Genomic DNA, 111,737 nt, shown 5'->3' with positions numbered 1-111,737 from the left:
GCCTCGGCCAGCTTGCCCGGATAGGCCGAGCCGCCCTGAAACGGAATCTGAGAGAGATCCAGCTTTGGCATCAGACGCGCTCGATGATCGTTGCTGCACCCATGCCGGATGCGATGCAAAGCGTGGCCAGCCCGGTTTCCTTGTCCTGACGTTCAAGCTCATCCAGCAGGGTGCCGATGATCATCGCTCCGGTCGCGCCCAGCGGGTGGCCCATTGCGATCGAGCCGCCATTGACGTTGACCAAAGCCGGATCGACATCGAATGCCTGCTGGAAGCGCAGAACAACCGAGGCAAAGGCTTCGTTCACTTCGAACAGGTCGAGATCGCTGATTTTCATGCCGTTGTCGGCGAGGATTTTCTCGGTCACCGGAACCGGACCGGTCAGCATAATGGTGGGGTCGGTGCCGATCTTGGCCGTGGCCTTGATGCGTGCGCGCGGCTTCAGGCCGTACTTCTCGCCGAATTCCTTGTTGCCGATCAGAACTGCCGCCGCACCATCCACGATGCCCGAGCTGTTACCCGCGTGGTGGATATGATTGATCTTTTCCAGATGCGGGTATTTCAGCTTTGCGACGTTGTCGAAGCCGGGCATTTGCTCGCCCATCATCTGGAATGCGGGGTTCAAGCCACCCAGGCTTTGCATGTCCGTGCCGGGGCGCATGTATTCATCATGGTCCAGAATGGTCAGGCCGTTCTGATCCTTAACGGTTATGACCGATTTCGAGAACCGGTTGTCGTCCCACGCAGCTTTTGCACGGCGCTGCGATTCCATCGCTAGCGCATCAGCCTGATCGCGTGTGAACCCGTATTCGGTCGCAATGATATCAGCCGAGATACCCTGCGGAACGAAATAGGTGTTCATCGCCAGTGAAGGGTCAGCCGCAATCGCAGCGCCATCGCTGCCCATCGGAACACGGCCCATCATCTCGACCCCGCCTGCAATATAGGCGTCGCCTGCGCCGCCTTTGACCTGGTTGGCAGCCAGGTTCACAGCTTCCATGCCCGAGGCGCAGAACCGGTTGATCGCCAGCCCGGGGATCGATTCATCCAGATCAGAACCCAGCACTGCGGTTCGTGCCAGACAGCCGCCCTGTTCCATAACCTGGGTTACGTTGCCCCAGATGACGTCCTCTACTGCGTGGCCCTCTAGATTGTTCCGCTCTTTTACGGCGTTCAATGTCAGCGAGGACAGGCGCGCCGAAGTCAGCTCGTGCAGGCTGCCATCCTTGCGGCCTTTGCCGCGCGGAGTACGCAGGGCGTCATAGATATATGCGTCGGTCATAGTTTTCTCCTTAAGCTCGATCCGGCACAGAGCCGGGCATCAGGTCGTAGGGGTGTTTCCAGCCAGGCTGCTGGGACAAGCGTGTCAGCCAGGCGTCGATATTTGGCCATTCGGTGCGGTCAAAGCCGAAGGGTTCAGGATAGTAGAGATAGCCACAGCAGCTGAGATCAGCATTGGTTACGCCGTCCCCAACGATCCAGTCGCGACCGTTCAGATGTGCATCCAGGACTTGATACGCAGCCTTCAGACGACCCTGGTTGAATGCGATCACGTCTGGGTTGCGATGTTCTTCCGGCAGAAAGTTGATCAAAAAACGGGTCAGGCCTGCCATCGAGCTGAGTTTGTGATTGTCCCACAGCACCCAGCGCAGTACCTCGTATTTCTCTTCCTGCGTCTTTCCTCCGAACATACCTGTCTTTTCAGTTATATAAGTCTGAATGGCCCCGGACTGACTGGTGCGAAAGTCGCCATCAATCATGACGGGCGCTTCACCCATTTCGTTGACAGTGGCACGAAATTCGGGAGTGCGTGTCACTCCTTTGAAGAAGTCGACTTCGACGGCTTCCCATTCTAACCCTGATAACTCCAGAGCCAGCGCCGCCTTGTACGAGTTTCCGCTGACGCCGAAACAATGCAGTTTGATGGTCATCATTTGCCTCCCTTGGCACATGAGTCAGTGCGATGTGCTGTATCATGTAGCCCGCCCTTTTTTGGGCGGGTCTGTTTTCTTATCGTTTGCGCTCTTCAAGTTCGGAATTGAAGATACGCAAACGGTGCGTCAGGCTCTCTTCGTCGATGACACTGTTGAAGTTCTCGAACAGGAATGACAGTGCCTCACCTTCGTCCAGACCAGCCTCGCGCGCGAACCCTCTGAGTTTGCGATAGCCGTCTTCGGTCATGGCGACCGGGAAACGGCGTGTTAGGCGAAATCGTTTTGGCATATCGAGCCTTTCGAATGGCCGGCCCCAAGATGGTCTGGGGCCGGTCAGAGATCAGAAGCTTGCCGCGTCCAGGCCCATGACAGTATCCGCACCGCTCTGGATGCGTGTCAGATGAAGACCGGTGGCTGGCAAGCGACGCGCCATGTAGAACTGGCCGGTGGTAATCTTTGTCTCGTAGAACTCGGTGTCCGAAGTCCCGGCTTCAAGTGCGGCATAAGAGGCTTTTGCCATCTGTGCCCACATCAGGCCCAGGCAGACATGACCGAACATGTGCATGAAGTCATTCGACCCAGCCAGCGCATGGTTGGGGTTCTTGGTGCCGCTTTGCATAAAGTACATGGCAGCGGCCTGCAGATCCTTGGAGGCCGCTTTCAGCGGTTCGATAAACGCCGTATCATAGGCTTCGTTCTGACCTGCGTTTTCCTTGCAGAAGTTTTTGACCATTTCGAAAAACGCCATGACGTGTTTGCCGCCATCCTGGGCAAGTTTACGGCCCACAAGGTCAAGCGCCTGAACGCCGTTTGCGCCTTCGTAGATCATCGCGATCCGGGCGTCGCGGGTATATTGCGACATGCCCCATTCTTCGATGTAGCCGTGGCCGCCATAGACTTGCTGGGCCTTGACCGTCATGTCATAGCCTTCGTCGGTCAGGAACCCTTTGAGGACCGGCGTCAGCAGTGAGATCAGGCCATCGGCGTCATCGTCACCAGAGCGGTGGGCCTTGTCGATCATGGTCGCTCCCCACAGAACAAAGGCACGGGCACCCTCGGTAAAGCTTTTCTGATCCATCAGGCTGCGGCGGATGTCGGGATGCACGATCAGCGGATCGGCTGGACCGTCCGGGTTTTTCGCACCGGTCACATCGCGGCCTTGCAGGCGGTCTTTGGCGTATTCCACCGCGTTCTGATAGGCCGCGTCGGCCTGGGACAGACCCTGCATGGCTACACCCATACGGGCTTCGTTCATCATGGTGAACATCGCGCGCATGCCTTTATGCTCTTCGCCCAAAAGATAGCCGGTTGCCTCGTCATAGTTCATGACGCAGGTCGAGTTGCCGTGGATGCCCATCTTTTCTTCGATGTTGCCGACCGATACGCCGTTGCGTTCACCCAGGCTGCCATCTTCGTTCACCATGAATTTAGGAACGATGAACAGGGATACACCCTTGATGCCTTCGGGGCCGCCCACGATCTTGGCCAGCACCAGGTGAATGATGTTGTCGGCCATGTCGTGTTCACCAGCCGAGATAAAGATCTTCTGACCGGAAATCTTGTAGGTGCCATCCGCCTGCGGTTCAGCCTTGGTGCGCATCAGACCCAGGTCGGTGCCGCAATGCGGTTCGGTCAGGTTCATGGTGCCGGTCCAATCGCAGCTAACCATGTTCGGCAGATAGGTTTCTTTCTGCTCTTGGGTGCCGTGCGCCAGAATGGCCGAGGCTGCGCCGTGGGTCAGACCTTGATACATGGTGAACGCCTGGTTCGAGGCGGAAAACATCTCGGCCACGGCAGAGCCGATGACATAAGGCATGTTCTGGCCGCCGAATTCTTCGGGCATGTCCAGGCCGGTCCAGCCGCCTTCCTTCATCTGACCGAATGCGTCTTTAAAGCCAGTAGGGGTATATACCACACCGTTTTCCAAACGACATCCTTCGGTATCACCGATTGTATTCAGCGGGTGCAGAACATTTGTCGCCACCTTACCGGCTTCTTCTAGAACAGCGCCGGTAAAATCAGGTTCAAGCTCGCTATAACCCGGGATGTCCGATCCCGATACATTGAGCACTTCGTGCAATACGAACTGCATGTCTTTGGTTGGTGCATTGTATACGGGCATTGGGAACTTCCTTAGTTTCGCTTGTCCGGTGGGTGGGTGCCGCCGGGGTTATTCTGCGGCCTTTTTGTCGCTCTTGATCGAGGCGATCACTTTCTCGCCCCATCTCAACTGTTCTTTTAGATCGTCAATGGCCTGGGTCAGCTCTTCACGCCGGGATTCCATATCGGCAAGCCGCTCGCACGCGATCTCATAGGTGCGGGTCATCTGTGTAACCTGCTGATCACCTACGTGATACAAATCAAGAAGCTGGCGAATTTCTTCCAGGCTGAAGCCAAAGCGTTTGCCTCGCAGGATCAGCTTGAGACGCGCCCGGTCGCTTTTGGTGAACAGTCGTTTCTGCCCTTCGCGGATCGGAAACAAAAGTTCCTTTGCCTCGTAAAAACGTAATGTGCGCGGCGTGACATCATAGGTCTCGCACATTTCACGAATGGTCATCAGATCTTCGGTCATGGTTTCTGCACTCTTGTAACTGGCCTTCGTTAAGCTGATTTGCGCAGTCGATGCGCGTCTTACAGCACGTAGATGCCGTTCACGTAACGCGAACGCTGCGTCACAAATAAGTTGACGTAACTTCCGTTCGCGTCAAGGTTTCTACTGCAGGGAATTTCAGGACGTCACGTCAGATCACCTTCCAGATGCAATTTTCCAAACACGAGAAAGCATGCTGAAAGGGTAAAAGAGCCCAGGAAGGGTCTGTTTTTGGCTTTGGCAAATCCGATAGTAAACGCGATCAACTGGGCAGCAATGCCTAGTCTAACAATTTCGCGGTCTGGTCACGCATTTGTTCCAAGGCATCTATGGCTTCATCCAACTGTTTTTTCTGATTGTTCAGTTCGACAAGCTGATGTTCGGCCATTTCGATGAAGGCCTTCATCTGTGCCTGATTCCCCTGATCTTCGTAGATCAGCAGCCACTGGCGGATATCTTCCAGTGGAAATCCGTATTTCCGTCCCCGCATGATCAGCGTCATCCGAGCGCATTCCCTAGGCCCGTAAAAGCGAGTTCGGCCTTCGCGGTCAGGCTGCAGAAGTTCGATATATTCATAGTAGCGCAGGGTACGTGGAGTCACGTCAAACTCGGCGCACATCTCTTTGAATGACAAACGGTTGTCGGGCATTCCTGGTCTCCTTCGAAACAGCGTAGGACGTGGCGAGTTCAAGCGCAACAGGCGGGCTTGCTCTTTTGCTAGCCTGACGCTCATAAAGGGAGAAACAGAGAGGACACAAGTAGATGGTCGACAAAGCTGCTATAGCACGACAGTTTATTGAGGCCATTCCGCATGCCAAAGCTTTGGGTTTGACACTCACCAAAATGGGTAATGGCGAGGCCGAGATTTCGATGCCCTACAAGGCCGAACTGATCGGTGATCCACGCACGGGTGTGATCCATGGCGGGGCGGTTTTTGCCCTGCTTGACACCTGCTGCGGTTCCGCGGTCATGTGCCATCCTTCTTCGCCCGGCGCCACCGCGACAATAGATCTGCGGATAGACTACATGCGCCCGGCGACGCCAGGGCAGAGCATTACGACACATGCTGTCTGTTATCATATCACCAGAAACGTGGCCTTTGTCCGCGCAACTGCGATGGATGAGGACAAGGACCTGCCCGTGGCAACCGCCACCGGTTCATTCACAGTGGAGAGCCGATGATGTCACGACCTCGGCCCGAAGCCATGCAGCTTATCGAACAGCGTCGCGATGCAGCACTGAAGGCAATCGTGGATGGTGTTCCATATATTCAGTTTCTCGGAATCGAATTTGACCGGCGGGGAAATGAGTTGACCGGGGTACTGAACTTTGACCAAAAGCTGATCGGAAACCCGATGCTTCCGGCGCTTCATGGTGGTGTGACGGCTGCCTTTCTGGAAGTAACCGCGGTTATCACCCTGAGTTGGGAGTATTTCTTTCCCCGGATCGAAAACGGCGAATTGGATGCCAGCACGGTCTTTCAAGATGAAACCATCATGTTTCCAAAAACAGTCGATTTTACCGTTGATTACCTGCGATCGGGCTTGCCACGGGATGCCTATGCGCGTGCCTTTGTTCGCCGATTAGGGCGCCGGTATGCGTCGGTTCGTGTCGAAGCGTGGCAGGACAATCATCAGCGTCCTTTCGCACAGGCCAGCGGGCATTTTCTGATGCCGCAGTCCAAATCGAAAGCTGAGTAGATTTCCATGCAAGACGCCTCGGCACCCATCACGCACAGGCGCGTGCTTAAAATTGCAGCGCCCATCGTGCTGTCGAATGCCACGGTTCCGATCCTTGGGGCCGTGGATACTGGCGTAGTCGGGCAGATGGGTCTGGCTGCGCCGATTGGGGCTGTTGGGATGGGGGCCGTGATTCTGGCCTCGATCTACTGGATATTCGGCTTTCTGAGGATGGGGACCACCGGCCTGGCGGCGCAGGCGCGCGGGGCGGGTGACACTGCCGAAACCGGTGCGCTGCTGATGCGGGGCATATTGCTGGGCAGTGCGGCAGGTATGGTTTTCATATTGGCCCAGGTCCTTTTGTTCAAAGGGGCTTTTGCCCTTTCCCCCGCCAGCCCCGAGGTTGAGGCGCTGACCCGCGACTATCTGCGGATACGCATCTGGGGTGCGCCGGCAACGATTGCGCTGTTCGCCATCACTGGCTGGTTGATTGCGATTGAACGTACGCGTGGGGTCTTTGTCCTGCAGGTCTGGATGAACGGGCTGAATATTCTGCTGGATCTGTGGTTTGTGCTTGGTCTGGGTTGGGGCGTCGAGGGGGTGGCCATCGCGACTCTCATCGCCGAGTGGAGCGGGCTGGCACTGGGCCTCTGGCTGTGCCGCAGTGCCTTTACTGGGAATCAATGGCGCGACTGGCCGCGGATCTTCGATCCCACGCGCCTGCGCCGGATGATGCAGGTGAATGGCGACATCATGGTCCGTTCGGTACTGCTGACTGGCGCCTTTACCACTTTCCTCTTCGTTGGGTCGGATCTGGGGGATGTTAATCTGGCAGCCAATCAGGTCTTGCTGCAGTTTCTCGAAATTACCGCCTTTGCACTGGATGGGTTCGCCTTTTCCGCCGAAGCACTGGTCGGCGGCGCCATTGGCGCGCGGGATCGGCATCAGGTGCGCCGAGCCGCGGCCATGGCTTCGCAATGGGGGGTAGGGGGTGCATTTGTACTTGGTGCGGTTTTCTATCTGGCCGGGCCAGCTTTGATCGACCTGATGTCAACTGCACCTGAGGTGCGACTAGCCGCACGCGAGTATCTGGTCTGGGCGGCGCTGGCGCCGGTGATCGGTGTGGCAAGCTGGATGTTTGACGGCATCTACATAGGCGCGACCTGGACGCGCGCAATGCGCAATGCGATGATCCATTCGGTTGCGATTTATGTTTTGGCCCTGTTCATATTGGTGCCTGCGCTCGGCAATCACGGCCTTTGGGCCGCGCTGATGATCTTGAATATCGCGCGTGCCTGCACGCTGGGATGGCGATACCCCAAGCTTGAGGCTTTGGTCGCTTAAAGAAGGTCCAGAAGGGATTCAGTAGGGCGACCAATGGCTGCGTTGTCCCCTTTGATTGCAAGCGGACGCTCGATCAAAATCGGATGGGCCGCCATTGCTGTGATCAGGTCATCCTGAGCGGTATTCTTGGTTAGGCCCAGTTCCTTGAACAGCTTTTCGCTAGTCCGCATCAGGTCGATGGCGGGGATATCAAGGCGTGTAAGTACGGCCCGGATTTCGTCTGCCGAGGGCGTATCCTCAAGGTATTTGCGAATTTCGACCTGCGCTCCGTTTTCCTCAAGCAAAGCGAGCCCTGCGCGAGACTTAGAGCATCTGGGATTGTGCCAGTATTCGATCATATCCAGTCCTGTCTTTTGCTTCCAACGGCCTGCGCAACGGTTTCAAAACCGTCGCGCGCCAGCAAGTCATCCAAACCTCGCGCGATTTCCGCCGCAAGTGAGATACCACCGAAAACCATCGCTGTGTAGAATTGCACGGCCGAAGCACCGGCGCATATCTTGGCATAGGCCTGTTCTGCTGTGCTGATGCCACCAACACCGATCAACGGAATCTGACCGTCGGTCAAATGGCTAAACCGGGCAAGAACGCGGGTGGATTTTTCGAACAAAGGTGCGCCGGACAGGCCGCCTGCTTCGTCTCTGTGTGCGCTGCGCAACCCATCGCGCGACAAAGTGGTGTTCGAGGCGATGACCGCATCAACGCCCGATTCATGGGCCACTTCGGCGATATCCCGCAGCTCATCCTCGGTCAGATCGGGGGCGATCTTGAGGAATACTGGTAGAGGGCGCATTAGGGTGTTTCGGGTTTCGATCACGCCGCTCAACAGAGCGCTCAGCGCCGCTTTGCCTTGCAAATCCCGCAGCTTTTCAGTGTTCGGAGATGACACGTTGACCGTAGCGAAATCCAGATGCGCCCCACAATGGGCCAGTACCTTGGCAAAGTCGCCGGGTCGATCATCGCTGTCTTTGTTCGCACCAAGGTTCAGTCCGATCACCGCATCCCTGGGGCGCGCCGCCAGACGACGGGCCATGGCCTCCATCCCTTCGTTGTTAAAGCCAAAGCGGTTGATGGCAGCCTGGTCTTCGGTCAGGCGGAATAGGCGCGGCCTGGGATTGCCGGGCTGCGGGCGTGGAGTAACGGCACCGACTTCGATGAACCCAAACCCGGCGCGAGACAGGGGGCCAAGAACCTCTCCGTTCTTGTCGAACCCTGCGGCCAGACCAACCGGATTGGGCAGATCCAGCCCGGCGATTTTGGTCCGCAAACGCGGCGAGGTGACCGGCCCCGGCGCAGGCGTAAGCCCCGCTTTCAGGGCCTTGATCGACAGGGTATGTGCGGTTTCCGGATCCAGCCGGTGCAGGGCAGCCAGCCCCAGCTTTTCAGTCAGTTTCATCCAAACATTTCTCCGCCTTCGGTCGGCGCGCACCGGATCAGGCGAGAGGTCTTCACCGCAGCCTGACGATGCACGACCGCCTGTTTGTAATCAGGGTCGGATATCATTTCCAGAAAGGCATGGGCCGATGGGTAACGCGCGATAAATACCGCGTCCCATAGCTCATCCTTTGGGCCAATCAACGTAGTCTGAAACGCGCCGCGCCAAATGATCTTTGCCCCAAGGCGGGCAATGATCGGCCCGGTTTCGATCCCATAATTTCGATAAGCCTGAGCGCCCGACAGACCGCTTTTGGCCAGTTCGTGCCCCGATGGATATTCGGCCCGGCTGCGGAACCTCACCAGGTTCAGCATCTCGATCGGGTGGTCACGATCCAGCACCTTGAAGGCTTCGAACTGGGCGCGATCCGGGTCGATATATTCCGTCATTTCATGTCGTCCGGGAAGCGATGCGCGTTGCCGTCAAAGGGCAGGGGGCAGGACCAAGCTATGTCGGTCATGCGGATCTGACGGTAGAGATGCGGAAACAGAGCGCCCCCGCGCGAAACCTCCCACTTCAGTTCCTCGCCCATCGCGTCAGCATCGCAGGCCAACAGCGTCAAACCTTCGGCGCCGGCAAAATGCTTGGCAGCGGTTTCCGCAGCTTGTTCAGCTGTCGAAAAGTGGACAAAACCGTCCGAAACATCAATCGGAGCACCATCCGTGGCGCCATCGGTCTGCAGCGCTGTCCATTCGTTGGCGCGGAAAATCTTGTAAATCAGCATAGAACGGTCATGCCCCGCGCTGCGGCTAGATTCAAGCCGGATTTCCCCCTTTGACTCTTTGCTGAAGGCGGCGCAACATCTTGGCAATTAACAAAGGGAGTTAAAATATGTTCACCCGTTTCCTAGCCTCGGCTGCTGTGCTGGGTTTGACTGCAGGAATGGCCGCCGCCGAATATAAACTGACCATTCTGCACACCAACGACTTTCATTCGCGTATCGAGCCGATCAACAAATATGACAGCGGCTGTAGTTCAGATGACAACGCCGAAGGCAAGTGTTTTGGCGGATCTGCCCGTCTCGTAACAGCAGTGGAAGAAGCCCGCGGGCGTGCCGAAAACTCGATCCTGGTAGATGGCGGCGATCAATTTCAGGGCTCGTTGTTCTATACCTATTACAAGGGCAAGGTCGCGGCCGAGTTCATGAACAAACTGGGCTATAACGCTATGACCGTGGGCAACCACGAATTCGATGATGGCCCGGAAGTCCTGCGCGGCTTTATCGACACGGTTGATTTCCCGGTGCTGATGTCGAACGCGGATTTTTCAGGCGAAGAATTGCTGAGTGGCAAGATCAAAAAGTCTACAGTGATCGAAGTCGGCGGAGAAAAAGTCGGCCTTGTTGGCCTGACGCCGGAAGACACGCATGAACTGGCCTCTCCTGGCCCGAACATCACATTCTCGGACCCGGTTCCCGCGGTTCAGGCCGAAGTGGACAAGCTAACCGCGGAAGGCGTGAACAAGATCATCGTTCTCAGCCATTCGGGATATGCTGTCGACCAGCGTGTTGCACAGGAAACGACCGGCGTTGACGTAATCGTAGGTGGGCATTCCAATACATATTTGTCCAACGTTTCTGACAAGGCTGTTGGCCCCTATCCGACAGTGGTCGATGGCGTGCAGATCATTCAGGCCTATGCCTATGGCAAATTCCTGGGCGAGCTGAATGTCACTTTTGATGACGACGGAAATGTTGTCGCGGCGGCTGGCGAGCCGCTGATCATGGACAACAACGTGGCCGAAGATCAGGCCTCGCTGGACCGTATCGCAGAACTGGCCGCTCCTTTGGACGAAATCCGCAATAAGGTCGTGGCCAGCACGTCTGAGGCGATTGAGGGTGACCGTTCGATCTGTCGTGTTCAGGAATGTCAGATGGGCAATTTGGTCGCTGATGCCATGCTTGCGCGGGTTGCTGATCAGGGCGTTCATATCGCGATTGCGAACTCTGGCGGCTTGCGTGCTTCGATTGACCCTGGCGATGTGACCATGGGTGAAGTTCTGACCGTGCTGCCGTTCCAGAATACGCTTTCAACCTTTGAGATCAGCGGACAAGGCATCGTTGACGCGCTTGAAAACGGCGTGAGCCAGGTAGAAGAGGTCAAGGGCCGCTTTCCGCAGGTTGCCGGTCTGACCTTTGTTTGGGACGCATCGGTGGCACCAAACGAAGGGCGCGTATCAGAGGTCATGGTATCCAACGGCGATGGGCTTACCCCGATTGATCCGGCGGCGACTTATCTTGTCGTTACCAATAACTACGTCAGAAATGGCGGTGACGGGTACAGTATGTTCGAAGGCGACGATAAAAATGCCTATGACTTTGGCCCGGATCTGGCGGATGTCACGGCGGAATACCTAGCCGAAAACGCGCCTTACCAGCCTTATCTGGACGGTCGCATCAAGCAAAAGTAAGGCGACCAGAGCGAAACGAAAAGGGCCGCACCTTGGGATGCGGCCCTATTTCATTCAGCTAACCTTCAGCCTTGATCAATGTCGTATTCCGGCCAAAGCCCTGTATCAAAACCCGCAAGCATGGGCTGGATATGTTCCGACACAGATCGCCATCCCCCAATGGATTTGGTTGAGATTTTGTTGCGAACCTGGTCGATACTGGCAGTCCGGACCTGTTTGGTATTCTCTTCCGGATGCATCATCGTCTCGGTCCATTCGAGGTCGCAGAAAGCGGCGACCTGCTTGCTATAGGTTTCGGGGTCCGCGACAAGCTTTTCATATGGAACGGTCAGGATCTTGTCGCCAAAAACAGCTTCCCAATGCGCCATATAGCGACGATACAGGTTGGCAGAATGGGCAATGGTCTCAAGATTCGAGGCATAGTTCATGCCCCCCGCAGGGAACCGGCGGATCCATTTCGAAAGACCGACATCGCGCGGATCACGCAGCATGTTTATTATCTTGGCGTTTGGGAATGCTGACAACAGGAAGCCGACCCGCTGAAAATTGTGGGGCATCTTGTCAACAAAAGCGGTTGAGCCATCGGGGATCGGCGGCATCAACTCTCGGAACTCTTTGGCATATTTCGCTGCGGCAGTGGAATCGAAGGTCTTGCGATGTTGTGCGTAGTCGCGCGAAAGATCGGCCCCAACCGTCAGTTCGCCGCAGCCAGCAATGTCTGGCGCTGAGCTCAGCATCATTTCCATGAGCGTTGTGCCAGAGCGCGGCTGGCCCAGAACGAAGATCGGAACCGGCTGATCGGTTTGTTCGGACCAAGGAACTCTTCCCCCTACAGGGAACAGGCCAGTGATACGTTCGAACTTCTGTTCTTCCGCCTCTAAATCATAGGGTTTGACATTGTGTTGGATGGCATTGGCACGTGCAAATTGCGGCAGTGCTGCGCCAAGGCTATCGGCTTTTTGGATCAGGTGGGCCTTGGCAAATTCCAGTTCCGACAGCTCGTGTACGCTTTCGGATATCGCTGCTTCTACCGCCTGCATCAGTTTCGGGGCGTCCTCTTTGCTGGACATTGTCGAAAGCTGAAGAAGGGTGGCAACATGGAAAGGTTCTTTGGCGTAGATGCCCTGCAGAATATTGGCGCATCCCTTTTTGTCGCCACTCTGGTGCAGATTTACGGCTTTTTGAAAGGCTATCTTTTCGTTGTCCGGTGCCAATTCATACGCCTTGGTTATATCGCGTGAGTTGTGCTCGATATAACCGATGCGGCCATAGGCGCGGGCACGAGTCGACAACAGGCTGACATTTTCAGGGTCGCTTTGAAGTTTTTTGGTCACGTGATCAATGATCAGGCGCCAATTCTGTCCTTTCAGCGTAATCTCATCAATGACCCGGTTCAGTTCCTTGCTGGCTGGGAATTTTTCGGCCTTGAGTTCGGCATATTCCAAGGCTTTGGCCATCTGGCCGGTTTGCATAAGAGCATTGGCGAGGTTTTCGACGAATTGCGGATCGTCAGGTTTCATCCGCGCGGCTTCGACAAAATGCGGGATCGACCTTTTATACTGTTTCATCTCGGTCAGAACAAAACCGGAAATGGCATGAAAATCCGAGTCGGTCGGAAACTTTTTTACGCCAAGTTGAGCCTTTTTCAGCGCAGCCTGGAATTTGCCTTCTTCCAGCGCTGCGACAGCTTTGACTTTTAAGGTTTTCGCCGTTTGATTTTGCATATGACCCCGTGAGAACCTGTGCCTGTAGAAAACGATTGTTGAAAGTTCATTACCTATGTGCGGACGGTTTGCAATAACCCTTCCAAATGATGCCATGGCCCAGTTGTTTTCTGCGCGCCCGGCCAATGCTCTGCCTGTTGTCCCGAATTTCAACGTTTGCCCGACATGTCAGGTGCATGTGGTCAGGGCAGGCGAAACCGGGCGTCAGTTGGATGCCTTGCGTTGGGGGTTTTTACCACACTGGTACAAGTCCAAAACTGCTGGGCCATTGTTGATCAATGCCCGCGCCGAAACGCTAGCTGAAAAACCGGCTTTCAGGGCGGCCTGCAGAGAACGCAGATGTCTGATCGTTGCCAGCGGGTTTTATGAATGGACCAAAACCGAGAGCGGAGACCGGCTGCCCTGGTATATTTTCAGAAAAGACGGGGCCCCGATTGCTTTTGGCGGGGTATGGCAAGATTGGGGACCCGAGGGCGACCAGAAGGGAACATGCGCTATCGTTACGACACCAGCGAACCGCAATCTGGGCAGAATTCATCACCGCATGCCCCTGATTGTTGAACCCGAAAACTGGCCGTTATGGTTGGGTGAAATGGGCAAAGGGGCTGCGCGGCTGCTGTCTCCGGGGCAGGAAGATCTTCTTGGCTTTCATCGTGTCGATCCGGGCGTCAATTCCAATCGGGCCAGTGGACCGACGCTTGTCGATCCCATCGCAGGTTGACACCGTGCCTTTCCATCCGGTTCGACGCGGGTTAGATCGTTGACATGGTTCTGAAAATCACCAGCCTTCAGCAGTTATACGCGCATGAGTTCGACACAACCATAGACGTGCGCAGCCCGGCTGAATTTGCCGAGGATCATTTGCCCGGGTCTATCAACCTGCCAGTTCTGGATAACGACGAACGGGCGCGCGTCGGGACGATTTATGTCCAGGAAAGCCCGTTTCTGGCCCGCAAGCTGGGGGCGGCTCTGGTTTTCAGGAATGCGGCCAACCACATTGAACATAGCCTGTCCCATCACGAAGGGGGGTGGAAACCCCTTGTATACTGCTGGCGCGGTGGGCAGAGATCTGGTTCGTTTACCTGGATGCTACAACAGATTGGCTGGAGGGCCGAGGTTGTCGAGGGCGGCTATCGGGCTTATCGCCGCTTGGTGAGCCGGTATCTGTATGACGATCCGTTGCCGTTTCAATTCGTCCTCCTGGATGGGTATACGGGCACAGCAAAGACCGAGCTGCTTACACACCTTCAGGAACGTGGTGTCCAGGTTCTGGATCTCGAAGGGCTTGCCAATCACCGGGGGTCGTTGCTGGGGGCAATGCCGGGCGGACAACCCAGTCAAAAGGCATTCGAATCCGCGCTGGCCGCAGAACTTTGTGGTTTTGACCCCACCCGTCCCGTCGTAGTCGAAGCGGAATCGTCCAAAATCGGCTCTTTGATCCTGCCGCCGAGGCTTTGGTCCGCCATGTGTGCGGCCGTGCGCATTCAGATTGATGCCCCGATAGAAGCGCGCGCGGAATATCTGGTCTCGGCATATGACGATGTCCTCAGCGATGCCGAGCGGTTGAAAGATCTCCTGTCGCCGCTGAGGTCTCACCGTGGGCATGAGGTGGTGGATGGGTGGTTTGCGCTGATTGATGGGGATAACAAGTTGGCCCTTACACGGTCACTTATGGAACAGCATTACGACCCGGCTTATGCCAAGTCGGCGCGCGTACACAGCGCCGAAATTGTAGCCTCGATCCAGGTGCCCTCGCTGGCAAGTACCGGTCTGAAAGAGGTCGCTGTGCGGGTCGAACAGGTCCTGGATCAGCTCTGAAGTTTTAAACCCGGCGTATCGTCGATCATGCCGATGATTGCTGCCGGATATCCAGCCGCATGTAGGTCTGCACACAGGCCTGGCGCGTCATCGGCTTGGACAGCGGCCAATAGCCCTCCGGCGGTTTGAGGGTCGAAAAGAAGATCAGCCTTAGGTCCGTTGGCGAGTTCAGGCGCAATGGCGCGGTTGTCTTCGAAGATCGTGGACCGAACACCGCTTGCGCTAAGCTCCACAGCCCCGGCCATCACGGGAACCGCATCCAGAGCAATTACCGCACCGCAGTCCGAGGCACCGCAAATACCTTGCAGATGCCCTGCCAGACCAAACCCGGTCACATCGGTCATCGCATGGGCACTGAACAGAATGCGCGCAGCTTCGCCTTGCGGCTGAACCATGTGGCGGAACGCCTCTGCGACCCAGATGCCATTGGCCAAACCGGCCATTTCGGCGGCCATGATCACGCCGCTGCCAATCGGCTTGGTCAGGATCAAAGCGTCGCCCTTGCGGGCCCCGGACAAGATGATCGGGTCGTTTTCGCACAGGCCGGTAAGAGTGAACCCGATGGTCATCTCATCCCCCATCGAACTGTGGCCTCCGACGATTTCGGCCCCGGTTGCGCGGATGACGTCACTAGCGGTGGCCATGATTTCTGACATGGTACGTTGTTGCAGTGCGGGTGACATCCGAGGCAGAATAATCGTCGCGGTGGCGGCCTGCGGTGCCGCACCCATCGCCCAGATATCACCTAATGCGTGAATGGCCGTGATCCGTGTCATCAAAACCGGATCATTGGTAAAGCTGCGCAAATGGTCCGAGGTCATCACCTGCCGCGCGCCGCCGGTGAGAAGCAAAGCCGCATCGTCACCTGAAAGCGGTATTACGTCTTGCCGATCGGGGAGCGGTAAATCAGACAGAACACTGCGCAAAGCGCGACGCCCAATCTTTGCGCCGCACCCACCGCACATGGGCTTTTCACCCAGGACTTCGGGCACGCCCAAAGCGTGGTCGCGGGGCAACTCCGCTGCTTTCATCTGGGGCAGATTCCGGAACTTATTCATGAAATTCTGGTCGATATGGTTCTTCCATTTCCACATCAACGGACCACTGAGCGAGGTTCCCAATCGCTCGGCCAATGCGGATTTCCCACCCAGCGATATCAGCTTGAGGTAATCTTTTTGCGGATGATAGGGGCGCATCTTTCCGGCACCCAGCGAGGCCCGAAGATTGTCGTAAAGAACCGGGGCTTCTCGGACGGCATAGACACCTGCTTTTGGTCTGGGGTTTTCTGACAGATGGGCACAATCGCCGGCTGCGAACACAAAAGGATTGCTGGACTGCAGCCGGCTATTCACCGTGATATAGCCATCGTGAAGATCCAGCCCGGACTGCGCCATCCAACCATAGGGTTTGGCCCCCGCCGCCCCCGTCACGAATTCAGCCGCAATCTGGCGCCCGTCCTCCAACCGGATGTGATCCGCATGAATTTCAACGATGGCGGCCTGTTCGATCACGTCGATGCCCAGCTCAGCCATCGCATTGCGAATGATCGAGGCCGCCTTTGCGCCAATCGCGGTCAGGGCCCGAGCATTGTCGATCAGGGTCAATCGGGCGCTGCGGTTTGCGGAACGCAAAGCGTGCGCCATCGCCATGATCAACTCGACCCCGGCAACACCACCGCCGATCACGGCGACCGAGGCGGCGCCTGCACCAGATTGGTACTCGGCCCACCTGGCGGCAAAAGACCCTAACGGTTTTGCGGGGACCGCATGGTCGGAAAATCCAGGTAGGGCCGGCATGTCGGATGTAATGCCAACATTAACCGAGGTTACATCATAGGCGACGGGCGGTCGGCCGGGCACATGTACCTCTTGCCGGTCAGGGTCTAACCCTTCGACGGCACCCAATATCACCCGTGCCCCCGCAAAGCGAGCCAGGCGCACCAGATCAATATCCAGGTCACCCCGGCGATAATGACCGGCAACGAAACCGGGCAGCATCCCTGAATAGGGGGCTGAAGGCGCGGGGTTGATGACCGTCAGGCGCGCGCCAGGCAGAGGGTTCATCCCCCATTTTCGCAACACCAGCGCGTGCGTATGACCGCCGCCGATAAGAACCAGATCGCGGGTCAGGGGTAACGGAGGTCTATGCATAGGTATCAGGTGTTTCTGTGATCAGGAACGTCTTCGACTTGTTCGACCGCATGTGTGGCCCAGATTTTGTCCTCACCCGCGTCGGGCAGATCCTGGGGCTTTTCATGGCGGTGAATATGCCATTTGGCAATAAACAGGGCCGTGATCGGAGCAGTCAGGAACAGAAACAGCGTGATCAGCAGCTCGTGCAGAGACAGGTGATGTTCGATCAATACGGAATGGATGATTGAGGCGATCAGAACGCCACCCACCCCAAGCGTTGTCGCTTTGGTGGGGGCATGGAGCCTGGACATCGGGTCCTTTAGCTTGATCATTCCGTACGATCCGACAAAACCAAATATGCCTGAAACAACCAGGAAGAAGGCGACCAGAAACTCAAAAATTACCGACATGTCGCCCTCACTCGATGATATTGCCGCGCAGCATAAAGCGCGCGTAGGCAACGGTTGAGACAAAGCCGAGCATTGCGATGATCATGGCGGCCTCGAAGAAAATCTCGGTCCCCAGAAATAGCCCGTAAAGCACCATAAGGGCGATTGTGTTGATCACCATCGTGTCCAGCGCCAGAACCCGGGTGCCCACTCCATCGGCAGTAATGATCCGCCACAGGCACATCATGATGGCTGCGCCGAAACAGGCAAAGGCAAAGTAGATTGCTAGCTCGATCATTCGAAAATCTCCTTTAGCCTGCGCTCGTATCGTTGCTTGATCTGATCCCGTACTTCGTCCGGGTTTGGCGCATCGAGGCAGTGTACCAGTAAGTTGTGACCCTGCGCTGACAGATCGCAACTGACGGTGCCGGGGGTCATGGTGATTGTCCCGGCCAGAACCGTAATCGCTTCGGGTGTGCGCAGTTCCAGCGGAATGCAGACCCAGTTCGGTTCACGGTCGGAATCCCGTTTGAACAGGATGATCCTGGCAACTGTCATATTGGCGACAACAATGTCCCATAGAACCACCAATATGTATTCGGTGATCATCGGCCAATTCCGAAGAACGGGCCGGTCTGGCCAATACGGCTGTGTGACGAAGGGGATGATAATCCCCAGCACAAGGCCAAACACCAGTGAATTCAGCGATGGTGTGTTTGCCAGCAAAATCCACACGACCGTCAGCAGGAAAGTCAGATGCGGGTGCGGGAATATCCGGTGAAGCAGTTTTTTCATTCTTCCACTCCCAACACGGCCGAGATGTAGTTCTCGGGTGCAAACAACTGTTCCGCTGTGCTGGTAGCGTAGTTCATTGCAGGCCCGGCAAACAATGTCAGCATGACCAGACCGATGATCAAAGCAAACACCGACGTAAAGGCCAACCCGGGCGAAGGTTCCGGGGCTGCCTGAAAGGCGGTCTCGCCGTCAGTTGTATCGGCTTGGTCGGTGGTCAAGCTGGCGTCATGGCTTTTCCAAAAGATCAAAGTTCCGGCGCGGGCCAGTCCTACTATAGTTACAAATGAGCCGATCAATACCACAGCCCAGACCGTATTTGCGTCTGGTGCATCTCGCGCGGCGTCCAGGACCAGCAGTTTGCCGATGAACCCAGACAGGGGCGGCATCCCGGCCAAAGCAATCGCACCAATAAAGAACAGTGCGGAAATCAGTCCGGTCTGTGCCATAGGGTGCTTTGGGGCAATTGCGCCTCCGCGCCGCTCGATCACCAGATCAGCAATCAGGAACAACAGCGCCGTCGCCAGTGTCGAATGATAAATATAGAACAAAGCGGCAGCAGTGGCCGTTTCGGTGAACAGGGAAATTGCGATCAGCAGGGTACCCATTGACGCGATGGCGCAAAAAGCCACAAGGCGCGCGATGTGTCGTGAGCCCAATATGCCGATTGTACCAACTGCCAAAGTTACCAAAGCGGCAGGTTGCAGCCAGTTGATCACAAGATCATGCGCAACCAAAACCTCGGGGCCAAAGCCAAGCGTGTACATGCGCAAGATCGAGTACGCCCCGACCTTTGTCATGATCGCAAACAGCGCGGCAACTGGCATAGGAGCATTCGCATAGCTGGCCGGTAGCCAGAAATGCAGCGGCAGAACTGCAGCCTTAATGCAGAATACCAGCAGCAACAGGGCAGCACCCACTCTTATCAGAGCGGTGTCTTCGAGCGGAAGCTCGGCAATCCGTAAAGCCATATCCGCCATGTTCAGCGTGCCGGTCACTGAATAGAGCGTGCCAAGGGCAAACAAAAACAGCGTTGAGCCCAAAAGGTTGTAGGCGACATATTGCACGCCTGCCTTGAGCCGAACGGCTCCACCGCCGTGCGTCATCAAACCGTAGGACGCGATCAGCAATACCTCGAAGAACACGAACAGGTTAAAGGCGTCACCTGTCAGAAAGGCACCGCATACGCCCATAAGCTGAAAGTGGAATAAGGGATGAAAGTGCTTGCCGCGTGCATCCCATCCGGAGGCAATCGAATAAAGCACTATCGGAAGGGCTAAAAGCGCGGTCAGCAAGACCATCATGGCAGATAACCGATCCAGCACCAGCACGATTCCAAAGGGCGCTGGCCAGTTGCCCAACTCATAGACCAGAATGTCTCCACCTGCGGCCTGTGCGGTGATTGTCAGGGCGATGCCAAGCAGTGCCACGACACCGGCGACCGAGAATATGCGCTGCAAATCAAGGTGGTATCGTAGGACCATGATGATGAACGGAGCCAGAATCGCGGGCAGGACGACTGGCGCAACGATCCAATGGTTCATGCGTCTTCTCCCGGCGCGTCCGTATTGTCATGAGCGGCCATGTCGATGTGGTCATCCTTGGCCGACAGGTAAGCCGAAAGCGAGATCATCACGATCACCGCAGTCATCCCGAATGAAATCACGATGGCGGTCAGCACCAGGGCCTGCGGCAAGGGATCGGTATAGGCGACCTCTTCATATTTGTTCAGAACCGGCGGCGCGTCCAAAGCCAGCCGCCCGGTGGCAAACAAAAAGACGTTCACCGCATAGGTCAGTAGAGACAGTCCCAGAATGACTGGAAAAGTCCGGCGACGCAGGATCAGGAAAATCCCGGCGGCGGTCATCACGCCAACCGCAGAGGCTACGAGCGCTTCCATCAGACCTGCTCCTTTTCTTCTTGTTCTTCTTCGGGCGGATCGTCCCGCAGCGGGTTGATATCCATTGGGAATTCCTGCGCCATGCCGGGCTGCCAGGCCAAGCGGGACAGGCTATCCAGTGCCAGCATCACCGCGCCCAAAACCGCAAGGAACACGCCGGTATCGAACAGCATGGCGGTTGCCCATTCGAACTCTTCCAGCGGCGGCCAGTTCAGATATCCGAAATCGCTGGTCAGGAAGGGACGTTCATTGAACCATGCGCCAATTCCAGTTGCTGCGGCGATCAGAACGCCCCAGCCGATTGTGCCGTGATAATAGAACCGTTGCCGTTCGATGGCCCAGGTATAGCCGCTGGCCATATATTGCATCAGATAGGCGATGGCGACGACCAGACCGGCGATGAACCCTCCTCCTGGTTGGTTATGGCCGCGGAAAAAGATATAGGCCCCGACCATCAGCGCGATCGGCATCATCACTCTTGTCGCCACGACCATCATCAACGGATGAGAGTCACCCGATTGCGGCCAGTGCGGTTTACGGTTCAGCAAATACCCCCGGACATTGGTTTCCAGAACCGCCTCGGTCAGGGCAAAGATGATCAGGGCGGCAATGCCCAGAACGATGATTTCGCCGAAAGTATCAAAGCCACGGAAATCCACCAGGATCACGTTGACCACATTGGTGCCTCCGCCGCCCTTATACGAATTGGCCAGATGGAATTCGGAAATGCTGGGAAAGCCGAAATCCCGCAGCATCAGCGCATAGATCAATGCACCTGATCCGATGCCTGCCACGACCGAGATCGCGGCATCCCGCCAGCGCCGTGCCGCGCTGCTGTCCCAGGGGGTGTCCGTGGGCAGGAAGTTCAGCGACAGCAACAGCAGGATCATCGTCACTACCTCGACAGAAATCTGTGTCAGGGCAAGGTCGGGTGCGGACAGATAGTTGAAGGCCATCGAGACGATCAGGCCCACGACCCCGATCAGCACCAAGGACAACAGCCGGTTGCGGTGGAACCACATGATGGCCAGCGTCGCGGCGATCAGGCAGATCCAGCCAATGAACGGAATGATCTGAACGGGTAGGGGCGTGCGTGTTTCAACGCCAATAGATCCGGTTGCGAATGCGTAATATCCCAGCCCAACCGTAAAGACGATCAGGATGGCGGCATACCGGCTGAGGACCCCGTTATGCAGAGTATCTGTGACCCAGCGGCTGGTCGTCGTAAGCGCAGCGATCACTGCGTCAAAAATAGTTTTCGCCTCGGGTCTGGGCAGCGCATTCCAGATAAACTCACCGCGCCGATGCTGTGTCAGCAAGGCCAGGCCACCCAGTGTCGCGAACGCGGACATATACAGGGCAGGCGTAAACCCGTGCCAGAGTTTCAGCGAATAATAGGGCAGCTTCTCGCCCCCGATTACCGCACTTGAAACAACTGCCACCAGCGGACCTACGATGGCGTTGGAATAAAGACCGATCAGGACGACAAGCACGACCAGGAAAGCGGGTGCAAGCCAAAGCCCGGCCGGTGGGTCATGTGGATGGGTTGGGTAATCGTCGCGTACTGGACCAAGGAACACGTGACCAACAAAGCGGAACGAATAGGCTGCAGAGAACAAGGCCGCCAGCAGCGCCAGTCCGGGCACAAGATAATGCGAATGCAGCCAGGTTGTGTGGACCGTTTCCTCCAGCATCATCTCCTTGGACAGAAACCCGTTCAGCGGAGGTAGACCGGCCATGGAAAGTGCGGCAATCGTCCCGATGGTGAAGGTGATGGGCATCAAATGGCGCAATCCGCCCAGTCGCTTGATGTCGCGGGTCCCGGCCTCGTGATCCACGATCCCGGCGGTCATGAACAGGGCTGCTTTGAACGTCGCATGGTTGATGATGTGGAAGATGGCAGCAACAGCGGCGATCTTGGTTCCAAACCCCAGCAGCATGGTTATCAGACCCAGATGCGACACGGTCGAAAACGCCAGCAGCGCCTTGAGATCATCTTTGAACAGGGCGATGCAGGCCCCGATCAGCATGGTTACCAGGCCGGTTGTGGCCACAATGTAGAACCACGCATCAGTACCCGCCAGAACGGGCCACATGCGGGCCATCAGGAACAACCCTGCCTTTACCATCGTGGCCGAGTGCAGATAGGCCGATACTGGCGTAGGGGCGGCCATCGCGTGTGGCAGCCAGAAATGGAAGGGGAACTGTGCCGATTTGGTGAAACACCCCAGCAAAATCAGGATCAGCGCTGGCATGTAATAGGGTGAAGACTGGATCAGCTCTTTGTTCTGGAGAATGATGCTTAGGTCATAAGAGCCAACGATATTGCCCAGGATTAGCATCCCCGCAATCATCGCCAAGCCGCCAGAGCCGGTCACAGCCAGCGCCATACGTGCGCCCTGTCGTCCCTCGGGGAGGTGTTTCCAATATCCGATCAAAAGGAATGAACTAAGCGAGGTAAGTTCCCAGAATATCAGCAAAAGCAGGATATTGTCCGACAGAACAATTCCCACCATCGCGCCCTGAAACAGCAGCAAATAGGTGTAAAACTGCCCCATCGGGTCTTCGCGCGAGAGATAGAACCGGGCGTAGAGGATGATCAGCAAACCGATGCCAAGGATCAGCAGCGCGAACAGAAACCCAAGGCCGTCCAACATGAAATTGGCGTTTAGGCCCAGTGCCGGAATCCAGTCGAACCGGGCGGTAACGACCTCGCCGCGCATCACGGTTGGGATGTGAATCAACAGCCCCATCAGCGCCAGAAAAGTGGTCAACCCAGCGGCCGAGGCTGCTGCGTTTCGTCCAGCCCGGATCAAAAGGGCTGGGAATACAGCTCCGAGGAAGGGAAGGGCCGCGATGAGGAATAGGGACAACTGCGATACTCCGGTCTGGGCGGTCAAAAGTGCTATTGATTTTGTAAGGATAATTCGCGGAGTGTCCAGCGATTGCAAGCCATTCTGCCTGTTCAGGGGCCCCAAGGCAGAGGATGGTACAGGTAAAGCGGCGATGACACGAACTTGAACAGGCAGGTTAATTTCGACACGGATCTGGATAAGCTGCTGTGATACATAGGACCGCATCGGATCAGGAGGGATTACAGTGGCTGCTGGGGCAAACCGGACACGGCGAAAGGTTCTGCTGTTTGGTGCGGCTGCTGTTCTGGGCGGTTTTGCAATCCGTGAATACCGCCTGATCCCGCAGAGCTATGCGGGCGGTCGGATCAGTGTCGGGGATGCGCATCAGCAAGCTAGGCTGGGAGATATATTTTTGGTGGACATCCGTACCCCACGCGAATGGGATGCCTCGGGCGTGGGCGAAGGCGCGCATCCCCTAGACATGCGTCGCGATGATTTTGATGAGGCGCTGCTGCAGATTGTCGGCGGAAACCACGATGCCCCAATCGCCCTGATCTGCGCGCGCGGTGTGCGCTCGGCCCGGCTGAGCAACCGGCTGTCCGAGGCGGGGTTCGCAAATATCATCGACGTGCCCGAGGGTATGTTAGGCTCAGCAGCAGGGCCAGGCTGGGTTCGCGCAGGCCTGCCGGTTCAACACTATGATGGGAAAGCGGAATGATCCGAAGCTTGTTTCTGTCGGTCGGGATGGCCGTGATCTGTAAGGCAGGAATGGCCGCCTGTGTCGATCAGGAAGACATGTGCGAAACGCCGTCGGGTGGGTACCATATCGAACTTCCTGAAACCAAAAACCCACCGCTGGTGGTGTTTCTGCACGGTTATGGCGGGACTGCGACCGGAACGCTGAAGAACCGCAGCTTGGTCGATCCTCTGCTTGCTCGCGGATATGCGGTTATGGCACCGGAGGGGTCCGAGCGTAACGGCCGCCAAAGCTGGAATTTCTTCCCGGGTTGGGAAGGGCGTGACGAAACGGCTTTTCTGCGCGAGGTGGTTCAGGATGCGTCGGACCGGTTCGGGGTCGATGATGACCGCGTCGTGTTGGGCGGGTTTTCTGCGGGGGCCTTCATGGTCTACTACCTCGCCTGCGCGGCGCCGGATACGTTTTCGGCCTATGCTCCGGTTTCAGGCGGGTTTTGGCGACCGCATCCCGAGGCCTGCGATGGCCCGGTGCGCATGTTTCACACCCATGGCTGGATCGACAATGTAGTCCCACTGGAAGGGCGCCTTTTGGGCGGTGGTCGATTCCATCAGGGCGATATCTTTGCCGGTCTGGAAATTTGGCGGGTCGCAAACGAATGCGCCGATACCAAACCCAGCGGATTTTCCACGACCGGGCAATTCATGCGCCGCAGATGGACCGGATGCGCCGATGGCGCGATGTTGGAATTCGCACTTTTCCCCGGTGGTCACAACGTGCCGCAGGGATGGTCGGATATGATGGTAGAGTGGTACGAGGGCCTGCCGGGTGGTTGATCACTCGGCAGGAGTCATGACGGTTTTGCCTTCGACCAGGCGCTTCAATTCATCCCTGTGGAGACGGGCGGACCGGGTGATTGCCGGTTCCTGAACATCTTCTTTCATTCCGACCATGCGCCGCGCCGGTGAGGTTGAAACGCCGCTGAGTGCGGAAAGCGGGATGGCAAAGGCCAGGCTTATGGCAATCGGAGCCAGCCAGATTGACACCAGACCCGATAGGATGCCGGCGCCCAAGGCTATACCGCTGATAGTTTCCAGCGTGTGACATAAGATCAGCGTCCGCAGGCCATAGCTGCCACCATCCCGCGCCTGGGGAGACCAGCCTTTTTGAATACCAAGAATTGTCCGGAAGACGGCGATCATCTGTTGCACCATAAGGATCGGCGCATAGAGGATCGACAGGATGACTTCCGAGATGAATGAGGTCATGAATTTACCTGCGCCACCGAAATCCGCATAGCGCACACCGCTAAGAGGCAGGGCAAGCACGCCAAGTACCTTGGGGGCCAGCAACATGGCATACATGACCAGAATGATCAGCACGTGGCGGGTTTCCGACATCTCGGGCCATTGCGGGAACAGCGGATTGTCGGGGCTGAAATAGTGCAGGACCGAGGCATCCTCGCCCTGACCGATCAGCGCCCACATCACCAGCAAGGCAAACCACAGAGGCGACATCAGATATCCGACTGCTCCATGGAACATGTGGAACCGCGACACAGCGCGGAATCCGGTTGAGCCCAGCAACTTCAGGTGTTGCAAATTTCCCTGACACCAGCGCCGGTCACGCAACGCGTGGTCGATCAGCGTTGGTGGGGTTTCTTCATAGGATCCACGGATGCGCGGTAGGAACCGCACGCCCCATCCGGCGCGACGCATGAGGCCGGCCTCGACGAAATCGTGGCTCATGATTAGTTTTTCCTGACCATTCATTGCGCGCAGTCTTGGCAGCCCCGCGCAGTTGGCAAAAGCCTTGGTGCGGATGATCGCGTTATGGCCCCAATAGTTTCCTTCCTGGCCACACCAACGGGCCAGACCTTCGGCGAAGGCGATACCATAAACACCATTGGCAAATTGCTGCATCCGGGCAAAAACCGACTGAGCGCCAATTAACTGAGGGTAACTCTGGATCAGGCCCGCACCGGGGTCGCGCGCCAGAGAATCCGTCAGGCGCAGGATGGCGCGGCCGGTCATCAGGCTGTCGGCATCCAGCACGAGCATCGCATCCCAATCCGCACCCCAACGGCTGACCCAATCGGCGATATTGCCGACCTTGCGGTCTGTGTTCTGTTCGCGGCGGCGGTAGTACAGTTCCAGCCCGGGGGCGAGGGTGGTGCGCAACGCTTCGACACTTGCCTGCTCTTGCGCCGCGATCTCGGGGTCGCGGGTGTCAGAGAGGATGAACATCGCATAATGGTGCTGACCATCCCGCGCGCGCAGGTCTTCCAGCATCGTGCGGGCGTTGCCCAGCACGTTCCAGGGTACTTCATTATAGACCGGCATAAGAAGCGCGACGCGCAGCGCCTGTGGGCGGCCCTGACGTTTGGGCTGTTCCTGCCGCGACAGAGAAATCATACCCAACAACACGGTGCAGACCGTGAAAGAGATCCAGAAAAAGTTGAATGAGATCAGAGCCAACAGAATCGCTTCGATCAGATTGATCCCTTCGGCTCCGAACCAGTCGGTCATGACCCAAAGCATGCCCAGCGTAGCCGCCATCGCAGGCGAGAACGCCAGCGCACGCCAGAATCCTGCAGATGCCTGCCTACTGCCGGGCGCCTGAGCGTCACGGAACCCTGCGCTGAAATTCTGCTCCGGCATCGCCAGGGGTGCCTCAGGCGGCATGATATGCAGATCGTTGCTCATGATGTCCAACGATACAGCCAGACTTCGGAGGCAGGCAGCTTGTCTTTCAGCAACTGTGCGCGCAGTTCCACATGGTTCCGGTCTCCCGGCTCGAAGGAAAAGGCCAACCGCAGGCCGCCAGTATCGGGGTTGCGCTGCAGGACGCCTTCCGAGGTCTCTGCATGGGGCGAGTCCACAAAGATCGTCATCGCCTCAGGTTCGTCGAATAGCTCGCTGGCCTCAAAGTCAATCACTGCCAGACGGCCGTGACCAAATGTGTTGTCACCCATCGCAGTGTTGATCACGCGTGGCATCGGGGTGCGCTCTGGTTCCTCACCCCAGATCAGGTGGTAGGACAGGTCCACCTGGCTTCCGGCCGCATAGGGCTCCATCGGGCGCCAATAGGCGACGATATTGTCGTAGATTTCCTGATCGGCCGGAATTTCGACCAGAGTGACCGCGCCTTTGCCCCAATCGCCAGTTGGCTCGACCCAGAGGCCGGGGCGTTTGTGGTAACTCGCTTCAAGATCGGCATAATCCGCGAACGCCCGTTTGCGCTGCATCAGGCCAAACCCGCGCGGGTTCATGTCGACAAAGGACGAGAACTGCAGGCGGGTCGGGTTTGCCAGAGGCCGCCACAGGACCTCGCCAGCGCCGTTGCGGATCAGCAGCCCGTCGCTGTCATGCACAGCAGGGCGGAAATCGTCGAAACGGCTGTGATTGGTCTGATCGAACAGGAACATCGACGTGCCGGGTGCAATGCCGACATGGGTCAGTTCCGTACGCGGGAACAGAGTGGCCTCGACCTCCATCACGCAATCCGCGCCTGCCGTGACATTGAACCGATAGGCCCCTGTCACGCTGGGGCTGTCCATCAGGGCATGAACGACCATGTTGCGCTGACCGGGCTTGGGACGTTCCAGCCAGAAACGAATGAATTCGGGAAATTCTTCGCCATCCGGATCGCCGGTTTTCAGCGCCAACCCCCGGGCCGACAGGCCGTAGACCTCGTGCAAGCCGATGGCGCGGAAATAGCTGGCGCCTTGAAAGACGCAGAACTCATCCGTTTTGCCAGGGCGATGCATTTCAGTCCGCAGGCGCAGGCCCGAAAAACCCAGCGTGTCGTCGACGGGCAACTGAGGAACCTCGGTCGACTTGTCAAACATCGACAGATCGAAGGCTACGGGTTTGGCCATGCCGTCTTCCACAGTCGACACCTGAACCGTGCGGGGGAAATAAAGCCCAGGGGTGAAGAAATCGACGTTGAACGGCGTCTCGGTCTCGTACCACATCGCGCGATCCAGGCGGAACCGGATCGAGCGGTATTGCTCATAGGTCAGGTCCTGCCATTCCTGCGGGACCATCTCGCGCTCAGCAAAGGGCTTTGCGGCCAACTCGCGGGCCAGCGAGATCACGTCACTGCGGTCAAACGGGACCTCTCCGCCCACGGCAAAGGTGGCCGGGGCGAAGGCAAGCGCCGAAGTCGTGGCCAGAAATGCGCGACGTGTGAATTTCATTTCTTTGATTTCCAGGGTTGTGACTTAAACCACGCGGCCAAATAGGCCACGCTGATGATCATGGCAAAGCCAATCATATTAGCGACAAAGACAGTGGCAAAATCCCGCCCAAACAAATCGAGCCCAACGCCGATAAGTCGTGCTGCTGCCATGGAAAATACGAATACGGCAAGTGATTGCTGACCCACTTTGGTGACCAGGGTCAGCACGATTTGCCAAGCTTTGGCGCCAGCGCTCTGACCGGTTGCGATCAGGCGGTGTCCATGCTCGCCAGCAGCGACCCAGCCCAGATAGGCCAGCGACAGGAAATGCAAGTAGCGAAACAGACCGAAATCGGTCTTGTCGCGGAATTCCTTCGTGATGGGCCAGACTTTGCGGATTTCATCGGCCAAGTCCGGGGCTGCGGCATTCACCCATGTGAACACTTTCCACGACCCGAAAGGCATTGAAAAGATCAGGAACAGCGCCGCTGCCCAGATCAACGTTTTTGACACCGGAGGGGCCGGGATCCAGCCGCGCATGAATGCAAAGCCTGTAAAGAACAGCAACTGCCAGCCAAAAGGGTTAAAGAACCACTGACGATCCGACCAGGGCTCGGCCGGCAGGTCCAGAATGTCGGTCTGCGCCACGAGCCAGATAGCAACGGATGTGGCTGCAACTGCCCAAAATCCGATGCGGGACAGGCCCATGAACAGCGGCATCATTGCAAGAACCACCAGATACATGGGTAGAATGTCGAAATAATTCGGCACGTAGGTCAGGGTGAACAGGCCGACGATCTGCGGCGCAGGATCATTGAAGAAATGCTGCAGGTTCAGGGACGAGATGTAGTTCTTCTCAAACAGGCCTGTTTGATTCAGCGCAGCCATCGTCATCGCGACAAAGAAGAACAGGCCGATATGCGCCCAGTAAACCTGCCAGATCCGGTATGATACCCGCGCAGTGCCCATCCACCAGCCCTTGCGCAGGAACGCGCCGCCAAAGGCGATGGCCGAGGCCATGCCCGAACAAAAAACAAAAATCTCGGTTGCATCCGAAAAACCAAACCGGGCAGGGATCCACTTGGCCCAGGGGTCGTTGGGAATATGCGCAATCAGGATGATGAACATCGCAATTCCGCGATAGAAATCCAGACGCGGGTCGCGCGTACTAACAGGGGCGGCCGAGGTGGCTGCCACAGGTGCAAAATCAGAAGCGGGCGATAGAGTCGCCATACGAGTTCTGTCCTTCTTCAGTCTTTTTGTTTTGTTATTCTGCCGGAACGCTTTGTGCGTCTTGGTTATCGCGGGCCGCATCGATCAATGCGCGGCGCGCCATAGCATAATTGTCCTCACCCCCGGCCCGCTTGGCACGGCGGTCGTCTAGAATGCGCTCGACAGCATCCAAACGGCCGGCACGCAGGCCGGAATCAATAGTGATGCGCTCGAATACATCACGTTGGGCGTGGCTACCACCGGCCAGTTGCATTCCGTCCCGTGCATTCGACAGGAAATCAAATGCTTCGCCGTAAAGGCCGTCGCCAAAAGCTTCAAGCCCTTTGGCTGCGGCAATACCGGGATCCGACATCCGGATCGGAGTGTCGCCCTGATTGCGCTGGGCATCTTTCTGGATGCGCTGCAGCATTTTGCCGGTCGCTTCGGTCCGGTTGTCGCCGGTCAGGGCCAGCAGATAGTGAAGATCGGCGAAGATCAGGCAGCCATCTTCGGTCCGGGCGGCGCTGAGGTCGGCCAGTTCCTCCCAGCGGTTTCCAACTTTGACACCCTCAAGCTCGAGCCGGGACAAAAGCGACGTGGCATTCGATATGTCTCGGTAATCGTCGGTTTTGTCCTGCCGGACATACTGGTCATACAGTTCCATAACCTGATCGACCTGGCCCAGGTCCAGATGCATCAGCGCCTTGTGCCACCAGACATGATAGCGAAAGTTGTTGCAATGCGCCCAGGCATCCTCGCGTCCGGCCAGCCAATCAAGACCTTGCTGCGCATTGCCGGTCATCTCGTGCACATGGGCCACTGCGTGCAGACCCCAGGCATCATCCGACACCATCCACAGTGCCTGACGTCCGGCGATTTCGGCTTTTTCATAGGCCCCGGTTTCCTCAAGCGCGAAGGAATGGCACCCCAGAAGATATCCGCGGCCGGCGTGGTCGGGTTCATAAGCAGGCAGGACACGTTCGATCGACCGTCGCATACCAGCGGCATCTCCCAAGACAAACCGTGTTGCATGGCTGAGTTTCATCGCCAGCGAGTCCTGTGGGTGGAGGCGCAGAATTTCTTCAAACTTCTGGATTGCATGTGAGGGCAGGTCGGACAGGTAAAGGGCCAACGCGTCGACATAAAGCCGCTCGCGCTCAGTTACCGGTTGGCGATCCATAGCGGTGTTGGCAGCATTCAACGCTTCCGCTGCAACTGGCATCATCTCGCGCCGACCCAGCAGGACCAGGAACAGACCTTTGATGGCGTGACCAAGCGCGAAATCGGGCTCAAGCTCTAGCACTTTGCCCAGATGCTGGGGTGTGACAGCTGAATGCGCCATGAAACCAAGCAGAACACCATTCCACGCCTCGACACTGGCCGAATGGCAAAGAGTGTTCATCTGTCCGAAAACATCTTGTTTCATGCGCGGGATCCAATCCATTTGCGATTTATTACTTTATTCGATTTAGCAGAGAGTCAGGCGGGGTCGTATCAGTATCGGCCCTGCTCTCGAATTGGTGAAAAGCTGTGTGTGGAAAACGTGAAAAAATCCGCCGATTCAACGGCATGTTTCAGCAATATGCCGCCTAGTAAGGCATTGTGTTTCAATCTTCAAATGGGTTCTTAGCGTTCAGGACTGCTGCAGTGTCCGCTCCGAACTGTGGCGGAGCCGTCCGGTAGGTAACCGGTGTCCGCGACAATTTCAGCGGGTTTCCGATCAGTTTTACCTCGGCCGGGGCAGCCTGCATCGCGATCTGCATTTGCCGCGCCGCGACCTGCTCGGTGTCAAAAACCTGATCCAGGGTCTGGACCGGCCCAACTGGTACTTTGCGTGCCTCAAGTTCTGCGATGACGGTTGTTGTGTCATATGACTGAACCGCAGGGCGCAATAGGGCGTTCAACGCATCTCGGTTTTCCAGCCGCGCCGGATTCGTCGCAAAGCGGACGTCATCCGCCAGATCAGGTTGGTCGATGAATTCGCAGAACCGGCGGAACTGACTGTCATTACCTACAGCAAGGATCACATGGCCATCGGCGGTTTCATAAACGTCATATGGAACAATATTTGGATGACCATTCCCACGGCGTTGTGGCACATTGCCGGATGTCAGATAATTCACGCCTTCATTGATCAGCCACGCAATCTGGGAATCGACCAGAGCCAGATCAATTTGCTGTCCCTCTCCGGTCTGGTCCCGGTGGCGCAATGCTGCCAGAATGCCAACGCAGGCATACATACCGCACATGACATCAGCGATACCAACTCCAACTTTCATCGGCGCCCCTTGGGGATCGCCGGTCAGAGACATGACACCGCCATAGCCCTGCGCCATCAGATCATATCCGGGCTTTGATGCGTTAGGCCCATCCTGCCCGTAGCCTGAGATCGAACAATAGACGAGGCTAGGGAATTCCTGCGAGAGCGATTTGTAATCCAGCCCGTATTTCGCAAGCCCGCCGGGTTTGAAATTCTCGATCAGGATGTCCGCAAACGAGGCCAGCCGCCGAATTTCCGCCTGACCTTCGGGTGTGGTGATGTCGATGGCGACCGATTTCTTGTTGCGGTTGGCTGACATGAAATAGGCACTAAGATCCGATGGAACCCCGTCGGCATCTGCGACATAGGGTGGGCCCCACTGGCGCGTGTCGTCCCCTTTAGTGGCAGGGTTTTCGATCTTGATAACGCTGGCACCCAAATCGCCCAGCAACTGTGTGCAGGTCGGTCCGGCCAGAATGCGGGACAGGTCCAGAACCTTGACGCCCTTCAGCGGCCCTTCAGATCCGGCCATCATATCCTCCGCGGTCAATCTCAGCAGCGATTACGGTGAACCTATCAGACTTGGTTGCCGCTTCCAGAGCATCCCTCAGTTCGGCGCGGGTGCGCACCGTGTGACCATTCCCACCGAAGGCCCGGCCCAAAGCTGCAAAGTCGTGGCGGTCGAAATCGACGCCTACGTTCCCCATTTGCCGCTGACGCTGTTTCAATTCTATCAGGGCAAGGCTGGCGTCAACGAACACCAGGAAAATCGGGTTACCCCCCATCTCGGCAACGGTCGACAGTTCTCCGGCGACCATCAGGAACCCGGCATCACCGGAAAAGCTGATGACCGGGCGCGTGGGTTCGGCCAGCTTCAGCCCGATGGCCATTGGCAGAGCGCAGCCCATGGTGCAGAGCGCCGAAGATTGGATCAGCCCGCGTTCTTCGGAACATCCCCACATCTGGCTGAGAAGGATGCGATGCGCGCCACTGTCAGCGGTGGCCAATGTCTCGGCAGGAAGAACCGCGCGGGTTTCCGCAATTACCGCGGCGGGACCCCATACGTCATCAGTAGGGAAGGCTCGCGCCAGGGCGGCCCGAACCTGTTCGGGTTCGCCGCCGGGCCAGGTGGCGCGGGCAGGGTTGCCCTTTGCAATGGCCTCGAGGGTCGCGCCGATATCAGCCACCAGGTTCAACCCGGCCTGATGCATGTAGTGATCGTTCGGAACCGCCGAAATGTCGATGACGCGCTTTTCTTCGGGGTCCCAAATCTCGCGCCAGCCTGGGCGCATTTCGATCGGGTCATAGCCCAGACACAACACCAGATCGGCCTGTTCAACCAGCGGCACCAGATGGGTGTCAGCAAGCGGCGACAGGCCCGCGCCGCCAAGGCACAGTGGATGATCCTCGGGAACCACGCCCTTGGCCTTGTAGGTTGTCACAAAAGGAATGCCAAAATGTTCAAGGAACGCCTGCACCACATTGCGCGAGTCGTCATATAGAACATCCAGGCCGATAATCGCGATGGGCCGTTCGGCCTGTGCCACCCAGCGGCGGGCTTTTTCAACGCAATCCCCCTCGGGCGCGACGGCGGCAGGTTTGACAAGACGGCGGCGTTTGACATCGGTCACAGGCGCATCCGCAACCGAAATCGGCACGTCGATATGCACCGGTCCTGGGCGCGGTTGATTGGCCAGCGACACCGCTTTGTCTGCGATAATATCCGCGCCTTTGGCGGTCAGCATGAACGTCCCTTTGGTGATCGAGCGATAGACCCGTGCGTGATCCATGACCTGATGGGTGTATGTCAGCGCCTCATCTGCGTCGACACAGCCGGTCAGCACGATCATTGGCACCCGGTCCTGCAACGCATTGGCGACCACATTGATCCCGTTCATCGCGCCTGGGCCGAGTGTGGCCACCAGAATGGCCGGGGCGCCGTCGCGGTGATGCACCGCCTCGGCCATAAAGCCGGCCGCGTTCTCGTGTTTGGTCAGGTGAAAGGTTATCCCCGCCTTTTCCAACGCATCCACTAGGGTCAGCACCTCGCCACCTGGCATGCCAAAAGCGTGGCGGCAGCCAGCCTCATAAAGCCGTTGGGCCAGAATGTCCGCAGCGCGGGGCGACGAGTCCTGCATCAGTAAAGCTCCGAAAACTGTTTCAACGCAGATTGCGGAGGACAGACCCGGACGCAAGGCGCATCACGCCAGTGTGACTATTTGACAGCGGCTTCGGCCACGATCTGAAAGGTGTCATCCAATTCCTGGGCAATGTCCCTCAGGGGGTCTCCGCCCTCATAGATATAGGGCGCGAATACAAAGCTGGGCGTTTTATAGGATAGGGTGGCGGTGCCGTCCTCGTTTTCGGTCACGTAAAACCGGATCGGTGCTTCGATCATTGCGCGCACCGAGGTTTCCAGCACGCGCACCGCATAGTCATTGTTGAAGGCGCCGATCACCAGATTGCCTGGGATTGTAATTCCCCGCGCGGCGGCGGCTTTGGTGGGGCCGGCCTGCGTGACCACGATCAGACCGTTTGCCTTAACCGCCGATTTGGTGTCCGAGACTAATTCATCATAGCTTTTGCCCGTTGGATACACGGCCCATCCCGAGAGCGGTTCGTCGGCCCAGGCGGGCAGGGCCAGCAGGGCGAAGACGGTCCAAAGCAGTTTCATCCAGAGGCTTCCTTTTAAGGTGTCTGCAGGAATCCTGCCAGAAATGTGAGAACGTCGCACTCACAATCTTGTGTGCATTCGGGATTGCGCCGCGCCGCTTAAAGCCGCAGAAACGGGCGCAGGACGAAGGGAAAGGTCTGGATCGGATGCGCCTGATGATCTGCAAAACCTGTGGCACCGCACGCGATCGGGCGGCCGAGGTGCAGGCTGTGAAGGACGCACTGAAAAGGGCTGGATTGACGGATCAGGTCGAATTGAGCGAACACGCCTGTTTCAGCAGCTGCGCGGAACCCACGGCGCTGGCTATACAGGCGCTGGGGCGCGCATCTTATGTGTTTTCGGGTGTCGATGTGGTGGCGGATGCTGCGGATATCGCTGAAACTTGCCGTACTTACCTGAACAGCCCGCAGGGCTGGATCGAAGACGCCCGACCCTGCGGGCGGCTTCGGATGTGTTTGCGTGCGCGTATTCCGGCGCTTTAGTCAACCTGAACCGTAACCGCAGCACGAACCGGCACGTTATCGACCGAAAGCGGGCTATGGCTGTTGGAATTCAGCGAAACCGAAACCTCGACCTCACCTTTGGGCAACTGATCAATGTGCATCCAACTGCCGTAAAGCCGGGCGAGCTTTTCTCCGTTGATGTAAACATGCGCGTGCCCTTCGCCTGCCATGTCTGCGGTCGATGCGTTCTGCGGTGCGAAGGTAAAGTTTTTTGGCATAACATGCAGGTTCCAGCCAGACATAGGATCCTGTGTCAGAGCGATGTCCAGTGTAGGTGCATCTGTGCCTGCCGGTAGGTTCAAGGCCGTGGAATGATCGTGGGCCATGGTCTCAGTGGGTGAGGCTCCGTGAAGAGACGGATCAGAATGGTCGTGGCCATCAAATGTGACGCCGTTTGCAGCAGCAATTACAAATCCTGTACCGCCGCCAAAGACCAGACCGATCACGAATAGAGCAAGTGAACGGGTCATTGTATTTCCTTGAAAACATAGGGAAACGCGCCAAGTTTACACCCGGCGCGTTCAATCGAAGTGCGATCAGGCCGTTGCTTCGGAAGGTTGCGCTTCTTTCTGCCAGAAATAGCCAGCGAACGCGCCAACCAGAACCCATGCAACCAGACCGATTCCAAAAGCTCGTGCCGCGAACAACGCGCCAATTTCAGTCGGCACAGGGCCGGTGAAAACATCGGGCTCGGGTGCACCTATAAGATGTGGCACCAACAGAAGTACTGCGGCGATCACATAGCTGATCAGGTTACCTCCAAAGGCGATCAACCACATGGCGACAAGGGCTGCTGCTACCGTTGCGAACCACCAGACCTGACGTGCATAGACATCGGCTGCCGCGACACCCGGCACTTCGGGCGCCAGGGTGAAACCTGGTGCAAGGTGGAAGGCGATAAATCCGGCCAAACCCCAAAGGACGCCGGTCCGGCCATCAATCTGATGCCCTTGACCTTCGGCTACCGACATCAGCGCAACCATCACCAGCGCATAGCCGGTATAGGTCAGCATGGTAAAGATGACACTCAGCGCATCACGCGTCAGTTCAGAGAACATGCGCGGCAGTTCGGGATGAGCCGATACGGTCTCGGCCCCGAAATGCACCAGCTCTCCGGATTCATAAAGCTCGGCATGCAACAATACTGGTTGCACAAATACCAACTGCAGCAAGGCGGCAATCAGCCCCGCTGCAGCACCAGCGAACAACGCGCTGGTCAATATACGACTGAACACGGTCTTAGTGGCAGGGGAAGCCGGTCGCGTGACGCACGTCATGCGCTGCATCATGCAGGGCCGCTGCCTGAACGTGACCGGTCAGCGTAATGAGGCCCAGACCCAGAACCACTGCAAACATGACCGGAACAAAGCCTGTACGCGCGGCGGATGCTGTTTTCGTTTGTGTTGCCATTTTGTATTCTCCTCTGCCGCCGCACCCGACGGCCGGTGTTTCGTTTTTGCGCCTGGCAGGTCTCCTGGCTTGCGGGTCGATGCCTCTGTTCGCCTTCCCCCCGGAGAACCGGAAGTGGCTGGTTGAACAGGGGCTCTCCGCTTACAGTCGCGGGGGCGGCTTTGGAGTTGACCACCGAGGCAGTCGCACCAAATTCCCTCTTAGCATCCGGATTTCTCCGGCAGGACCAGACACCCCCATTTAGCCGCTATAGCTGTGGCGGTGCAATCATCATTTGCGACGTATTGTGTCAGATTATGCGCTTTTTCAGCAAATAAATATCCATGATCCAACCATGGTCGGCACGGGCATGGGCGCGGCGGTCCAGAATCTGCTGCGCAACCTCGGCCAAAGGGCCTTTGATCAGGATTTCCTCTTTCATGCCGACATATGCGCCCCACCAAATGTCCAAGTCTTCCATGTCCAGGTTTTGGAATGAACATTCACCATCCAGCATCACCGCCACGTTTTCTGCGGTTTCCGGCCATCCTTCGTCCCGGATGCGACGACCAGTTGTGACGATATAGGGCGCGCCCAGTTCGTTGATCGGAATCGCATGGGCCGCCGTCAGCGCTTGCAGCGCTGTGATGCCGGGAATCACGCGTGTTTCTGGCTGAGGGGTCAAACGTGCCGCGATTCGCAGCGAACTGTCATACAGCGACGGATCCCCCCAGATCAGCAGCGCCACATGACGGGCCTTCGGGTGGGCTGCGATGGCCTCCTGCCAGCGCAATGCAATCGCGTCGTGCCATTCGTCCACTCCGCGTAAATAGCCATCATCGGCACGGCGTTTGGGAATGTCGAAATACGCGATTTGCGGAGGAGTATCCGCGACCTGAGCGATGATCTGCTCGCGCAGCCCTGCCAGATCGGCCTTGTTTTCGCCCTTGCGGGGGATCAGGACCAGGTCCGCCGAACGGATCGCCTGCGCCCCTTGAAATGTCACATGATCCGGGTTGCCGGTGCCAATACCGATCAGCGTCAGGTCAATCATTTTCGAACTCTGCCAGAGGTCCATACAGGATCAGGGCCGGGGCGGTGCCGATCTCGGTTTCCAACTGCTGCGACAAGGCACCGATGGTCGAGCGTTGCAGCTTTTGTTCGGGGGTCGAGACGGATTCGGCCATCAATACAGGCGTGTCCAGCGGTAGGCCGTGCGAATGCAGGGCGCCAACCAAAAGGGGAAAGGTGCGCTTGCCCATAAATACGACGGTCGTAGCCTGTGGATCAGCCAGTGCTGCCAGGTTCAGATCTTCGGGCAGTTTGCCACTGACATCGTGGCCGGTGACGAATTGCACGCGCCGCGCGGTCAGTCGCCGGGTCAGCGGAATGCCTGCCGCTGCCGCCGCCGCTACCGCCGAGGGGATGCCGGGGATGATTTCATAGTCGATCCCGGCCTCTTGCAGGGCCACCAGTTCTTCTTCAAGCCGGCCGAACATGCCGCCATCACCGGATTTCAACCGCACAACATGCTGACCGGTTTGTGCATATTCGACCAACAAGCGGCTGACGTGATCCTGCTTGGGCGAGGGGCGCCCGGCGCGTTTGCCGACACCAACCAGGTCAGCATCCTCGCGGGCATGGCTCAGGATCGGGCCGCTGCTGAGGTCGTCAAACAGCACCGCATCAGCTTTCTGCAACCTGTCTACCGCCTTCAGCGTCAGCAATTCCGGGTCGCCGGGGCCTGAACCGATGAAGGACACAAAACCACTCATACCGAGGCCTCGGCGATCAGATGAAAGAATGTCCCAGTGACATTGCCTCGCACCGATCCGGTTTGCGGGCCTTCCGCGCCTTCGGCGTCGAACACGCGTGCCAGCGGCGCGTCAGGCTGTTCGATGATCGAGGAATAGTGGAACTCATGCCCGCGTAGCGCTGTGCCTTCGGCAAATCCGGCCATCGAGGCCAGTAATTCTGCCTTGCGATAACCCAGGTTGAACTTGCGCTTTTCATAGGAGGTCACAAGGCCCAGAAGGCCCGCCATTTCGTGCCGGGCACCCTCTTTGTCGATCAACGCCTGACCCAGCGCCATGTAGCCCCCGCATTCGCCATGCACAGGTCTTGTCTCGGCATGTTTGCGCAGCCCAGTCTGGAAGGTGTTGGCGGCGGCCAATGTGCCTGCGTGCAACTCGGGATACCCACCCGGCAGCCAGACCAGATCGGCATCCGGGGCAGGGGCTTCATTCGCCAGTGGTGAAAACGGTAGGATTTCTGCACCCGCCGTGCGCCAGCCTTCCAGCAAATGCGGATAGGTGAATGAAAACGCAGCATCCCGGGCCAGTGCGATCCGCTGCGCCGGAGGGCGCGGCAGCACGGCTGACGATGGCCTATCTGGGCTTGAGGAAGCCGCCCGCTTGATCGCCTCCAGATCGACATGTTCACGCAGGAACGCAGCATAGCCGACAATGGCGCTTTCCAGATCGGGATGTTCCACCGCCTGGATCAAACCTAAGTGCCGCTCGGGAAGTGTCAGGTCTCCGCGTCGTGGCAGAACGCCCAGAACCGGCAGGCCTGCACGTTCCATACCCAACCGGGTCAGACGCTCGTGGCGCGGGCTGGCGCAGCGGTTCAAAATTACCCCGGCAAAGGGCAGGTCGGGGTTGTACATCCGAAACCCCAGCGCCGTGGCTGCAGCTGATTGCGCCTGACCGCCAACATCCAGAACCAACACCACAGGCCAGCCCATACGCTGCGCGGTTTCCGCGCTAGATCCATGGCCAATCTCACCGGGTTTGGCGACACCGTCGAACAGACCCATCGATCCTTCGGCTACGACGATATCCGCGCCGTCAGCCTGTGCCGATATTGCGTTCAGCAGAGGATCGCCCATCGCCCAGCTGTCCAGATTGAACGAGGCGCGCCCAGCCGCCGCCCGGTGAAAAGCCGGGTCGATATAGTCAGGGCCGCTTTTGAATGGTTGGACGGTCAGGCCATCCTCGGCCAGCGCACGCAGCAGGCCCAGCATCACGGTGGTCTTGCCAGTCCCCGAAGACGGTGCTGAAATCAGAATACCCGGAGGGTTAGTCATCACCATGGCTCCAGCTTGACCAAGGGCTGTCCGCGCTTTGCGGGCGATACCGGCGGTCGTAATCCTTTGAATACAGGCAGCTTTCGTCAAACCCTTCACCAGCGAGTGCTGGACCCACCATGATCAGCGCTGTGCGTGAGATGCTCTCGTCCAGCGCGTCTTTCAGCGTCGCCAGCGTCGCACGGATGATCCGCTCGTCGGGCCAGCTGGCACGATAGACCACGGCCACCGGGCATTCGGCGCCATAGGCCGGGGTCAGATCGGCGATCACAGTGTCCAGATTGCCGATCGACAGGTGGATGGCCAGCGTCGCCCCGGTACGGGCAAAATTCGCCAACGTCTCGCCCTCGGGCATCGACGATGCGCGTCCCGGTGTCCGGGTCAGGACCACTGATTGCGCAAGTCCGGGCAGGGTCAGTTCCGTGCCCAGTGATGCGGCCGCAGCGGCAAAAGACGGCACGCCGGGGGTCACGCTGACCGGGATGCCCAGCTCTTTCAGGCGGCGGATCTGCTCGCCCATCGCGGACCAGACCGACAGGTCGCCGGAATGCAGTCGCGCAACATCCAGACCGGCCTGATGTGCGGTTGCGATTTCGGCCATGATCTGGTCCAGATCCATCGCCGCCGTGTTCACGATCTTGGCGTCGTCGGGGCAATGGTCCAGAATTTCCTCTGGCACCAGCGAACCCGCATACAGGCAGACCGGGCAAGCGGCGATGATATCGCGACCGCGCAGGGTCAGCAGGTCGGCGGCGCCCGGTCCGGCGCCAATGAAATGAACGGTCATGTCTGTCCTCCGATGGCGATGGCGCAGGTGGCCAGCCGGTCGTCTGAAATCTGTCTGGGTGAGATCAGCCGCGCACCAGGTCCGGCGGCGGCAAGGGCGGATGCTTCGGCCACGCTGCCGGTGCCATATGTGGCGCGGCTGCGGGTCGAGCAGGTGAGGGTGCGCTGCCCGGCCAGATCGGCGGGGGCAATGAAATGCAATGGCAGGGCAATGGCCGAGGCGAAATCTGTCAGCGCGGCGTGGCCTTCCTTGTCGGCAACCGTGGCCAGCGCGTCCACAGATTGGCCGATACTGGCCCGATCATAGGCGGCGCGCAGGCTGTTCACCGTGGCGGTCGAGGAAAATCCGATGCCTGCGACGATCATAGCGTGACGCTCCATTGCACCACCGGATAGGCCGATTTCCAACCGCGTCGCGGCCCCAGGGCTGAAGCCTGTGCCAGTTCGATCCGTAGCAGCTCACCGCCCAGCCTATCCTGCCACTGCGCTAGCAGAGCTTCGCTTTCCAAAGTCACCGCGTTGGCCACCAGCCGCGTGCCGGAGGGCAGGGTTGTATGCAGCCATTGCAGCAGCTCACTGCTCAGCCCGCCACCTATGAACACCACATCGGGCAGGGGCAGGCCGTCAAGCGCATCCGGGGCGCTGCCGTGCACCACCTGCAGCCGGTCTTGACCCAGCGCGTCGGCATTTCGGCGAATGCGCTCGGCGCGGTCTTCGCGGGGTTCGATCGTTGTGGCGCTGAGCGTTGGATCACACATCAGCCATTCGATGCTGATTGACCCGGTGCCGCCGCCAATGTCCCACAGATGCTCGTCCCGCTGCGGGGCCAGCGCCGAAAGGGTCAGCGCACGGATAGGGCGTTTGGTGATCTGGCCGTCGGTCTCAAAAATCTCATCCGGTTTGCCAGAGGCGCGCGGAAAGGCCTGCCCGCCGCCAGCAACCTCGAGCCCGACGCAGACCGGGTGATCGAACCCACCCAGCAGCGCCTCGGTCAGCGAGACACTGCGCGCCCGTTCGCGCGGGCCACCCAGAGCCTCCATCACATGTAGGTGTGTGTCGGCAAAGCCGGTGTCAGTCAGATAGGTGGCAAGTTCCGTCACGGCCTTACCATCGCGCAACAGCAGAATCGCGCGCAGGCCGGGGGCCAGATGCGGGCGCAGCCGGGTCAGCGGGGCCGCGTGCAGACCAAATGTCTGCGTGCTTTCCAGCGGCCAGCCCAACCGCGCAGCGGCCAGCGAAAAAGTGGATTGGCCGGGTAGGGCGGTCCATTCCCCGGCCTCGAAATTCCGTGCGATCACGGATCCGGCGCCGAACCAGAACGGATCGCCCGAGGCCAGAACCACGGTTGATCGCCCGCGAAAACCGGTCAGGATCGGCAGACCATCGGCAAAGGGCACAGGCCATTCCACCTGCTGGGCTCCGAAATCGGGAACCAAGGACAGGTGTCGCGGTGGCCCCATGATGATTTCAGCGCGTTCCAGCACTTGACGGCTTGCGGGGGGCAAGCCATCCAGTCCATCTTCGCCCAAACCCAAAACGGTCAGCCACGGAGCTTCAGACATGTCCAACCTCCTGATATTGGGCGGCACGACCGAGGCCAACGCGCTGGCAAAAGCCATCGCGGATCTGGGTATTCCCGCGACCTATTCCTATGCCGGGCGTGTCGACAATCCGCGCCCGCAACTTCTGCCGGTACGTGTTGGCGGGTTCGGTGGGGCCGAAGGGCTGGTGAAATATATCCATGACCACGGCATAAGCCACGTGATCGACGCGACCCACCCTTTTGCCGCCGGGATGAGCCGTAACGCGATTGAGGCCTGCCATGAGGCACAGATTCCGCTGGCGGCGCTGACACGGCCCGGATGGGCACCGCAGCCCGGTGACACCTGGCTGCGCGTCCCGGATATCGCCGCAGCGGTGGCCGCTTTGTCCGGTAATCCGCAGCGCGTGTTTCTTGCGGTCGGGCGCATGCATCTCGAAGATTTCGTCAGCCAGCCCCAGCACCATTACCTGTTGCGGCTGGTGGATGAACCCGATGTCCTGCCCTTGCCGAATTGCGAGGTCGTCGTGGCGCGCGGACCCTTTGCCGAGGCTGATGACCGGGCGTTGATGCAGCGCCACGGCACGCAGCTGGTGGTATCCAAGAACGCGGGCGGCGCCGGCGCGCGCGCCAAGCTGGACGCCGCGCGGGCTCTGGACATACCGGTGTTGATGATCGACCGTCCAGCCCTGCCGCAGCGGCTGGAACTGTCGAGCGTTCCGCAGGTTCTGGACTGGCTGGCTCATTCCGGGGTGAACCTCGGCGTATAGACGATCGGGTCACCGGCGCGTTCTATCACGCGGGTCAGCGATGAGCCGACGATGACAACGGTCTGCATATCGGCCATATCAGGCGTGGCCTCGACCAAGGTTGAAATCCGGATTGCCTCATCCGCCCGGCTGACAGCGCGGGCGAACAGGATCAGCCGCTCGGGTTCACATTCTTCGCGCAGGATTTCCAGCGTTTTGACAAAGCCTTCGGGGCGGGATTTCGAGCGGGGGTTGTAAAACGCCATCGCGAAATCCGCTTGCGCGGCCAGACGCAGGCGCTTCTCAATCAGAGGCCAAGGTTTAAGGTTGTCACTCAGGTTGATGGTGCAGAAATCATGCCCCAGCGGGGCACCAGCGCGGGCGGAGGCCGCAAGCATCGCAGTGATCCCGGGCAGCACTTCAACCGGTAGGTCTCGCCATTCACGGGGGCCGTTCTCCAGCGCTTCGAACACCGCTGCTGCCATGGCAAATACACCCGGATCGCCCGAGGATACGACCACTACGCGCTTCCCTTCGGCCGCCATTTGCAACGCATGCTGAGAGCGGTCGATCTCAACCCGGTTGTCGCTGGCATGCAGCGTCAGGCCGGGACGTTCGGCGATGCGCGCGACGTAAGGAATGTAGCCGACGACATCCGTCGCCCCAGCCAGCGCAGCGGTCACTTCGGGCGTCACCAAAGCCTCGTTTCCTGGCCCGAGTCCTGCGATCTTGACCCAACCGCTCATGGCCGCCGCCCTTGTCCGTGAACGATGATGATCGAGAAATACGGAGTAATCCCCTCGCAATTTTCCGACAATTTGCACACGCGTTGATTGGGCATCTGAGCGTATTCCACGATCCAAGCACGGTCATACAAACCGGCCGTCTTCAGGGCCCGCTTCACTTTGTCGATATTGCGCCCGATCTTCATCACCACCAGCGCGTCGGTTTGGGCCATTCGGTGGGCCAGATCGTCTTCGGGCAATGTGCCGACCAGCACGGTCAATACGTCGTCTCCCCAGGTGATGGGGTCGCCGGTTGCGGTCCACGCGCCGGACATACCGGTGATCGCAGGCACGACTTCAACTTTAGCCTCGCCACGTAATCGATTGTAAAGATGCATGAATGATCCGTAGAAGAACGGATCACCCTCGCACAGGACCACCACGTCTTCGCCCTGATCCGACAGTGTCTTCAGATGCGCAGCACAATCTTCATAAAACGCCGAGAGCAGCTCATTGTACCGCGGATCACTCAATGGAATTTCTGTGGTCACGGGGTATTCCATCGGGAATTCCACTGCACCTTCGGGGATCATGCCATTGACGATCTTGCGCGCCTGACCACTGCGACCCGGTTTGCGGAAAAAGGCCACGTGACGGGCAGTGCGCAGTAGGCGGTCGGCCCTGACGCTCATCAGGTCCGGATCGCCGGGGCCGAGGCCGACACCGTATATCTTGCCCGCGTTCATTCGGCGCGGCTCGCGATGGCGTTGACCGCGGCCACCGTGATGGCGCTGCCACCAAGGCGACCCTTGACGATGCAGGACGGCACTGGCTGCGCCTCCCACAGAGCGTCTTTAGATTCGACCGCACCGACAAAGCCCACCGGGCAGCCGATGATGGCCGCAGGGCGCGGGCAGTCGGGGTCTTCCAGCATGTTCAGCAGGTGGAACAGGGCGGTGGGCGCATTACCGATGGCCACCACGGCGCCTTGCAGATGCGGGCGCCACAACTCCAGCGCAGCGGCGGACCGGGTGTTGCTCATCTCGGCAGCCAGCGGACGCACACGTTCGTCGTGCAGGGTGCAGATCACTTCGTTATCGGCGGGCAGGCGGAACCGGGTCACACCCTCGCTGACCATGCGGGCGTCGCACAGGATCGGTGCGCCGTCTTCCAACGCGGCACGGGCCGAGGTCACAAAACCGGTTGAGAAATGCACGAACTCTTCCAACCCCACCATACCTGCCGCGTGGATCATCCGAACGGCGACCTGTTCCTCATCGGCGTCGAACCGTGCCAGATCGGCCTCGGAACGGATGGTGGCAAAGCTTTGTTTGTAGATCGCCGCGCCGTCGGTTTCGTATTTATAAGGCATCAGGAGAAGTCCATGGTCAAAAGTGTTTCGGGGCTTAACCCGCGCAGGTTTGGCTCATCTCCCGCGCGGCCTTGTTTGACAAGATCAAATCGACCATCGTGGCCGACCAGGGTGACATCAGCTGGTCCCATGCGCGCGCATCCTTTGGCACAGCCCGAGACATGCAAGTGGCCGGGAATACGCGAGGCAAGCGCGCGGGCGATATCGCGGGTCTCCACCTGCGCCTGCGGGCAGAGCGGGGCGCCGGGGCAGGCGTCAGTGGTCATCAGCGGGTCGGTGCCATCGGTGACGAACGCTGGGGCGGGTATCGCCGCCCCGCCTTCCATCAGGAGCAGCCGCCAAGGGGTGACCCGCAGCGCAGAGGCACCGCAGGTCTCAATCAGCCCCGCAAGCGCGCGCGCTGGCAACTGACCGAACGCGGCTCCGTAAAACGCACCCAGTTCCACGATACCCGGTTCAGGCAGTGCGCCAACATCACCCGGTGCGCTGCCTTGGCATTCTGACGGCAAATCCTGTGACGCAACCACGCGGGCCATGCGCCGGGCCTCGGGAGTTTGGTGATCCGCGAACCATTCGGCCAGCGCGATCAGGTGGTCGATGGCGATTTTTTCGGTCACGCGACGCCCTGTTTCGGCGCCATCAGCGCGTAGGATCAGCCCCTCGGGGCCTGTCTCCAGCCGGATATCCGCCGAATCCCCGACCAACAGGCGATTTGGTCCGGTGTCGATGGCAAACCCAAACTTGGCTGGTAGCGACGGCAATTCACCCAACCGGTCGATCAGTTCCTGCGTCAGTCGTGCGGTAAGATCGCCGGATTGGTAGAGCGGCGTCACCAGAATATTGCGCCGCACCTCGATACCCGGTTCCGCATCCAAAAGGTTCAGCGCAGCGAGTTCTTCTAGCAAAGGTTGGTGATCGGCCTCGGCCACACCGCGCAGTTGCAGATTGGCGCGGTTGGTCAGGTCAATTGTGCCATTGCCAAACCGGTCGGCAAGTTCGCACAGGCCTAACATCTGCGCAGCCTCAAGGCGCGCCAGCCGCGGCCGAACCCGCACGACCAACCCGTCCCCCGACATCATCGGGCGATGGGCGCCGGGGCACCAGCCCTGAACGATCGGTGCACTCATCCCAACCCCTCCAGATCGGCTCGGATCGAGTTTCGGCGCGTGTTCCACAGGCCAGCCTCGAGCAGCGCACGGAACCGATCCTGCATGGCCTGATGCGCCTGTGGGTTGTTCTCTTGCAGAAAGGCATCAACCTCGGCGTTACCCAGTGTGGCATCGTGGTAGATGTCAAACAGATGCGGTGCTACGGTTCCCGACAGATGGGCAAAGCTTGCCATATGATCCAGCGTTGCCGCGATCTCGGCGGCACCGCGAAATCCGTGCCGTTGCATTCCTGCGATCCAGTCAGGATTAGCCGCGCGCGCGTGGACAACGCGGCTGATTTCCTCAGACAGGGTTCGGGCACGGGGGGTGTCTGGGTTGGTATTGTCCAGATGGTACAGCTGCGCAGTACCGCCAGTGGCTTTCTTGGCGGCGGCAAAACCGGCCTCATGCGTGGCATAGTCATTGGCCAACAGCAGATCGGTTTCGGTCAGGTCCTGAAGGTGAACAAAGCTATCGGCGTGGGCAACGCGTTGGGTTATACCATCGACATCCCGTGCAATTTGCTCGCCCTCAAGCGCAAAGGAACTGGCGTCCAGCCAAGCCTGACCGGCCTGTGCCCGCGCTTCGTCCGTATAGATTTCGGATAGCTGCGTCATGTTCAGGCCATAGCTGCCGGGGGCGGGGCCATAGACACGGGCGGCCGGTGCCTGCCCGGCATATGGGTTCCAGTCTGCTGCCTCGTCCCGTTCACACAATGCTCGCACTGCCTGGCCATACAGCGCAGAAAGCGTCGGGAATACATCGCGGAACAGGCCCGAGACACGCAAGGTCACGTCTAGCCGTGGACGGCTGAGATCAGTGATTGGCAGCACCTCGATACCGGAAACCCGCTCCGACCCCTTGTCCCAAACCGGTTTCACACCCAGCAGGTGAAGCGCCATGGCGAATTCTTCACCCGCAGTGCGCATCGTGGCCGAGCCCCAGAGGTCGACAATCAGCCCCTTGGGGTAATCGCCTTCTTCCTGCAGATGCCGCCGCACTAGTTCCTCGGCCAGTTTGACACCTTGGGTATAGGCCGCGCGTGTTGGAACCGAACGCGGATCGGTGGTGTAAAGATTTCGCCCTGTCGGCAGCACGTCCGAGCGCCCGCGATAGGGTGAGCCAGACGGGCCAGCCTCGATCCGTTTCCCGGCCAGTGCGTCCAAAAGTGATTGACGTTCCGCATGCGCCGAAGGCGTGGCATCAAAATTGCCGGTCACTTCGGGGACGCGGCCAAAGACGTGCAAGCCGTCGCCGAACTGGCTTTCTTTGATGTCGCAGACAAATCGGTCGATACGGGTGATCGCTTCGGCGGTACAGGTTGCCTGATTCAGACCCAGATCGCTTTCCAGACCAATGGCCTGCGCCTCATCCCGTATGTCTTCTTGTAGTCGGTCGCGGCGTTTGGGGTCCAGCCCGTCGGCGTTCGAGAATTCGTCCAGCAGGGATTCCAGCCGCACCATACGGTCCGGTGTGTCGCTTGTGCGCATCGGGGGCGGGATATGGCCCAGTGTAACCGCGCCGATCCGGCGCTTGGCCTGTGCGGCCTCGCCGGGGTCATTCACGATAAAGGGGTAGATCACCGGCAGATCGCGGACCAACGCCTCGGGCCAGCAATTTGCCGACAGAGCAACGGATTTACCAGGCAACCACTCCAGCGTGCCATGCGCGCCGATATGGATCAGCGCATCCGCGCCATGCCCCTTACGCAGCCAGAGATAGAAGGCAACATAGCTGTGGCGCGGGGTGCGCGAAAGATCGTGATAGTCGTCATCGCGCAGCTCGGGCGTGCCGCGTTCCGGTTGCAGCGCGATCAGTGTCTTGCCCCGGTTCAAGGCGGTAAAGTGGAACGCACCATCGGCAAAAACCGGGTCGTCCTCAGGCTTGCCCCAGATGGATTGCAGATCCGTTTGCAACTGTTCCGGCAAGTCTGCCAGCGCGGTCTGATAGGCCGCGAGCGGCCAAGACAGTCGCGCATCCAGAAGCGTCTCGGCAATCGGCGCGCCAGGTGCGGTGTCATAGCCTTCGGCCTGCAGATCAGACAGCATCGCCTCGGCCGAGGCCAGCGCATCCAGGCCAACCGCATGGGCCATCTGCCAGTCCTTGCCGGGATAAGTCGACAGCACCAACGCTGGGACCTGATCTGGCTTGGGTTTGTCGCTTAGGCGCAGCCAGCCGTCCACCCGATCAATGATCGCCTCAACCCGTTCCGGCTCGGGGCGGTGGGCAAAACGGGAATATTCCAGATACGGGTCGCGCTTGCCCGGTTCCTTGAACGAAGCGATGCCCGCCGAAATGCGGCCATCCACCTCGGGCAGGACCACATGCATTGCGAGGTCGGCGGGGGACAGCCCGCGTTCTGCATCGACCCAGGCCTTGCGGCGTGCGGTGGACAAGGCGACCTGAAACACCGGCACATTGGCGGCGTCCAACGGGGAGGTGCCCGAGGCGCCTTTGCCCGAAAAGGATGTAGCGTTGATGATGGCCGAGGGGGCCAGCACCACGGCCTGTTCGCGCAGCCAATCGGCGGCGGCAGGGGCCTTGAGGGACTGCGCAAACAGGCCGATGGCCTGGAACCCACGGGCGCGTAGGCGGTGGATCACGGCTGCAACAGGGGCCGTGTCAGCCGAGGTCAGATAGGCACGATAGAAAGTCACCAGGATGCGCTTGGCATCACCGTCGAAGGCTGTGTCCGCAGGGATGACCCCCCGATCCGGGCACCACGCGCCGCATTCCGGGATCGTCTTGGCACCCATCACCGGCCCGGCATACAACCCCGCTGCCAGTGCCATCTGCGCCAGTGCCGCCTGCGCTGCGACCTCACCGCCTGTGTCGCAAAGATGCGCCAGCCGCCGCAGGGTTGAAACGGGCAGGGTAGAATAGTCATCCAGCCGCGTATCTTCACGTCCATCCGCAGGCAGCACAGCAACGGCAATGCCCTTGGCTTGAGCCAGTGCCAGAACCTGCTGCAAGCCATAGGACCAGTAGGGCACGCCACCGATCAGGCGGATCAGGATGCCTTTGGCGCCCTCCAGCGTCTGCTCGACATAGGTGTCGACAGAAAGCGGGTGCTTCAGCGCCGTTAGATTGGCCAGCCGCAGGGTCGGCATCCGACCTTCGGGTCCACCCCCCCGATGCCAGCCTGCCGCGAAAGCGCCAAGGTCACTGTCGGAAAAGGACAGCACCACCAGATCCGCCGGGCTCTGGCCCAGATCGGTTGGGGTCTCCGTTTCCTCTAACCCGTGGCTTTCGCGGAAGACGACGTGCATGGCTTACTCGGCAGCCTCGGTTACACCCACGAGGATATCGCGGATTTCGGCCTCTTTGATGTCGTCATGTTCGGCGATGACCACCAGACGCGAGCGGCGGTCTTCACCTGGCTCCCACGGGCGGTCGTACTGATGACGCACACGGGCCCCGACAGCCTGCACCAAAAGGCGCATGGGTTTGCCGGCAACAGCGGCATAGCCTTTTACCCGCAGGATGTTCAGTTCATTCGCCAGACGTTCGATATTGGCGACCAACTGGGCCGGATCGGTCTGTTCCGGCAGTTCAACAATGATGCTTTCGAAATCATCATGCTCGTGATCGTGGTGGCCATCGTGATGGCTGGGACGTGCCTCCATGTCATCTTCGGCAGCGGCCTCAAGCCCCAGCACAACACGTACATCCACAGCGCCTTCGGCCACTTCGACCACGGGCAGCGGGCGCGGAGCCTCTGCCGCGATGATTTCCTTGGCCTTGGCGACCCCCTCGGGGCCAGCAAGATCAGGCTTGGTCAGCAGAATGATGTCGGCGCAGGAGATCTGGTCCTCGAACACCTCGGATAGCGGCGTTTCGTGATCAATCGAGTCATCGGCCAGGCGCTGGGCATCCACCGCAGCGACATTTGGGGCAAAGCGACCGGCGGCCACAGCTTCGGCATCGGCCAGAGCAATTACGCCATCCACGGTGATTTTCGAGCGGATATCCGGCCAGTCGAACGCTTTCAGCAGCGGCTTGGGCAGGGCCAAGCCAGAGGTTTCGATCAGAATGTGATCGGGGCGCGGCTCTAGCGCCATCAGCGCCTCGATGGTCGGGATGAAATCATCTGCCACGGTGCAGCAGATGCATCCATTGGCCAATTCCATGATGTTTTCCGCCGGGCAATCGGGGATCGCGCAGGATTTGAGGATATCGCCATCGACGCCAACATCTCCAAACTCGTTGACCACAATGGCCAGGCGCTTGCCCTGCGGGTTCTGCATCAGATGACGCACCAGCGTGGTCTTTCCCGAGCCCAGAAAGCCGGTGATCACAGTGACGGGCAGTTTTTCGAGATTGCTCATATCTAAGCTCCAATCGGGGGAATGCGGGCCGCACAGTTTTTGCGGAAATGTTCAGGACGTTCGCGCCATTTAACGAGGCCATCTTGGGTCGCGAGATATTTGGTCGCGCCTTCAACAATGGTCTCGACATGATCGGTTTCATCGAGATGCTCATAGACAAAGGTCCAACGTTTGGGTCCGCCACGCAGCACAATCGAGCAGCCCTGATCGCAATTTGAAAGGCATTCTACTGCCTTCAAAGTGACGCCATCAGGAAGTTCTGCCTGCTCCAACGCCTTGTGCAGCAACGCCCCAGGACGATCTGCATCATTCTCGACGGGCAGGCCGCGGCGGCAGGTCGTGCACACCAGCAGTTCAACAGGTGTGGTCTCGGTCATGTCTCTCATCCCCCCAAATCCTCTTCGCGGGGGACGGGGTTTCATGCGGGCCACGTATTGCGACATGGGCCCGACACCGGATCACCCCGTCCGGTTTCAACTTCGGATGTTGGCAGGTCTCCCGGCTTGCGGATGTCAGAGGCTGGCCTCTGGCAGATGTCCCGCCTTCCCGGCCTGTCTGGCCAGTGGCTTTGGGCACCCTCTCCGGTCACGGTCGCGGGGGCGGCTGCGTTTGACGGATGACCGCTGACGCATTCCCTTTTCATCTGCATGTGCAGACACCAACGGATGGGACATGCGGCACGGGCAGGGGGCTTGTCAAGCGCGGCAGACGCACGGAAATCATCGAGAATGGAAAAGCGACCTGCCAATGCCTGTCAGCGGCATGTTTGGTCAGCCATATGCAAAATGACCGCAGGCGAATTTGGGCTTTGCACCTCGAAGATATCCAGACGAAAGGATTCGCGGGCCCGTTACTTCAAAGGGCATATCGCGTGGAATCGATAGAGCGGTCAAATTTACCGGCCGAGCCAGTGAGTTCACCGCCTTCTGATCAATCCGGTGTCAAGCTTGACTCAGCAGAGCACTGCCGTGGCGAGACGGCATGTCGCAGGCTCGAAAAGCCGAATGCGAAGCAACTGTTTGAAAGTATTGGAGGCGAGTACCGGAATCGAACCGGTGTACACGGATTTGCAATCCGCTGCGTCACCACTCCGCCAACTCGCCTTTTCAAGTAATATCAAATACTTGCCGTGGTGTGACAGGCGTTTTAGCAGCTTTAATCCGGGGCGTCCAGTGGGTTCGGTCTAAATTTGACGAACTGAAAATTGGATCACCCAATCGGATCACTCTAAAATCTTCACGACAGACGAAAGTTTCCGCTTGCGGGCCGTTGCTGGTTTGCCCGGGATGTGGCACAAGCCCAGCAACCTTGGGAAATGAATGAGCGATCCAATGACAGATTTCGCAGCCCGCCGCCGCACCATGGTCGATACGCAGGTCCGGCCTTCGGACGTTACCAAGTTCCCGATCATTGATGCCATGCTGTCCGTCAAGCGCGAGAATTTTGTGCCAGACGCGCAACGCGAAGCCGCCTATGTCGAGGGTTTGATAGAACTTGAGGCTGGACGCTGCATTCTGGAACCGAGAACACTGGCCAAGATGCTGGATGTGCTGAACATTACCAATGATGAGGTTGTTCTGGATATTGCTCCGGCGCTGGGATATTCGACGGCTGTTGCAGCCCGTATGGCGCAGTTGGTCGTAGCGGTGGAAGCGGATGAAGCGCTAGCTGCCGAAGCGCAAACGCTGCTGATGGAGGCTGACGCGGATAATGTGGTTGTTCACGTGGGGCCGCTGGATGAGGGCGCTGCCGAGCATGGGCCTTATGACGTGGTCATGATCCAGGGCGGCGTAGAAGAGGTTCCGTCTGCATTGATTGACCAGCTTAAGGATCATGGGCGTATCGCCTGCCTGTTCATGGAAGGTGATCTTGGGACAGTCCGTATAGGCCACAAATCAGGCGATCGCGTTACCTGGCGCCAGGCATTCAACGCCAGTGCACCTGTTCTGAAAGCCTTCTCGGCCGAGAGTGCATTTTCGCTATAGTCGGCGGGCAGATTTATCTGCTGCCTTGATTAGTTCAACACAAAGACGCAAACTGCCCTCAGGGCTGCGTTATTTTGATTTGAGAGGATTTCGCCATGCGTTTTGCAGCAGGAGGAAAGCTGGTCAGGACTCTGGCAGTGACTGCAGGTATTGCTTTGGGCACGTTGCCTGGACGGGCGGTTTGGGCCGACAACCTGACCGACGCGTTCATCGGAGCATATAATACTAGTGGTTTGCTGGAACAGAACCGGGCGCTGCTTCGGGCTGCAGACGAGGATGTGGCGATCGCGCTGTCGGCTTTGCGCCCTATTATCAACTGGACCGTCGCGGTTAGCCAAGACTATACGCGCAGCAGAAACAGTGGTGTTACGAACAGTGTTGATCCTTCGAACTTCTTCTCGGGCCTGACGCTAAGCCAACTTTTATACGATGGCGGAGCCTCGATTCTGGGCAAGCAATCAGCGCAGGAAACGGTGCTGTCGACCCGGCAGGCGCTGATCGATATCGAACAGCAGGTCCTATTCCGCGCGGCGACCGCTTACCTGAGTGTTCTGCTGCAGGAAGAGACCGTATCGATTCGTCAAAACAACGTTGAACTGTCCGCAGAAGAGCTTCGCGCCTCGCAGGATCGTTTCGAAGTTGGGGAAGTTACCCGCACAGACGTCGCATTGTCTCAGGCTCAGCTTGCAAGCTCGCAAGCCGATCTGGCGAATGCGCGCGGCGATCTGAGCACTGCTCAGGCGGAATATGTGAACGCAGTTGGCAAACTGCCGGGCCGTACTGCTGGTCAGCCCAGCCTGCCAAACTTGCCCCGGTCCCAGAGCGAGGCCGTCAGCCTGGCCCAACGCAATCACCCATCCATTCTGTCCGCCCAGCATCAGGTGCGCGCCCTTGATCTGGTCGTGCAGCAGCAGCGCGCGGGCCTGGGTCCGAATGTCAGCCTGAACGCTGATGCGGGCGTCACCGAGAGCTATGATGACGACGATTATGTGAATGATGCGAGTATCTCGCTGAACTTCAGCCAGCCGATCTATGCGGGTGGTCGACTCGCGGCAAGCGTGCGCCGCGCAATGGCCTCGCGGGATGGGTCACGTGCCAATCTGCTGAATGTGCAAAAGAACATTACGCAGGGCGTGTCTGATGCCTATGTTCGGTTTCAAACTGCAAGCGCAAGCCTGAGGGCCTCTTCGGAACGTGTACGCGCCTCGGAAGTTGCGTTTGATGGTATCCGCGAAGAGGCAACTTTGGGTGCGCGGACCACTCTGGACGTGCTGGCTGCTCAGCAGGATTTGCTGGACGCGCAGCTTGCCGAAATTGCTTCCAGAACCGAGCGATCTCTGGCGGCTTATCAGTTGCTGCAGGCCCAAGGTTTGCTCACGGCCGAGCGTTTGGGTCTGGCGGTTCAGATTTACGATCCGACCCTTTACTATAATCTGGTGAAGAAAGCCCCCGCGCAGGTCAGCAAGCAGAGCAAAGATCTGGATCGGGTCCTGAAAGCACTGCGTCGGGACTAAACACCCAATACTGCCTGTTGTGAGGTCTGCATTGTTTGGCTACACTCGGACCTGAGGTTAGAGCGGTAGAAAACAATGACAGACAATGTCGTGAACTCCGGGATCGAAGACGTACTGTCATCGGTCAAGCGGCTGGTCAGCGAAGAAGGTCGAAAAGTTCCCGATCTGGTGCGTTCCAAGTCAGAGCGAAAGCCAGGGCGGCTTGTTCTGACTGATGCGCTCAGGGTTGGCGAGCAAACAGGTGTCGAGACGCAGCCTTTCAAGCTGGATGCTGAGTACAGCGCTGAAAAATCGGTGAAACCGATGCTTTTGCGCGCCTGCGATGTTGTTGCGGGTGATGAAGCGGAGTCGGCTACAGAGCATTCACCTGATCCAGTTGCGGAAGAGGGCATAGCCAAAAGTCTAAGTGCCAAAATTGAGGCGCTGGAAGCCGCGATCGCCAGGACCGAAGATCAGTGGGAGCCCGACGGTGACAGCGTAGATGCCTATTCAGGAACGCCAAATCAACCGTTGGAATGGCAACCCCAAGACGAAGCCCCAGATGCAGAGACTGAGACTGTTGAAAAGGCAGTGTTTGTACGGGACCCAGAGGTATCGGCTGCCGCGGATACAACAGGTTCAGAAGCAGATGCTGCCATGTCCCGGCTTGATGAAGATGGCTTGCGCTCTTTGATTGCGCAGGTTGTTCGTGAAGAACTGCAGGGCGTACTGGGTGAACGCATTACGCGGAACGTTCGAAAAATGGTTCGCCGCGAAATCTACCGTGCGTTGGCCGAGCAAAAAGCCGAGTAAAAGTCAGCCTCTAATCGGCGTTTCAGCCAGTTCCAGCAAGCGGTCCAGATCCATATGTCGTTCCAGATGGTCGGCCAGACGATCAAGCGTATCTTCGACACCGTCCTCATAGTGCAGGGTGGAAGAGACTCCCAAAAGCTGTAGGTAGTCGGCCCGAAATTGATCGGATGAGAATATACCGTGTAGGTAGCTTCCGCGTATCCGGCCAGTCCGATCAGCTGCGCCCTCCGGGCGGCCCTCGACCTCCAGCCAAGCGCGGGTGCAATCGTTGCCTTCGGTGCGGCCCATATGGATCTCATATCCGGTTAGCGGTTGGTGCCCCGGCAGGGCGCGTGCAGTCCGCAGGGTCACCTTTTTCTCGCCGACCATAACGGTATCCACATCCAACAGCCCCAATCCATCGACTGTACCTGGCCGCCCGTCCACGCCATCGGGATCAGCAATGGTGTTACCTAGCATTTGGTAGCCACCGCATAATCCCAACACGTGACCGCCACGTCGCACATGGGCATAAAGGTCGATATCCCAGCCCTGCGCACGAAAGTAAGCCAAATCGCCAATGGTTGATTTGCTTCCGGGAAGCAGGACCAAATCCGCATCGCCGGGCAGCGCGCGGCCAGCGGGCACGATCTCGACCGTGATGCCGGGTTCTGCCGATAGCGGATCAAGATCATCAAAATTGGCCATCCGTTCCAACTGAGGTACTGCAACCTTGCAGGAACCGCCACTGTGGGACCGGATGTCCATCATATCTTCGGCTGGCAGTTTCCATGCATCGTCGAACCAGGGCACAACACCGATACAGGCCCAGCCTGTTCGAGCGGCGATGTCATCGCGACCTTCGTCGAATAGGGATACATCGCCCTTAAAGCGATTGATGGCAAAGCCTCGGATCATTGCCAGATCGCCAGCATCCAGCACGGCCTGAGTCCCGACGATCTGAGCAATTACCCCACCTCGGTGAATATCGCCGACAAGTACGACCGGAACACCCGCGGCGCAGGCGAAGCCCATATTGGCAATATCACTCTGACGCAGGTTGGTCTCGGCCGGGCTTCCGGCCCCTTCAACCAACACCAGATCAGCGTCGGTGCAGAGCCGGTCAAAACTCTGGCGCGCGGCTGTCATCAGCTTGGATTTATCCTTGCGGTAATCGCCAGCCTGCATCGTTCCGGCGCGTTTGCCCTGAATGATGATCTGCGCGCCTGTATCTGTTTCAGGCTTCAAAAGGATCGGGTTCATATCCGTATGTGTGGCGCGTCGTGCCGCCAACGCTTGTAGGGCTTGCGCGCGCCCAATCTCGCCACCATTTTCGGTTACTGCGGCGTTATTCGACATGTTCTGCGGTTTGAACGGCGCAACCCGCAGGCCTCGGCGCGTATAGGCGCGTGCCAATCCGGCCACCAGAACCGATTTTCCAACATTGCTGCCTGTGCCCTGAATCATGATGGCGCGAACCATGCCGAGTCTCCTGTAAGCTAACGCGCAGATGACCTGATTTAACGGTGAAGGGAAAGCCCCGGATGACGTGGCATTGTCATCATTTTTCAGTCATCGGGTGAGGGCGCAGTTTCGCACCGGAATTCATATTCGGGGTCTATGCAACAAAAAAACACGCCTCCATCAATAGGAGGCGCGTTTTTTCAAACAGACTCGTGTCTGTGATCAGGCGGCTTCGGCCTGTTGGGCGGCGTTGCGGCGCTCGCTTTCTTCGCGCGAAAGAGCGACCGAAGTACGCACACCGCGACCAACGAAATCCATCAATCCGCTGACAACCCGTTCATTTGGGTCGATACCCGCGCAAGACAGCACTTCGCGCCCATCGCGCGAGCGTGCCCAGCGGGCGATCTGTTCTGGGCCATTGCCATACTTTTTGTCGTCGGCAATAGCATCATCCAGCGCAGCCAAAACGACAGCTGCGAAAAGTTTACGAGCACGGTTGCCTTGCTCATTGTTAAAGGCGGTGCCGTCAACGAAATCTCTCATCTCGTCTTCCTTGTTGTTCTTGCTCTTGCATTTTCGGCGTGACGGTTCTTATGACCTATTAAGTGCGATTCGGATACACCTAATGTGCATAGTTGCGTTGCGTCACGCGCATAGCTTGCTGCGGCTGCAGCACAAGGTGTCGTTGTCTTGTCAGGTGCGGCCACGCCAGATATAGGGTGCGCGACTGACGCATCAACCGTTTGTGAAGGATTTATGTAATGCCCAAGATAAATGGGAACGAAATTCGCCCCGGCAATGTGCTTGAGCATAACGATGGGCTATGGGCCGCTGTCAAAGTTGATCATGTAAAGCCCGGTAAAGGCGGGGCTTTTGCACAGGTCGAACTGCGCAATCTGCGCAATGGTTCCAAACTGAACGAACGTTTCCGCTCAGCTGACAAGGTCGAGCGAGTTCGCCTGGAACAGAAAGACCAGCAGTTTCTATACGAATCCGACGGCATGTTGGTGTTCATGGATTCCGAGACCTATGAGCAGATCGAACTGTCCGCTGATCTGTTGGGTGATCGCCGCCCGTTTCTGCAGGACGGCATGACTATCGTCGTAGAATTTTACGAAAGTGAGGCACTGAACGCCAAACTGCCACAGAAAGTGACGTGCAAGATCGTCGAGACCGAGCCTGTGGTCAAAGGTCAGACTGCTGCGAACTCGTTCAAACCGGCCGTCCTGGACAATGGTGTAAAAGTCATGGTGCCACCGTTTGTGGGCCAAGATGAAATGATCGTGGTGAATACTGAAACCATGGACTATTCGGAACGCGCCTAACTGCACTTCTGCTTCAAGACACCGAGAACCGCGACAGCCTGCGCTGCGCGGTTCTTTTGTTTTCACTCTTTGACGCGCCGGTATTTCTCGGGGTTCGGGCCAAATAGTTCGAGCATCAGTTCGAATTTGATCCGATTTGCGCTGACCTGGCGATAATAGGCGATCAGAAAGGCCGTGGGGCCTTGAATACGGCTGAGCCCACTGGTGGCGGCAACAACTGTGCCGACATCGGTTCTGCCCTGAAGGACAAGCCAGCCACCCAGCATCAGAACCCCAACCGTCCCGGCGCCGTTGATCACGCTTAGAAGAAATTTGGCCGAGAGCTTCCAGATGAACATCTTTCGGCGAGTTTCGTAGATTTTGTCGAATTCCGCTTCGATCTCGTGCGCGGCCGCGTCAATCTTTTCTGCTGTCAAACTGTCGGTGGCACGGCGCAGGATACGAACGCGTTCGGCGACAAAGACGTTCACTTTGCGTTGCGAAACCAGAACGATGATGATCTGCGGCGCGACCATCGAAAAAGCGATCAAACCCAGCCCCGGCTGTGTAGACGAGATATAGCCAATCACGCTGATCAGAGTGCCGATTTGGACCACCGGGTCGGAAAAGGCACCGCCTGCGAATTTACCCAGCTCTTCTGCTTCGGCAGAAATGGCGGTAGTCATGGTCCCCTTGCGCATGGTCTCGCCGGTTTCATCCAGATCGGCGGACCGGACCAGCAGCCTTTGCCGGATCAGGCGGATCATATCCTCGCCCAGTGTTCCCGCCCGATAACCGAGCAGCCATTTCAGCCCCAGGCTCAGCAAGATAACCACCATCATGCCCGCACCAAGCAGGATCATCCGGTCCACGGATACATCGTCCGAGGTCAGGTGGTTGATGATATCGCGCTGAAACTCCAGCGGGACCGCTGCCAGAGCGGCAACCGCAATAGACAGGATGATAAGGATGATCTGCCGGGCGGAACTGGCACGCCAAATTGCTTTATACAGACGAAACATCAACTCACCCGGATCGCTGAACCAAACCTAGTTTGGCAGCCTGTGCCGGGCGGATCAAATGGTTCCGGGGCTGGCGGGACCATGGCTAGGCTGTATTCGAGAAATTTCATTCCTTCAGGCGCACGGTCGCGTCGCCCGCCTGCATATCGCCCTTGGCCCTGTCGAGCCTGAGATATGCGATCCCCTGGCCATCCGCTTGGGTAAACAGGCGTCCCACGGATTTCCCGTCAGCAGCTATTTCGGTTCCGACAGGCGTGGTGCCTGCGACAAGTACCGTGCGCAGCCCTTTACGCAGCTCGGTCTTGTGTTTCATGCGCGCGGTCACTTCCTGACCGACATAACACCCTTTTTTGAAATCAACGCCGTTCAGTAACTCGAACCCTGATTCCAGAATATAACTGTCTTCGGTCAGTTCGATTCCGGTTTCGGGAATGCAATGGAGCACGCGGATCGCGTTCCACTCGGTTCCGTCCTCGCCTTCCGCATCTTCGGTATATGCGCGCCAGCCCATATCTGAATGGCGCGGATCGGGCAGGGCCCCATCGGGTGCCAGGCCAGTGCCGCGTTGCAGATTCAGGCCGCTGGCTTCGATCGTTAGGTCGGCGCGCAGCTTGTACATGCTCAGACGTTTGATCAACCCGTCGGCAATAACCTCGGCGACGTCCAGCAAGATATCGTCACCCTCGCGTTTTAGAAAGAAATCGGCCAGATACTTGCCTTGTGGGGTCAGCAGCGCCGTATAGACCAGACCCCGATCAAGCCCGGCAATGTCATTGGTCACCAGCCCCTGCAAGAAGCTGTCAACGTCGGCACCGGTTAGGCGCAGAATGCGGCGATTGGGCATGGCAGAGTCCTCGTCTTTCCCATGGTGCTCGTGATATATGAGAAGTCGCTCATAAGACCAGAGGATATCCGACGTGCCGGCACCGATCAGTATTGTAATTCCAACCCTGAACGCGGCCGAAACCTTGCCTGCTACACTTGGAGCGCTGATGGAGGGGCTGCGCGCAGGGTTGATCCACGAATTGATTGTGTCGGACGCAGGCTCTACTGACAAAACCCATGAAATCGCCGAGAATGCCGGGGCCAGGATCGTGACCGGAGAAGCCTCGCGCGGGGGGCAGCTGCGCCGTGGCTGTGCAGCCGCCAAAGCCGAATGGCTGTTGGTACTTCATGCGGATACGGTTTTGCAGGACGGGTGGAGCAATGTTGTGCGGGATCATTTGCCCTCGGGGCGACCTGCGGCGTTCAGACTGGCCTTCGTGGCCGCGGGGTTTGCGCCATCCTGGGTTGCCGGATGGGCCAATCTTCGTAGCCGGATCTTTGGGTTGCCCTATGGTGATCAGGGCTTGCTAGTCCGGCGTTCTGAATATCAAGATGCAGGCGGCTTCCCGGACCAGCCCTTGATGGAAGACGTGGCGCTTGCCAAAAAGTTGCGCCGCATCACGCTGTTGTCCGCCCGCGCTTTTACGAGCGCGGACCGGTATGAACGGGCAGGGTGGTTGCGTCGTGGTGGTCGGAATCTGTGGACTCTGATCCGCTATCTTCTGGGCGCTGATCCCGAGCGGTTGGCGCGGGCGTACCGGCAGTAAGCGTCGTTCTGAGTTCGACAATGGATTTGCCCAGCCGGAACGGGGCGGCGAAACTGACAAGGCACAGCGCAATGATCTGAAGCACCAGAATATGCCCGTTTTCCCGCAAATACTCCCATTCATCCTTAAGCTTGCCGACCTGAGTGACAAGGTCATCGTAACTTTGGGCCAAGATCAAATAGTCGCCTGCGATTGCGGGAACTTTCCTGCGCAGATTGTCGATAGCTTCCTGTGTCGGGTCATCCAGCGTTGTGAACACCAGAAACTGGTCGACGTCGAATGAGTGCACCTTCGATGTCATCGCGCGCATGTCATCACGCTCTTCCTGGGCCTGCCGTCCAAACAGGAATTGTAACCCCCTCAGAGGGGCGACTTCGTTTGTTACGGCAATAAACAAGGGCAGGTCAGCGTTGCTTGCGGTGGAGGCTGAAAGGAACTCAACTTTTTCGCACAGCGCTCCGATATCCTTGTCATAGGCCGGGTCGCAGAACCGCAATCGAAACCGCGCGGCGTCGCGGTCAAAGGCAAGTGTTGCGGCATAGGCAACGTCAATCTGCCGGTCCAGACGGGAACTGTCCGCTGTATAAAGCCCGGCCATCACCGCAACCAATGCGCCGACCCCGCCCAGAACCACCCAGACCAGATCAGCCAGTTTCCATGCGCGATGCCCGGCTGGTTTGCGAAACAGGAACGCTGTGCCAACTGTGCCGATCAGAAAAAACAGAATCAGCAGCGGCAGCTGGTTTTCGGTAATAAATGTCATGGAAACAAAGTGACCAACCGCCGGTCAAGTGGCAACACTCCTCACGGGCAGTTGTAGTTTTGGAACAATCCGAAGCTATGAGCCCGAACTTTGGCCGAATTTCCGAAACAGCTTGGTGCGATCAAAGGCCTGTTCCAGTTCGACCGTGCGATCTTTGACCGAATCCCAAAGCCGTTCCTGAACTTCGGCTATGGCGCATTCCATCAGGGTCAGTATCGCAGCCATCGAATCCCAGGCAGAAGGCACCGAGATGCGCGCCGCGAATGTGTGTTTGGCCAGCCGGTGGATTGGCGAGCGCCACTGATCGGTCAACAGCACGATTTCGGCCCCGCGCTCGTGGCAGAGCTGACCAATCAGCAGGCTCGCATTCTCATAGCGCCGGACATCCAGCGCGATCAGCACATCCCCTTGACGCACGTCCAACAGATCATGGGTCCAGGATGCGGCGACCGGCAACAGGCGGACATCCGGTCGGATCATTTGCAGGTGCAGATACAGGTATTGCGCCAGTGTTCCGGTAATGCGGCCACCGGTGATGAAAATACGCCGATTCTGATCGCTCAGCAGGCTGCAGAAGCTATCGAATTCGTTGGGGTCGATCTCGTCGATTGTGCGCTTCTGGTTGGCCAGAGAACGCTGGGAATAGCGGTTGAGGATATGTTCTTCGGGCAGGTCATTCTGCCAGACATCACGTTTGGCTACTGGCCCCGAGATCATTTCTTTGACCTCACCACGCAGCGCGGCCTGAAATTGAGGATATCCGTCAAAACCGGTCTTTTGCAGCATCCGTGCAACCGTAGTGGTCGAGACTGAGGCGGTACTGGCCAATTCGGTGATACTGCCCAGCCCGGCCATCGGGTAATCATCCAGCAGAACGCTGACCAGTTGCCGTTCAGACGGGGTCATCTTGTCCCGATGGGCCAGAAGCCTGTCTGTCACCCGCACTGGCGTGTCCTCCTATTATGCGACCAGACCATAATGTGAATAATTTTTCAGCAAGATCAAGCTTGGAAAAATTTATACAGAAAAAATATTGACAGGATGATGCGGTCTGTGGAAATTTTTCCACAATGTCTCATTTTGGAATCGCAGGACGGTAGATTGGACTTCGGCAAAGTTGTTCATACGGATTTGGCGGGCAATGCGCCTGTGGTCGTACTGGTGTGCGAACATGCGTCTAATCGTATCCCGGCTTTTCTGGGTGATATGGGATTAAGCGCTGAAGCACGCGAAAGTCATATTGCCTGGGATCCAGGCGCACTGGCCGTGGCGCAGGCTATGGCCAAACGCATGTCAGCACCTTTGGTCCATGGCGGGGTGTCTCGGCTGGTCTATGACTGCAATCGCCCGCCCGAGGCGGCGGGTGCAATGCCGATCCGCAGCGAGGATTACGAAATCCCGGCGAACATCAACATGTCGCCCGAGCAGCGAATGGTCAGAATCGAAAACGTGTATCAGCCGTTTTGCGCCGCTCTGTCGGATTTGATCGATCAGCACAGCGCTTCACTTAGGTTGATGGTGACAATCCACAGTTTCACGCCGATCTATCTGGGGCAGAAACGGCAGGTCGAACTGGGTATTCTGCACGGTGTGGACAACCAGTTTGCCACAGCGATGATGGCTGACGGAGCTATCGGCAGCCCCTTTATCATCAGGCTGAATGAGCCTTATTCTGCGGCGGATGGAGTAGCTCATACACTGGATACCCAGGCGCTGCCTCACCGCTTGCTGAACGTGATGATCGAGATCCGCAATGACTTGATCCGCACGCCTAAGCAGCAGGCAGAGATGGCCGATTGCCTGGTGCCCTGGATAGCGCGTGTTCTGTCGGATTTTCAGGAAGGGGCGTCAGCGTGATCAAAGCAATGAGCGCATATGTCCGTATCGTGGATGCGATCAACTATCGGATCGGGCGGGTCATGATGTGGTGCCTGTTTGTCATGATGGGCATCCTGCTGTGGTCTTCGATATCAAAGACCTTCTTCTTACCGTCGCTCTGGACACTTGAAATGGCACAGTTTGCGATGGTGACCTATTACATCATGGGTGGGCCATATTCGATCCAGCTGGGTTCGAATGTGCGCATGGACCTGTTTTACCACAACTGGAGCCCCCAACGAAAAGCGTGGTTCGATGCGTTCACCGTGCTTTTGCTGATCCTCTATCTGGGTGTGCTGTTCTACGGTGGGCTTGGATCGACGGCGTACAGCCTTGGTTATTGGGGCGACGAACCCGTTTCCTACTTCACCGGACTGCTGACCGGCAGTGAAGAGATCGGTCGGCTTGAACGTTCCTCGACCGCGTGGCGGCCGTATATCTGGCCGGTCAAATCCATCATGGTTTTCGGCTTCTTCCTGATGTTGCTGCAGGCAGTCTCGGAATTTTTCAAAGACATTGCGCGGATCAACGGGCAGGAAATCGGGGTACAGCGGGCATGAGCCAGGAATATATCGCCATCTTCATGTTCGCGTTGATGATGCTGATGCTGTTCACAGGTCAGCGCGTTTTTGGTGCGATCGGTGCGGTTGCGACGATCGCGGCGCTTTCATTGTGGGGAACCGGAGGGCAGGACATCACATTTTCAGCCGCGATGAAGCTGATGAAGTGGTATCCGCTGCTGACCCTGCCAATGTTCATTTTCATGGGCTATGTGCTCAGCGAAAGCAGGCTGGCGGATGACCTGTATCGCATGTTCCATGTCTGGATGGGGCCGGTGAATGGCGGGCTTGCCATCGGGACGATTGGTTTGATGGTCTTGGTTTCTGCCATGAATGGCCTCAGTGTGGCCGGGATGGCTATTGGAGCCACGATTGCTTTGCCTGAACTGTTGAGACGCGGGTACGACAAAACCATGGTGACCGGTGTCATTCAGGCCGGGTCCAGTCTGGGTATTCTTGTACCACCTTCGGTGGTTCTGGTGCTGTATGCGATGATCGCCCGTCAACCTGTGGGACAGTTATGGCTGGCGGGGATCGTGCCCGGGCTGATGATGGCTGGTATGTTCATCCTTTACATCTGGATCCGCTGCCGCATTCAGCCCGAGCTTGGTCCAGCGATGAAAGACGCGCACGAGGTTCCGCGGGCCGAGAAATTCCGGTTGCTGGGCGCGGGTGCGTTGCCGCTGATTATCTTCGCTGCGATGATGGTGCCCTTTGTGAACGGGTGGACGTCACTGGTTGAAAGTTCGGCCATCGGAGCGCTGGCGGCATTGGTGGTTTCGGTGGCCAAACGTCGAATGACCTGGGCGATTTTTGAAACCTGTACCAAGCATACGCTGGCGATATCGTGCATGTTCATGTGGATCATCCTTGCAGCACTTGGTTTTGGCGCGGTTTTCGACGGGCTTGGTGCGGTGAAGGCAATCGACAACTTGTTTACCGACCAGTTGGGCCTGTCACCCTGGATGATCCTGATCCTGATGCAGCTCAGCTTTATTGTCATGGGCACGTTTCTGGACGACACCGCGATGCTGGTGATTGTGGCACCGCTTTATGTACCGCTGGTTGGTGCGCTGGGCTTTGACTTGATTTGGTACGGGGTTCTGTACACGATCACCACACAGATCGCCTATATGACACCGCCTTTCGGCTATAACCTATTTCTGATGCGCGCGATGGCCCCACCAGAAATCACGCTGAGGGATATCTATGGCTCGATCTTTCCGTTCGTCGCCGTGATGGTTCTGGCGCTTACGATTATCATGATCTTCCCGGAACTGGCTCTTTGGCTGCCCGGCTATGTCTATGGAAATTAACAAGAATGCCTTTCGAAGAGGCACGAAGCACTTCAACAGAGAGGAAATTGACATGACGACAAGACGTAAGTTTCTGAAAACCGCCGGGGTAGGGGTCGCAGCCGCACCTCTGGCCGCACCGGCGCTGGCTCAAAGCACGATCACGTGGCGCATGCAGACCTATGCCGGTCCTGCGCTGGCTGCGCATGTGATCGACCCGGCAATCGAGATGTTCAACAAGATTGCCGGTGACCGGATGCAAATCGAGCTGTTCTATGCTGACCAGCTTGTTCCGACAGGCGAACTGTTCCGTGCCATGCAGAAAGGTACCATTGATGCGGTACAGTCCGATGATGACTCGATGGCGTCGCCCACCGATGTCACAGTATTCGGCGGCTATTTCCCGTTTGCCTCGCGCTATTCCCTGGATGTACCGGTTCTGTTCAATCAGTACGGTCTGAACGAAATCTGGGACGAAGAATACTCGAAAGTCGGGGTCAAGCACATCTCGGCTGGCGCATGGGACCCGTGCCATTTCGCCACCAAGGATCCAATCAACAGCCTGGCGGACCTGCAAGGCAAGCGTGTCTTCACTTTCCCTACAGCGGGTCGCTTCCTCAGCCAGTTCGGTGTGGTACCAGTTACACTGCCATGGGAAGATATCGAGGTCGCCGTACAGACCGGCGAGTTGGACGGCATCGCATGGTCGGGCATCACCGAGGATTACACTGTCGGCTGGGCGGATGTGACCAACTACTTCCTGACCAACAACATCTCAGGCGCCTGGGCCGGGTCTTTCTTTGCCAACATGGATCGCTGGAACGAGTTGCCGGAAGATCTGCAAACCCTGTTCCGTGTTTGCTGTGATCAGTCGCATTACTACCGCCAGTGGTGGTACTGGGGCGGCGAGGCCAGCTTGCGGGTCAATGGCGACAAGATGCAGCTGACCACGATCCCAGATGAGGAATGGGCACAGGTCGAAGGCGCGGCAATCGCATTCTGGGATGAGATTGCGGCAGAATCTGAGATCAAGGCGAGGGTTGTTGAGATATTCAAGCAATACAACGCCGACATGCTCAAGGCCGGACGGCCTTATCGTTACGGATAATAAGCAACTTCCCGACGCGGGTGACTCCTCTCGCGTCGGGTTTGGACATCACCTGGCGACACCTCTTATGTTCATATCAATCCCAATAACAGAGATGCGAAACCGGATGCACAGTGCTGCTCACCGGTCGGACGGGGTATGAACACATGGCCATCGCTGGTTTTCTGATCGAGATTTTTGCCGCAACCATGTTGCTGCTTTTCGCCGTTCGCTTGGTTCGTACGGGGATTGAGCGGCGATTTGGCGCGCTATTTCAATCGCTTTTGACCCGACATTCAAACAGTTTTGTCGCCGGTGGCGCGGGTATGGTTCTGGCCACGATCCTGCAAAGTTCAGCCGCCGTGGCGGTTTTGCTGACAGGGTTTGCGGCGGCCGGAATGGTCAGTTTTGGCATCGCCCTGGCGGGGGTTTTGGGGGCCGATCTGGGATCGGCTCTGGTCATTCAGATACTGTCTTATGATTTGGGATGGTTGCAGCCGGTGTTGCTGGCGCTGGGCGGGTGGCTCTACCTCAAATCCGATCGGGCAAATGTTCGCCTGATGGGGCGGATTGTTCTGGGTGTGGCCTTCATTTTGGTATCACTGCAATTTTTGCGCGATGCAGTTGATCCGATCCGTGAAAGTGCCTTTTTGCCGGCTATCGCGGGCTATCTTGAAAGCGACTATTTCAGTGCCTTCATCGTTGGGGCTGTGCTTGCCTTTGTCATGCACAGCTCGGTTGCGACAATCCTGATGTGCGTGACGCTGGTACAGATCGGGGCAATCCCATTCGCGGCGGGTTTGTCGTTGGTATTGGGGGCAAATTTGGGCTCGGCCTTTATTCCGATCTGGTTGACGCGCGACCAGATCGTTTCGGCCCGCCGGATACCGATAGCTAACCTGTTGCTGCGCGGCAGTGCGGCGCTTGTGATGCTGTTTGCTGTCAACGTCACCGGGACCCATGCCGCATTGATGATCAGCGGACCGGGGCAATCGTTGATCTTTGCCCATATCGGTTTCAACCTCGTGGTGTTTCTGCTGGCAACCGGGTTCGTCACCCGGATGGAAGCGCCGATGGCTTTGCTCATGCCCGAGACCGACCCTGAATCTGGTGTGGCAGATCAGTTCTCGGGTGCTCTTAATCCGCTAGGCGACCCCAGTGCCACAGGCCCTGATGTTGCGATGTCCTCGGTGCGACACGAATTGTTGCAGATGGTCACGCAGGTCGAACGCATGTTCCGCCCGGTGCTGGATATCTATGAGCGTGACGACATTGATACCATTGCCGCCCTGTCGCAGCAGGATGAAATGGTAAACGCCCAGTTGACGGAAATCCGACGCTTTGTCGCGCGGTTGCCGCGCCAGAATATGAGCAAGTCTCAGATCAAAGCCGCCCGTGGTCTGGTCGAATACGCTATTCGGCTCGAGGCCGCTGGAGATGTCGTGTCGAACAGAATGACGCGTTCAGCAAAGATTAAACACATGGAAAGGGCCGAGTTTTCCGCCCAGGGGTGGAAAGAACTCAAGGATTTACACGCCACCATTCAGGAAAGTTTTTCGCTGGCGCGACACGTTTTGTTGGTGGACGACGTCGACTGTGCCCGCCGCCTTGTTCTGGACAAGGCCGAGATCAAAAGGATGTCCCGCGACAGCCGCAAGGCGCATCTAAAGCGGCTGGAGCGTGGTCAAACGGAAAGTTTCCAGTCCAGCGATCTGCATCTGGAGGCACTTCGCGCTATGCGCGATCTGCACGGCCATATCGCGGCCATCGCCTATCCGATCCTCTACAAAAGCGGACAGGTTCTGGAAACGCGGCTGGTTATGGAAATGGAGAAAGAAGCGGCCGAAGACTAACGGCCGTCGATGGGAACAGGGGCGCGGTGGGCCCGATTGTGATGAAGGATGAACATGATGGGCCATGATGCTGTGTTGGCGGACCTCAAAGCCAAGGTTGAAGCAGGTGAAGTAGACACCGTTCTTGTTTGCATGGTGGACATGCAGGGGCGGCTGATGGGCAAACGGTTTCACGCCGGTCACTTTGTGGCAGGCGCTTGGCAAGAGACCCATTGCTGCAATTATCTGTTGGCGACAGATCTGGAAATGGGCACGCCTGACGGATATGCCTCGACCAGCTGGGAGCGGGGCTATGGCGATTACGTCATGAAACCTGATCTCAGCACTTTGCGCCCGGTGCCGTGGCTTGAGGGCACGGTGATGGTGATGTGCGATGTTCTGGATCACCACACGCATGAAGAGGTCCCGCACGCGCCCCGGTCGATCCTGAAGAAACAGGTCAAACGCCTGAAAGCCATGGGTTACGACGCGATGTGCGCCACTGAGTTGGAGTTCTTTTTGTTTGAGAAGAGCTTTGACCAGATCCGCAAGGAAGGGTTTCGCGATCTGGCGCCGATCTCGGGCTATAATGAGGATTATCATATCCTGCAGACCACCAAGGAAGAGCATGTGATGCGTCCCATCCGCAATCATTTGTGGAACGCGGGCATCCCGGTCGAGAATACGAAGGGCGAGGCCGAGACCGGTCAGGAAGAGTTGAACATCAAATACGCCGCCGCCATGGAAACAGCCGAGTATCACTCGATCGCCAAGAATGCGGTGAAGGAAATCGCCTGGCAGCACGGGCATGCGGCCACGTTCCTGCCGAAATGGCATCATGACAAGGTTGGCAGTTCATCCCATGTGCATCAGTCGCTGTGGTCTGAGGGAAGGCCAATCTTTTTCGACGAAAAAGATCCGCTCGGCATGTCGGCAGTAATGAAAAGCTATATGGCCGGGTTGTTGAAATACGCTGCCGATTATACGTGTTTCATGGCCCCCTACATCAACAGCTACAAGCGTTTCCAAAAAGGAAGTTTTGCGCCGACGCGGATCATCTGGTCGGTCGACAACCGCACCGCCGGTTTCCGACTGTGTGGTGATGGAACCAAATCGGTTCGCGTGGAATGCCGTATTCCGGGCTCGGATATGAACCCGTATCTGGCGATTGCTGGTATGTTGGCGGCGGGTATCGCAGGCATCGAGGAGGGGTTGGAGCTTGAACCACCAACCAAAGGCGATGCGTATCAGAGCGAGTCCGGCATGATCCCCGGCAACCTGCCCGCTGCGCGGGATGCCCTGCTTGGCTCAACCATGTTGCGGGCCGCTATGGGGGACGAAGTTGTTGATCACTATGCGCGCGCCGCCGAGGTGGAAATCGAGGAATTCGAAAGCGTGGTTACCGATTGGGAAATTGCCCGCGGGTTCGAACGGGCCTGAGGGTGGACGAAGTTGGAGGCCCTGCCTGCCGCTATTGGTGCTTGAACCAATGGCGCATCAATGACGGCCCCCGAGGTTTGTGTTGGCCAGATAAAGCAGGAGATTCTGCTTTTTAGAGGATGGAATGGAGATGGGGCAGATGTTGAAATGCATCTCGCCGATCGATGGATCGGTTTATGCTGAGCGCGAAACCTTATCGCGCGAAGCAGCGTTTGAGGTGGCTGCGCGGGCCAGGGAAGCGCAAACAGCCTGGGCAGCACGCCCAATACAAGAGCGAATTGATCTTGTGATGGCGGGTGTCGCCGCTGTTGGTGCGATGAATGACGAAATCGTGCTCGAATTGGCCCATATGATGGGGCGCCCAGTGCGCTACGGCGGAGAGTTCGGCGGGTTCAACGAGCGCGCCGGCCATATGGCCGAGATCGCGCAGGGTGCACTGGCCGATATTGCGGTGGGTGAGGATGAGATCTTCAGGCGCTATATCAAACGCATTCCGCATGGGGTTGTCTTTGTCGTGGCGCCCTGGAACTACCCGTACATGACTGCGATCAATACGGTGGCCCCGGCGTTGATTGCGGGCAATACCGTGGTGCTGAAACACGCGACCCAGACCTTGTTGGTGGGTGAGCGGATGACGCAGGCTTTCCATTCGGCAGGTGTTCCTGAGGATGTGTTCCAGAATGTGTTCCTGAGTCATGATGTGACTAACGATTTGATCGCTGGAAATGCGTTTGATTTCGTGAACTTCACTGGCTCGGTCGGTGGTGGTCAGGCGATGGAACGTGCGGCGGCGGGCACATTCACCGGGGTCGGTACCGAGTTGGGCGGCAAGGATCCAGGCTATGTCATGGACGACGCCGATCTGGACGCAGCTGTTGATACGCTGATCGACGGTGCGATGTTCAACGCGGGCCAGTGCTGCTGCGGGATTGAGCGGATTTATGTGCACGAAAGCATGTATGATGCGTTCGTTGCCAAAGCGGTTGAGATTGTTCAGGGCTATAAGCTGGGCAATCCGCTGGATGCAGAGACGACGATTGGACCGATGGCCAATATACGCTTTGCCGATGAGGTCCGCGCGCAGATTGCCGAGGCAGTTGCGGATGGCGCAGTTACCCATATCGACACTTTCCCCGAGGATGATGGGGGGGCATATCTGACCCCGCAAATCCTGACCAATGTCACACACGACATGCGGGTGATGCGGGATGAGAGTTTCGGCCCCGTAGTTGGTATCATGAAAGTGTCGTCGGATGACGAAGCCATCGCGCTGATGAATGACAGCGAATTTGGCCTGACCGCCAGCCTCTGGACCCGCGACGTGGACCGGGCCGCGCAGGTCGGTGACCAGATTGAAACTGGCACCGTCTTCATGAACCGCGCCGATTATCTGGATCCGGGGCTGTGTTGGACCGGTTGCAAGAATACCGGGCGTGGCGGTGGTCTTTCTGTCATCGGCTATCACAACCTTACCCGCCCCAAATCCTACCATCTGAAGAAGGTGACATCATGAGCCTGTCTGGAAACTGGTCCTATCCGACCGCGATCAAATTCGGCGCTGGCCGCATCAAGGAACTGCCCGAAGCCTGCGCTGCGGCCGGAATGAAACGCCCTCTGCTGGTCACGGACAAGGGGCTGGCTGATCTGCCGATCACCTCGGCGACGCTGGATATTCTTGAGGCTGCGGGTCTGGGGCGTGGCCTGTTTAGCGAAGTGGATCCGAACCCCAATGAGAAGAACCTTGAGGCCGGCGTTGCGGCGTATCGGGCAGGCGACCATGACGGGGTAATCGCATTTGGCGGTGGCTCGGGGCTGGATCTGGGTAAGATGGTGGCCTTCATGGCCGGTCAGACGCGCCCGGTCTGGGATTTCGAAGATATTGGCGATTGGTGGACCCGCGCCGATGCCGATGCCATTGCTCCGATCATTGCGGTTCCGACCACCGCCGGGACGGGGTCAGAGGTGGGGCGCGCCAGCGTCATCACCAATTCAGAAACCCACGCGAAAAAGATTATCTTTCACCCTAAGGTACTGCCAACCGTGGTGATCTGTGACCCGGAACTGACCGTGGGGATGCCGAAATTCATCACCGCGGGTACCGGTCTGGACGCATTTGCCCATTGTGTCGAGGCGTTCTCCAGCCCGCATTACCACCCTATGTCACACGGCATCGCGCTCGAGGGGATGCGGCTGGTCAAGGACTACCTGCCGCGCGCCTATGCCGATGGCACCGATATCGAAGCGCGGGCGCAAATGATGAGCGCGGCAGCGATGGGGGCCACGGCCTTTCAAAAGGGCCTCGGCGCGATCCACGCGATGAGCCACCCGATTGGCGCGGTGTTCAACACCCATCACGGGACGACCAACGCAGTCTGCATGCCCGCGGTGCTAGAGTTCAACGCCCCCGCCATCGCCGACCGGTTCCAGCAGGCCGCGGCCTATCTGGGCATCGATGGAGGCTTTGACGGGTTCCGCGCCTTTGTGCAGGAGTTTAATGACTCGCTGGGTATCCCCCGCAAACTCTCGGATATGAAAGTGACCGATGCGGCAATCCCCGAACTGGTCAAGGGGGCGATCATCGACCCCTCTTGCGGCGGCAATCCGATTGAACTGACCGAGGACAACCTGACAGCGCTGTTCAAAGCGGCGCTGTAAGCCTCTTGCCGATCCGCTCCCTCATCTCTCATAGTGATGGCAGGTGAGGGGGCGTTTCCATGACCAAAGAGATTGTTCTGATCCACGGAGCCTTTGCCGGACCGTGGTGTATGGCCGATTACGCGGGGTTCTTCCGCGACCGGGGCTGGACCGTGCACACACCTGCGCTGCGGTACCATGGCGGCGACCCCAAGGCCGAACCCGATCCGGGGCTGACCGACGTCAGCGTCACCGATTATGCCAACGACATTGCAGAGTTCGTGCAGGGGCTGGACAGCAAACCGGTGCTGCTGGGTCACGCCATCGCAGGCGTTGTGGCGCAGCAGGTGGCGGCGCGTGGGTTGGCCAGCGCGATTGTTCTGATCAACCCGAACGCGCCATGGGGCACACTGCCCGAAACCGACGACGAACGCGCCGTTCCGCGTGCGTTGATGGAGGGCGGGGCGTTCTGGAAACAGCCCATGCGGGTCGATTTCGATCTGATGGCGCCCTTTGCACTCAACAAAATGCCCGAGGCGCAGCAGCATGAGGTGTTCGACCAGCTTGGCCCGGAAAGCGGCCGGGTGATGTTCGAGATGTTCTTTTGGATGTTCGACGACTACCACGCGATGAAGGTCGATATCGACAAGGTCGACTGCCCGGTTCTGATCGTATCCGGCACCGAGGATCGTGCCGTGAACCCAAACACCTGCCGTGCGTTGGCGAAGCTTTACGGAGACCGCGCGACGTTTTTACCCGTCGAGAACCACGCGCATTTTTTGTTCATGGAACCGGGGTGGGAGGAGCCTGCGGGGCAGATTGCGGAGTGGTTGGACGGGGTGCCGGGCTGAAGCCCAATCGTGCGGGAATCGGGAATTGTGGTAATGCAGGATGGGTGTTTCGCCCACCTAGATGTGGAAAATTTGATGGTTAAAAACTCATCCTACGCTTGCGTGTTTTATTGACAGGAAGCGTTGATTACGTTTTGGGAAACTTCTTTTGTTCTTGCTCGGCTCTGCCCATTCACCATTTCATTATGATAAACCAGTTGCATTGCGATTAGAGGCCGGGCATCGAAATTTTGAAAAATAGGCGGACCAAAGGTTTCACCTGAAAGCGAATCTTCTGAAAATAGTGAATCCAAGCCTATCGGATCGCCCGGCACGCCACTTGCGTTGAAAATTTCTTCTTTCACACAATTCGCAAGCCTCATTGGCGAAGTCGATGTTTTGATCCAAACTTCGGAATACTCAATTTCTGCATCTGGCCAGTCAAAGTTCGTGGCAAGGCAGGTTAGCTTTTTGGATTTTAAGAATTTTCCAAAAAACTCCGGCACTAGAGAGGTTTGATTTGACTCATCAGAGTCGCCAACCAAGATAACGTGGATAACGCCAGTTACAGTTTCTGGATGCTCATCAAGATAGAACTCTAGCCCGGACAAGTGGTTAACCAAGTTGATTGTGTATGCGGCGTTAGCGTTGAACAGTTTTCTCGTTTTCTCAGAACCACCGTCATCTATAGTGATTTGTATGGGGCTTGTTCTTTTCTTCAACCCTTTGTCGCAGCCATCGGCAAAATGGCAGTACTCAACATCGTGTGCCATGTGGGCGACCAAGTCTGGGAATGAACCCTCGCCCTTAATGCTCTCATAGACTTCAATGTAATCACACGCAGGTTTTGACAGCTCTGAGCTTGCAGCAGTTGCGAAGGCGAGAAATATTGTACCTGATGCGATATTGAGTTTGAATTTATTCAATTTTGTAACAACTAGATTGTGAATCTATGAAGGATAGAACTATTGAGTTTTCGCGTCATTTAGATTGAAGCTGCAAATCTTCGACGTTCACTTCTCAAAGCACAAACTCAAACATCCAGCTCCTCCACAAACCGCGCGTTTTCCTGAATGTATTGGAACCGCAGTTCGGGTTTTTTGCCCATCAGGCGTTCGACAAGGTCGCCGGTCTCGCCGGGTTCGTCCTCGTCTATGGTGACGCGGATCAGTTTACGCGAGGCCGGGTCCATCGTGGTTTCTTTCAGGTCCTTGGCATCCATCTCACCCAGACCCTTAAAGCGTGAGACGTCGATCTTGCCTTTGCCGCCCAGACCTTTTTCCATCCATACGTCGCGCTCGGCCTCGTCCAGACAATAGACGCGTTTGGCGCCTTGCGTCAGGCGATACAGCGGCGGGCAGGCGAGGTAGAGGTGGCCCGCGTCGATCATGGGCCGCATCTGGGTAAAGAAGAACGTCATTAGCAGCGCCGCGATATGCGCGCCGTCGACATCCGCGTCGGTCATGATGATGATCTTATCATAGCGCAGGTCGTCGACGTTGAAACGGGTGCCAAGCCCGACACCCAGCGCCTGGGTCAGATCGTTGATCTCGGCATTGGTGCCCAGCTTGGAACTGGCCGCGCCCAACACGTTCAGGATTTTGCCGCGCAGGGGCAGCAGCGCCTGTGTTTTGCGGTTACGGCCCATCTTGGCCGAGCCGCCCGCCGAGTCGCCCTCGACGATGAATAATTCGGTGCCGTCGCGGGTTGAACTGGAACAGTCCACCAGCTTGCCGGGGAGACGAAGTTTCTTAGTGGCGGACTTGCGCTGTGTTTCCTTTTCAGCCCGTCGGCGCAGGCGCTCCTCGGACCTTAGAATGAGGAAGTCGAGGATCGCTCCGGCGGATTTGTTATCCGCGGCCAGCCAGTTGTCGAAATGGTCACGGACCGAGTTTTCGACCAGCCGCTGTGCTTCGACCGTGGCGAGGCGGTCTTTGGTTTGGCCAACGAATTCAGGCTCGCTGATGAAGCAGGACACCAGGGCGCAGCCGCCGGTGACCAGGTCGTCGCGGGTGATCTGCGCGGCCTTTTTGTTGTTGATCAGCTCGCCGTAAGCTTTGATGCCCTTGAGGACAGCGGCCCAGAACCCGGCCACATGGGTGCCGCCTTCGGGGGTGGGGACGGTGTTACAGTAGGATTGGATGAACCCATCGCGCGAGGGCGTCCAGTTGATCGCCCATTCGACCTTGCCAGCGGCATTGAATTTTTCCCGAAAGTCCACGGTGCCGGCAAAGGGCTGATCGGCATAGGTGGACGAGCCGTTCATCGTCTCTTTGAGGTAATCCGACAACCCGCCGGGGAAGTGGAACGTCGCCTCGGTCGGGGTTTCGCCGTCGTCGATAGCGGTTTTCCAGCGGATTTCGACGCCCGAGAACAGATAGGCCTTGGAGCGGATGGATTTGAACAGCCGCGCGGGTTTGAATTTGTGGTGGCCAAAGATGTCGGGATCGGCATGGAAGGTCACAGTGGTGCCGCGCCGATTGGGGGCAGCACCAACCTTCTCAACCGGTCCCTGAGGTACTCCGCGCGAGAAGCGTTGTTCGAACAGCTGTTTGTCGCGGGCAACCTGAACAACCATGGAATCCGACAAAGCATTGACCACAGATGCGCCAACCCCATGCAGACCGCCCGAGGTCTGATACGCTTTACCCGAAAACTTGCCGCCCGCGTGCAATGTGCACAGGATGACCTCAAGCGCGGATTTGTCGGGGAATTTCGGGTGCGGATCGATCGGAATGCCGCGCCCATTGTCGCGCACGGTCAGGGCGTAATCTGCGTGCAGTTCGACCTCGATCCGGTTGGCATGGCCTGCCACCGCTTCGTCCATCGAGTTGTCGAGGATTTCAGCGACCATATGGTGCAGCGCACGCTCATCCGTGCCGCCGATATACATGCCGGGGCGTTTGCGAACAGGTTCAAGACCTTCGAGCACCTCAATGGATGAGGCGTCATAGGTATTGGTCGCTTCGGGCGTCAACAGATCGTCGGGCATATGGGCTGCTCTTGTTTTTGAGTTTCCCCCATTATGGCAGGTGATGTGGTCCGGGGGAAGAGGGACGCGAGGTGTTGTGGGTGGATTGGGCGCAGGAAACTGGAACGCTGCACCTGACTAATTGCGATTTTTCAATTTGCCCTGTGCCATGAGTTGGCTGATTTCGCTGTCAGGAATGGCGTTTTCTGAATAGGTGAAGGTTCCCATTGTTTTAACCTCTTCCGCAGCACTCTTCAGTGCGGCCAGCGCTGTCCGGGCGAATGACCCACCGACGCTGATGCGGCGGACACCTGCCTGTGACAGTTCGGCTACAGAATAGGTCTTCCCACTCAGACCCATCAGCACATTCACCGGCTTGTCGACTTCCTTGCACACGGTTTTGATGGCCTCCAGGTCCGGAAGACCAGGTGCATAAAGGACATCTGCGCCAGCTTCTGAAAAGGCCTGCAGGCGTCTGATCGTGTCGGACAGGTCTGCACGTCCCGAAATGAAGTTCTCGGCTCTGGCCGTCAGTAGAAAGGGTAAGCCCGCTGCGGTTTCAGCGGCTGCCCGAATTCGGTCAGTGGCGTGCGAGATTTCGTATATTGGTGCGTCGTGTTCTCCGGTCGCGTCTTCGATGGATCCTCCGACAAGGCCGATGCTGCATGCTTTTTGGATCGTTTCCGCGCAGCTTTCGGGCGTGCTGCCAAAGCCGTCTTCAAGATCGGCTGTAACCGGCAGGTCTACCGCATCAACAATTTCTGCGGCATTCTCGAGGATCTCAGCCCTGCCAAGGGCGGCAAAGGAATCGCGCTTGCCTTTTGAAAAAGCATATCCGGCGCTGGTTGTCGCGAGGGCGTCAAATCCAAGACTGGCGAGCAGCCGCGCAGAACCTGCATCCCACGGGTTGGGCATGATGAAAGCTTCAGTTCCCTCGTGAAGCTTTTTCAGGCGCTGATATTTAGCACGTTGTTCGGGCATGACAGTCCCTCAAGTCCTGTGGCGATCATCTTAGCGCGATGGAAACTTATGTAGAACATTTTTGTGGTGCGGTTACATGGTGTCTGGCACAAAACGCTCTTACATTCTCTGCAAAACAAGCTGAGATAGAAGGTGAGACCAAATGAGCTGGATCAAAACCATTCCTTTCGAACAAGCTACGGGCAAGCTGCGCAAGCTGTATGAGCGAGTGACCGGCCCCGACAACAATGTCGACAACATCATGATGGCGCATTCCCTGCGGCCGCATTCGATGGAAGGACATATGGCGCTGTACAAGAATGTGCTGCACCATTCGGCCAATCAGATTCCCAAGTGGTTTCTCGAAACTCTGGGTGTCTGGGTCAGTTCTCTGAACCACTGCGGGTACTGTGTCGAGCATCATTTCAACGGGTTGCAAAGGCTGTTAGGCGACGAAGTGCGCGGTAATGCAATCCGTGCCGCGATCGAAGTTGGGACACCCGAAAGCGCACCATTGGAGGCTGCTCAGGTTGCGGCCATGCTGTATGCGCGCAAGCTGACGCAGGCCCCTGCAGAATTGGTGGAAGGTGACATCGCCGCCCTACGCAAGGCGGGGTGGGATGATGGAGAAATCCTCGAGATCAATCAGGTCTGCGCCTATTTCGCCTATGCTAACCGCACCGTTCTGGGGCTGGGATGTTCCACCGATGGTGACATTCTGGGGCTGTCCCCCAATAACTCGGCTGATCCTGCCGATTGGGGGCATAAATAGGCCTCAGCCGTCTGTCCACTCGATGATTGCCTGTGCCAATGCTTCGGGCTTCTGGTGGTGTAACCAGTGATCTGTGCCCGGAATATCGACTCGTGTGAGGTCGGGCGCGAAATCTTCCAGACCGTCTGTCGTCTCGGGCAGCAGCGCTTTGTCATCGGAGCCCCATAGCAAAAGATGTGGGCAACGAACCATCAGCCGCTCGACCGGAAGCCGGGGCAGGTCTGTGCAGGGCTCGCCCGGTTTCGCCACAACCAGCGGAGAGGCCCGATACCAGTTCAGCATGGCATTCAGACGACCGGGACGGGCCCATTCAGTGCGATAGTCCTCCATCCGGTCATCGGACAGCCAGTCCAAGCCCATCCCGTGGCGAAAGAAACTTTCCAAGCGGGTAAAATTGTTCGCGGCAAAGAGTGTTGCGGCATCAGGGGCCCGTAGCGCGTTAATATATTGAGAGGCCGCGGATTGTGCGCCGCCCGATGCCATAGCCCGTTGGAAGGGCACCGGGTGAACGCCGTTTGCGATGATAAGGCGACCGACGAGATCTGGGCGGAACATGGCCAGGCCATAGGCGACCGCGGCGCCCCAGTCATGGCCCAGAACACTGATTGGCGTATCCAGACCTTCGACAAGTGCGATCATATCCGAGACCAGCTCGGACGTGGCATATTGGCCGACACCTTCTGGTGCCCAGCTTTGGCTGTAACCGCGTTGATCAGGGGCAATGCAATGGAAATGAGATGCCAGATGTGGCGCCAGATCGGCCCATGCCCCACCATATTCCGGAAAGCCGTGCAGCATCAGCAAGGGTGGCCGGTCGGATGACCCCCAACGGCGAATATGAAACCTCTGGCCATTCAGGATCTGAAATCGGGTTTCCATGTTTCTTGGCCTTTTCGCCGTATAAGTGAATTTGGTTTGACCCCAATCAAAGCGCGAAAGCTTCGGTTCTGCTAGCCGTTTTTTCGAACAGTGAAAAAAAGGAGAATATGTATGGATGCAGCTGCGCAACCCGAGCAAAATCTACCACGCGTGAATGACGAAACACCTGTTGCAGGTGCTGTTTCCGAGCCAAGCCCGGAAAAGATCCGCAAGGCATTCGAAAGCGGAAGATATCCCTATCATCGCAAGATGCCCCGGCGGGTCTATGAGGCCGAGAAGGCCAAACTGCAGGCTGAGTTGCTTAAGGTTCAGCTGTGGGCGCAGGAAACCGGTCAACGGTTCGTATTGCTGTTCGAAGGGCGCGATGCGGCTGGTAAAGGCGGTACAATCAAACGGTTTATGGAACACCTAAACCCCCGTCAGGCGCGCGTGGTCGCCCTTAACAAACCCACCTGGGAAGAAAAGGGCCAATGGTACTATCAGCGCTATGTGCACGAGCTTCCCACCGTTGGTGAAATGGTGTTCTACGACCGCTCTTGGTACAACCGCGCCGGGGTCGAGAGGGTGATGGGGTTCTGTTCTCCGAACGAGTACCTAGAGTTTATGCGCCAGACGCCAGAGCTTGAACGGATGTTGGTGAGGTCGGGAATTCAGCTTTACAAATACTGGTTTTCGGTCACGCAACCCGAACAACAGCGGCGGTTTCAAAGCCGTGAGACCGATCCGTTGAAACAATGGAAACTATCTCCGATCGACAAGGCAAGCCTTGGAAAATGGGATGACTATACCGAGGCTAAAGAGGCGATGTTCTTTTATACAGACACCGCTGATGCGCCCTGGACTATCGTGAAATCGAATGACAAAAAACGCGCTCGTCTGAACTGTATGCGCCACTTTCTGTCGACACTTGATTACCCGGACAAGGATCACGGCATTGTTGGCGAGCCCGATCCTTTGATCGTGGGTCAGGCGCATCATGTGATCCACCGATCCGAGCATATTCTGGGCAACGCGCTGCATCCTGACGCCCGCTGCTAGGCCTAAGGTTCGGGGCAGGGCACCTGTCCCGGTTCCATGTCTCACTCTGAAATTTCTCTGTTCCGGTCTTGTCCCGGCCTTTCGCCGGGCCTATGGCTGGTGGAATGAATAAGGTGATGACATATCAAGGCCATTTCCGTGCCATTGCCGTCCTGGGCCTGCCATTGGTTGGCGGGCATCTGGCGCAGTTCGCAATCGGTCTGACGGACACGATCATGCTTGGCTGGTACGGGGTCGAAGCTTTGGCGGCGGTCACGTTGGCCAGCAGCTTTTACTTTGTCCTGTTCCTGTTCGGGGGCGGGTTCGGTCTGGCCGTTATGCCAATGGTGGCAACAGCCGCTGCCGAAGACGATGAAACCAGCATTCGCCGTTCGACCCGTATGGGGCTCTGGTTGTCGTTGCTATATGCAGCAGTGGTAATGCCCTTGCTGTGGTGGTCATACCCGATCTTGATCGCCACAGATCAGGATCCACAGGTGGCAGAAACTGCATCGGAATACCTGCGGGTTGCAGGCTGGGGTCTGTTCCCCGCTCTGGTGGTAATGGTCTTGAAGTCCTACCTTGCGGCGTTGGAGCGAACCCAGGTTGTTTTGTGGATCACTGTCGCAGCTGCGGTGGTGAACGGTCTGACCAACTATGCTTTGATCTTTGGCAACTGGGGTGCGCCTGAACTGGGCGTGATGGGCGCCGCTATCGCTTCGGTCGTGACGCAGACCGTGTCGTTAATTGCGGTTATCATCTATGCTGTAAAAGTTCTGCCCGAGCATAGCCTGTTCCAAAGGTTTTGGCGGCCCGACTGGGAGATGCTGCTTAGCGTTCTGAAGCTAGGCATACCCATCGGGCTGACCCTGCTGGCCGAAGTGTCTCTGTTCGCGATGTCGGCCTTTATGATGGGCTGGATCGGTCAGGTGCCGCTGGCGGCGCATGGGATCGCTCTGAACCTCGCCTCGGCGACATTCATGGTGCATCTGGGCCTGTCCAACGCCGCCACGATCCGGGCGGGCAATGCGCTTGGCCGCAAGGACCGCGCGCATCTGGAAAAAGGAGCCGTCGCCGTGACAGGGATGTCCCTTGTGGTGTCTATCCTGACAATCATCCTATTCCTGACCTGCGCCGAGCCTCTGATTTCCGTATTTGTGGAACCGCAGGATCCGAAACGCCCCGAGATTCTGGCCATAGGTACCGGATTGCTGGCCATGGCTGCGTTGTTCCAGCTGGTGGACGGCGCACAGGTGATCGCGTTGGGCCTTTTGCGCGGATTGCAGGATGCCAAGGTGCCAATGGTCATGGCGGGGCTAAGCTATTGGGTCGTCGGAATTCCGGCGTCCTACTATTTTGGGTTCATCCGCGGCATGGAGGGCGTCGGTGTCTGGTTGGGCCTTGTGCTGGGTCTTGCCTGTGCCGCCGTACTGTTGATGGCGCGCTTCTGGTTACGATCAGTGCGTATGATCGCTGAACCGGCAGCGTGAAGGCAAATTAGCCTTTGTTCAGCCGGTCGGCTTTCTTCCGAACCAATACGCTGCGCAGATCATGCATCGCCAGTAGTAGCCGGTCCGTAACGTCCTCGAGCTGTTGGTCAGTCGCTTTGGACTGGGCCCACTGTGTGGTTAGGTTCAGATAGTCCACCGCGCGGTGAATATCGTCGATATCGCGCTGCGCCAGAAGATCTTTACGTTCTGCCATCCAGCGCTCGATTTCGGCCTGATCCGCCTCAGTCAGAGCGCGCTGACCCTGCGGCTTCACCTCTCCGTTGCGGATGTTGATGACCGCGATCTGGTTCATTTCAATCCGACGTTGGCGGTTTTCCGTGTCGATCCGGAAAACCGCGGCACCGTTTTCGCGTATGCGGAAATAGTACTCAGGCAATTCGGCAGTCATAAGGTCTCCGATCAGGTCAGCGAAGCACAAAACCTCTGAATGCGCGTGCAGGCTTCGGTCAGCGCTTCATCTGACGTAGCATAGCTGACGCGGAAGTTGGGGGACAACCCAAACGCAGCGCCGAAGACGACTGCAACGTCAGCCTCTTCCAAAAGCGCGGTTGCGAAGGCTTCGTCTGTGTCGATCAAAGTGCCAGCAGGCGTGGTCTTTCCGATCAACCCGGAAATGGAAGGGTAGACGTAAAACGCACCTTCCGGAGTTGGGCAGGTCACTCCTTCGATCTGGTTCAGCATGCTGATGACCAGATCACGGCGGCGTTTGAACGTTTCATTGTTCGGGGCCAGAAAGGACTGTGTACCGTTCAGCGCCTCTACCGCCGCCCATTGGCTGATCGAGCAGGGGTTCGAGGTCGATTGCGACTGAACCTTGCGCATTGCCGCAATCAATTCGGTAGGCCCTGCTGCATAGCCAATCCGCCAGCCAGTCATCGCATAAGCTTTGGATACACCATTGCAGGTCAGGGTGCGGTCATAAAGCCTGGGCTCGACTTCGGCCGGTGTGCAGAATTCAAACCCGTCATAGGCCAGATGCTCGTACATATCATCTGTCATTACCCAAACATGCGGGTGCCTGATCAGGACATCGGTCAAAGCTCTCAGTTCCGCCCGGCTATACCCTGCACCGGTTGGGTTGGACGGAGAGTTGAAGATGAACCATTTGGTCTTTGGGGTAATAGCTGCCTCAAGCTGTTCAGCGGTTAGTTTGAAACTGTTCTCCAAGGTCGTTTCAACTGTCACAGGCGTTCCCCCTGCCAGAAGAACCATATCGGGATAGCTGACCCAATAGGGCGCAGGTATGACCACCTCATCGCCCGTGTTCATGGTGGCCATCAGCGCGTTATACAACGTCTGCTTGCCACCGGTTCCGACCGAGATCTGAGCAGGCGAATAGTCCAGTCCATGATCACGTTTCATCTTGGCGCAAACCGCCTGCTTCAGCTCTGGTATGCCATCGGGCGCGGTGTATTTGGTCTTTCCAGCGGCGATGGCCGCCACCGCAGCATCCTTGATGTTCTGGGGCGTGTCGAAATCTGGCTCTCCGGCGCTTAGGCCAATTACGTCTCGTCCGGCTGCCTTTAATTCGGCCGCCTTGGCTGTCATCGCGATTGTTGGAGATGGTTTTACGCGTGACAGTGTCGCAGACAGGAAACTCATGGTCGGCCTCAGTTTGTATGTTTAGCCTGACTGTCATAGGGTGCGCCCGAACGACGATCAAGCGATATAAAACAAGAGATTTGGAGACCCCGATGAACGACGAAAATGACTGGTACGGACCCGACGCGGCGACATTCGGAGACCGGCTGGCAGGGGCGCGTGAAGCAGCGGGGATGACGCAGGCACATCTGGCCCGCAGGCTGGGTGTCAAGAAGTCTACGATTGCCGCCTGGGAAAATGATCTGTCTGAGCCCCGGGCCAACCGACTGTCGATGATGGCAGGCATGATCAACGTTTCGATCATGTGGCTTCTCACCGGCGAGGGCGACGGGATGGACGCCCCTGTCGAGGCTGGAGAAAACGCACCTGACCTGGCCGGAATCGTATCCGAGCTTCGTTCAATCCGAGGCGAGATGCGCGCCAGCGCCGAGCGGGCTGCAAGGCTGGAGAAACGTGTGCGCATGATGCTGGAGGCGGAATAGTGACCGAACCGCGCAATGTCAGGATCAAACGGATGAAAATGCGTTCCATGCGACGCGGCATCAAAGAGATGGATCTGATTCTGGCTGCCTATGCAGACCGCAATCTGGACTCCATGGATGCAACAGGGCTGGATGTTTACGACGCCCTGTTGCACGAGAATGATCAGGACCTGTATCAATGGGTCACCGGTCAGGTCCTGCCACCTTCCCAATTCTCGGACCTTGTTTCCGAAATCGCACAAACCTTTCAAAAATAGAGATTATCCGGCTTAACTGATTTTTCGGCTTTTCGCTTCATTCTGCCTGAAACTGCGCGAATGAATCGGAGGATCGTATGAGTTTGGAAATGCAGGTCTCCGCGCCGGGGGTCAAAGGCTTCATGACCAGCTATCTTGAGGCACTTGCTCTGGTTGAGCGGCTTCATCGTTTGTTGTTGGACGTTATCAAAGATGAGTTTGAACGGGTCGGTGTTCTTGAGATCAACGCGGTTCAAGGGTTGCTTTTGTTCAATATCGGGGATCATGAGGTTACCGCTGGTGAATTGAAAAGCCGCGGCTACTATCAAGGCAGCAATGTCAGCTACAACCTCAAAAAATTGGTCGAGATGGGGTATATGCACCACCAGCGTTGCGAAATAGACCGCCGTTCGGTGCGTGTCCGGTTGACGCCACAGGGCCGGGAAATCCGCGATATCGTCTCCGAGCTGTTTTCGAGACATGCCGAAGGCCTACAATCGCGCGGCGTGCTTGGACAGGAAGGGATCGAAGACATTACCGGAGCATTGCGGCGGGTAGAACGGTATTGGACGGATCAGATCCGCTATATCTACTGATGTTTGGTCGGCCTCAGTCCCGCATCCGATAGGGTCAGGCCTTCAAGTTCGCGGATCAGTTTACGGGTCATTGCTTCTTCGTAATCGTCAAAGCCCAGGGCAACCTCAACAAAGGCGCCGGGGCCAAGGATGACCCATGCTTTGAAATAGGCCAGCAGCTCTCCGACCTGAACATAGCGGGTGCTACCGATGTCAGGGTCGTCGGCACCGATGACCAGTCCATTGATCGTGATACCGTCGTCAGAGAGCGTCTGTTTCGCATTTCTTGGATGCAGGCCGATATTGTGCTTTCCGTCCCCCGACAGATCCAATGTCCGCTTCCAGCAATCGGGTTTCTGGCCCAAAAGCTCGGCACCGAACAGCATGGCGGACCCGACGGCGGTTCCTTGCGGAGCGCCGCTGCGTTTCACATGGTCGAGCAGGGTGGCTATGCGCCCCAGATCGAGGTCCGATTGTACTGCGGTCCAGCCCAGTAACAGGCGTTGGTGGCCGGGTTCGCTCCACTCATAAATCGCGATGTGTACCGGGTTTGCTGTGTCTGAAAGAAAGAGTTGCTTAATCTCGGGCCTGCGCAAAGCACCTGCCAAGCCGCCAAGCTGCAACCGGTATTCCGAGCTGTCGACTGATCCCGACACATCCAGGCCCAAAGCCAAAGCATGGCGGCATTCTGATGCCGCAGAGGTGGCCAATATGCTGACTATCGTTGCAAGCGCACGTATCATCGCTGGCCGGGGCCCGACAATGCGCCGATCTGCATACCTTTTAGTTCGCGTTCAAGTTTGCGCCGCATGGCGCGTTCGAAATCCTGGAACCCGTCGGCGATTTCCAGAAACGCGCCGGGGCCGTACAGGACATTGTTTTCAAAGAAGGGAATCAGGTACAGCTCGCCTTCGAAGTCGGCGGCATTAATGACCAGGCCATTCACAATCGTATTCTCAAAGGGAAAATGCCGATAGGCGGAATCCGGGCCATATCCATCGTTGTTCGAACCGTCACCTGACAGATCAATGGTTTGAAAAAGACATGTCGGGGCCTGCTGCATCAGCGTCGCCCCAAAGGCTAGCGCATACCCCATCGCCGTGGCCGAGTCGCTGTCTGATCGGACCGATTGCTGTATCGTGGTCGCTGCCACCAGCAAATCGGTCTGCGTGTTGATCATCGTCCAGCCCAGTATGATGTGCTGAACGTCCCGGCCGCTCCATTCATAAACAGCCAGCGCGACCGGCATCGACGAGGAAAAGAAGGCCTCGGTCACCTCGGGGGCAACCAACGCTGCGGCAAGGCCCTGCCTTTGCAGCGCGTCCTCTTCTGCGCTTACCGATGTTGAAATGTCCATTGCCAGCGCAAGCGCAAGGCGACAGGGCTCGGCCCGCAGGGGGCTGGCTAAAAAGGCTAGGCCCAGTGTGATCAACCAGCGGATCACCAGTGCCCGGTGCTTTCCATGCTGGCCCAGGGTTCGGCCGGTTCCAGCGCATCACCGTTTTGTAGCAACTCTACCGAGATATTGTCGGGTGACCTGACAAACGCCATTCGGCCGTCGCGTGGTGGCCGGTTGATCACGACTCCATTGTCCTGCAGGTGCTGACAGGTTTCATAAATATTGTCGACTCCATAGGCGAGATGGCCGAAATGGCGGCTGTCGTTGGGCAGATCGTCATCCCCATCCCAGTTATAGGTCAACTCGATTGGTCGATCCTCTTGCCCAGCGGGAGCCATGAAGATCAGGGAAAACCGCCCCTGTTCGCTGTCATAGCGGCGCGTTTCCTTAAGGCCCAGCAACTTGTAAAACGCCATGGATTTGTCCAGGTCCTTCACGCGAACCATGGTGTGGAGGTAAGTGAGCCCCATTGCGGGTTCCTTTCTGTTCCGGTGATGCCCTGCACCTTAGCGCGCGTACATCACGTGTCGAGAGGCCGCGCGGACACAATTCTGAAAATGCAAATGTGGGCGCACATATCGCGGTTCCTGTCTTTTGATTGGCGATATATAGTGGCAGGCGACTCATTGCTGGAAAGGAAATTTCATGCCGCTGTCCTCTGACCAACTGGCCGAGATCGAAGCGCAACGGGCGCAATCGCATCCAACACGCCGTGTTGTAGCTGCGGGGATGGAGGAACACCTGTACACGGCGCATCAGGTTCTGGACCACGGTTTTGTGCGCGTGATCGACTATATGGGTGATGACGCAGCGATTTGTCAGGCCGCACGCGTGTCCTATGGCAAGGGCACCAAATCAGTGCAAAATGACGAAGGGTTGATCCGCTATCTGATGCGGCACTGGCACTCGACCCCGTTTGAGATGTGCGAGATAAAGTTGCACGTCAAGTTACCGGTTTTTGTCGCGCGACAGTGGATTCGGCACCGGACAGCGAATGTGAATGAATATTCGGCGCGCTATTCGATTTTGGACCGTGAATTCTATATCCCGGCACCCGAGCACGTGTCCGCGCAGTCCGAGATCAACAATCAGGGTCGCGGCGATACGTTGCAGGGCGATGAAGCCGCGCGCGTCCTTGAGATATTGAAAGCTGATAGCGCGCGTTGTTATGACAATTACGAGGCGATGATGGGTCAGGACGGGCAGCAAGGGCTTGCGCGTGAACTGGCGCGGATGAACCTTCCGGCGAATATCTACACGCAATGGTACTGGAAGGTTGACCTGCACAACCTGTTCCACTTCCTGCGTCTGCGCGCGGATCCTCATGCCCAATACGAAATTCGTGTTTACGCCGATGCCATGTGCAAGATCGTCGCTGATTGGGTGCCGGCCGCCTATAAGGCGTTTGAAGATTACCGCCTGGGTGCGGTCAATCTTTCCGCGCAGATGGTCGACAGCCTGCGTCGGATGTTGGCCGGAGAGACGGTCACGCAGGAAAACTCGGGCATGACCGGGCGGGAATGGCGTGAGTTCGAGGCGATCATCAAGGAAAGCTGAGTGCGCTTGCCGTCTGTCTATACGGGGCGTCATGAAATGGTTGCGATCGTTTCATGACACTTTCAGTTTTGATCAAAACCGGTTGTCTGACCCTGTTCCTGCCTTGCGTGGCACAGGCCGAGGCCCCCCATCGTCGATGGTGATTTGCGAACCCACGGCTACATGCACCAAAAACTTGCGCTCCAGTTCACCTCTGAGCGGGCAAGAGCCAGGATGTGCAATCCTGAACAACTGATGGAAGTGTGGACTAGATAATCCGGCAACTGGACGATGGAGGTCACCTGTGCGACCAGTACGTCCTGTATCGTGCCATGTGGCAAAATTGAACCACGCGCCCCGAAAGCAGCAGGGCGCGAGAATAGGCACTTCACTTTCGATGGCCAACGGCCTGAAATTGGCCGTTGTCCTGATTTTCGTACCCGCAGTAACGGGATTTTACAGTGGCTTCAAATCTGAAGCCATTTGTCGGCCGTCACGTCCGTCTTCAAGTTCGTAAGCGACCTTCTGATTGTCAGCGAGTCCGGTAAGACCAGATCTTTCAACGGCCGAGATGTGAACAAATACGTCCTTGCCGCCTTCATCAGGGGCAATAAACCCATAGCCTTTGGTGGTATTGAACCATTTCACGGTGCCAGTTGGCATTTCCCGTGTCTCCTTCTACTTGCACGTTGTCCCACAAAATTGGTGGGGGTAGCGATTGACGTAACCGCAACACATCACCGTCTCGTCCACACGACACGGCCCGAATTACGTGTTTCGTCTTTTTCAACATTGCACGGTGAAGTAAAAAATCAAGAAATACCGGAATACACTGGCGAATTTGCCCATTATCAAGATCGAAACAGGAGCAGCTCGAAAATGCGCGTATATGGATTGAAGACTTGCGATACTTGTCGTAAGGCTTTGAAATCGCTTGAGGGTTCGGATTTTATCGATGTTCGCGCGCAAGGTGTGCCGGATGCGGTACTGGCGCAGGCCCTAAAACGTTTCGGCGAGGCTTTGCTCAATACCAGGTCGACAACGTGGCGCGGGTTGGATGCAGAGCAGCGCAAAAAAGAGCCGCTGGAACTCTTGCAGGAACACCCAACCTTAATGAAGCGACCGCTTGTTGAGAAAGACGGTGCACTTTATCTGGGCTGGACGGCTGAAACGCAGGCAGCCCTTGGCGTTGGCTGAGTGGGTACTTATGTGGTTGGTCGCAAGCTAGAGGGTTCTAAATGCGTAACGCAGCGATGATTTTAGGGGTAGTTGCCGGTCTGATCGGCATGTTGGTCGGGTTTGTTGGCTATGGATATGTCGAGTTGATCGACAGGTTTGGCGAAATCGACGGGATCGCCGAGCAGGTGGACAATGCGCAGTTGATCCGAACCGCGGCGATCCTTGCGCCTTTATTGGCTATTGCGGGCGGGGCGATGGCACATGCCCGCGCTCTGATTGGTGGCGTGTTGCTGCTGATTTCTGCGGCTGGGATGTATTATGCGTTCGGGTTCAATGTGTTCACCATGTTCCCGGTTGCCTTTGCCGCCGTGGCGGGTCTCCTTGGGCTGGCCGCGGGTAAACCGGACGAGCCCAAGGCACATTTCTGAGTTACTTCAGGCGCAGGATGCGATCGATCGAGATCGGGCCTGCGCCGTTTATCGCGATGACCAGAAACAGGAAAGTCCACATCACGCGCTGATCCATCAAGGTAAGTGCGTTGTCGAACAGGCCTCCCAATTTGACGCCATGACCGGTCACGTCGACAATGGTCTGGACCCAAACAAACCCAATCATCCCAAGGGCTGCCACCCGGGTCAGCAGGCCGACCAGCAACAAGGCTGGCAGGACAAATTCGGCGACTGTTCCCAGAAAGATTACGACGCGTTGGAAAAAAGTCATCTGGGTTACGTCATAAAGTACGGCCTCTGCCGCTTTGGGGAAAATCTGCCCAAACGCCCCCGCTGACGGAGAGAAAATCGACCCGTCGATTTTCAGGGTGGCTGAGTTCCAGTAGTAGACAAGCAACACGGCAACAAAGACAAGACGCGCCAGGGTTGGTGTCAGCCAGTTGGCCGAGCTGTCGATCCGTCCCAGGACGTTGTTATGAAGAGAGATCAGGGCAGTCATGTTGCCAGCCTTTCAATAGTCACAGAAGTGATAGCGCCGCCCTGTAACAGCAGCGCCAGAGTGGCCCCAAGATCAAAATCCGGGGTGGTTTCGGTAGTGTTTTCAAATGCCTGTCCGATTGTGTTTCCGGCCTGCATCGCGGCGATCCAACCCGCCCCGCCTTGCGGCAGGGCCTGAGGAACAGGATCATATTCGCGGCGCGTGATCAGGGTATCTTCAGCACCAGCTTGGGGTTTCGGTGCGCCGTCTTCGGTATTGAACCGCCATATCGAAAAGATGGGCCAGTCCGAGCGCAAGATCTGCATCGAAGGTGCGAATTCCAATCGGGCCCGGAACAGATCTTCGGGTGGCACGGCTAACGCGTCGTCCGACGCTGGCACGCTGTCCGCCGCGTGGTAAGATCGGCGAAGGGCCAGCTCCAGTCGCGCCACATCGGGCAGGTACCCGATATGCGACAGCTGATCCATCCCGGCCAGGAAATCCGGAAACGCTTCGCCATAGAACATCATCAACGGCGAGGTTGGTGGGTGGCTGCGCAGAAAAAGCCCGGCCAACCCGTCCATGTTTTGCGAACCCAGCAACTTGGCGATCACCGGGAAGGCCTGATGCATGGCTTCGGTCAGCGAAACGGCAACATTGTTGCGATAGACACTGAAACGCCGTCCCGCCGGCTGATCCGACGCGTCCACAAGGCCCTCAGGCACCGACATGGCTGGATCCAGCAAAGCCAGGTGAAACTCTTCTTGCGACACGCTCATGCTGGAATGCGGTCCAGTGCCGCTTGGGCGCGATCGGCTTCGGCACGCAAGACAGGCCAATCAGGGACGTCGGTATCCCATTCCACAAGAACAGGTTTTGGTCCCGATTGTTCAAGCACATAGTTCAGAAGCGCCCAAACCGGATCAACCACTTCTCGCCCGTGGCTATCGATCAACAAGGGAAGCCCGTGGTCGTCTTCATCCTCATCATGCCCGCCAAGGTGGATCTCACCAACCTTGTCCAGCGGATAGGCGTCGATATAGCTCTGCGGTGAGAAGTCGAGATTTGTCGCCGATACGAAAACGTTGTTCACATCCAGCAAGAGCCCGCATCCGGTGCGGCCCGAAATTTCGCGCAGGAAGTCGGGTTCGGACCACGTGCTTTCATCAAATGCTAGATAGCTTGACGGGTTTTCAAGCAGCATCTGTCGCCCAACGACATTCTGAACTTGGTCGATATGATCGCAAATCCGTGCAAGGGTTGCGTCGGTATAGGGCAGGGGCAACAGATCATTCAGGAAGTGGCTGTCATGTGTCGACCAGGCCAGATGTTCGGAAAAGCTGGCGGGGTTGAGCCAGCCGACGAGGTGTTTCAAGCGGGCCAAGTGGTCTGTATCCAGCGGGCCTTCTCCGCCGATGGACAGGCCAACGCCGTGGACGGAAATCGGGAAGTGTTCCGACAAGTGCCGCAGCTGTGCCAGCGGTCGGCCACCATCGCCCATGTAGTTCTCGGCGTGGATTTCCAGCCATGCGACCGGTTGCGGGTGATCCAGAATCTGCTGGAAATGCTGAGGCTTATAGCCGACGCCTGGTGCCGCAGGCAGCCTGTTCGATCGGATTGTGCTGTCCAGCATCTGGTAACCTCGCGGTCTTGAAAAAAGAGGCGGGCGATTCTTGCCCGCCCCTCAGATTTGGCAAAAACTCAGGCTTATGCCGGCAGGTCACGCTCCAGCGGCTCGAGCGATCCCTTGCGGGCAGCGCCGTCAGCTGACTGAGGCAGGTCGATATCGGCGCAGGTGCCGGCATCTACCAGCGTCCAGGCATTGCCCTGATAATCAACAGTCGAGGTGCCCGCGCACGTGGTACCAGGACCGGCGGCACAATCGTTCTGACCGGCCAGAGAAACGCCATAGCACTTTTCTTTGGCTTGTGCGGATGCGGTTGTGGCCATGCCTGAAACGGCTGCGGCTACGGCGCTTGCGATGACAAGGGATTTAGCGGTGTTCGACATCTCGGTTATCCTTTTGATGACTGCGTATGTCTGTGTTCGACAATGACAAAGGTAATGGGTTGCAGGTCACAGTTGAATTCACGAGCCTGTGTCTCACGAGCCCGTCAATGACTGTCATGACATCTTGCAAACTAATAGTTTGTTTTAGAAGAGATAAAACGCAAATGTTTCAATCCGGCCCCTCAGAGAGGGCCGGATTTTGTGCAATTTGCCGCTGATTGTTACAGCAGGTCGGGCGGCGTAGCGGCCCGCGACAGTTCATTTGTTACAGCCTCAAGCGGCTGCACTTGTGTCTGTTTCTCACCAAGACGACGGACACTGACCGTGCGGTCCTCAACTTCACGGTGACCGACGGCCAGAATGACCGGAACTTTGCCGACCGAGTGTTCACGAACCTTATAGTTGATCTTTTCGTTGCGGATGTCCGCCTCGGCTCGGATACCTGCGGCCTTGAGTGTCTCAACCACTTCCTGCACGTAACCGTCAGCCTCGGAGGTGATCGAAGCGACCACGACCTGACGCGGGGCCAGCCAGAAGGGCAATTTGCCCGCGTGTTCTTCGATCAGGATGCCGATGAACCGTTCGAACGAACCCAGCGTTGCACGATGCAGCATGAAGGGGCGGTGCTTCGATCCGTCCGCGCCAATGAAATTGGCGTCCAGCCGCTCAGGCAGGTTGGGGTCCACCTGAAGGGTGCCGCATTGCCAGGTACGGCCGATCGCGTCGGTAAGGGTGAATTCAAGCTTGGGTCCGTAGAAGGCGCCTTCGCCTTCGAGAAGCTCATAGTCGTATCCTGCGGCCTTGCAGGCGTCACCTAGGGCTTTTTCGACCAGATCCCAGCTTTCATCCGACCCGATGCGTTTTTCCGGGCGCGTCGAGAGCTTGATGGTCCAATCATGGAAACCGAGATCGGCATAGACCTTCGACAGAAACGCGATGAATTTTGCAGTTTCAGATTCGATCTGATCTTCGGCGCAGAAAATATGCCCATCGTCCTGGGTAAAACCGCGCACCCGCATGATACCATGCAGCGCGCCAGAGGGTTCGTACCGCGCGCAAGACCCAAACTCGGCCATGCGCAGAGGCAGATCGCGATAGGATTTCAGACCCTGATTGAACACCTGCACGTGGCAGGGACAATTCATCGGCTTAAGGGCGTTCACGGCCTTTTCACGGGCATGTTCCTCGTCGACTTCGACGATGAACATGTTTTCCTGATACTTGTCCCAGTGGCCCGAGGCTTCCCACAATTTGCGGTCAACAACCTGCGGTGTGTTGACTTCGACATAGCCGTCACGTTCCTGCATGCGGCGCATATAGTCCTGCAGGGTGGTATAGATCTTCCAGCCATTCGGATGCCAGAAGATCTGGCCCGGAGCCTCTTCCTGCATGTGGAACAGGTTCATTTCGCGGCCCAGCTTGCGGTGGTCACGCTTGGCAGCCTCTTCCAGCATGTGCAGGTGCGCTTTTAGCTTTTCCTTGCCGGTAAAAGCCACGCCATAGATGCGTTGCAGCATCGCACGGTCGCTGTCACCGCGCCAATAGGCGCCAGCAATGCTCATTAGCTTGAACGCATCGCCCGGAACCTGGCCGGTATGCTGCAGATGCGGACCGCGGCACAGGTCTTGCCAGTCGCCATGCCAGTACATGCGCAAAGGTTCATCCCCGGGGATGGCGTCGATCAGCTCGACCTTATAAGGCTCGTTGTTTTTGGTGTAGAAATCAATCGCGCGCTGACGGTCCCAGACCTCGGTGGTCACGGTGTCGCGCTTGTTGATGATTTCCTTCATCTTTTTCTCAATCGCGCCGAGATCTTCGGGCGTAAATGGCTCGGCCCGGTCGAAATCGTAGTACCAGCCGTTTTCGATGACGGGGCCGATGGTGACTTTAGTGTCGGGCCAGATTTCCTGCACGGCGCGGGCCATGATATGGGCGAGGTCGTGGCGGATCAGCTCGTTTGCCTGATCTTCATCTTTCATGGTGTGCAGGGCGATTTCGGCATCAGATTCAATGGGCCATTGCAGATCCCAATGCTGGCCATTCACCGTGGCTGAGATGGCCTTTTTGGCCAGTGAGGTCGAGATGTCGGCGGCCACCTGCGCAGGGGTTACACCCACTTCATAGGATCGTGCATTGCCGTCAGGAAAAGTGAGAGAGATTGACTGTGCGTCCAAGGCCATGGCTGGCTCTCCTCGTCGGTTTGGCGCCCACTGAACGCCCGGTTGCGGGTTATGTTGTGTTCGCTTCATTTGTCAGGTGGGGGTGGACCTGTCAAGGGCCGGCGCGAGGGGCCAGCCCTTCACGCTCCCCGAGGTATTTTTGGCCAGATGAAGGGGGATCTGGGAATTGCACTTAGGGGTGGGGCGTGCATGATATCGGAAAAAGAAAAGAGGGTGTCATGGCAGCGACGAATTTTCTGGAAACGGCGCAGGGACGGCGGCTGGCCTATCATAAAAGCGAGGGCATCGGGCCGACCATCGTGTTTCTGGGCGGGCTCAAATCCGATATGGAAGGCACCAAGGCGGTGCATTTGGAGGCCTGGGCGAAGGGGCGTGGCCATTCATTTCTGCGGTTCGACTATTCAGGTCACGGTGAAAGCGGGGGCAAGTTCGAAGAAGGATGCATTGGTGACTGGCATGAGGATACGCTGGCCGCGATCACGGAATTGACGGATGGGCCGCTGATTGTTGTCGGCTCGTCCATGGGGGGGTGGCAGGCGCTGCTGTTGGCCAAAGCGCTGCCAGATCGGATTCAGGGAATGGTGACCATCGCTGCTGCGCCGGATTTTACCGAGGACGGGTATTGGGCTTCATTCTCGGAAAACCAGAAACAGGCACTGGAAACTGTTGGCCATGTCGAGCTGCCTTCGGACTATATGGAGCCATACATCGTGACCAAACGGATGATCGAAGATGGTCGCCAACATTTGGTCCTGCGCAAGCCTCTGCATCTGCCTTTTCCCGTGCGGTTTTTGCAAGGTACCGAAGACACAGCGGTTTCAGCCGGAACAGCAGTGCGCCTGATTGAACATGCGTTCGGGCCCGATATGCGCCTGTCATTGATCAAGCACGCCGATCATCGCTTTTCGGATGGCCCATGCCTGGGGTTGATCGAACAAGCCGTTCTCGATGTGATGGCAGCCCAATAATGCGGATATTGGGTCGCGTTTTTCTGACATTGATCGTTGCGTTTGGCCTGATCTATTGGTTTGGCCCGCGTGAGAATGTTGATCTGGCCCCAACATTTGACGCGCGCAAATTCGGTGAAGGGGTGCAGGTCTATTTCGAAAGTGTGGAATCTGCATTCGCCGACATCATTCCGGGGGTCGAAAAGCGAGTTATTTGGCAAGAGGGCTATAAAGAGCAGCGAACACCTGTTTCGATTCTGTATCTGCACGGGTTTTCTGCATCATCCGAAGAGATCCGACCGGTTCCCGATCTGCTCGCCGAAACGTTGGGCGCCAATCTGGTCTACACGCGGCTGCAGGGTCATGGTCGCGGCGGGGATGCAATGGGTGAGGCGACGGCCTCGGGTTGGATGCAGGATCTTGCCGAAGGGCTGGCTGCTGCACGGGCGGTTGGGGATAAGGTCGTAGTGATTTCGACATCAACCGGCGGCACGTTGGCAGCTGCGGCCGCACTGAATGAAGAGCTGAGCCAAAACGTTGCGGGGTTCGTATTTGTTTCTCCGAATTTCGGCGTTAAAGCGGCCGGCGCATGGATACCCGGATTGCCTTGGGCGCGCATCTGGTTGCCCCTGATGATGGGTGAAACCCGGGGCGTCGCAGGGGTGAACCCGGAAATGAACAAATTCTGGTCGGCGGTCTACCCTTGGCAGGCTGTGGTGCCGATGACAGTGCTGGTGGATGTGGTCTATGCGCTGGATTTTTCAGACGCAAAGGTTCCCGCGTTGTTCTGGTTCTCGAATGAAGATCAGGTCGTGCGTGCCGACCTGACCCACGAGATTGCCAAGGCATGGGGCGCCCCTGCGTCGGTTGAGCTGGTAACAATGGGGCCCGGGGACGATCCTAATTCCCATGTGATCGCCGGGCGGTTGATGTCTCCGGGGCAGACCGACGAAGTGGTGGTTGGTATCCTGAGATGGTTGAAAACCTTGGGGATCGAGTGAGGAAGAAATAATGCGCAGACCAGGCAGTATGTGGAGCCTTGAAACCCTCGGTCGTGTGCGTTTGTCCCGTCATTTTTTCATGCGCGATTTTCTGTATTCGGAAATAAGCAATTTTCACAAAAAGCAGAATTTTCCAGACGATCCCAACCTTGCCATCGAAACTGGAAAGGCGCTTTGCGAAACCCTGCTGGACCCGCTTGAGGAGACCTTTGGCCGGATTGCCGTACGATCCGGCTATCGCTCGGCATCATTGAACCGTTTCGGTAATGAAAACCGGCTGAATTGCGCGCGAAATGATAACCCGCTTGAATGTCACATCTGGGATCGCGCGGTGGGTGATGATCGGATTGCCGGTGCATCGATCGTGATCCCATGGTTTGCGGATCAATATGAGGCGGGGCGGGATTGGCGGGATTTGGCGTGGTGGATGCACGACCATCTGGATTATTCCGAAATCTGGTTCTTTCCAAAACTCTGTGCTTTCAATCTGGTCTGGAGGCCTGTGCCTCATAAGCGCATCGACAGCTATATCGCGCCGCGGGGCTGCCTTCTGCGCCCAGGAGGCGCGCCTGGCGAGGGTGACCTTGAGCGGCAAAGACGATATGCGGACTTCCCCGCTTTTCGCGGTATCCGCTACCCCTGAACTTTAACTTGCCGAACCATACAAAACCTCTCATCCTGAAACTAATGACGACGATTTGAGTGACTTTTCCAAAGGAGGCGTTGTTTGATCGAGCCGTTGGTTCTTTTACCCGGTTTGATGTGTGATGCGCGGGTATTTGAGCATCAGATGCGCGCCCTGTCACGTGATCGCGCCGTGACGGTCGCTTCGGTTTCGACTGCTGAACGGATTGAAGAGATCGCGCGGGGCCTATTGGTTCAGTTGCCAAAACGCTTTGCATTGGCGGGCCTAAGCTTGGGCGCCGTAGTCGCTTTGGAAATTGTCCGATATGCACCCGAAAGGGTGTCGCGCTTGTGTCTGATGGCTTCGGATGCGCATTCGGAATCGCCCCAGACGGCAGCCGCGCGGGAGGAGCTGTTGGTCGCCGCCAAGATGGGTCGGTTAGAGGAAGTGATGCGTCGGCTGATTGGATCGGATTCGCTGGCCCCGGGGCCTCGGCGTATTCCCATTCTTGCTGATGTCATCTCGATGGCGTTGGATTTGGGCCCGCAGGTGTTCGAGCGTCAGATTCGTGCGCTGCAGCGTCGCCCGGATCAGCAGGGCAACCTGCGCCGGATCACGGCCCCGACTTTGGTGCTATGTGGGGCGCATGACACGGTTGTCCCGGTGCGAAGGCATGCGTTCATGGCGGACCTGATCCCAAATGCAGAACTGCACGTCATCAAGGATGCAGGACATTTGCCTACGTTGGAATCGCCTGAAAATGTCACCGAGGCGCTGAAGACCTGGCTCAGCGTGAAGCCTGCGCTGGATTACGCGTAGAGCGCTTTACGCTGTTCTTTGCTGAGAATGACCGGGGTTGAGATCGTCTGGCCCGTATTCTGATCAAAGAACGGGGTGTCCCTCCAGCTGCCAGAAAGCCGGGATTTTAGTACCCGCGTAACAATCCCGGCGACAGCGTAACCCAGTCGCTTGTGTTTGTGTTTTCCATCGGCCTGGGGAATGAACCCTTGGGTCATAACCGGCCCTAAACAGTCCGGGTCGGAAACTCGTTTCACATCAAAGCCCGCAAACGGAAATTTTGGAGTATTTGATGTCGTCGCCAGCGGCGCATTGCAGCAGCTGGCATACCAGCGCAGCATCCCCTTGGGGCCAAGGCGCATCGCGGCCAGGTGTTCGATGCCGCCGTCGATCCTTATTTCTTCAGGGGCCATTTGGAAAATGTCCACCGGTTCCGGCGCAGGGTCCGGTTGCCCGAAATATATCTGCGCGGCCCGGCAATCACGGCAAAAGCAGACTACATGCGTTCCGTACTGAACGCCTCTGGCTGTAATGCTGCCAAAGAGTTTTCCACAGTTGCAGGCGAAAGCCGTCTGTTTGGCGACTTTCTTTCCCATCGGCGTTAGGCCACTTTGTTGCGGTTGGCCGCTTTGCGAGAGGGTTTGCGGGCGTTGGCGTTCATAAATTCGATCACCAATGGGCGGATATTGTCGCGCCAGCTGCGGCCGGCGAAGATGCCATAGTGACCTGCGCCAGGTTCGACATGGCTGGCTTTTTTCGAATCCGGCAGCCCTGTACACAGCTCGAGCGCAGCAATGCACTGGCCAGGGGCCGAGATGTCGTCATTCGCACCTTCGACTGTTTTGACAGCAACGTTTGTAATTTTGCCGATATCTACCTTGTGCCCTGCAACAACAAACTCGTTGCGCGCGATTTCGCGGTTTTTGAAGACGCGTTCGACGGTTGAAAGGTAGAACTCGGCGGTCATGTCCATGACGGCGAGGTATTCATCGTAGAATCTGTTATGGGCATCGTGATCCGAAGCCTCGTCCCGCATAACCCTCTGGATCTGCTCGGAAAACGCCTGAGAATGCCGGTCCGAATTCATCGACATGAACGAGGCCAACTGCAGCAGGCCGGGATACACCATGCGCCCGACGCCCTTATACTTGAAGCCGACGCGCTGAATCATGGTTTCTTCCAGCTGCCCCATTGTCACGCGGCGGCCAAAATCAGTCACGTCGGTAGGTGTGGCATCCGGGTCAACAGGTCCGCCGATCAATGTCAGCGTGCTGGGTTGGGCTTTGGGTTCGACCTCGGCCAGATAGGCTGTGGCGGCCAGAGTCAGCGGCGCCGGTTGGCAGACGGCTACAACGTGGGTGTCCGGTCCCAATTCTTTCATGAAATCGACAAGGTAAAGTGTATAATCCTCTACATCAAACTTACCTTCGGACACGGGGATATCGCGCGCATTATGCCAGTCTGTGATATAAACTTCGCAATTCACCAAGAGGCTTTTTACGGTGGACCGAAGCAAAGTGGCGTAATGTCCAGACATCGGGGCGACCAACAGCACCTTGCGGGGCTGTTCGGCGCGGCCATTGACACGTATATGTATCAAATCACCAAAAGGGCGTTCGATCACCGGGACAATATCGACCAGATGATCCTTGCCGTCTTCGCAAGTGAATGTACGGATTCCCCAGTCGGGTTTTACAACCATGCGCTGGAACGTCCGCTCAGTCACCTCGCCCCAGGCGGCCATCATGCTGAACGCAGGGTTGGGCACCATCGAAAACAGCGGATAAGAAGCCATGGCACTTGCCGTAGCACCCATCCACTGATTGGTGTTGCGCAGCGTTTCCATCAGATCGTAGGTCATCATGTAGCGCATGAAATGGGCCTCCTGAGTGTCAGCCTGATAATTCGGACCATTCGTCGCTTTGCCCCCCGACGCCCACGACGTTATTCTGCATAGCAGCGAGGTTAGGGTGGAATTGTTAAAATGACAACAAGTGAAGATAACGCGCCAGAGCTGTCCGAGGAACACCTTGAACGGATTAGAGAAAATATGACGAAAGTCGAAGAATTGTCGAAAAGGCTGATCGATGTGATGGCTGGCAAAGAGGCGCACACTCCCGCGTTGGACGGTCCGAATCAAGATCTTTTCGCAAGAGCAGCAACTTCGTATTTCGCCGAAGCGTGGCAGAATCCCGCCAAGCTTCTGGAACATCAGGTCGCCTTCTGGGGACAATCCGTTATGAACTTTGCTGAGGCTCAGCAGGCGCTGGCCGCCGGCGGGGTCGAGGACAGCGAACCCGGACCCAAGGATAAACGGTTCTCAAACCCTCTTTGGGACACCAACCCCTATTTCCGGTTTATTCGCCAGCAGTATCAGACAAATGCCGATGCAATCGCGCAGGCGGTTGCTTCGGTCGACGATCTGGACGGCAAGGACAAGCAGAGGCTGCATTTCTTTTCGCAACAGATCATTGACTTGATGTCTCCGACGAATTTCCTGGCCTCCAATCCCGACGCGCTGGAAAAGGCGGTCGAGACGGAAGGGCAATCGCTGATCAAAGGGCTAGAGAATCTAGTTGCTGACCTAGAAGCCAATAATGGTGAAATGGTTGTCAGACTGGCGGATGAATCTGCGTTCAAGCTTGGCGAGAATATCGCGACAACTCCGGGCGACGTGGTCTATCGCAACAGGCTTATGGAGTTGATCCAGTACAAACCCACGACCGAGACCGTACACGAAACCCCGATCGTTCTGTTTCCGCCCTGGATCAACAAATACTATATTCTGGACCTTAAGGCGCAGAACAGCCTCATCAAATGGGTGACCGAGCAGGGCTATACCCTGTTTGTTGTAAGTTGGGTAAATGCGGATGCTTCTCATGCCGAGGTCGGTATGGGCGACTATGTCGAAGAGGGATTTCTGACCGCCATCGAGACCGTCAAGTCGATCTGTAAGGTCAAGCAGGTCAATGCGGTGGGATATTGCATTGCCGGCACCACGTTGAGCCTGACGCTGTCCCTGATGAAACAGCGTGGCGACAAATCCATCAAATCGGCGACCTTCTTTACAACCTTGACCGATTTCGGTGAGCAGGGGGAATTCACGCCGTTCCTACAGAACGACTTTGTCGACGGCATTCAAGAACAAGTGACGAAAGACGGTATCCTAAAAGCATGGGTCATAGGTCGTACCATGTCGTTCCTGCGATCGAATGACCTGATCTACGGCCCCGCCATTCGAAGCTATATGATGGGCGAGACCCCTCCGGCGTTTGATTTGCTCTACTGGAACGGGGATGGCGCAAATCTTCCGGGCAAAATGGCAATCGAGTATTTGCGGGGGCTTTGTCAGAAAAATCAATTTGTGACCGACGGTTTCGATTTGCTTGGGCACAAACTACATATCCGCGACGTTGATGTTCCTTTGATGGCCATCAGCTGTGAAACCGACCATATCGCCGCCTGGAAAGATTGTTATCGGGGTGTGCAGCAGATGGGGTCACGTTCGAAGACGTTTGTCGTTTCGGAATCCGGTCACATAGCAGGCATCGTGAACCCGCCGAGCAAGAAGAAATACGGCCACTACACCAACCCTGATCTCAATGCGGATGCCGATGCGTGGATGAAAGAGGCCGATTTTCATAAAGGGTCCTGGTGGCCGCAGTGGGAAGCTTGGCTGAAGAAGAGATCCGGCAAGCAGATCCCCGCGCGCCAAGTGGGCGATTCGGGATACGCTTCCCTGGCCGAGGCACCAGGAACCTATGTTTTGGTGAAGGCAACAGATTGATTTTTAACAGTTTAGAAAAATATTGCTGCAGCGCAGCAAGAAAAAACTTGCAATGCTGCGATGCAGCAACGATATTGTCCTCAAGCTGATGAAGCCCGGGGTTGGCCCGGATCGGCAAGCAAAGGATTTGGACAATGGCAAAGACTCAAGACTTTACCGCGACCCTGAAAGACATGATGGGTGCATTCCCTGTTGACACCACCGCTCTGGAAGGTGCGTTCAACACCACCGCGACCTTGAACGAAAAGCTGTCGGGCGTTGCTCTGGAAGCGGCTGAGAAATCGGCTGAGATTTCGAACAAATGGACCAAGGAAACCCTGGCCAAACTGTCCGATATGTCGAAAGCGAAATCTGACCCTGCAGATTACGCAAAAGCTGCAACCGACTACGCAAGCGCGTCGGCAGAAGTTGCTGCTGAAAACCTGGCTGCTTTCGCTGAAATCGCGAAAAAAGTTCAGTCGGAAACCGTTGAGCTGCTGATGGCTGCTGGCAAAAACGCTGCAGAAGACGCAACTGCCGTTGTCAAAAAAGCAACCAACGACGTGTCCACTGCTGCGAAAAAAGCAGCTGGCGCCAAGTAAGGTAAGATAGCGAGGCGCACCCACTCCTCCCATTTGGTGCAATCGCGTTGGGCGGGTCGAAAGACCTGCCCTTTCTTTTTGTTCTGCACTCGCATAATCTCTGCTGCAATGCATCATTCCTTGGGGAGGGTAGACGGTGTCAGAACAAGAAAAACCGTTGCTAATCAAACGATATGCCAGCCGTCGGCTGTATAACACTGAAACCAGTGACTATGTCACGCTCGAAGATATTGCGGCATTCATACGTGACGGTCGCGAAGTTCAGATCATAGACCTGAAGACTGGGGATGATCTGACACGGCAATATCTGCTGCAAATCATTGCCGAGCATGAAAGCCGCGGTGAGAATGTCCTGCCGGTGAACGTGCTGAACGATCTTGTGCGCAGCTATATGTTGCCGGGCGGAGGAGTGATGCCGCAATTCCTGCAAAGCTCGTTCGAAATGCTGCGCGAAAGCCAAAGCAAAATGATGGAAAACATGTCTGCGATGAATCCGATGACCCAGATTCCGGGTTTCGAAGCACTGCAAGCGCAGCAAAAGGCATTTCTGAAGGCGATGACCAGCGGCATTTCCGGCAGTTGGTCCGGTCCGGAAACGGATAGCGAGGCCAAACCCCAGTCGAGTGAGGATCTGGACGACATCAAGAAGCAGTTGGCGGAGTTGCAGCAAAAGCTGTCTAAACTGAACTGAATTTGTCCACACAATGAAATAGGCCCGCCGCTGGCGGGCCTTTTCGTTTGAATTCAGCTTGTTCAGGTTCCAAATGCGATTTTCGGGGCGGTAATTTCCCCTACTGAAGCCAACAGAATATCAGCGATCACATCCAGTTCCGCGCCTGTCAGGCGTACAGGCAGGCGCACGTCGCAAGCTTTCATCAGCATGTTTCGCGTTTGTGGCAGCTCGGTCTGTTCCGGCAGGAATTGCCAGTTCCAAAAGGCACGGGCGTTGTCTTCACTCAGGCCGAATACCTGAACTTTCACTCCGCGTGCTTCGGATGCTGCGGCAAAGGCGCGGATATCATCATCGCTTAGGTCAACCAGATTGAACTGGATCGAGTCCGGCGCCCGGCGTTCTGGCACCAGCGGGGCAGGCACGTTGATATAGGGCGATGAGTTCAGGCGCTCTGCCACATAGTCGTGGTTTTGCAACCCATCGCCGACACGGCGTGCCAATTCAGGCATCTGGGGACGGATTACTGCAGCGCTCAGGTTGCTCATCCGCAGGTTATACAGCGGCAACTGGTTCTGCCAGCGGCCAAAGGCCTCTTCGAGTTCCGATGAGTTGTCGCCACGCGGACCTTTGTGTTTCTTCCAGTTATGTTCGTAGGCGCCGGACATGATCACGGCACGCGCCACCAGATCAGCGTCGTCGGTTATCAGAATGCCACCTTCGCCCGCATTGATCATCTTGTAGGACTGAAACGAGAAACAGCCGATCTTCCCAATCGTCCCAATATTGCGGCCATGCCAAGTTGTCCCCAGCGAATGGGCTGCGTCCTCGATCACCGGAATGTCGCGCGCGCTGCACAGAGTCATGATCGCGTCCATATCCGAAGTATGTCCGCGCATATGGCTAATGATCACGGCCTGCACGTTATCCAGTTTGGCGGCAAAGTCATCCATGTCGATGCGATAATTGTCACCCACCTCACACAATACGGGGATGCAATCCGCATGTATGACCGATGAGGGCACCGCCGCAAAGGTAAAGCCCGGTATCAGCACCCGCGCGTCCCGCGGCAAACCCAGCGCCTTGAGCGATAGGAACAGTGCCGCCGAGCAGGACGATACAGCCAGCGCGTATTTCGTGCCCAGCAGTTCCGCGAATTCCGACTCGAGCAGCGCAACCGGAGCGTCCTGCGGCGCAGTGTAGCGGAACAGGTCGCCTGACTGCATCAGGGCATCAATGGCGTCGCGGGCGGCCGCGGGGATGGGTTCGGCGTCATGGACGTTCGGAGGCAGCGTCATATTTGGCATTCCTGAATTCTATCTTTGGGAAAGATAAAGCTAATGAAGTGTCAATCCAAGCCCTTAATCTTCAGGGTGGCGAAATTTCACTATTCTGTCGTAGTCAGAGAGACACAGGTTGGCTTACCCCGCGTAGCGGGAAATTCTTTTGAACTTGCAACTTTGGGGGAAGTAAGGTGGCAATGGATCTTCTTTGACGTTGTTCTCGTATGATGGGTTGGATCACTGCATTGACTATCAGTCATTTGGCCCTTTGTGGCGCGCTTTCAACTTTCGCTTCGGCGGTTCACGCAGATTATCTTCTGTCGGATGGCACTGAAGTTGCGCCGCTTGTGATGTTTCAGGAATGCGATGTTTGCCCTGAAATGATTGTCTTGCCTTTGGGTGAGTTTCTGATGGGTGGACCGCCGGGAGAATCGAAACGAAACTTTCATTGGGATGAAAAAGGGCTTCGCCCCGCGACAGCGGAAGAGCCGTATATCGCGCATCGTGAAGGTCCGGTTCATAGCGTCAGAATAGATCTGTCCTTTGCCATGGGACGTAACGAGGTTACCCGTGATGAGTGGATGGCCTGCGTTGAAGATGGGGGATGTAGCAAATATGTGCCGGAAGATTTTGTAATCGGCGATAGTTTTGAGCGCATAGATCTTACGGGCAATCATCCAGTGAATGATGTGTCTTATTTGGATGCTTTGGCTTACACGGATTGGCTGAACAAAAAACTCGGGATAGATGCCTACCGCTTACCAACGGAAGCCGAATGGGAATATGCCGCCCGTGCCGGAACGCAGACTCCTTTTGCGCAAGGAGAGGAAGTTACGACGGATCAGGCCAATTTCCATGCCAAACCGACAGAAGAGATGATTGGTGAAAAGCGGCCGGATTTAGTGTGGCGCGGTTACCCAGTTCGCGTTGATGAACTTGATGCCTCCAATGCTTGGGGTCTTCAGCATATGTCGGGGAATGTCGGGGAAAGAACGATGTCCTGCTGGACAGCGACGCACCCGGGTTGGTCGACTTCCAGCCAGCACTTAGAGATGGCGAGATCAGTCGATTGTCACAGGCGGGTTGTAAAAGGCGGTTCTTATCCATTTGCTATGGATTTTTCGCGCGCTGCAAGTCGCGGTGGGGCGGGCATTGATTGGCGGTCAAAATTGACGGGCTTTCGTATCCTGAGAGAGTTTAAGTGAGTTTCTCTGACAATCTCGAAATCAGAATCCCAGCCGGTCCCGCAGGGAGAACCATGTCATCGCCAGCACCAGCAACGGGCTGCGCAGGGAAGGGCCTCCGGGGAAGGGCATGGCGGGTACGCGGGACATGGTGTCGAACCCCTCGGCCTGGCCTTGAATGGCCATCGCCATCAACTGCCCGGCATGGGTGGCCGTGCCGACCCCATGGCCGGAATAGCCCGAGGCCGACAGGATATTGGGCGCAACCCGCGTCAGATAGGGCATCCGCCGCATAGTGATGCCCAGAGTACCGCCCCAGGCATAGTCGATCTTTACATCGCGCAGATGCGGGAAAATCTCGGTCATCGGCTTGCGCACCTTGGAGGCGATATCTGTCGGGAAGCGGTAGCCATAGCTTTCCCCGCCGCCGAATAGCAGGCGGTTGTCGGCGCTCAGGCGGAAGTAATTTACCACAAACTTGGTATCAGCGACGGCGACATCCCGGGTCAGGACGCGGGCGGCATCGGTGCCCAAAGGCTCGGTCGCGGCGATGAAATTGTTGATCGGCATGACGCGCGACGCCACCTTGCCGTTCAGATCACCGAGATACCCGTTGCAGGCCAATATGACGTGGTTGGCCGTCACCTTTCCCTGTGGGGTTTGCACGATGGCCGGATCGGTCTCGTCGATCCCGGTGACTTCGGTACCCTCAAAGATGCGCACGCCGGCCTTGGCTGCGGCATCAGCCAGCCCCAAGGCAAAGTTCAACGGATGCAGGTGCGCCGCCCCCATGTCCAGATAACCTCCGCGATAGGTTGGGGATGGGCACAAGCCATGCGCCGCGCCTTCGTCCAGCAGCTCCATTTGGTCATACCCATATCGCGCCAACAGATGCGCGGCGTGATCGTGGAGGTCTTGCTGATCCCCGGTGCTGAGGCCCAGAACCGCCACGCCCGGTTTCAGATCACAGTCGATTTTGTGCTTTTCGATCAGCGATTTGACCAGATCCTTGGCATCTTCGGCCAGATCCCACAGCTTAGCGGCATCGTCATCGCCGACCAGGCGTTCAAGGTCTTCCTGATCCATCCGCTGGGCGCTGCCCAGCTGCCCGCCATTGCGGCCTGACGCTCCGAAACCAACGCGATGCGCCTCAAGCAGCACGACGTCGAACCCGGCCTCGGCCAGATGCAGCGCGGCGGACAGTCCGGTATAGCCGCCACCGACCACGCAGACATCCGCTTTGGTATCCCCAGCAAGCGCGGGAAAACGGTCGAGTGTGTTGGCCGTCGCGGCATACCAGCTGGCCGGATACTCGGCCTTGCGGTCGTTGGAATAGAGGAGATTCATCGCGGCTTAAACGTTCATGAGCAGGTGCTCACGCTCCCACGGAGAGATGACCTGTAGAAACTCTTCATACTCGGCACGTTTTACAATGCCATAGACGCGGGCAAATTCCGGACCCAGCACTTCGTGCAGGGCGGTGGCCTGATCAAACAGGTCCAGCGCATTGCCCATGACCTGCGGGATATCACCGTCACCTTCGTAGGCGTCGCCATAAAACTGACGGCGCGGACGTTCCTGCTGGGTCAGGCCGAGATAGCCGCAGGCGAGCGACAAGGCGATGCCCAGATAAGGGTTGCAGTCCATGCCTGCGATACGATTTTCAACGCGCCGCGCCTCGGGGCCGGACAGGGGAACACGGATGCCGGTCGTGCGGTTGTCACGAGCCCATTCCAGATTGATCGGCGCGGCATGGTCTTTCACGTAGCGGCGGTACGAGTTCACATAAGGTGCCATGACTGCCAGGCCTGCAGGCAAGTGGTTTTGCAGCCCTGCAATGAAGTTATAGAATGCATCCGTTTCGCCGCCCTGAGGTCCGGAAAAGATATTCTGTCCGGTTTCGATCTCGGTGATCGAGTGGTGGATGTGCATGGCCGATCCGGGCTCATCCGCAATCGGTTTCGCCATGAAGGTCGCAAAGCAGTTGTGTCGCAACGCGGCTTCGCGGATCAGGCGTTTGAAATAGAACACTTCATCTGCCAACTTGACCGGATCACCATGGCGCAGGTTGATTTCAAGCTGTCCGGCGCCGCCTTCCTGGGTGATGCCGTCAATCTCGAATCCCTGATGTTCGGCAAAGTCATAGATGTCGTCGATCACCGGGCCGAATTCATCCACCGCTGTCATCGAATAGGCCTGCCGCGCGGCCGCCGGACGACCCGAACGGCCCATCATCGGTTTGATCCCCTGCGCGGGGTCGACATTGGGGGCGACCAGAAAGAACTCCATCTCTGGCGCGACAATCGGTTTCCAGCCTTTGTCGTGATACATTTTTACGACGCGCTTCAACACGTTGCGTGGGCTGAACGGGATCGGCTCTCCGTCCCGGTCATAGGCGTCGTGGATCACCTGCAGTGTCCAGTCACCCGTCCAAGGAGCAGCGGAAGCAGTCGAAAAGTCAGGCTTAAGGATCATGTCCCGTTCAATGAAGCCGTCCTCTCCGGCGGCTTCGCCCCAGTCCCCGGTGATAGTCTGGTAAAAGATACTATCGGGTAGATGGAAGTAGGACTGGCGTGCAAATTTGGTGGCCGGAACCGCTTTCCCGCGCGCGATGCCGGGCAGGTCAGAGATGATGCACTCGACCTCATCCAATCGGTGACCTTCAAAATAGGTACGGGCTGCCTGTGGCAGTTGTTCTGTCCAATCGGCCATCAGGCCCTCTCTTTCTTCAAAAACTCTGCCATGAACTGTCCGATCTTCGGACTGTCGTCGCGGGTGGGCAGGCGGTCGGCGGCGGCCTGCATCAGATTGTCTGGAACGACTCCTTTGCCGCGTGTGTCCATCAGCCCTTCGATGAAGCTGTCGCCATACTCCGGGTGGGCCTGAACGGTCCAGATCGTGTCGCCATAGGCCAGCATGGCATTCTGGCAAAAGGCGTTCGAACCGGTTACTTGTGCACCGGCGGGCAGCTCTACCACCTGGTCCTGATGCCAGGCATTCAAAGTGACGATCTGTCCGTCCAAATCGTAGTCCGTCCGCCCCACGGCCCAGCCCTGTTTGAACTTTTCAACTTTCCCGCCAAGGGCTTGCGCAATGACTTGATGACCAAAGCATATGCCGATCAGTGGTTTGCCGCTTTGATGGATGTCGCGGATCAGCGCTTCGAGCTTGCGAATCCAGGCATGGTCCTCATAGGCGCCATAGCGCGAGCCGGTGATGATCCATCCATCAGCATCGTCAAAACTTTGCGGAAAGTGATCGTCGACAACCGCATAGGTCACAAACTCAAAGCCGTTGCCATCCAGCAGCGCGCGAAACATGCCGTCATACTCACCGAACTGATCGTGCAATTCGTCAGGGGGGTGGCCGGTTACAAGGATACCGATTTTCATGGGTCACCAAATTTGATCAAATTTATTCTAGCTGAGCAGAACGAAGCGGGCAAGGGGCTCAAACCGCCTCGAGATAACTTAGCCAATGCTCCTCGGGTGGGCGTTCGTCAAAGCGCAGGATCTCTTGTCGCTTTGTCATGGCGAGATTGCTGATCAGCGGGGCGGGAAAGATGCGCGCAACTTGCGGATCGGTTTCAAGGGCGGTGATGGCTGAAGCCCAGTCGCCAGCGAGTTGCGGCAGGCCGTCGATCTCATATGCGTTGCCCGTGATCGGAGCTGGCGGTTCAGTTCCGTCCTCGATGCCGTTCAGCGCCGCACCGAGCACGGCGCTCAGCATGAGGTAGGGATTGATGTCACCACCAGCAACGCGATGTTCGATCCTGCGGGCAGAGGGCGCGCCGCCGGGAACGCGCAGCGCGGCAGTGCGATTTTCATAAGCCCAGCATGCCTCAGTTGGGGCATGGGCGCCGGGGACAAGCCGGGTGTAGGAGTTCCCGTGCGGTGCAAAAATCAGAGTTGAACCAGGCATTGCAGACAGACATCCGGCTATGGCCGAGCGCAAAAGATCAGTGCCTTCAGGCCCGCCATTGTCAAAGATATTTTGCCCATCCTGGTCGACGACCGAAAAATGGACATGCATCCCATTGCCCGCATCCTGGGCATAGGGTTTGGCCATGAAAGTTGCGGTAAACCCATGTTTGCGTGCAAGGCCACGAGTCAACACCTTGAAAAGCAACGTATCATCTGCGCAGCGCATGGCGTCCTGATGGTTCAGGTTGATTTCAAACTGGCCAATCCCGCTTTCGGAAATGGCGGTTTGAGCCGGGATGCTCATTGCCTCGCATCCGTCATAGAGGTCTGTGAAAAAGGCGTCGAACGCATCCATTTCCGCCATGGACAGGACTGCCTCGTCGACCAGCCGTCGCCCCGTCAAAGGATTGATCGGAGGCACCGGTCGTGCACCTGATGAGTCCAATAGCGTGAATTCCAGCTCGGTCGCCGCAACAACAGACCAGCCACGCTCGGCATAGCGTTGCAGCACCGAGGTCAGAGCATGGCGAGGGTCGCCGGCAAAGGGCGCGCCCTGATCGTCATACAGGGACATCAATACCAGCGCTGTTTCGGTTTCAAGCCAAGGAACAGGGACGGGGCCACGCTCGGTTGGCAGTAATATGCCGTCCGCGTCGCCTGATTCAAACACAAGCGGACTATCCTCGATATCCGCGCCCCACAGATCAACATTCAATGCCGAAAAGGGCATCCGCACCACACCTTTACTCAGCTTGTCAGCATAAGAAGGAGGCACGCGTTTGCCGCGCAGCTGACCGTTAAGGTCGCAGGCCGCTACGCGAAAACTGTGTAGGGCGTTCAGGTCCATCGGCGTCTCCATCACTCTGGTACCCCGAGGTTTAATCGACACAAAGCGCCTTGTCACGAAATTTGATCAAATTATCCCCGCGCCGTTTTTTTCGGCGCGGGGTCGGGACCTTATGCAAAGCTTATGCCGTTCTCGGCCATCGGCAGATCGGCAATCAAGGTCCCCGACATTGCCTTGATTGCGTTCGCGAGCGCGGGGGCCGAAGGCGGCGTGCCGGGTTCGCCCACGCCCGTGGGGGCTTCGGCCGAGGGCAGGATGTGGACGTCGATTGTAGCTATATCGCCGATCCGAAGGGGCTCGTAATCCGGGAAGTTGTATTGATCCACGGAACCGCCGGTCAGTGTGATCTGATCGCGCATCACATGCCCGATGCCATAGCCAATCCCACCTTCCATCTGGGCACGCACCACGTCGGGGTTCACCGCGATACCGCAATCGACAGCACAGGTAACCTTTTCGATCTTGATGCCGTCATCCGGATCGCCCGAGATTTCGACCACCTCAGCCACATAAGAACCAAAGGATTTGTGCACCGCAATACCTTGCGCGCGACCGGCAGGGACGTTGCCCCAATCTGCTTTCTCGGCCGCAAGTTTCAGAACTGAGGCCTTGCGCTGTTGGTCTGCATTACCCGCATCCGCCAGATGTGCGAGACGGAACTCAACCGGGTCACGGCCCGCGGCGGTGGCGGCCAAATCCATCATTGTTTCCATCGTATAGGCAGTGTGGGTATGTCCTACCGACCGCCACCATAGGACCGATGTGGCCTTGGGTGTGTCGGTCAGTCCAAGCGCCATCCCCGGAATATCATAGGGGCTGTCTGCGATGCCCTCGATCGAGCTGTGGTCGACGCCGTCATGCACTGCAACCGCTTCGAACGGGGTGCCCTTCATGATCGATTGCCCTGCGACCTGATGCTGCCATCCGACGATATTCCCCTCCGCATTCAACCCGACACGAACTTTGTGGCCGAAGGCCGGGCGGTAATACCCGCTGCGAATGTCGTCTTCCCGCGTCCAGACCAGTTTGACCGGGCGCGAGCGGTCGGTGACAACAAAGGCCAACGCGGCCTCAACCTGATAATCCGCATCCGGTGTTGCGCGACGTCCGAAAGACCCGCCGGCCAGCATCGTTCTGATGTGGATTTTCTCGGGTGGCAGCTGAAAGATTTGCTGATACGCCATGTGCGGACCGGTTGGCATCTGAGCACCATCATGCAGAACGATGTCACCCTCTGCTGTCTGTTCGATTGTGCAGTTCAGTGGCTCCATCGGAGCATGGGCGAGGAGCGGGTAGTAAAAAGTTTTTTCTACGACCGTATCCGCCGCTTCGATCGCCGCCGAAACCGTGGCAACATCTGCCTTGTTCACGTTATAGGTCGGCTGGGCATTCAGCGCGTCCATGATCTCGGCCTTTATCTGATCCGAGCCGCGCGTTTCAGCGCCAGACATGTCCCATTCGACCTCTAGCGCGTCACGGGCCTGAATTGCGGCCCAGGTGTTTTCGGCATAGACCGCAACGCCTGCCTGATTGGGCAGTGTGGTGGCGCTGATATAGCCTTTGACCTCTTTCGAGGCGCTGTCGTCAAAGCTGATGACAACACCACCGCGCGACTCCGGACGTTTGATCATCGCAACCATCTGGTTGGGCAGGTGGACATCCATGGCGTACATCGCCTGTCCGTTGCCCTTGATGGCCGAATCCGTGCGACGCACGGACTCGTTTCCGATCAGGCGGAATTCCGAGGGGTCTTTCAGGCGCGGCTCGGTCGGCGCCTCAATCTGCGAAGCGGCCGCCACAAAATCGGCAATCGGGGCGGATTGATCGCCTGCTTTGACGATGCCCTCCTCAATGGTGATGCCGGACGCATCCACACCCCAGCTTTGGGCGGCGGCATTGATCAGCATCTCGCGGGCGGCAGCGCCAGCCTGACGGTATTGCAGCCAGGAATTCGCCATCGCGGTCGAGCCGCCGGTGCCTTGGAAGGGGCCAAACAGCAGATTGTTATAGACTTGGGGGTTAGAGGGCGCGAATTCGTATTCGATCTGGTCCATGGACACGCCGATCTCCTCGGCGATCAGCGTCGGCAGGCCGGTCGCAGGGCCCTGACCCTTTTCGAAATGCTTGACGATGGCGGTTACGGTGCCGTCGGCGTCAATTTTCACAAACGGGTTGAGTTGCGTCGTCTCAGATGAGGCCGCAGCCAGAACGCCATCGGGGCGGGCGCCAATTAGCAAGACAGCACCGGTAGCAGCAGCGCCTTTCAGAAAACCACGGCGAGAGGTGTTGATGGTCATGGATTAGGCCTCCAGAATTTCGGATGCGCGCTGGATACCGGCGCGGATGCGTTGATAGGTGGCACAGCGACAGGCGTTGCCGGACATGTAGTCGTCGATTTCTTCAACGCTGGGCTTTGGGTTTTCGGACAGCAATCCGACCGCCGACATCACCTGGCCGGATTGGCAGTAACCGCATTGAACCACGTCCAATTCGACCCAGGCCTGCTGTACCGCGGCGCCAATATCGTTGTTTCCGACAGCTTCGATCGTGGTGATTTCGGCGTCTTCGACATCCTCGATATACGTCTGGCAAGAACGCACAGGCTCTCCGTCCAGATGCACGGTGCAGGCCCCACAGGACGCGACACCGCAGCCGAACTTGGTTCCTGTCATCTTCAGTTCGTCCCGGATTACCCACAGCAGGGGCGTGCCGGGCTCGGCCTCAACCGTGTGGGTCTGGCCGTTCAGTTTCAATGTCAAAGCCATTGGGGGGATCTCCTGTTGGGCTGGCTACCTGAATCGGTAAACTGGCGGGTTTACCTTAGGCAGGGGGCAGGGCGTTGTAAACCCGAGAGTTTACCTAGCGTTTGACCGATTCATGTCAAAGGGTCTATAGCTTTGGAGCATGAATGACCTCAGCGCACCGAAAGCATCAAAGCATGCCCAGATCATCGAGGCTGCCGTAGCTGAATTCCAGGAAAAGGGGTTCTCGGCGGCCAGTATGGATCGCATCTCGGCACGGGCCGAGGTCTCCAAGCGCACACTGTACAAGTATTTCGAAAGTAAGGAAAACCTGTTCCGCTCGATCGTGGTTGAGCTGTCGAACCGCTTCTCTGAGGTGTTGGATATCAGATACGAAAAGGGCCGGGATATCCAAGAGCAACTGACCGATCTGGCCTGGGCCGAGGGGCGCATTCTGATGTCACCCGAGGTGATGGCGATGTCGCGTATGGTGATCAGCGAAACCTTGCGCAATCCCGACCTTGCGGTCGCCGCGCAGGGTAAGCTGGACAAAACCGCTATTTTCTCAGCCATGCTGAAAGAAGCAGCGGAAGATGGTCAGCTGCGCATTGACAACCCTGAGGTCGCAGGCCGTGAATTCATCGGATTGATCAAGAGCAGGGCATTCTGGCCCATGGTTTTTTGCGGGTCTGTACTTAGTCAGGACGAAATGTCTGATACCATTCAGCGCAGCGTCGAAATGATGATTTGCCGGTACGGTGTCGACAATCGGTAACGCGGTTGGCAGACACAAGGACGGCCCCTTTCGAATATGCTAAACCCCGGGCTGCCCGATTCGAAGGGCAGGAATTTGCGGTTTCGATCCGTCAGATTGGATACCGGGTGCGACGAGGACTCAGCATTGAATGACAAGGTAAGACAAGCCGCACGCCTGAGCGTCGCCCCTATGATGGATTGGACGGACAGGCATTGTCGCTATCTGCATCGGTTGCTGAGCACCGAGGCGCTGCTGTACACTGAAATGGTCACAGCGCCTGCGTTAGTTCGGGGTGGCGCGCTGCATTTGCTGGACCACAACCCGCAGGAGCATCCCGTGGCCCTGCAACTGGGCGGGTCGGACCCTCAGGAATTGGCACAAGCGGCCCGGTTGGGGGCGGATGCTGGTTATGATGAGATCAATCTGAATTGTGGCTGCCCGTCTGATCGAGTGCAATCTGGCACTTTTGGTGCGGTGCTGATGAAATCCCCTGACCGCGTTGCGGATTGTGTTGCCGCAATGCGCGAAGCCGTGGACGTAGATGTCACGGTCAAATGCCGCATTGGAGTCGACGACCAACAGCCCGAAGACATTTTGCCTGAGTTTCTGAGCCAGATCAGGCAAGCGGGATGCACACGGGTCACGATCCACGCGCGCAAAGCCTGGCTGCAAGGGCTCAGCCCCAAAGAAAACCGGGATATTCCACCCCTGGATTATGATCTCGTGCATCGGATGAAG

114 protein-coding genes, 1 tRNA gene and 2 riboswitches (2 of these 117 cut by a window edge) are annotated in these 111,737 nt (G+C 57.4%); of the genes, 43 read left to right on the top strand and 72 right to left on the bottom strand.

Going from position 1 to position 111,737, the window contains the following annotated elements; all coding sequences use genetic code 11:
- The 7 genes from AC2FH6_RS05090 to AC2FH6_RS05060 all read right to left on the bottom strand — a co-directional run.
- A protein-coding gene (locus AC2FH6_RS05090) for a cupin domain-containing protein (RefSeq protein WP_142632807.1) crosses the window boundary here: on the bottom strand, positions 1-71 show its beginning. The gene continues 418 nt to the left of window position 1, outside the view; only the first 71 of its 489 coding nucleotides appear in the window; its start codon is at positions 69-71; its stop codon lies off the left edge, out of view.
- Positions 71-1,282 (bottom strand): acetyl-CoA C-acetyltransferase, encoded by a 1,212-nt coding sequence (locus AC2FH6_RS05085; RefSeq protein ID WP_142632809.1) that lies wholly within the window; start codon positions 1,280-1,282, stop codon positions 71-73. Before AC2FH6_RS05085 ends, AC2FH6_RS05090 begins: the two co-directional genes overlap by 1 nt.
- 10 nt (positions 1,283-1,292) lie before the next feature.
- The gene (locus tag AC2FH6_RS05080; protein ID WP_142632811.1) at positions 1,293-1,931 is read right to left on the bottom strand and encodes a glutathione S-transferase family protein; all 639 of its coding nucleotides are present in this window, start codon (positions 1,929-1,931) and stop codon (positions 1,293-1,295) included.
- A gap of 79 nt (positions 1,932-2,010) precedes the next feature.
- Complete coding sequence (locus AC2FH6_RS05075) at positions 2,011-2,223, bottom strand: hypothetical protein (RefSeq protein ID WP_142632813.1); 213 nt, start codon at positions 2,221-2,223, stop codon at positions 2,011-2,013.
- Positions 2,224-2,274: 51 nt separating this feature from the next.
- Entirely contained in the window at positions 2,275-4,056 is a 1,782-nt protein-coding gene (locus AC2FH6_RS05070) for an acyl-CoA dehydrogenase C-terminal domain-containing protein (RefSeq protein WP_496701472.1), read from the bottom strand.
- Positions 4,057-4,104: 48 nt separating this feature from the next.
- Complete coding sequence (locus AC2FH6_RS05065; protein ID WP_142632817.1) at positions 4,105-4,506, bottom strand: MerR family transcriptional regulator; 402 nt, start codon at positions 4,504-4,506, stop codon at positions 4,105-4,107.
- A gap of 298 nt (positions 4,507-4,804) precedes the next feature.
- Positions 4,805-5,173 (bottom strand): MerR family transcriptional regulator, encoded by a 369-nt coding sequence (locus AC2FH6_RS05060; protein WP_142632819.1) that lies wholly within the window; start codon positions 5,171-5,173, stop codon positions 4,805-4,807.
- Between the two features lie 113 nt (positions 5,174-5,286).
- Here AC2FH6_RS05060 and AC2FH6_RS05055 point away from each other — a divergent pair, with 113 nt between their 5' ends.
- Genes AC2FH6_RS05055 through AC2FH6_RS05045 form a run of 3 tightly spaced genes read left to right on the top strand, consistent with a single transcriptional unit; the run spans position 5,287 to position 7,547 of the window.
- Entirely contained in the window at positions 5,287-5,706 is a 420-nt protein-coding gene (locus tag AC2FH6_RS05055; protein ID WP_142632821.1) for a PaaI family thioesterase, read from the top strand.
- Positions 5,706-6,224 (top strand): PaaI family thioesterase, encoded by a 519-nt coding sequence (locus tag AC2FH6_RS05050; RefSeq protein ID WP_271948008.1) that lies wholly within the window; start codon positions 5,706-5,708, stop codon positions 6,222-6,224. Before AC2FH6_RS05055 ends, AC2FH6_RS05050 begins: the two co-directional genes overlap by 1 nt.
- 6 nt (positions 6,225-6,230) lie before the next feature.
- Positions 6,231-7,547 carry an MATE family efflux transporter gene (locus tag AC2FH6_RS05045; protein WP_142632825.1) on the top strand — a complete coding sequence of 439 codons (1,317 nt, stop codon included), beginning with the start codon at positions 6,231-6,233 and terminating at the stop codon, positions 7,545-7,547.
- On the opposite strand, the gene arsC is transcribed toward AC2FH6_RS05045, so the two are convergent.
- The 4 genes from arsC to AC2FH6_RS05025 are packed head-to-tail and all read right to left on the bottom strand — an operon-like array spanning position 7,544 to position 9,703.
- Positions 7,544-7,885: an arsenate reductase (glutaredoxin) gene (arsC, locus tag AC2FH6_RS05040; RefSeq protein ID WP_142632827.1), complete on the bottom strand. Its 342-nt coding sequence runs from the start codon at positions 7,883-7,885 to the stop codon at positions 7,544-7,546. The two genes, AC2FH6_RS05045 and arsC, sit on opposite strands and share 4 nt — an antisense overlap.
- Positions 7,882-8,940 carry a quinone-dependent dihydroorotate dehydrogenase gene (locus tag AC2FH6_RS05035; RefSeq protein WP_496701470.1) on the bottom strand — a complete coding sequence of 353 codons (1,059 nt, stop codon included), beginning with the start codon at positions 8,938-8,940 and terminating at the stop codon, positions 7,882-7,884. The genes arsC and AC2FH6_RS05035 overlap by 4 nt, the downstream gene beginning before the upstream one ends.
- Positions 8,937-9,368, bottom strand: a complete 432-nt coding sequence (locus AC2FH6_RS05030) for a DUF1330 domain-containing protein (RefSeq protein ID WP_496692442.1) — start codon at positions 9,366-9,368, stop codon at positions 8,937-8,939. Before AC2FH6_RS05030 ends, AC2FH6_RS05035 begins: the two co-directional genes overlap by 4 nt.
- Entirely contained in the window at positions 9,365-9,703 is a 339-nt protein-coding gene (locus tag AC2FH6_RS05025; protein ID WP_496692441.1) for a DUF952 domain-containing protein, read from the bottom strand. The genes AC2FH6_RS05030 and AC2FH6_RS05025 overlap by 4 nt, the downstream gene beginning before the upstream one ends.
- Positions 9,704-9,810: 107 nt before the next feature.
- On the opposite strand from AC2FH6_RS05025, the gene AC2FH6_RS05020 reads away from it, so the two are divergent.
- On the top strand, positions 9,811-11,388 hold the full coding sequence (locus AC2FH6_RS05020) for a bifunctional metallophosphatase/5'-nucleotidase (protein ID WP_271948004.1): 1,578 nt from the start codon (positions 9,811-9,813) through the stop codon (positions 11,386-11,388).
- Positions 11,389-11,453: 65 nt separating this feature from the next.
- Here the strand turns inward: AC2FH6_RS05020 and AC2FH6_RS05015 are convergent, their stop codons facing one another.
- Positions 11,454-13,112 carry a tetratricopeptide repeat-containing sulfotransferase family protein gene (locus tag AC2FH6_RS05015; RefSeq protein WP_496701468.1) on the bottom strand — a complete coding sequence of 553 codons (1,659 nt, stop codon included), beginning with the start codon at positions 13,110-13,112 and terminating at the stop codon, positions 11,454-11,456.
- A 55-nt stretch (positions 13,113-13,167) separates the two neighbouring features.
- Between AC2FH6_RS05015 and AC2FH6_RS05010 the strand changes: the two genes are divergently transcribed.
- Positions 13,168-13,833 (top strand): SOS response-associated peptidase, encoded by a 666-nt coding sequence (locus tag AC2FH6_RS05010; protein WP_496701467.1) that lies wholly within the window; start codon positions 13,168-13,170, stop codon positions 13,831-13,833.
- A 44-nt stretch (positions 13,834-13,877) separates the two neighbouring features.
- Positions 13,878-14,930, top strand: coding sequence for a tRNA 2-selenouridine(34) synthase MnmH (gene mnmH, locus AC2FH6_RS05005; protein ID WP_496701466.1), 1,053 nt, complete (start codon positions 13,878-13,880; stop codon positions 14,928-14,930).
- On the opposite strand, the gene selD is transcribed toward mnmH, so the two are convergent.
- From selD to AC2FH6_RS04970, 7 genes are read right to left on the bottom strand one after another with little or no spacing between them, the layout of a single operon-like run.
- Positions 14,921-17,080 carry a selenide, water dikinase SelD gene (gene selD / locus AC2FH6_RS05000; RefSeq protein WP_496701465.1) on the bottom strand — a complete coding sequence of 720 codons (2,160 nt, stop codon included), beginning with the start codon at positions 17,078-17,080 and terminating at the stop codon, positions 14,921-14,923. The two genes, mnmH and selD, sit on opposite strands and share 10 nt — an antisense overlap.
- A 5-nt stretch (positions 17,081-17,085) precedes the next feature.
- The gene (locus tag AC2FH6_RS04995; RefSeq protein ID WP_142632844.1) at positions 17,086-17,472 is read right to left on the bottom strand and encodes a Na+/H+ antiporter subunit G; all 387 of its coding nucleotides are present in this window, start codon (positions 17,470-17,472) and stop codon (positions 17,086-17,088) included.
- Between the two features lie 7 nt (positions 17,473-17,479).
- A complete protein-coding gene (locus tag AC2FH6_RS04990; protein ID WP_142632846.1) occupies positions 17,480-17,749 on the bottom strand; it encodes a K+/H+ antiporter subunit F in 270 nt (89 codons plus the stop codon).
- Complete coding sequence (locus AC2FH6_RS04985; protein ID WP_496692434.1) at positions 17,746-18,246, bottom strand: Na+/H+ antiporter subunit E; 501 nt, start codon at positions 18,244-18,246, stop codon at positions 17,746-17,748. The genes AC2FH6_RS04990 and AC2FH6_RS04985 overlap by 4 nt, the downstream gene beginning before the upstream one ends.
- Positions 18,243-19,787: a monovalent cation/H+ antiporter subunit D gene (locus AC2FH6_RS04980; RefSeq protein ID WP_496701464.1), complete on the bottom strand. Its 1,545-nt coding sequence runs from the start codon at positions 19,785-19,787 to the stop codon at positions 18,243-18,245. The genes AC2FH6_RS04985 and AC2FH6_RS04980 overlap by 4 nt, the downstream gene beginning before the upstream one ends.
- Positions 19,784-20,143, bottom strand: coding sequence for a Na+/H+ antiporter subunit C (locus tag AC2FH6_RS04975; protein WP_142632852.1), 360 nt, complete (start codon positions 20,141-20,143; stop codon positions 19,784-19,786). The genes AC2FH6_RS04980 and AC2FH6_RS04975 overlap by 4 nt, the downstream gene beginning before the upstream one ends.
- A complete protein-coding gene (locus AC2FH6_RS04970) occupies positions 20,143-23,016 on the bottom strand; it encodes a monovalent cation/H+ antiporter subunit A (protein ID WP_496701462.1) in 2,874 nt (957 codons plus the stop codon). Before AC2FH6_RS04970 ends, AC2FH6_RS04975 begins: the two co-directional genes overlap by 1 nt.
- Before the next feature lie 226 nt (positions 23,017-23,242).
- On the opposite strand from AC2FH6_RS04970, the gene AC2FH6_RS04965 reads away from it, so the two are divergent.
- Positions 23,243-23,716 carry a rhodanese-like domain-containing protein gene (locus AC2FH6_RS04965; protein ID WP_496701460.1) on the top strand — a complete coding sequence of 158 codons (474 nt, stop codon included), beginning with the start codon at positions 23,243-23,245 and terminating at the stop codon, positions 23,714-23,716.
- Positions 23,713-24,528 carry a CE1 family esterase gene (locus AC2FH6_RS04960; protein ID WP_496701458.1) on the top strand — a complete coding sequence of 272 codons (816 nt, stop codon included), beginning with the start codon at positions 23,713-23,715 and terminating at the stop codon, positions 24,526-24,528. Before AC2FH6_RS04965 ends, AC2FH6_RS04960 begins: the two co-directional genes overlap by 4 nt.
- On the opposite strand, the gene mdoH is transcribed toward AC2FH6_RS04960, so the two are convergent.
- The 7 genes from mdoH to AC2FH6_RS04925 all read right to left on the bottom strand — a co-directional run bounded on the left by mdoH (position 24,529) and on the right by AC2FH6_RS04925 (position 34,020).
- Positions 24,529-26,397, bottom strand: a complete 1,869-nt coding sequence (mdoH, locus tag AC2FH6_RS04955; RefSeq protein WP_281994373.1) for a glucans biosynthesis glucosyltransferase MdoH — start codon at positions 26,395-26,397, stop codon at positions 24,529-24,531.
- On the bottom strand, positions 26,394-27,893 hold the full coding sequence (locus AC2FH6_RS04950) for an OpgD/OpgG family glucan biosynthesis protein (protein WP_496701456.1): 1,500 nt from the start codon (positions 27,891-27,893) through the stop codon (positions 26,394-26,396). The genes mdoH and AC2FH6_RS04950 overlap by 4 nt, the downstream gene beginning before the upstream one ends.
- Positions 27,890-29,107 (bottom strand): OpgC family protein, encoded by a 1,218-nt coding sequence (locus AC2FH6_RS04945; protein ID WP_496701454.1) that lies wholly within the window; start codon positions 29,105-29,107, stop codon positions 27,890-27,892. The genes AC2FH6_RS04950 and AC2FH6_RS04945 overlap by 4 nt, the downstream gene beginning before the upstream one ends.
- Positions 29,108-29,141: 34 nt before the next feature.
- Positions 29,142-30,512 carry a tetratricopeptide repeat protein gene (locus AC2FH6_RS04940; protein WP_271947985.1) on the bottom strand — a complete coding sequence of 457 codons (1,371 nt, stop codon included), beginning with the start codon at positions 30,510-30,512 and terminating at the stop codon, positions 29,142-29,144.
- 181 nt (positions 30,513-30,693) lie between these two features.
- Entirely contained in the window at positions 30,694-31,878 is a 1,185-nt protein-coding gene (locus AC2FH6_RS04935; RefSeq protein WP_142632866.1) for a CaiB/BaiF CoA transferase family protein, read from the bottom strand.
- Positions 31,865-33,484, bottom strand: coding sequence for a thiamine pyrophosphate-binding protein (locus AC2FH6_RS04930; RefSeq protein ID WP_496701451.1), 1,620 nt, complete (start codon positions 33,482-33,484; stop codon positions 31,865-31,867). The genes AC2FH6_RS04935 and AC2FH6_RS04930 overlap by 14 nt, the downstream gene beginning before the upstream one ends.
- Before the next feature lie 77 nt (positions 33,485-33,561).
- Positions 33,562-34,020, bottom strand: a complete 459-nt coding sequence (locus AC2FH6_RS04925) for a DUF302 domain-containing protein (protein ID WP_271947979.1) — start codon at positions 34,018-34,020, stop codon at positions 33,562-33,564.
- 155 nt (positions 34,021-34,175) lie between these two features.
- On the opposite strand from AC2FH6_RS04925, the gene AC2FH6_RS04920 reads away from it, so the two are divergent.
- Positions 34,176-34,502 (top strand): DUF1636 family protein, encoded by a 327-nt coding sequence (locus AC2FH6_RS04920; protein WP_496701449.1) that lies wholly within the window; start codon positions 34,176-34,178, stop codon positions 34,500-34,502.
- Here AC2FH6_RS04920 and AC2FH6_RS04915 read toward each other — a convergent pair.
- From AC2FH6_RS04915 to cbiE, 9 genes are all read right to left on the bottom strand, one after another.
- Positions 34,499-34,993, bottom strand: coding sequence for a hypothetical protein (locus tag AC2FH6_RS04915; protein ID WP_496692424.1), 495 nt, complete (start codon positions 34,991-34,993; stop codon positions 34,499-34,501). The genes AC2FH6_RS04920 and AC2FH6_RS04915 overlap by 4 nt on opposite strands.
- 66 nt (positions 34,994-35,059) lie before the next feature.
- Positions 35,060-35,758, bottom strand: a complete 699-nt coding sequence (locus tag AC2FH6_RS04910) for a CbtA family protein (protein ID WP_496692423.1) — start codon at positions 35,756-35,758, stop codon at positions 35,060-35,062.
- A gap of 4 nt (positions 35,759-35,762) precedes the next feature.
- A complete protein-coding gene (locus tag AC2FH6_RS04905) occupies positions 35,763-35,933 on the bottom strand; it encodes a CbtB domain-containing protein (RefSeq protein ID WP_142632876.1) in 171 nt (56 codons plus the stop codon).
- A 37-nt stretch (positions 35,934-35,970) separates the two neighbouring features.
- Positions 35,971-36,179, bottom strand: a riboswitch (cobalamin riboswitch).
- A gap of 43 nt (positions 36,180-36,222) precedes the next feature.
- Positions 36,223-36,966 carry a precorrin-6A synthase (deacetylating) gene (cobF, locus tag AC2FH6_RS04900; protein WP_496700610.1) on the bottom strand — a complete coding sequence of 248 codons (744 nt, stop codon included), beginning with the start codon at positions 36,964-36,966 and terminating at the stop codon, positions 36,223-36,225.
- Positions 36,959-37,687: a uroporphyrinogen-III C-methyltransferase gene (gene cobA / locus AC2FH6_RS04895; RefSeq protein WP_496701447.1), complete on the bottom strand. Its 729-nt coding sequence runs from the start codon at positions 37,685-37,687 to the stop codon at positions 36,959-36,961. Before cobA ends, cobF begins: the two co-directional genes overlap by 8 nt.
- Positions 37,684-39,006, bottom strand: a complete 1,323-nt coding sequence (locus AC2FH6_RS04890; protein WP_496701446.1) for a cobyrinic acid a,c-diamide synthase CobB — start codon at positions 39,004-39,006, stop codon at positions 37,684-37,686. Before AC2FH6_RS04890 ends, cobA begins: the two co-directional genes overlap by 4 nt.
- On the bottom strand, positions 38,993-39,787 hold the full coding sequence (gene cobM, locus AC2FH6_RS04885; RefSeq protein WP_496701444.1) for a precorrin-4 C(11)-methyltransferase: 795 nt from the start codon (positions 39,785-39,787) through the stop codon (positions 38,993-38,995). The genes AC2FH6_RS04890 and cobM overlap by 14 nt, the downstream gene beginning before the upstream one ends.
- Positions 39,784-40,152: a cobalamin biosynthesis protein gene (locus tag AC2FH6_RS04880; RefSeq protein WP_496701523.1), complete on the bottom strand. Its 369-nt coding sequence runs from the start codon at positions 40,150-40,152 to the stop codon at positions 39,784-39,786. Before AC2FH6_RS04880 ends, cobM begins: the two co-directional genes overlap by 4 nt.
- The gene (gene cbiE / locus AC2FH6_RS04875; RefSeq protein ID WP_496701442.1) at positions 40,149-41,348 is read right to left on the bottom strand and encodes a precorrin-6y C5,15-methyltransferase (decarboxylating) subunit CbiE; all 1,200 of its coding nucleotides are present in this window, start codon (positions 41,346-41,348) and stop codon (positions 40,149-40,151) included. The genes AC2FH6_RS04880 and cbiE overlap by 4 nt, the downstream gene beginning before the upstream one ends.
- Here cbiE and AC2FH6_RS04870 point away from each other — a divergent pair.
- Complete coding sequence (locus AC2FH6_RS04870) at positions 41,347-42,096, top strand: cobalt-precorrin-6A reductase (protein ID WP_496701441.1); 750 nt, start codon at positions 41,347-41,349, stop codon at positions 42,094-42,096. The two genes, cbiE and AC2FH6_RS04870, sit on opposite strands and share 2 nt — an antisense overlap.
- Here the strand turns inward: AC2FH6_RS04870 and cobJ are convergent.
- The 8 genes from cobJ to AC2FH6_RS04830 form a co-directional block, all read right to left on the bottom strand.
- Positions 42,069-42,821 carry a precorrin-3B C(17)-methyltransferase gene (gene cobJ, locus AC2FH6_RS04865; RefSeq protein WP_496701439.1) on the bottom strand — a complete coding sequence of 251 codons (753 nt, stop codon included), beginning with the start codon at positions 42,819-42,821 and terminating at the stop codon, positions 42,069-42,071. The two genes, AC2FH6_RS04870 and cobJ, sit on opposite strands and share 28 nt — an antisense overlap.
- Positions 42,818-43,546 (bottom strand): precorrin-2 C(20)-methyltransferase, encoded by a 729-nt coding sequence (locus tag AC2FH6_RS04860; RefSeq protein WP_496701437.1) that lies wholly within the window; start codon positions 43,544-43,546, stop codon positions 42,818-42,820. The genes cobJ and AC2FH6_RS04860 overlap by 4 nt, the downstream gene beginning before the upstream one ends.
- On the bottom strand, positions 43,543-44,172 hold the full coding sequence (locus AC2FH6_RS04855; RefSeq protein ID WP_496701435.1) for a precorrin-8X methylmutase: 630 nt from the start codon (positions 44,170-44,172) through the stop codon (positions 43,543-43,545). The genes AC2FH6_RS04860 and AC2FH6_RS04855 overlap by 4 nt, the downstream gene beginning before the upstream one ends.
- A complete protein-coding gene (gene cobG / locus AC2FH6_RS04850; RefSeq protein ID WP_496701433.1) occupies positions 44,172-45,299 on the bottom strand; it encodes a precorrin-3B synthase in 1,128 nt (375 codons plus the stop codon). The genes AC2FH6_RS04855 and cobG overlap by 1 nt, the downstream gene beginning before the upstream one ends.
- A complete protein-coding gene (cobN, locus tag AC2FH6_RS04845; protein WP_496701431.1) occupies positions 45,296-48,589 on the bottom strand; it encodes a cobaltochelatase subunit CobN in 3,294 nt (1,097 codons plus the stop codon). The genes cobG and cobN overlap by 4 nt, the downstream gene beginning before the upstream one ends.
- A 3-nt stretch (positions 48,590-48,592) precedes the next feature.
- A complete protein-coding gene (gene cobW, locus AC2FH6_RS04840) occupies positions 48,593-49,648 on the bottom strand; it encodes a cobalamin biosynthesis protein CobW (protein ID WP_496692412.1) in 1,056 nt (351 codons plus the stop codon).
- Positions 49,649-49,650: 2 nt separating this feature from the next.
- Positions 49,651-50,025, bottom strand: coding sequence for a DUF1636 family protein (locus AC2FH6_RS04835; RefSeq protein WP_142632902.1), 375 nt, complete (start codon positions 50,023-50,025; stop codon positions 49,651-49,653).
- 94 nt (positions 50,026-50,119) lie between these two features.
- Positions 50,120-50,326: riboswitch (cobalamin riboswitch) on the bottom strand.
- A 351-nt stretch (positions 50,327-50,677) separates the two neighbouring features.
- Positions 50,678-50,751, bottom strand: a tRNA-Cys gene (locus AC2FH6_RS04830).
- Between the two features lie 228 nt (positions 50,752-50,979).
- Between AC2FH6_RS04830 and AC2FH6_RS04825 the strand changes: the two genes are divergently transcribed.
- From AC2FH6_RS04825 to AC2FH6_RS04815, 3 genes are all read left to right on the top strand, one after another.
- Positions 50,980-51,633, top strand: a complete 654-nt coding sequence (locus tag AC2FH6_RS04825; RefSeq protein ID WP_142635071.1) for a protein-L-isoaspartate O-methyltransferase family protein — start codon at positions 50,980-50,982, stop codon at positions 51,631-51,633.
- 95 nt (positions 51,634-51,728) lie between these two features.
- Complete coding sequence (locus AC2FH6_RS04820; RefSeq protein WP_496701429.1) at positions 51,729-53,147, top strand: TolC family outer membrane protein; 1,419 nt, start codon at positions 51,729-51,731, stop codon at positions 53,145-53,147.
- Between the two features lie 75 nt (positions 53,148-53,222).
- A complete protein-coding gene (locus AC2FH6_RS04815) occupies positions 53,223-53,939 on the top strand; it encodes a hypothetical protein (protein WP_496701428.1) in 717 nt (238 codons plus the stop codon).
- Between the two features lie 3 nt (positions 53,940-53,942).
- Here the strand turns inward: AC2FH6_RS04815 and AC2FH6_RS04810 are convergent, their stop codons facing one another.
- Positions 53,943-55,400: a cobyric acid synthase gene (locus AC2FH6_RS04810; protein ID WP_496701426.1), complete on the bottom strand. Its 1,458-nt coding sequence runs from the start codon at positions 55,398-55,400 to the stop codon at positions 53,943-53,945.
- Between the two features lie 204 nt (positions 55,401-55,604).
- A complete protein-coding gene (locus AC2FH6_RS04805; RefSeq protein ID WP_108785849.1) occupies positions 55,605-55,925 on the bottom strand; it encodes a DUF6280 family protein in 321 nt (106 codons plus the stop codon).
- 218 nt (positions 55,926-56,143) lie between these two features.
- Between AC2FH6_RS04805 and efp the strand changes: the two genes are divergently transcribed.
- Complete coding sequence (efp, locus tag AC2FH6_RS04800; RefSeq protein ID WP_142632922.1) at positions 56,144-56,707, top strand: elongation factor P; 564 nt, start codon at positions 56,144-56,146, stop codon at positions 56,705-56,707.
- Positions 56,708-56,769: 62 nt separating this feature from the next.
- On the opposite strand, the gene AC2FH6_RS04795 is transcribed toward efp, so the two are convergent.
- A complete protein-coding gene (locus AC2FH6_RS04795; RefSeq protein ID WP_142632924.1) occupies positions 56,770-57,708 on the bottom strand; it encodes an ABC transporter transmembrane domain-containing protein in 939 nt (312 codons plus the stop codon).
- 106 nt (positions 57,709-57,814) lie between these two features.
- Positions 57,815-58,552, bottom strand: a complete 738-nt coding sequence (ygfZ, locus tag AC2FH6_RS04790; protein ID WP_496701424.1) for a CAF17-like 4Fe-4S cluster assembly/insertion protein YgfZ — start codon at positions 58,550-58,552, stop codon at positions 57,815-57,817.
- A gap of 73 nt (positions 58,553-58,625) precedes the next feature.
- Here ygfZ and AC2FH6_RS04785 point away from each other — a divergent pair, with 73 nt between their 5' ends.
- Positions 58,626-59,300: a TIGR04283 family arsenosugar biosynthesis glycosyltransferase gene (locus AC2FH6_RS04785; protein ID WP_496701422.1), complete on the top strand. Its 675-nt coding sequence runs from the start codon at positions 58,626-58,628 to the stop codon at positions 59,298-59,300.
- Between the two features lie 838 nt (positions 59,301-60,138).
- On the opposite strand, the gene AC2FH6_RS04780 is transcribed toward AC2FH6_RS04785, so the two are convergent.
- On the bottom strand, positions 60,139-61,002 hold the full coding sequence (locus AC2FH6_RS04780; protein WP_496701420.1) for a MurR/RpiR family transcriptional regulator: 864 nt from the start codon (positions 61,000-61,002) through the stop codon (positions 60,139-60,141).
- A gap of 162 nt (positions 61,003-61,164) precedes the next feature.
- Between AC2FH6_RS04780 and AC2FH6_RS04775 the strand changes: the two genes are divergently transcribed.
- From AC2FH6_RS04775 to AC2FH6_RS04735, 9 genes are all read left to right on the top strand, one after another.
- Entirely contained in the window at positions 61,165-61,920 is a 756-nt protein-coding gene (locus tag AC2FH6_RS04775; RefSeq protein WP_496700599.1) for an N-formylglutamate amidohydrolase, read from the top strand.
- Positions 61,917-62,501 carry a TRAP transporter small permease subunit gene (locus AC2FH6_RS04770; protein ID WP_496701418.1) on the top strand — a complete coding sequence of 195 codons (585 nt, stop codon included), beginning with the start codon at positions 61,917-61,919 and terminating at the stop codon, positions 62,499-62,501. The genes AC2FH6_RS04775 and AC2FH6_RS04770 overlap by 4 nt, the downstream gene beginning before the upstream one ends.
- Positions 62,498-63,817 (top strand): TRAP transporter large permease, encoded by a 1,320-nt coding sequence (locus AC2FH6_RS04765; RefSeq protein ID WP_496701416.1) that lies wholly within the window; start codon positions 62,498-62,500, stop codon positions 63,815-63,817. The genes AC2FH6_RS04770 and AC2FH6_RS04765 overlap by 4 nt, the downstream gene beginning before the upstream one ends.
- A 52-nt stretch (positions 63,818-63,869) precedes the next feature.
- Positions 63,870-64,904 (top strand): TRAP transporter substrate-binding protein, encoded by a 1,035-nt coding sequence (locus AC2FH6_RS04760; protein WP_142632938.1) that lies wholly within the window; start codon positions 63,870-63,872, stop codon positions 64,902-64,904.
- 146 nt (positions 64,905-65,050) lie between these two features.
- Complete coding sequence (locus AC2FH6_RS04755; protein WP_142632940.1) at positions 65,051-66,736, top strand: Na/Pi cotransporter family protein; 1,686 nt, start codon at positions 65,051-65,053, stop codon at positions 66,734-66,736.
- Between the two features lie 57 nt (positions 66,737-66,793).
- Positions 66,794-68,155, top strand: a complete 1,362-nt coding sequence (locus AC2FH6_RS04750) for a glutamine synthetase family protein (protein ID WP_496701414.1) — start codon at positions 66,794-66,796, stop codon at positions 68,153-68,155.
- A gap of 130 nt (positions 68,156-68,285) precedes the next feature.
- Positions 68,286-69,668, top strand: a complete 1,383-nt coding sequence (locus AC2FH6_RS04745; RefSeq protein ID WP_496701521.1) for an aldehyde dehydrogenase family protein — start codon at positions 68,286-68,288, stop codon at positions 69,666-69,668.
- Positions 69,665-70,810 carry an iron-containing alcohol dehydrogenase gene (locus AC2FH6_RS04740; RefSeq protein ID WP_271947920.1) on the top strand — a complete coding sequence of 382 codons (1,146 nt, stop codon included), beginning with the start codon at positions 69,665-69,667 and terminating at the stop codon, positions 70,808-70,810. The genes AC2FH6_RS04745 and AC2FH6_RS04740 overlap by 4 nt, the downstream gene beginning before the upstream one ends.
- A gap of 59 nt (positions 70,811-70,869) precedes the next feature.
- Complete coding sequence (locus AC2FH6_RS04735) at positions 70,870-71,640, top strand: alpha/beta hydrolase (RefSeq protein WP_496701411.1); 771 nt, start codon at positions 70,870-70,872, stop codon at positions 71,638-71,640.
- Positions 71,641-71,747: 107 nt separating this feature from the next.
- Here the strand turns inward: AC2FH6_RS04735 and AC2FH6_RS04730 are convergent, their stop codons facing one another.
- From AC2FH6_RS04730 to AC2FH6_RS04720, 3 genes are all read right to left on the bottom strand, one after another.
- On the bottom strand, positions 71,748-72,545 hold the full coding sequence (locus tag AC2FH6_RS04730; protein ID WP_496701409.1) for a DUF2927 domain-containing protein: 798 nt from the start codon (positions 72,543-72,545) through the stop codon (positions 71,748-71,750).
- Positions 72,546-72,652: 107 nt separating this feature from the next.
- Positions 72,653-74,611 carry a DNA topoisomerase IV subunit B gene (gene parE / locus AC2FH6_RS04725; RefSeq protein WP_496701407.1) on the bottom strand — a complete coding sequence of 653 codons (1,959 nt, stop codon included), beginning with the start codon at positions 74,609-74,611 and terminating at the stop codon, positions 72,653-72,655.
- 117 nt (positions 74,612-74,728) lie between these two features.
- Positions 74,729-75,571: an isocitrate lyase/PEP mutase family protein gene (locus AC2FH6_RS04720; RefSeq protein ID WP_496701405.1), complete on the bottom strand. Its 843-nt coding sequence runs from the start codon at positions 75,569-75,571 to the stop codon at positions 74,729-74,731.
- A 142-nt stretch (positions 75,572-75,713) separates the two neighbouring features.
- Here AC2FH6_RS04720 and AC2FH6_RS04715 point away from each other — a divergent pair, with 142 nt between their 5' ends.
- Positions 75,714-76,322 carry a carboxymuconolactone decarboxylase family protein gene (locus tag AC2FH6_RS04715; RefSeq protein WP_496701403.1) on the top strand — a complete coding sequence of 203 codons (609 nt, stop codon included), beginning with the start codon at positions 75,714-75,716 and terminating at the stop codon, positions 76,320-76,322.
- A gap of 3 nt (positions 76,323-76,325) precedes the next feature.
- On the opposite strand, the gene AC2FH6_RS04710 is transcribed toward AC2FH6_RS04715, so the two are convergent.
- Positions 76,326-77,201, bottom strand: a complete 876-nt coding sequence (locus AC2FH6_RS04710) for an alpha/beta fold hydrolase (protein WP_496701401.1) — start codon at positions 77,199-77,201, stop codon at positions 76,326-76,328.
- Between the two features lie 111 nt (positions 77,202-77,312).
- Here AC2FH6_RS04710 and ppk2 point away from each other — a divergent pair, with 111 nt between their 5' ends.
- Entirely contained in the window at positions 77,313-78,239 is a 927-nt protein-coding gene (gene ppk2 / locus AC2FH6_RS04705) for a polyphosphate kinase 2 (protein ID WP_142632960.1), read from the top strand.
- Between the two features lie 116 nt (positions 78,240-78,355).
- On the top strand, positions 78,356-79,708 hold the full coding sequence (locus AC2FH6_RS04700; protein ID WP_282021853.1) for an MATE family efflux transporter: 1,353 nt from the start codon (positions 78,356-78,358) through the stop codon (positions 79,706-79,708).
- A gap of 7 nt (positions 79,709-79,715) precedes the next feature.
- On the opposite strand, the gene AC2FH6_RS04695 is transcribed toward AC2FH6_RS04700, so the two are convergent.
- Together AC2FH6_RS04695 and AC2FH6_RS04690 are read right to left on the bottom strand one after the other, a co-directional pair.
- A complete protein-coding gene (locus AC2FH6_RS04695; RefSeq protein ID WP_271947903.1) occupies positions 79,716-80,117 on the bottom strand; it encodes a hypothetical protein in 402 nt (133 codons plus the stop codon).
- An 11-nt stretch (positions 80,118-80,128) separates the two neighbouring features.
- A complete protein-coding gene (locus AC2FH6_RS04690) occupies positions 80,129-81,331 on the bottom strand; it encodes a pyridoxal phosphate-dependent aminotransferase (protein ID WP_496700588.1) in 1,203 nt (400 codons plus the stop codon).
- A 92-nt stretch (positions 81,332-81,423) separates the two neighbouring features.
- On the opposite strand from AC2FH6_RS04690, the gene AC2FH6_RS04685 reads away from it, so the two are divergent.
- The 3 genes from AC2FH6_RS04685 to AC2FH6_RS04675 all read left to right on the top strand — a co-directional run bounded on the left by AC2FH6_RS04685 (position 81,424) and on the right by AC2FH6_RS04675 (position 82,645).
- Positions 81,424-81,813 (top strand): helix-turn-helix domain-containing protein, encoded by a 390-nt coding sequence (locus AC2FH6_RS04685; protein ID WP_142632968.1) that lies wholly within the window; start codon positions 81,424-81,426, stop codon positions 81,811-81,813.
- Positions 81,814-81,845: 32 nt separating this feature from the next.
- A complete protein-coding gene (locus AC2FH6_RS04680) occupies positions 81,846-82,070 on the top strand; it encodes a succinate dehydrogenase assembly factor 2 (RefSeq protein WP_496700638.1) in 225 nt (74 codons plus the stop codon).
- 77 nt (positions 82,071-82,147) lie between these two features.
- Positions 82,148-82,645 carry a MarR family winged helix-turn-helix transcriptional regulator gene (locus AC2FH6_RS04675; RefSeq protein ID WP_496700587.1) on the top strand — a complete coding sequence of 166 codons (498 nt, stop codon included), beginning with the start codon at positions 82,148-82,150 and terminating at the stop codon, positions 82,643-82,645.
- On the opposite strand, the gene AC2FH6_RS04670 is transcribed toward AC2FH6_RS04675, so the two are convergent.
- Genes AC2FH6_RS04670 through AC2FH6_RS04660 form a run of 3 tightly spaced genes read right to left on the bottom strand, consistent with a single transcriptional unit; the run spans position 82,639 to position 84,493 of the window.
- A complete protein-coding gene (locus AC2FH6_RS04670) occupies positions 82,639-83,367 on the bottom strand; it encodes a DUF1194 domain-containing protein (RefSeq protein WP_496700586.1) in 729 nt (242 codons plus the stop codon). The two genes, AC2FH6_RS04675 and AC2FH6_RS04670, sit on opposite strands and share 7 nt — an antisense overlap.
- Positions 83,364-84,068: a DUF1194 domain-containing protein gene (locus AC2FH6_RS04665; RefSeq protein ID WP_281994409.1), complete on the bottom strand. Its 705-nt coding sequence runs from the start codon at positions 84,066-84,068 to the stop codon at positions 83,364-83,366. Before AC2FH6_RS04665 ends, AC2FH6_RS04670 begins: the two co-directional genes overlap by 4 nt.
- Positions 84,065-84,493, bottom strand: coding sequence for a VOC family protein (locus AC2FH6_RS04660; protein ID WP_142632976.1), 429 nt, complete (start codon positions 84,491-84,493; stop codon positions 84,065-84,067). Before AC2FH6_RS04660 ends, AC2FH6_RS04665 begins: the two co-directional genes overlap by 4 nt.
- A 175-nt stretch (positions 84,494-84,668) precedes the next feature.
- On the opposite strand from AC2FH6_RS04660, the gene thyX reads away from it, so the two are divergent.
- The gene (gene thyX / locus AC2FH6_RS04655) at positions 84,669-85,580 is read left to right on the top strand and encodes an FAD-dependent thymidylate synthase (RefSeq protein WP_496701397.1); all 912 of its coding nucleotides are present in this window, start codon (positions 84,669-84,671) and stop codon (positions 85,578-85,580) included.
- A gap of 435 nt (positions 85,581-86,015) precedes the next feature.
- Here thyX and AC2FH6_RS04650 read toward each other — a convergent pair whose 3' ends face one another.
- A complete protein-coding gene (locus AC2FH6_RS04650; RefSeq protein WP_142632979.1) occupies positions 86,016-86,222 on the bottom strand; it encodes a cold-shock protein in 207 nt (68 codons plus the stop codon).
- 216 nt (positions 86,223-86,438) lie between these two features.
- Between AC2FH6_RS04650 and AC2FH6_RS04645 the strand changes: the two genes are divergently transcribed.
- Positions 86,439-86,756, top strand: coding sequence for an ArsC/Spx/MgsR family protein (locus AC2FH6_RS04645; protein ID WP_142635075.1), 318 nt, complete (start codon positions 86,439-86,441; stop codon positions 86,754-86,756).
- A 41-nt stretch (positions 86,757-86,797) separates the two neighbouring features.
- A complete protein-coding gene (locus AC2FH6_RS04640; protein WP_142632981.1) occupies positions 86,798-87,166 on the top strand; it encodes a hypothetical protein in 369 nt (122 codons plus the stop codon).
- A gap of 1 nt (position 87,167) precedes the next feature.
- On the opposite strand, the gene AC2FH6_RS04635 is transcribed toward AC2FH6_RS04640, so the two are convergent.
- From AC2FH6_RS04635 to thrS, 5 genes are all read right to left on the bottom strand, one after another.
- Entirely contained in the window at positions 87,168-87,686 is a 519-nt protein-coding gene (locus AC2FH6_RS04635) for a hypothetical protein (RefSeq protein ID WP_496695928.1), read from the bottom strand.
- Positions 87,683-88,444, bottom strand: a complete 762-nt coding sequence (locus tag AC2FH6_RS04630; protein ID WP_496701395.1) for an HvfC/BufC family peptide modification chaperone — start codon at positions 88,442-88,444, stop codon at positions 87,683-87,685. Before AC2FH6_RS04630 ends, AC2FH6_RS04635 begins: the two co-directional genes overlap by 4 nt.
- Entirely contained in the window at positions 88,441-89,298 is an 858-nt protein-coding gene (gene bufB, locus AC2FH6_RS04625) for an MNIO family bufferin maturase (RefSeq protein ID WP_496695924.1), read from the bottom strand. The genes AC2FH6_RS04630 and bufB overlap by 4 nt, the downstream gene beginning before the upstream one ends.
- A gap of 74 nt (positions 89,299-89,372) precedes the next feature.
- On the bottom strand, positions 89,373-89,675 hold the full coding sequence (locus AC2FH6_RS04620) for a BufA1 family periplasmic bufferin-type metallophore (protein WP_142632987.1): 303 nt from the start codon (positions 89,673-89,675) through the stop codon (positions 89,373-89,375).
- Positions 89,676-89,896: 221 nt separating this feature from the next.
- Positions 89,897-91,855, bottom strand: a complete 1,959-nt coding sequence (gene thrS, locus AC2FH6_RS04615; RefSeq protein ID WP_496701393.1) for a threonine--tRNA ligase — start codon at positions 91,853-91,855, stop codon at positions 89,897-89,899.
- 218 nt (positions 91,856-92,073) lie between these two features.
- Here thrS and AC2FH6_RS04610 point away from each other — a divergent pair, with 218 nt between their 5' ends.
- The 4 genes from AC2FH6_RS04610 to AC2FH6_RS04595 all read left to right on the top strand — a co-directional run bounded on the left by AC2FH6_RS04610 (position 92,074) and on the right by AC2FH6_RS04595 (position 95,247).
- The gene (locus tag AC2FH6_RS04610; protein WP_496701391.1) at positions 92,074-92,823 is read left to right on the top strand and encodes an alpha/beta fold hydrolase; all 750 of its coding nucleotides are present in this window, start codon (positions 92,074-92,076) and stop codon (positions 92,821-92,823) included.
- The gene (locus tag AC2FH6_RS04605) at positions 92,823-93,803 is read left to right on the top strand and encodes an alpha/beta hydrolase (protein WP_496701389.1); all 981 of its coding nucleotides are present in this window, start codon (positions 92,823-92,825) and stop codon (positions 93,801-93,803) included. The genes AC2FH6_RS04610 and AC2FH6_RS04605 overlap by 1 nt, the downstream gene beginning before the upstream one ends.
- A 28-nt stretch (positions 93,804-93,831) precedes the next feature.
- The gene (locus tag AC2FH6_RS04600) at positions 93,832-94,446 is read left to right on the top strand and encodes a hypothetical protein (protein WP_496701519.1); all 615 of its coding nucleotides are present in this window, start codon (positions 93,832-93,834) and stop codon (positions 94,444-94,446) included.
- 84 nt (positions 94,447-94,530) lie between these two features.
- Positions 94,531-95,247: an alpha/beta fold hydrolase gene (locus tag AC2FH6_RS04595; RefSeq protein WP_496701387.1), complete on the top strand. Its 717-nt coding sequence runs from the start codon at positions 94,531-94,533 to the stop codon at positions 95,245-95,247.
- On the opposite strand, the gene AC2FH6_RS04590 is transcribed toward AC2FH6_RS04595, so the two are convergent.
- Together AC2FH6_RS04590 and phaZ are read right to left on the bottom strand one after the other, a co-directional pair.
- Positions 95,238-95,822 (bottom strand): DUF6151 family protein, encoded by a 585-nt coding sequence (locus tag AC2FH6_RS04590; protein WP_496701385.1) that lies wholly within the window; start codon positions 95,820-95,822, stop codon positions 95,238-95,240. The two genes, AC2FH6_RS04595 and AC2FH6_RS04590, sit on opposite strands and share 10 nt — an antisense overlap.
- A gap of 5 nt (positions 95,823-95,827) precedes the next feature.
- A complete protein-coding gene (phaZ, locus tag AC2FH6_RS04585; RefSeq protein WP_496700579.1) occupies positions 95,828-97,099 on the bottom strand; it encodes a polyhydroxyalkanoate depolymerase in 1,272 nt (423 codons plus the stop codon).
- Positions 97,100-97,210: 111 nt separating this feature from the next.
- Here phaZ and AC2FH6_RS04580 point away from each other — a divergent pair, with 111 nt between their 5' ends.
- From AC2FH6_RS04580 to phaR, 3 genes are all read left to right on the top strand, one after another.
- Positions 97,211-99,013 carry a PHA/PHB synthase family protein gene (locus tag AC2FH6_RS04580; RefSeq protein ID WP_496692387.1) on the top strand — a complete coding sequence of 601 codons (1,803 nt, stop codon included), beginning with the start codon at positions 97,211-97,213 and terminating at the stop codon, positions 99,011-99,013.
- A 134-nt stretch (positions 99,014-99,147) separates the two neighbouring features.
- On the top strand, positions 99,148-99,594 hold the full coding sequence (locus AC2FH6_RS04575) for a phasin family protein (protein ID WP_142633002.1): 447 nt from the start codon (positions 99,148-99,150) through the stop codon (positions 99,592-99,594).
- A 136-nt stretch (positions 99,595-99,730) separates the two neighbouring features.
- The gene (phaR, locus tag AC2FH6_RS04570; protein ID WP_142633004.1) at positions 99,731-100,285 is read left to right on the top strand and encodes a polyhydroxyalkanoate synthesis repressor PhaR; all 555 of its coding nucleotides are present in this window, start codon (positions 99,731-99,733) and stop codon (positions 100,283-100,285) included.
- A gap of 62 nt (positions 100,286-100,347) precedes the next feature.
- Here the strand turns inward: phaR and AC2FH6_RS04565 are convergent, their stop codons facing one another.
- Entirely contained in the window at positions 100,348-101,562 is a 1,215-nt protein-coding gene (locus tag AC2FH6_RS04565) for a DegT/DnrJ/EryC1/StrS family aminotransferase (RefSeq protein ID WP_496701383.1), read from the bottom strand.
- A gap of 209 nt (positions 101,563-101,771) precedes the next feature.
- Here AC2FH6_RS04565 and AC2FH6_RS04560 point away from each other — a divergent pair, with 209 nt between their 5' ends.
- Positions 101,772-102,752 (top strand): formylglycine-generating enzyme family protein, encoded by a 981-nt coding sequence (locus tag AC2FH6_RS04560; protein ID WP_496700575.1) that lies wholly within the window; start codon positions 101,772-101,774, stop codon positions 102,750-102,752.
- A gap of 21 nt (positions 102,753-102,773) precedes the next feature.
- On the opposite strand, the gene AC2FH6_RS04555 is transcribed toward AC2FH6_RS04560, so the two are convergent.
- The 6 genes from AC2FH6_RS04555 to AC2FH6_RS04530 all read right to left on the bottom strand — a co-directional run bounded on the left by AC2FH6_RS04555 (position 102,774) and on the right by AC2FH6_RS04530 (position 110,266).
- Positions 102,774-104,078: an NAD(P)/FAD-dependent oxidoreductase gene (locus AC2FH6_RS04555; RefSeq protein WP_496701381.1), complete on the bottom strand. Its 1,305-nt coding sequence runs from the start codon at positions 104,076-104,078 to the stop codon at positions 102,774-102,776.
- A gap of 6 nt (positions 104,079-104,084) precedes the next feature.
- Positions 104,085-105,443 (bottom strand): glutamine synthetase family protein, encoded by a 1,359-nt coding sequence (locus AC2FH6_RS04550; protein ID WP_142633012.1) that lies wholly within the window; start codon positions 105,441-105,443, stop codon positions 104,085-104,087.
- Entirely contained in the window at positions 105,443-106,123 is a 681-nt protein-coding gene (locus tag AC2FH6_RS04545; protein WP_496695905.1) for a type 1 glutamine amidotransferase, read from the bottom strand. Before AC2FH6_RS04545 ends, AC2FH6_RS04550 begins: the two co-directional genes overlap by 1 nt.
- A gap of 58 nt (positions 106,124-106,181) precedes the next feature.
- Positions 106,182-107,501: a glutamine synthetase family protein gene (locus AC2FH6_RS04540; protein WP_496701380.1), complete on the bottom strand. Its 1,320-nt coding sequence runs from the start codon at positions 107,499-107,501 to the stop codon at positions 106,182-106,184.
- Positions 107,502-107,611: 110 nt separating this feature from the next.
- Positions 107,612-109,798 carry a molybdopterin cofactor-binding domain-containing protein gene (locus AC2FH6_RS04535; RefSeq protein ID WP_496701378.1) on the bottom strand — a complete coding sequence of 729 codons (2,187 nt, stop codon included), beginning with the start codon at positions 109,796-109,798 and terminating at the stop codon, positions 107,612-107,614.
- Positions 109,799-109,801: 3 nt separating this feature from the next.
- The gene (locus AC2FH6_RS04530) at positions 109,802-110,266 is read right to left on the bottom strand and encodes a (2Fe-2S)-binding protein (RefSeq protein ID WP_496688520.1); all 465 of its coding nucleotides are present in this window, start codon (positions 110,264-110,266) and stop codon (positions 109,802-109,804) included.
- A gap of 139 nt (positions 110,267-110,405) precedes the next feature.
- Between AC2FH6_RS04530 and AC2FH6_RS04525 the strand changes: the two genes are divergently transcribed.
- Both AC2FH6_RS04525 and dusA read left to right on the top strand, forming a co-directional pair.
- Complete coding sequence (locus AC2FH6_RS04525; RefSeq protein ID WP_496701376.1) at positions 110,406-111,017, top strand: TetR/AcrR family transcriptional regulator; 612 nt, start codon at positions 110,406-110,408, stop codon at positions 111,015-111,017.
- 126 nt (positions 111,018-111,143) lie between these two features.
- Positions 111,144-111,737: the 5' portion of a tRNA dihydrouridine(20/20a) synthase DusA gene (gene dusA / locus AC2FH6_RS04520; protein WP_496701375.1), read on the top strand. 402 nt of this gene lie beyond the right edge of the window; only the first 594 of its 996 coding nucleotides appear in the window; its start codon is at positions 111,144-111,146; its stop codon lies beyond the right edge, outside the window.

The organism is Ruegeria sp. CDSC045 (assembly GCF_059610725.1).
Note: the sequence above shows the minus strand (reverse complement) of the source record. Positions and strands in the feature narration are given on the sequence as shown.

Bases quoted from the DNA above. Each gene is read 5' to 3' on its own strand.
- AC2FH6_RS04590 (WP_496701385.1), bottom strand. From the start codon at position 95,822: ATGGGAAAGAAAGTCGCCAAACAGACGGCTTTCGCCTGCAACTGTGGA.
- cobM (WP_496701444.1), bottom strand. From the start codon at position 39,787: ATGACCGTTCATTTCATTGGCGCCGGACCGGGCGCCGCCGACCTGCTG.
- AC2FH6_RS04535 (WP_496701378.1), bottom strand. From the start codon at position 109,798: ATGACCATCAACACCTCTCGCCGTGGTTTTCTGAAAGGCGCTGCTGCT.
- AC2FH6_RS04945 (WP_496701454.1), bottom strand. From the start codon at position 29,107: ATGGCGACTCTATCGCCCGCTTCTGATTTTGCACCTGTGGCAGCCACC.
- cobN (WP_496701431.1), bottom strand. From the start codon at position 48,589: ATGCACGTCGTCTTCCGCGAAAGCCACGGGTTAGAGGAAACGGAGACC.
- AC2FH6_RS04710 (WP_496701401.1), bottom strand. From the start codon at position 77,201: ATGGAAACCCGATTTCAGATCCTGAATGGCCAGAGGTTTCATATTCGC.
- AC2FH6_RS04680 (WP_496700638.1), top strand. From the start codon at position 81,846: ATGAAAATGCGTTCCATGCGACGCGGCATCAAAGAGATGGATCTGATT.
- AC2FH6_RS04950 (WP_496701456.1), bottom strand. From the start codon at position 27,893: ATGAAATTCACACGTCGCGCATTTCTGGCCACGACTTCGGCGCTTGCC.
- selD (WP_496701465.1), bottom strand. From the start codon at position 17,080: ATGCATAGACCTCCGTTACCCCTGACCCGCGATCTGGTTCTTATCGGC.
- AC2FH6_RS05080 (WP_142632811.1), bottom strand. From the start codon at position 1,931: ATGACCATCAAACTGCATTGTTTCGGCGTCAGCGGAAACTCGTACAAG.
- AC2FH6_RS04685 (WP_142632968.1), top strand. From the start codon at position 81,424: ATGAACGACGAAAATGACTGGTACGGACCCGACGCGGCGACATTCGGA.
- AC2FH6_RS05060 (WP_142632819.1), bottom strand. From the start codon at position 5,173: ATGCCCGACAACCGTTTGTCATTCAAAGAGATGTGCGCCGAGTTTGAC.
- AC2FH6_RS04645 (WP_142635075.1), top strand. From the start codon at position 86,439: ATGCGCGTATATGGATTGAAGACTTGCGATACTTGTCGTAAGGCTTTG.
- AC2FH6_RS04975 (WP_142632852.1), bottom strand. From the start codon at position 20,143: ATGGAAGCGCTCGTAGCCTCTGCGGTTGGCGTGATGACCGCCGCCGGG.
- AC2FH6_RS04555 (WP_496701381.1), bottom strand. From the start codon at position 104,078: ATGAATCTCCTCTATTCCAACGACCGCAAGGCCGAGTATCCGGCCAGC.
- parE (WP_496701407.1), bottom strand. From the start codon at position 74,611: ATGCCCGACGATCTGTTGACGCCCGAAGCGACCAATACCTATGACGCC.
- AC2FH6_RS05070 (WP_496701472.1), bottom strand. From the start codon at position 4,056: ATGCCCGTATACAATGCACCAACCAAAGACATGCAGTTCGTATTGCAC.
- AC2FH6_RS04610 (WP_496701391.1), top strand. From the start codon at position 92,074: ATGGCAGCGACGAATTTTCTGGAAACGGCGCAGGGACGGCGGCTGGCC.
- AC2FH6_RS04525 (WP_496701376.1), top strand. From the start codon at position 110,406: ATGAATGACCTCAGCGCACCGAAAGCATCAAAGCATGCCCAGATCATC.
- ppk2 (WP_142632960.1), top strand. From the start codon at position 77,313: ATGGATGCAGCTGCGCAACCCGAGCAAAATCTACCACGCGTGAATGAC.
- AC2FH6_RS04750 (WP_496701414.1), top strand. From the start codon at position 66,794: ATGGGCCATGATGCTGTGTTGGCGGACCTCAAAGCCAAGGTTGAAGCA.
- AC2FH6_RS04880 (WP_496701523.1), bottom strand. From the start codon at position 40,152: ATGATCGTCGCAGGCATCGGATTTTCCTCGACCGCCACGGTGAACAGC.
- AC2FH6_RS04695 (WP_271947903.1), bottom strand. From the start codon at position 80,117: ATGACTGCCGAATTGCCTGAGTACTATTTCCGCATACGCGAAAACGGT.
- AC2FH6_RS04650 (WP_142632979.1), bottom strand. From the start codon at position 86,222: ATGCCAACTGGCACCGTGAAATGGTTCAATACCACCAAAGGCTATGGG.
- AC2FH6_RS04720 (WP_496701405.1), bottom strand. From the start codon at position 75,571: ATGCCCGAACAACGTGCTAAATATCAGCGCCTGAAAAAGCTTCACGAG.
- AC2FH6_RS04960 (WP_496701458.1), top strand. From the start codon at position 23,713: ATGATCCGAAGCTTGTTTCTGTCGGTCGGGATGGCCGTGATCTGTAAG.
- AC2FH6_RS04905 (WP_142632876.1), bottom strand. From the start codon at position 35,933: ATGGCAACACAAACGAAAACAGCATCCGCCGCGCGTACAGGCTTTGTT.
- AC2FH6_RS04815 (WP_496701428.1), top strand. From the start codon at position 53,223: ATGACAGACAATGTCGTGAACTCCGGGATCGAAGACGTACTGTCATCG.
- AC2FH6_RS04870 (WP_496701441.1), top strand. From the start codon at position 41,347: ATGTCCAACCTCCTGATATTGGGCGGCACGACCGAGGCCAACGCGCTG.
- AC2FH6_RS05075 (WP_142632813.1), bottom strand. From the start codon at position 2,223: ATGCCAAAACGATTTCGCCTAACACGCCGTTTCCCGGTCGCCATGACC.
- AC2FH6_RS04925 (WP_271947979.1), bottom strand. From the start codon at position 34,020: ATGAAACTGCTTTGGACCGTCTTCGCCCTGCTGGCCCTGCCCGCCTGG.
- AC2FH6_RS05020 (WP_271948004.1), top strand. From the start codon at position 9,811: ATGTTCACCCGTTTCCTAGCCTCGGCTGCTGTGCTGGGTTTGACTGCA.
- AC2FH6_RS04635 (WP_496695928.1), bottom strand. From the start codon at position 87,686: ATGACTGCCCTGATCTCTCTTCATAACAACGTCCTGGGACGGATCGAC.
- AC2FH6_RS04550 (WP_142633012.1), bottom strand. From the start codon at position 105,443: ATGGCCGATTGGACAGAACAACTGCCACAGGCAGCCCGTACCTATTTT.
- AC2FH6_RS04810 (WP_496701426.1), bottom strand. From the start codon at position 55,400: ATGGTTCGCGCCATCATGATTCAGGGCACAGGCAGCAATGTTGGAAAA.
- AC2FH6_RS05035 (WP_496701470.1), bottom strand. From the start codon at position 8,940: ATGAAACTGACTGAAAAGCTGGGGCTGGCTGCCCTGCACCGGCTGGAT.
- AC2FH6_RS04560 (WP_496700575.1), top strand. From the start codon at position 101,772: ATGATGGGTTGGATCACTGCATTGACTATCAGTCATTTGGCCCTTTGT.
- AC2FH6_RS05010 (WP_496701467.1), top strand. From the start codon at position 13,168: ATGTGCGGACGGTTTGCAATAACCCTTCCAAATGATGCCATGGCCCAG.
- ygfZ (WP_496701424.1), bottom strand. From the start codon at position 58,552: ATGCCCAATCGCCGCATTCTGCGCCTAACCGGTGCCGACGTTGACAGC.
- mdoH (WP_281994373.1), bottom strand. From the start codon at position 26,397: ATGAGCAACGATCTGCATATCATGCCGCCTGAGGCACCCCTGGCGATG.
- AC2FH6_RS04990 (WP_142632846.1), bottom strand. From the start codon at position 17,749: ATGATCGAGCTAGCAATCTACTTTGCCTTTGCCTGTTTCGGCGCAGCC.
- AC2FH6_RS04565 (WP_496701383.1), bottom strand. From the start codon at position 101,562: ATGACGCTGCCTCCGAACGTCCATGACGCCGAACCCATCCCCGCGGCC.
- AC2FH6_RS05065 (WP_142632817.1), bottom strand. From the start codon at position 4,506: ATGACCGAAGATCTGATGACCATTCGTGAAATGTGCGAGACCTATGAT.
- AC2FH6_RS04805 (WP_108785849.1), bottom strand. From the start codon at position 55,925: ATGAGAGATTTCGTTGACGGCACCGCCTTTAACAATGAGCAAGGCAAC.
- AC2FH6_RS05030 (WP_496692442.1), bottom strand. From the start codon at position 9,368: ATGACGGAATATATCGACCCGGATCGCGCCCAGTTCGAAGCCTTCAAG.
- AC2FH6_RS04755 (WP_142632940.1), top strand. From the start codon at position 65,051: ATGGCCATCGCTGGTTTTCTGATCGAGATTTTTGCCGCAACCATGTTG.
- AC2FH6_RS04760 (WP_142632938.1), top strand. From the start codon at position 63,870: ATGACGACAAGACGTAAGTTTCTGAAAACCGCCGGGGTAGGGGTCGCA.
- AC2FH6_RS04985 (WP_496692434.1), bottom strand. From the start codon at position 18,246: ATGAAAAAACTGCTTCACCGGATATTCCCGCACCCGCATCTGACTTTC.
- AC2FH6_RS04825 (WP_142635071.1), top strand. From the start codon at position 50,980: ATGACAGATTTCGCAGCCCGCCGCCGCACCATGGTCGATACGCAGGTC.
- AC2FH6_RS04605 (WP_496701389.1), top strand. From the start codon at position 92,823: ATGCGGATATTGGGTCGCGTTTTTCTGACATTGATCGTTGCGTTTGGC.
- efp (WP_142632922.1), top strand. From the start codon at position 56,144: ATGCCCAAGATAAATGGGAACGAAATTCGCCCCGGCAATGTGCTTGAG.
- cobW (WP_496692412.1), bottom strand. From the start codon at position 49,648: ATGAGCAATCTCGAAAAACTGCCCGTCACTGTGATCACCGGCTTTCTG.
- AC2FH6_RS04670 (WP_496700586.1), bottom strand. From the start codon at position 83,367: ATGATACGTGCGCTTGCAACGATAGTCAGCATATTGGCCACCTCTGCG.
- AC2FH6_RS04545 (WP_496695905.1), bottom strand. From the start codon at position 106,123: ATGAAAATCGGTATCCTTGTAACCGGCCACCCCCCTGACGAATTGCAC.
- AC2FH6_RS04715 (WP_496701403.1), top strand. From the start codon at position 75,714: ATGAGCTGGATCAAAACCATTCCTTTCGAACAAGCTACGGGCAAGCTG.
- AC2FH6_RS04620 (WP_142632987.1), bottom strand. From the start codon at position 89,675: ATGTCGAACACCGCTAAATCCCTTGTCATCGCAAGCGCCGTAGCCGCA.
- AC2FH6_RS04795 (WP_142632924.1), bottom strand. From the start codon at position 57,708: ATGTTTCGTCTGTATAAAGCAATTTGGCGTGCCAGTTCCGCCCGGCAG.
- AC2FH6_RS04530 (WP_496688520.1), bottom strand. From the start codon at position 110,266: ATGGCTTTGACATTGAAACTGAACGGCCAGACCCACACGGTTGAGGCC.
- AC2FH6_RS04915 (WP_496692424.1), bottom strand. From the start codon at position 34,993: ATGACCCGTTCACTTGCTCTATTCGTGATCGGTCTGGTCTTTGGCGGC.
- AC2FH6_RS04575 (WP_142633002.1), top strand. From the start codon at position 99,148: ATGGCAAAGACTCAAGACTTTACCGCGACCCTGAAAGACATGATGGGT.
- AC2FH6_RS05085 (WP_142632809.1), bottom strand. From the start codon at position 1,282: ATGACCGACGCATATATCTATGACGCCCTGCGTACTCCGCGCGGCAAA.
- AC2FH6_RS04995 (WP_142632844.1), bottom strand. From the start codon at position 17,472: ATGTCGGTAATTTTTGAGTTTCTGGTCGCCTTCTTCCTGGTTGTTTCA.
- thrS (WP_496701393.1), bottom strand. From the start codon at position 91,855: ATGGCCTTGGACGCACAGTCAATCTCTCTCACTTTTCCTGACGGCAAT.
- arsC (WP_142632827.1), bottom strand. From the start codon at position 7,885: ATGATCGAATACTGGCACAATCCCAGATGCTCTAAGTCTCGCGCAGGG.
- AC2FH6_RS04835 (WP_142632902.1), bottom strand. From the start codon at position 50,025: ATGACCGAGACCACACCTGTTGAACTGCTGGTGTGCACGACCTGCCGC.
- AC2FH6_RS04935 (WP_142632866.1), bottom strand. From the start codon at position 31,878: ATGGCCGGATCTGAAGGGCCGCTGAAGGGCGTCAAGGTTCTGGACCTG.
- AC2FH6_RS04890 (WP_496701446.1), bottom strand. From the start codon at position 39,006: ATGGTGATGACTAACCCTCCGGGTATTCTGATTTCAGCACCGTCTTCG.
- AC2FH6_RS05015 (WP_496701468.1), bottom strand. From the start codon at position 13,112: ATGCAAAATCAAACGGCGAAAACCTTAAAAGTCAAAGCTGTCGCAGCG.
- AC2FH6_RS04820 (WP_496701429.1), top strand. From the start codon at position 51,729: ATGCGTTTTGCAGCAGGAGGAAAGCTGGTCAGGACTCTGGCAGTGACT.
- cobF (WP_496700610.1), bottom strand. From the start codon at position 36,966: ATGATTGACCTGACGCTGATCGGTATTGGCACCGGCAACCCGGATCAT.
- bufB (WP_496695924.1), bottom strand. From the start codon at position 89,298: ATGCTGGACAGCACAATCCGATCGAACAGGCTGCCTGCGGCACCAGGC.
- AC2FH6_RS04740 (WP_271947920.1), top strand. From the start codon at position 69,665: ATGAGCCTGTCTGGAAACTGGTCCTATCCGACCGCGATCAAATTCGGC.
- AC2FH6_RS04765 (WP_496701416.1), top strand. From the start codon at position 62,498: ATGAGCCAGGAATATATCGCCATCTTCATGTTCGCGTTGATGATGCTG.
- AC2FH6_RS04600 (WP_496701519.1), top strand. From the start codon at position 93,832: ATGTGGAGCCTTGAAACCCTCGGTCGTGTGCGTTTGTCCCGTCATTTT.
- AC2FH6_RS04540 (WP_496701380.1), bottom strand. From the start codon at position 107,501: ATGGACCTGAACGCCCTACACAGTTTTCGCGTAGCGGCCTGCGACCTT.
- cobJ (WP_496701439.1), bottom strand. From the start codon at position 42,821: ATGAGCGGTTGGGTCAAGATCGCAGGACTCGGGCCAGGAAACGAGGCT.
- AC2FH6_RS04630 (WP_496701395.1), bottom strand. From the start codon at position 88,444: ATGAGCGTGTCGCAAGAAGAGTTTCACCTGGCTTTGCTGGATCCAGCC.
- AC2FH6_RS05025 (WP_496692441.1), bottom strand. From the start codon at position 9,703: ATGCTGATTTACAAGATTTTCCGCGCCAACGAATGGACAGCGCTGCAG.
- AC2FH6_RS04735 (WP_496701411.1), top strand. From the start codon at position 70,870: ATGACCAAAGAGATTGTTCTGATCCACGGAGCCTTTGCCGGACCGTGG.
- AC2FH6_RS04690 (WP_496700588.1), bottom strand. From the start codon at position 81,331: ATGAGTTTCCTGTCTGCGACACTGTCACGCGTAAAACCATCTCCAACA.
- AC2FH6_RS04860 (WP_496701437.1), bottom strand. From the start codon at position 43,546: ATGAACGCGGGCAAGATATACGGTGTCGGCCTCGGCCCCGGCGATCCG.
- thyX (WP_496701397.1), top strand. From the start codon at position 84,669: ATGCCGCTGTCCTCTGACCAACTGGCCGAGATCGAAGCGCAACGGGCG.
- mnmH (WP_496701466.1), top strand. From the start codon at position 13,878: ATGGTTCTGAAAATCACCAGCCTTCAGCAGTTATACGCGCATGAGTTC.
- AC2FH6_RS04980 (WP_496701464.1), bottom strand. From the start codon at position 19,787: ATGAACCATTGGATCGTTGCGCCAGTCGTCCTGCCCGCGATTCTGGCT.
- AC2FH6_RS05050 (WP_271948008.1), top strand. From the start codon at position 5,706: ATGTCACGACCTCGGCCCGAAGCCATGCAGCTTATCGAACAGCGTCGC.
- AC2FH6_RS04675 (WP_496700587.1), top strand. From the start codon at position 82,148: ATGAGTTTGGAAATGCAGGTCTCCGCGCCGGGGGTCAAAGGCTTCATG.
- phaZ (WP_496700579.1), bottom strand. From the start codon at position 97,099: ATGCGCTACATGATGACCTACGATCTGATGGAAACGCTGCGCAACACC.
- AC2FH6_RS04580 (WP_496692387.1), top strand. From the start codon at position 97,211: ATGACAACAAGTGAAGATAACGCGCCAGAGCTGTCCGAGGAACACCTT.
- AC2FH6_RS04940 (WP_271947985.1), bottom strand. From the start codon at position 30,512: ATGAAACAAGATGTTTTCGGACAGATGAACACTCTTTGCCATTCGGCC.
- AC2FH6_RS04855 (WP_496701435.1), bottom strand. From the start codon at position 44,172: ATGCCTTATAAATACGAAACCGACGGCGCGGCGATCTACAAACAAAGC.
- AC2FH6_RS04700 (WP_282021853.1), top strand. From the start codon at position 78,356: ATGACATATCAAGGCCATTTCCGTGCCATTGCCGTCCTGGGCCTGCCA.
- AC2FH6_RS04920 (WP_496701449.1), top strand. From the start codon at position 34,176: ATGATCTGCAAAACCTGTGGCACCGCACGCGATCGGGCGGCCGAGGTG.
- AC2FH6_RS04930 (WP_496701451.1), bottom strand. From the start codon at position 33,484: ATGCAGGACTCGTCGCCCCGCGCTGCGGACATTCTGGCCCAACGGCTT.
- AC2FH6_RS04745 (WP_496701521.1), top strand. From the start codon at position 68,286: ATGGGGCAGATGTTGAAATGCATCTCGCCGATCGATGGATCGGTTTAT.
- AC2FH6_RS05045 (WP_142632825.1), top strand. From the start codon at position 6,231: ATGCAAGACGCCTCGGCACCCATCACGCACAGGCGCGTGCTTAAAATT.
- AC2FH6_RS04640 (WP_142632981.1), top strand. From the start codon at position 86,798: ATGCGTAACGCAGCGATGATTTTAGGGGTAGTTGCCGGTCTGATCGGC.
- AC2FH6_RS05055 (WP_142632821.1), top strand. From the start codon at position 5,287: ATGGTCGACAAAGCTGCTATAGCACGACAGTTTATTGAGGCCATTCCG.
- AC2FH6_RS04660 (WP_142632976.1), bottom strand. From the start codon at position 84,493: ATGGGGCTCACTTACCTCCACACCATGGTTCGCGTGAAGGACCTGGAC.
- cobG (WP_496701433.1), bottom strand. From the start codon at position 45,299: ATGAGTGCACCGATCGTTCAGGGCTGGTGCCCCGGCGCCCATCGCCCG.
- cbiE (WP_496701442.1), bottom strand. From the start codon at position 41,348: ATGTCTGAAGCTCCGTGGCTGACCGTTTTGGGTTTGGGCGAAGATGGA.
- cobA (WP_496701447.1), bottom strand. From the start codon at position 37,687: ATGAGTGGTTTTGTGTCCTTCATCGGTTCAGGCCCCGGCGACCCGGAA.